The sequence below is a fragment of the Cellulomonas sp. P4_H4 genome (assembly GCF_056400865.1).
The window spans coordinates 168261-283359 of the sequence record NZ_JBFUKL010000002.1 but is presented as its reverse complement, the minus strand read 5'-3'; the positions used below and the strand labels follow the sequence as shown (position 1 = coordinate 283359).

102 protein-coding genes and 1 tRNA gene (2 of these 103 only partly in view) are annotated in these 115099 nt (G+C 72.1%); 28 read left to right on the top strand and 75 right to left on the bottom strand.

The annotated features are described in order from the left end of the window. From nadC to dacB, 17 genes are all read right to left on the bottom strand, one after another. Window positions 1–901: the 5' portion of a carboxylating nicotinate-nucleotide diphosphorylase gene (gene nadC / locus AC1DPN_RS07575; protein ID WP_477084124.1), read on the bottom strand. It extends 2 nt beyond the left edge of the window; the window shows 901 of its 903 coding nt (coding positions 1–901); the start codon lies at window positions 899–901; only part of the stop codon is in view: it crosses the left edge, with 1 base visible at window position 1. A gap of 47 nt (window positions 902–948) precedes the next feature. Beyond that, window positions 949–1398, bottom strand: coding sequence for an N-acetyltransferase family protein (locus tag AC1DPN_RS07570; protein ID WP_477084123.1), 450 nt, complete (start codon window positions 1396–1398; stop codon window positions 949–951). After that, window positions 1395–3122 carry an L-aspartate oxidase gene (locus AC1DPN_RS07565; RefSeq protein WP_477084122.1) on the bottom strand — a complete coding sequence of 576 codons (1728 nt, stop codon included), beginning with the start codon at window positions 3120–3122 and terminating at the stop codon, window positions 1395–1397. Before AC1DPN_RS07565 ends, AC1DPN_RS07570 begins: the two co-directional genes overlap by 4 nt. Next, complete coding sequence (panD, locus tag AC1DPN_RS07560; protein ID WP_477084121.1) at window positions 3119–3574, bottom strand: aspartate 1-decarboxylase; 456 nt, start codon at window positions 3572–3574, stop codon at window positions 3119–3121. Before panD ends, AC1DPN_RS07565 begins: the two co-directional genes overlap by 4 nt. Continuing rightward, window positions 3571–4491 carry a pantoate--beta-alanine ligase gene (panC, locus tag AC1DPN_RS07555; protein ID WP_477084120.1) on the bottom strand — a complete coding sequence of 307 codons (921 nt, stop codon included), beginning with the start codon at window positions 4489–4491 and terminating at the stop codon, window positions 3571–3573. The genes panD and panC overlap by 4 nt, the downstream gene beginning before the upstream one ends. After that, window positions 4488–5489: a Rossmann-like and DUF2520 domain-containing protein gene (locus tag AC1DPN_RS07550; protein WP_477084119.1), complete on the bottom strand. Its 1002-nt coding sequence runs from the start codon at window positions 5487–5489 to the stop codon at window positions 4488–4490. The genes panC and AC1DPN_RS07550 overlap by 4 nt, the downstream gene beginning before the upstream one ends. Next, window positions 5486–7222, bottom strand: a complete 1737-nt coding sequence (locus AC1DPN_RS07545) for a PH domain-containing protein (RefSeq protein WP_477084118.1) — start codon at window positions 7220–7222, stop codon at window positions 5486–5488. Before AC1DPN_RS07545 ends, AC1DPN_RS07550 begins: the two co-directional genes overlap by 4 nt. Continuing rightward, complete coding sequence (locus AC1DPN_RS07540; RefSeq protein ID WP_477084117.1) at window positions 7219–7728, bottom strand: PH domain-containing protein; 510 nt, start codon at window positions 7726–7728, stop codon at window positions 7219–7221. The genes AC1DPN_RS07545 and AC1DPN_RS07540 overlap by 4 nt, the downstream gene beginning before the upstream one ends. A 43-nt stretch (window positions 7729–7771) precedes the next feature. Then, window positions 7772–8260, bottom strand: a complete 489-nt coding sequence (locus tag AC1DPN_RS07535; RefSeq protein WP_477084116.1) for a DUF3180 domain-containing protein — start codon at window positions 8258–8260, stop codon at window positions 7772–7774. Continuing rightward, window positions 8260–9822, bottom strand: coding sequence for a 2-amino-4-hydroxy-6-hydroxymethyldihydropteridine diphosphokinase (folK, locus tag AC1DPN_RS07530; RefSeq protein WP_477084115.1), 1563 nt, complete (start codon window positions 9820–9822; stop codon window positions 8260–8262). The genes AC1DPN_RS07535 and folK overlap by 1 nt, the downstream gene beginning before the upstream one ends. Beyond that, the gene (folP, locus tag AC1DPN_RS07525) at window positions 9819–10739 is read right to left on the bottom strand and encodes a dihydropteroate synthase (protein ID WP_477084585.1); all 921 of its coding nucleotides are present in this window, start codon (window positions 10737–10739) and stop codon (window positions 9819–9821) included. Before folP ends, folK begins: the two co-directional genes overlap by 4 nt. Before the next feature lie 54 nt (window positions 10740–10793). Further along, window positions 10794–11396: a GTP cyclohydrolase I FolE gene (gene folE, locus AC1DPN_RS07520; RefSeq protein WP_477084584.1), complete on the bottom strand. Its 603-nt coding sequence runs from the start codon at window positions 11394–11396 to the stop codon at window positions 10794–10796. A gap of 11 nt (window positions 11397–11407) precedes the next feature. After that, entirely contained in the window at window positions 11408–13438 is a 2031-nt protein-coding gene (ftsH, locus tag AC1DPN_RS07515; RefSeq protein ID WP_477084114.1) for an ATP-dependent zinc metalloprotease FtsH, read from the bottom strand. A 151-nt stretch (window positions 13439–13589) separates the two neighbouring features. Continuing rightward, complete coding sequence (gene hpt / locus AC1DPN_RS07510; protein WP_477084113.1) at window positions 13590–14144, bottom strand: hypoxanthine phosphoribosyltransferase; 555 nt, start codon at window positions 14142–14144, stop codon at window positions 13590–13592. A gap of 74 nt (window positions 14145–14218) precedes the next feature. Next, window positions 14219–15190, bottom strand: coding sequence for a tRNA lysidine(34) synthetase TilS (gene tilS, locus AC1DPN_RS07505; RefSeq protein WP_477084112.1), 972 nt, complete (start codon window positions 15188–15190; stop codon window positions 14219–14221). Beyond that, window positions 15187–16254 (bottom strand): zinc-dependent metalloprotease, encoded by a 1068-nt coding sequence (locus AC1DPN_RS07500; RefSeq protein ID WP_477084111.1) that lies wholly within the window; start codon window positions 16252–16254, stop codon window positions 15187–15189. Before AC1DPN_RS07500 ends, tilS begins: the two co-directional genes overlap by 4 nt. A 75-nt stretch (window positions 16255–16329) precedes the next feature. After that, window positions 16330–17742, bottom strand: coding sequence for a D-alanyl-D-alanine carboxypeptidase/D-alanyl-D-alanine endopeptidase (gene dacB / locus AC1DPN_RS07495; protein ID WP_477084110.1), 1413 nt, complete (start codon window positions 17740–17742; stop codon window positions 16330–16332). Window positions 17743–17896: 154 nt separating this feature from the next. Between dacB and AC1DPN_RS07490 the strand changes: the two genes are divergently transcribed. Beyond that, a complete protein-coding gene (locus AC1DPN_RS07490) occupies window positions 17897–18394 on the top strand; it encodes an inorganic diphosphatase (RefSeq protein ID WP_477084109.1) in 498 nt (165 codons plus the stop codon). 34 nt (window positions 18395–18428) lie between these two features. Here AC1DPN_RS07490 and AC1DPN_RS07485 read toward each other — a convergent pair whose 3' ends face one another. The 15 genes from AC1DPN_RS07485 to AC1DPN_RS07415 all read right to left on the bottom strand — a co-directional run bounded on the left by AC1DPN_RS07485 (window position 18429) and on the right by AC1DPN_RS07415 (window position 40007). After that, window positions 18429–19241 carry a class I SAM-dependent methyltransferase gene (locus tag AC1DPN_RS07485; protein WP_477084108.1) on the bottom strand — a complete coding sequence of 271 codons (813 nt, stop codon included), beginning with the start codon at window positions 19239–19241 and terminating at the stop codon, window positions 18429–18431. Between the two features lie 170 nt (window positions 19242–19411). After that, window positions 19412–20851 (bottom strand): C40 family peptidase, encoded by a 1440-nt coding sequence (locus AC1DPN_RS07480; protein WP_477084107.1) that lies wholly within the window; start codon window positions 20849–20851, stop codon window positions 19412–19414. A gap of 228 nt (window positions 20852–21079) precedes the next feature. After that, a complete protein-coding gene (locus AC1DPN_RS07475; protein ID WP_477084583.1) occupies window positions 21080–21868 on the bottom strand; it encodes a phosphate ABC transporter ATP-binding protein in 789 nt (262 codons plus the stop codon). 188 nt (window positions 21869–22056) lie between these two features. After that, window positions 22057–23577, bottom strand: coding sequence for a hypothetical protein (locus tag AC1DPN_RS07470; protein WP_477084106.1), 1521 nt, complete (start codon window positions 23575–23577; stop codon window positions 22057–22059). An 82-nt stretch (window positions 23578–23659) separates the two neighbouring features. Beyond that, window positions 23660–25075, bottom strand: a complete 1416-nt coding sequence (locus tag AC1DPN_RS07465) for an Ig-like domain repeat protein (protein ID WP_477084105.1) — start codon at window positions 25073–25075, stop codon at window positions 23660–23662. Window positions 25076–25214: 139 nt separating this feature from the next. Then, window positions 25215–26354, bottom strand: coding sequence for a COG1361 family protein (locus AC1DPN_RS07460; protein ID WP_477084104.1), 1140 nt, complete (start codon window positions 26352–26354; stop codon window positions 25215–25217). A gap of 219 nt (window positions 26355–26573) precedes the next feature. Further along, the gene (locus AC1DPN_RS07455) at window positions 26574–28307 is read right to left on the bottom strand and encodes an Ig-like domain repeat protein (RefSeq protein ID WP_477084103.1); all 1734 of its coding nucleotides are present in this window, start codon (window positions 28305–28307) and stop codon (window positions 26574–26576) included. Window positions 28308–28414: 107 nt separating this feature from the next. After that, window positions 28415–29443 carry a substrate-binding domain-containing protein gene (locus AC1DPN_RS07450; RefSeq protein ID WP_477084102.1) on the bottom strand — a complete coding sequence of 343 codons (1029 nt, stop codon included), beginning with the start codon at window positions 29441–29443 and terminating at the stop codon, window positions 28415–28417. 155 nt (window positions 29444–29598) lie between these two features. Beyond that, complete coding sequence (locus AC1DPN_RS07445; RefSeq protein WP_477084101.1) at window positions 29599–30573, bottom strand: sortase; 975 nt, start codon at window positions 30571–30573, stop codon at window positions 29599–29601. Next, window positions 30570–33227 carry a hypothetical protein gene (locus AC1DPN_RS07440; protein ID WP_477084100.1) on the bottom strand — a complete coding sequence of 886 codons (2658 nt, stop codon included), beginning with the start codon at window positions 33225–33227 and terminating at the stop codon, window positions 30570–30572. Before AC1DPN_RS07440 ends, AC1DPN_RS07445 begins: the two co-directional genes overlap by 4 nt. Then, complete coding sequence (locus tag AC1DPN_RS07435; RefSeq protein WP_477084099.1) at window positions 33224–34957, bottom strand: phosphate ABC transporter substrate-binding protein PstS; 1734 nt, start codon at window positions 34955–34957, stop codon at window positions 33224–33226. Before AC1DPN_RS07435 ends, AC1DPN_RS07440 begins: the two co-directional genes overlap by 4 nt. Window positions 34958–34973: 16 nt before the next feature. Further along, window positions 34974–36128: a phosphate ABC transporter permease PstA gene (gene pstA, locus AC1DPN_RS07430; protein WP_477084098.1), complete on the bottom strand. Its 1155-nt coding sequence runs from the start codon at window positions 36126–36128 to the stop codon at window positions 34974–34976. Next, window positions 36128–38860, bottom strand: coding sequence for a phosphate ABC transporter permease subunit PstC (pstC, locus tag AC1DPN_RS07425; RefSeq protein WP_477084097.1), 2733 nt, complete (start codon window positions 38858–38860; stop codon window positions 36128–36130). The genes pstA and pstC overlap by 1 nt, the downstream gene beginning before the upstream one ends. Next, window positions 38857–39630 (bottom strand): lytic transglycosylase domain-containing protein, encoded by a 774-nt coding sequence (locus AC1DPN_RS07420; RefSeq protein ID WP_477084096.1) that lies wholly within the window; start codon window positions 39628–39630, stop codon window positions 38857–38859. Before AC1DPN_RS07420 ends, pstC begins: the two co-directional genes overlap by 4 nt. After that, window positions 39627–40007 (bottom strand): hypothetical protein, encoded by a 381-nt coding sequence (locus AC1DPN_RS07415; protein ID WP_477084095.1) that lies wholly within the window; start codon window positions 40005–40007, stop codon window positions 39627–39629. Before AC1DPN_RS07415 ends, AC1DPN_RS07420 begins: the two co-directional genes overlap by 4 nt. Before the next feature lie 443 nt (window positions 40008–40450). Between AC1DPN_RS07415 and AC1DPN_RS07410 the strand changes: the two genes are divergently transcribed. Genes AC1DPN_RS07410 through AC1DPN_RS07400 form a run of 3 tightly spaced genes read left to right on the top strand, consistent with a single transcriptional unit; the run spans window position 40451 to window position 43819 of the window. Next, window positions 40451–41770, top strand: a complete 1320-nt coding sequence (locus AC1DPN_RS07410) for a bifunctional o-acetylhomoserine/o-acetylserine sulfhydrylase (RefSeq protein ID WP_477084094.1) — start codon at window positions 40451–40453, stop codon at window positions 41768–41770. Between the two features lie 7 nt (window positions 41771–41777). Continuing rightward, the gene (metX, locus tag AC1DPN_RS07405) at window positions 41778–43058 is read left to right on the top strand and encodes a homoserine O-acetyltransferase MetX (RefSeq protein WP_477084093.1); all 1281 of its coding nucleotides are present in this window, start codon (window positions 41778–41780) and stop codon (window positions 43056–43058) included. Between the two features lie 47 nt (window positions 43059–43105). After that, entirely contained in the window at window positions 43106–43819 is a 714-nt protein-coding gene (locus AC1DPN_RS07400; protein WP_477084092.1) for a maleylpyruvate isomerase N-terminal domain-containing protein, read from the top strand. A gap of 9 nt (window positions 43820–43828) precedes the next feature. On the opposite strand, the gene AC1DPN_RS07395 is transcribed toward AC1DPN_RS07400, so the two are convergent. Next, a complete protein-coding gene (locus AC1DPN_RS07395) occupies window positions 43829–44518 on the bottom strand; it encodes a DUF5995 family protein (RefSeq protein ID WP_477084091.1) in 690 nt (229 codons plus the stop codon). Between the two features lie 55 nt (window positions 44519–44573). Between AC1DPN_RS07395 and AC1DPN_RS07390 the strand changes: the two genes are divergently transcribed. Both AC1DPN_RS07390 and AC1DPN_RS07385 read left to right on the top strand, forming a co-directional pair. Beyond that, complete coding sequence (locus AC1DPN_RS07390; protein WP_477084090.1) at window positions 44574–45533, top strand: zinc-binding dehydrogenase; 960 nt, start codon at window positions 44574–44576, stop codon at window positions 45531–45533. Continuing rightward, window positions 45530–46495, top strand: a complete 966-nt coding sequence (locus AC1DPN_RS07385; RefSeq protein WP_477084089.1) for an alpha/beta hydrolase — start codon at window positions 45530–45532, stop codon at window positions 46493–46495. Before AC1DPN_RS07390 ends, AC1DPN_RS07385 begins: the two co-directional genes overlap by 4 nt. Window positions 46496–46498: 3 nt before the next feature. Here AC1DPN_RS07385 and AC1DPN_RS07380 read toward each other — a convergent pair whose 3' ends face one another. The 6 genes from AC1DPN_RS07380 to AC1DPN_RS07355 form a co-directional block, all read right to left on the bottom strand. After that, complete coding sequence (locus tag AC1DPN_RS07380) at window positions 46499–48097, bottom strand: restriction system modified-DNA reader domain-containing protein (RefSeq protein WP_477084088.1); 1599 nt, start codon at window positions 48095–48097, stop codon at window positions 46499–46501. A gap of 228 nt (window positions 48098–48325) precedes the next feature. Next, entirely contained in the window at window positions 48326–48622 is a 297-nt protein-coding gene (locus AC1DPN_RS07375; protein WP_477084087.1) for an MTH1187 family thiamine-binding protein, read from the bottom strand. 163 nt (window positions 48623–48785) lie between these two features. Continuing rightward, entirely contained in the window at window positions 48786–51647 is a 2862-nt protein-coding gene (locus AC1DPN_RS07370) for an FAD-binding and (Fe-S)-binding domain-containing protein (protein ID WP_477084582.1), read from the bottom strand. Window positions 51648–51916: 269 nt separating this feature from the next. Beyond that, window positions 51917–52354: an OsmC family peroxiredoxin gene (locus AC1DPN_RS07365; RefSeq protein ID WP_477084086.1), complete on the bottom strand. Its 438-nt coding sequence runs from the start codon at window positions 52352–52354 to the stop codon at window positions 51917–51919. Window positions 52355–52411: 57 nt separating this feature from the next. Beyond that, window positions 52412–53557: an AAA family ATPase gene (locus AC1DPN_RS07360; RefSeq protein WP_477084085.1), complete on the bottom strand. Its 1146-nt coding sequence runs from the start codon at window positions 53555–53557 to the stop codon at window positions 52412–52414. Window positions 53558–53576: 19 nt separating this feature from the next. Next, window positions 53577–54983: a M15 family metallopeptidase gene (locus AC1DPN_RS07355; protein WP_477084084.1), complete on the bottom strand. Its 1407-nt coding sequence runs from the start codon at window positions 54981–54983 to the stop codon at window positions 53577–53579. A gap of 128 nt (window positions 54984–55111) precedes the next feature. On the opposite strand from AC1DPN_RS07355, the gene AC1DPN_RS07350 reads away from it, so the two are divergent. From AC1DPN_RS07350 to AC1DPN_RS07340, 3 genes are all read left to right on the top strand, one after another. Then, a complete protein-coding gene (locus tag AC1DPN_RS07350; RefSeq protein WP_477084083.1) occupies window positions 55112–55465 on the top strand; it encodes a hypothetical protein in 354 nt (117 codons plus the stop codon). 208 nt (window positions 55466–55673) lie between these two features. Continuing rightward, window positions 55674–56258 (top strand): protein-L-isoaspartate O-methyltransferase family protein, encoded by a 585-nt coding sequence (locus AC1DPN_RS07345; protein WP_477084082.1) that lies wholly within the window; start codon window positions 55674–55676, stop codon window positions 56256–56258. Between the two features lie 119 nt (window positions 56259–56377). Next, window positions 56378–56884: a DUF3806 domain-containing protein gene (locus AC1DPN_RS07340; RefSeq protein ID WP_477084081.1), complete on the top strand. Its 507-nt coding sequence runs from the start codon at window positions 56378–56380 to the stop codon at window positions 56882–56884. A 59-nt stretch (window positions 56885–56943) separates the two neighbouring features. On the opposite strand, the gene AC1DPN_RS07335 is transcribed toward AC1DPN_RS07340, so the two are convergent. After that, window positions 56944–57486, bottom strand: a complete 543-nt coding sequence (locus AC1DPN_RS07335) for a ribonuclease H family protein (RefSeq protein WP_477084080.1) — start codon at window positions 57484–57486, stop codon at window positions 56944–56946. Between the two features lie 121 nt (window positions 57487–57607). On the opposite strand from AC1DPN_RS07335, the gene AC1DPN_RS07330 reads away from it, so the two are divergent. After that, complete coding sequence (locus tag AC1DPN_RS07330) at window positions 57608–58120, top strand: hypothetical protein (RefSeq protein WP_477084079.1); 513 nt, start codon at window positions 57608–57610, stop codon at window positions 58118–58120. Window positions 58121–58127: 7 nt separating this feature from the next. Here the strand turns inward: AC1DPN_RS07330 and AC1DPN_RS07325 are convergent, their stop codons facing one another. The 7 genes from AC1DPN_RS07325 to AC1DPN_RS07295 form a co-directional block, all read right to left on the bottom strand. Then, window positions 58128–58682, bottom strand: coding sequence for a DoxX family protein (locus AC1DPN_RS07325; RefSeq protein WP_477084078.1), 555 nt, complete (start codon window positions 58680–58682; stop codon window positions 58128–58130). 147 nt (window positions 58683–58829) lie between these two features. Further along, window positions 58830–59777 (bottom strand): 5'-3' exonuclease, encoded by a 948-nt coding sequence (locus AC1DPN_RS07320; RefSeq protein ID WP_477084077.1) that lies wholly within the window; start codon window positions 59775–59777, stop codon window positions 58830–58832. A 74-nt stretch (window positions 59778–59851) separates the two neighbouring features. Continuing rightward, window positions 59852–61243, bottom strand: coding sequence for a hypothetical protein (locus AC1DPN_RS07315; RefSeq protein WP_477084076.1), 1392 nt, complete (start codon window positions 61241–61243; stop codon window positions 59852–59854). A 72-nt stretch (window positions 61244–61315) separates the two neighbouring features. Continuing rightward, complete coding sequence (locus AC1DPN_RS07310) at window positions 61316–61837, bottom strand: RNA polymerase sigma factor (protein ID WP_477084075.1); 522 nt, start codon at window positions 61835–61837, stop codon at window positions 61316–61318. A 136-nt stretch (window positions 61838–61973) separates the two neighbouring features. Continuing rightward, complete coding sequence (locus tag AC1DPN_RS07305) at window positions 61974–63470, bottom strand: MinD/ParA family ATP-binding protein (protein ID WP_477084074.1); 1497 nt, start codon at window positions 63468–63470, stop codon at window positions 61974–61976. A gap of 143 nt (window positions 63471–63613) precedes the next feature. Further along, window positions 63614–63994, bottom strand: a complete 381-nt coding sequence (locus AC1DPN_RS07300) for an ATP-binding protein (RefSeq protein ID WP_477084073.1) — start codon at window positions 63992–63994, stop codon at window positions 63614–63616. 138 nt (window positions 63995–64132) lie between these two features. Further along, the gene (locus AC1DPN_RS07295) at window positions 64133–64498 is read right to left on the bottom strand and encodes a VOC family protein (protein ID WP_477084072.1); all 366 of its coding nucleotides are present in this window, start codon (window positions 64496–64498) and stop codon (window positions 64133–64135) included. Between the two features lie 388 nt (window positions 64499–64886). Between AC1DPN_RS07295 and AC1DPN_RS07290 the strand changes: the two genes are divergently transcribed. Genes AC1DPN_RS07290 through AC1DPN_RS07280 form a run of 3 tightly spaced genes read left to right on the top strand, consistent with a single transcriptional unit; the run spans window position 64887 to window position 70327 of the window. Then, window positions 64887–67778: a helix-turn-helix transcriptional regulator gene (locus tag AC1DPN_RS07290; protein WP_477084071.1), complete on the top strand. Its 2892-nt coding sequence runs from the start codon at window positions 64887–64889 to the stop codon at window positions 67776–67778. A 24-nt stretch (window positions 67779–67802) separates the two neighbouring features. Beyond that, window positions 67803–68876, top strand: a complete 1074-nt coding sequence (locus AC1DPN_RS07285; RefSeq protein ID WP_477084070.1) for a DNA polymerase domain-containing protein — start codon at window positions 67803–67805, stop codon at window positions 68874–68876. Then, window positions 68873–70327, top strand: a complete 1455-nt coding sequence (locus tag AC1DPN_RS07280) for a DHA2 family efflux MFS transporter permease subunit (RefSeq protein ID WP_477084069.1) — start codon at window positions 68873–68875, stop codon at window positions 70325–70327. The genes AC1DPN_RS07285 and AC1DPN_RS07280 overlap by 4 nt, the downstream gene beginning before the upstream one ends. 18 nt (window positions 70328–70345) lie before the next feature. On the opposite strand, the gene AC1DPN_RS07275 is transcribed toward AC1DPN_RS07280, so the two are convergent. Together AC1DPN_RS07275 and AC1DPN_RS07270 are read right to left on the bottom strand one after the other, a co-directional pair. After that, window positions 70346–71365, bottom strand: a complete 1020-nt coding sequence (locus AC1DPN_RS07275; protein WP_477084068.1) for a M15 family metallopeptidase — start codon at window positions 71363–71365, stop codon at window positions 70346–70348. 175 nt (window positions 71366–71540) lie between these two features. After that, window positions 71541–72386: an alpha/beta hydrolase gene (locus tag AC1DPN_RS07270; RefSeq protein WP_477084067.1), complete on the bottom strand. Its 846-nt coding sequence runs from the start codon at window positions 72384–72386 to the stop codon at window positions 71541–71543. A gap of 109 nt (window positions 72387–72495) precedes the next feature. Here AC1DPN_RS07270 and AC1DPN_RS07265 point away from each other — a divergent pair, with 109 nt between their 5' ends. The 3 genes from AC1DPN_RS07265 to AC1DPN_RS07255 all read left to right on the top strand — a co-directional run bounded on the left by AC1DPN_RS07265 (window position 72496) and on the right by AC1DPN_RS07255 (window position 74680). Continuing rightward, window positions 72496–73452, top strand: a complete 957-nt coding sequence (locus AC1DPN_RS07265) for a hypothetical protein (protein WP_477084066.1) — start codon at window positions 72496–72498, stop codon at window positions 73450–73452. A gap of 82 nt (window positions 73453–73534) precedes the next feature. Beyond that, window positions 73535–74242 carry a DUF5701 family protein gene (locus tag AC1DPN_RS07260; protein ID WP_477084065.1) on the top strand — a complete coding sequence of 236 codons (708 nt, stop codon included), beginning with the start codon at window positions 73535–73537 and terminating at the stop codon, window positions 74240–74242. 9 nt (window positions 74243–74251) lie between these two features. Next, window positions 74252–74680, top strand: a complete 429-nt coding sequence (locus AC1DPN_RS07255) for a DUF1905 domain-containing protein (protein ID WP_477084064.1) — start codon at window positions 74252–74254, stop codon at window positions 74678–74680. A gap of 3 nt (window positions 74681–74683) precedes the next feature. On the opposite strand, the gene AC1DPN_RS07250 is transcribed toward AC1DPN_RS07255, so the two are convergent. Then, complete coding sequence (locus tag AC1DPN_RS07250) at window positions 74684–74986, bottom strand: hypothetical protein (protein ID WP_477084063.1); 303 nt, start codon at window positions 74984–74986, stop codon at window positions 74684–74686. A gap of 39 nt (window positions 74987–75025) precedes the next feature. Continuing rightward, window positions 75026–76510 carry an outer membrane protein assembly factor BamB family protein gene (locus AC1DPN_RS07245; protein ID WP_477084062.1) on the bottom strand — a complete coding sequence of 495 codons (1485 nt, stop codon included), beginning with the start codon at window positions 76508–76510 and terminating at the stop codon, window positions 75026–75028. Window positions 76511–76709: 199 nt separating this feature from the next. Here AC1DPN_RS07245 and AC1DPN_RS07240 point away from each other — a divergent pair, with 199 nt between their 5' ends. Then, entirely contained in the window at window positions 76710–77888 is a 1179-nt protein-coding gene (locus AC1DPN_RS07240; protein WP_477084061.1) for an RtcB family protein, read from the top strand. A gap of 47 nt (window positions 77889–77935) precedes the next feature. Here AC1DPN_RS07240 and AC1DPN_RS07235 read toward each other — a convergent pair whose 3' ends face one another. Further along, on the bottom strand, window positions 77936–78571 hold the full coding sequence (locus AC1DPN_RS07235) for a TetR/AcrR family transcriptional regulator (RefSeq protein ID WP_477084060.1): 636 nt from the start codon (window positions 78569–78571) through the stop codon (window positions 77936–77938). A gap of 129 nt (window positions 78572–78700) precedes the next feature. Between AC1DPN_RS07235 and AC1DPN_RS07230 the strand changes: the two genes are divergently transcribed. Further along, entirely contained in the window at window positions 78701–80215 is a 1515-nt protein-coding gene (locus tag AC1DPN_RS07230) for an MFS transporter (protein ID WP_477084059.1), read from the top strand. A 95-nt stretch (window positions 80216–80310) separates the two neighbouring features. Beyond that, the gene (locus AC1DPN_RS07225; protein ID WP_477084058.1) at window positions 80311–80871 is read left to right on the top strand and encodes a hypothetical protein; all 561 of its coding nucleotides are present in this window, start codon (window positions 80311–80313) and stop codon (window positions 80869–80871) included. A 27-nt stretch (window positions 80872–80898) separates the two neighbouring features. Here AC1DPN_RS07225 and AC1DPN_RS07220 read toward each other — a convergent pair whose 3' ends face one another. Beyond that, window positions 80899–81537 carry a DUF4203 domain-containing protein gene (locus AC1DPN_RS07220; RefSeq protein WP_477084057.1) on the bottom strand — a complete coding sequence of 213 codons (639 nt, stop codon included), beginning with the start codon at window positions 81535–81537 and terminating at the stop codon, window positions 80899–80901. 349 nt (window positions 81538–81886) lie between these two features. On the opposite strand from AC1DPN_RS07220, the gene AC1DPN_RS07215 reads away from it, so the two are divergent. Then, window positions 81887–82324: a hypothetical protein gene (locus tag AC1DPN_RS07215; RefSeq protein ID WP_477084056.1), complete on the top strand. Its 438-nt coding sequence runs from the start codon at window positions 81887–81889 to the stop codon at window positions 82322–82324. Window positions 82325–82393: 69 nt separating this feature from the next. Here AC1DPN_RS07215 and AC1DPN_RS07210 read toward each other — a convergent pair whose 3' ends face one another. Beyond that, window positions 82394–82615: a hypothetical protein gene (locus AC1DPN_RS07210; RefSeq protein ID WP_477084055.1), complete on the bottom strand. Its 222-nt coding sequence runs from the start codon at window positions 82613–82615 to the stop codon at window positions 82394–82396. Then, window positions 82615–83661 (bottom strand): anthrax toxin lethal factor-related metalloendopeptidase, encoded by a 1047-nt coding sequence (locus tag AC1DPN_RS07205; RefSeq protein WP_477084054.1) that lies wholly within the window; start codon window positions 83659–83661, stop codon window positions 82615–82617. Before AC1DPN_RS07205 ends, AC1DPN_RS07210 begins: the two co-directional genes overlap by 1 nt. Before the next feature lie 191 nt (window positions 83662–83852). Here AC1DPN_RS07205 and AC1DPN_RS07200 point away from each other — a divergent pair, with 191 nt between their 5' ends. Beyond that, on the top strand, window positions 83853–84101 hold the full coding sequence (locus AC1DPN_RS07200) for an SCO4226 family nickel-binding protein (protein WP_477084053.1): 249 nt from the start codon (window positions 83853–83855) through the stop codon (window positions 84099–84101). A 29-nt stretch (window positions 84102–84130) separates the two neighbouring features. On the opposite strand, the gene AC1DPN_RS07195 is transcribed toward AC1DPN_RS07200, so the two are convergent. Continuing rightward, entirely contained in the window at window positions 84131–85147 is a 1017-nt protein-coding gene (locus tag AC1DPN_RS07195; protein ID WP_477084052.1) for a LacI family DNA-binding transcriptional regulator, read from the bottom strand. Between the two features lie 4 nt (window positions 85148–85151). After that, the gene (locus AC1DPN_RS07190) at window positions 85152–86660 is read right to left on the bottom strand and encodes an alpha-N-arabinofuranosidase (RefSeq protein ID WP_477084051.1); all 1509 of its coding nucleotides are present in this window, start codon (window positions 86658–86660) and stop codon (window positions 85152–85154) included. A 208-nt stretch (window positions 86661–86868) separates the two neighbouring features. On the opposite strand from AC1DPN_RS07190, the gene AC1DPN_RS07185 reads away from it, so the two are divergent. The 4 genes from AC1DPN_RS07185 to AC1DPN_RS07170 all read left to right on the top strand — a co-directional run bounded on the left by AC1DPN_RS07185 (window position 86869) and on the right by AC1DPN_RS07170 (window position 91226). Further along, on the top strand, window positions 86869–88134 hold the full coding sequence (locus AC1DPN_RS07185) for a sugar ABC transporter substrate-binding protein (RefSeq protein ID WP_477084050.1): 1266 nt from the start codon (window positions 86869–86871) through the stop codon (window positions 88132–88134). A gap of 151 nt (window positions 88135–88285) precedes the next feature. After that, entirely contained in the window at window positions 88286–89107 is an 822-nt protein-coding gene (locus AC1DPN_RS07180; protein WP_477084049.1) for a carbohydrate ABC transporter permease, read from the top strand. A 2-nt stretch (window positions 89108–89109) separates the two neighbouring features. Continuing rightward, window positions 89110–89931: a carbohydrate ABC transporter permease gene (locus tag AC1DPN_RS07175; RefSeq protein ID WP_477084048.1), complete on the top strand. Its 822-nt coding sequence runs from the start codon at window positions 89110–89112 to the stop codon at window positions 89929–89931. 647 nt (window positions 89932–90578) lie between these two features. Next, window positions 90579–91226, top strand: a complete 648-nt coding sequence (locus AC1DPN_RS07170) for a hypothetical protein (RefSeq protein WP_477084047.1) — start codon at window positions 90579–90581, stop codon at window positions 91224–91226. Window positions 91227–91246: 20 nt separating this feature from the next. Here AC1DPN_RS07170 and AC1DPN_RS07165 read toward each other — a convergent pair whose 3' ends face one another. Then, the gene (locus AC1DPN_RS07165) at window positions 91247–91441 is read right to left on the bottom strand and encodes a hypothetical protein (RefSeq protein ID WP_477084046.1); all 195 of its coding nucleotides are present in this window, start codon (window positions 91439–91441) and stop codon (window positions 91247–91249) included. A gap of 349 nt (window positions 91442–91790) precedes the next feature. Here AC1DPN_RS07165 and AC1DPN_RS07160 point away from each other — a divergent pair, with 349 nt between their 5' ends. Then, window positions 91791–92606: an oxidoreductase gene (locus tag AC1DPN_RS07160; RefSeq protein WP_477084045.1), complete on the top strand. Its 816-nt coding sequence runs from the start codon at window positions 91791–91793 to the stop codon at window positions 92604–92606. Between the two features lie 29 nt (window positions 92607–92635). On the opposite strand, the gene AC1DPN_RS07155 is transcribed toward AC1DPN_RS07160, so the two are convergent. From AC1DPN_RS07155 to AC1DPN_RS07105, 11 genes are all read right to left on the bottom strand, one after another. Beyond that, window positions 92636–93127 carry a glycoside hydrolase family protein gene (locus AC1DPN_RS07155; protein ID WP_477084044.1) on the bottom strand — a complete coding sequence of 164 codons (492 nt, stop codon included), beginning with the start codon at window positions 93125–93127 and terminating at the stop codon, window positions 92636–92638. Window positions 93128–93721: 594 nt separating this feature from the next. After that, window positions 93722–93794: transfer RNA gene (locus tag AC1DPN_RS07150), tRNA-Thr, on the bottom strand. A gap of 75 nt (window positions 93795–93869) precedes the next feature. Then, a complete protein-coding gene (locus tag AC1DPN_RS07145; RefSeq protein ID WP_477084043.1) occupies window positions 93870–94316 on the bottom strand; it encodes a hypothetical protein in 447 nt (148 codons plus the stop codon). A 43-nt stretch (window positions 94317–94359) separates the two neighbouring features. Beyond that, window positions 94360–95937: an alpha/beta hydrolase gene (locus tag AC1DPN_RS07140; protein ID WP_477084042.1), complete on the bottom strand. Its 1578-nt coding sequence runs from the start codon at window positions 95935–95937 to the stop codon at window positions 94360–94362. A gap of 83 nt (window positions 95938–96020) precedes the next feature. Beyond that, on the bottom strand, window positions 96021–97160 hold the full coding sequence (locus tag AC1DPN_RS07135) for a DNA polymerase III subunit delta' (protein ID WP_477084041.1): 1140 nt from the start codon (window positions 97158–97160) through the stop codon (window positions 96021–96023). Then, entirely contained in the window at window positions 97157–97846 is a 690-nt protein-coding gene (tmk, locus tag AC1DPN_RS07130; RefSeq protein ID WP_477084040.1) for a dTMP kinase, read from the bottom strand. Before tmk ends, AC1DPN_RS07135 begins: the two co-directional genes overlap by 4 nt. A gap of 30 nt (window positions 97847–97876) precedes the next feature. After that, entirely contained in the window at window positions 97877–98881 is a 1005-nt protein-coding gene (locus AC1DPN_RS07125) for a Gfo/Idh/MocA family protein (protein WP_477084039.1), read from the bottom strand. A gap of 43 nt (window positions 98882–98924) precedes the next feature. Further along, entirely contained in the window at window positions 98925–101678 is a 2754-nt protein-coding gene (topA, locus tag AC1DPN_RS07120; RefSeq protein WP_477084038.1) for a type I DNA topoisomerase, read from the bottom strand. Window positions 101679–101815: 137 nt separating this feature from the next. Continuing rightward, window positions 101816–102787 (bottom strand): phosphatase PAP2 family protein, encoded by a 972-nt coding sequence (locus tag AC1DPN_RS07115; RefSeq protein WP_477084037.1) that lies wholly within the window; start codon window positions 102785–102787, stop codon window positions 101816–101818. Window positions 102788–102852: 65 nt separating this feature from the next. Further along, the gene (locus AC1DPN_RS07110) at window positions 102853–103254 is read right to left on the bottom strand and encodes a hypothetical protein (RefSeq protein WP_477084036.1); all 402 of its coding nucleotides are present in this window, start codon (window positions 103252–103254) and stop codon (window positions 102853–102855) included. Window positions 103255–103379: 125 nt separating this feature from the next. Then, a complete protein-coding gene (locus tag AC1DPN_RS07105; protein ID WP_477084035.1) occupies window positions 103380–104315 on the bottom strand; it encodes an NAD(P)/FAD-dependent oxidoreductase in 936 nt (311 codons plus the stop codon). A 67-nt stretch (window positions 104316–104382) separates the two neighbouring features. Between AC1DPN_RS07105 and AC1DPN_RS07100 the strand changes: the two genes are divergently transcribed. Then, window positions 104383–104973, top strand: coding sequence for a helix-turn-helix domain-containing protein (locus AC1DPN_RS07100; RefSeq protein ID WP_477084034.1), 591 nt, complete (start codon window positions 104383–104385; stop codon window positions 104971–104973). 524 nt (window positions 104974–105497) lie between these two features. Here AC1DPN_RS07100 and AC1DPN_RS07095 read toward each other — a convergent pair. From AC1DPN_RS07095 to AC1DPN_RS07070, 6 genes are all read right to left on the bottom strand, one after another. Then, complete coding sequence (locus AC1DPN_RS07095) at window positions 105498–106604, bottom strand: ABC transporter ATP-binding protein (protein ID WP_477084033.1); 1107 nt, start codon at window positions 106602–106604, stop codon at window positions 105498–105500. Further along, a complete protein-coding gene (locus AC1DPN_RS07090) occupies window positions 106601–107680 on the bottom strand; it encodes an ABC transporter permease (protein ID WP_477084032.1) in 1080 nt (359 codons plus the stop codon). Before AC1DPN_RS07090 ends, AC1DPN_RS07095 begins: the two co-directional genes overlap by 4 nt. A 1-nt stretch (window position 107681) precedes the next feature. Next, entirely contained in the window at window positions 107682–108662 is a 981-nt protein-coding gene (locus tag AC1DPN_RS07085) for an ABC transporter permease (protein WP_477084031.1), read from the bottom strand. Further along, window positions 108659–109849, bottom strand: coding sequence for an ABC transporter ATP-binding protein (locus AC1DPN_RS07080; RefSeq protein ID WP_477084030.1), 1191 nt, complete (start codon window positions 109847–109849; stop codon window positions 108659–108661). The genes AC1DPN_RS07085 and AC1DPN_RS07080 overlap by 4 nt, the downstream gene beginning before the upstream one ends. Window positions 109850–110010: 161 nt before the next feature. Further along, the gene (locus AC1DPN_RS07075; RefSeq protein WP_477084029.1) at window positions 110011–111690 is read right to left on the bottom strand and encodes an ABC transporter substrate-binding protein; all 1680 of its coding nucleotides are present in this window, start codon (window positions 111688–111690) and stop codon (window positions 110011–110013) included. Window positions 111691–111822: 132 nt separating this feature from the next. Further along, the gene (locus tag AC1DPN_RS07070) at window positions 111823–114369 is read right to left on the bottom strand and encodes a beta-d-glucosidase (protein WP_477084028.1); all 2547 of its coding nucleotides are present in this window, start codon (window positions 114367–114369) and stop codon (window positions 111823–111825) included. 115 nt (window positions 114370–114484) lie between these two features. Between AC1DPN_RS07070 and AC1DPN_RS07065 the strand changes: the two genes are divergently transcribed. Continuing rightward, a protein-coding gene (locus AC1DPN_RS07065) for a TetR/AcrR family transcriptional regulator (RefSeq protein WP_477084027.1) crosses the window boundary here: on the top strand, window positions 114485–115099 show its 5' portion. 48 nt of this gene lie beyond the right edge of the window; 615 of the gene's 663 nt are visible here — the first part of the coding sequence; its start codon is at window positions 114485–114487; its stop codon lies beyond the right edge, outside the window.

Below are 115099 nucleotides of genomic sequence, written 5' to 3'. Positions count from 1 at the left end.
ACCGGCGGGGTTCGGGTCCCCCGGGCTCCAGGTCGAGGGCCAGGTCGAGGATCGGTGACGAGTGCGTGAGCCCACCCACCGACAGGTAGTCGACCCCTGTCTCGGCGACCTCGCGTGCGCGGTCCAGCGTCAGGTTCCCGGTGGCCTCGAGCTCGACGTGCTCCGGCTCGTGCGCCCGGACCGCAGCGACCACCTCGGCGAGGACCGGCGTCGCCATGTTGTCCAGCAGCAGGAACCGCGCTCCCGCGTCGATCGCCTCGATGGCCTGCGCGAGGGTGTCGGCCTCGACCTGGATGAGGACGTCCGGGAACCGCCTGCGGATGGCCTCGATCGCCGCGCTCACCGAACCGGCAGCGACCACGTGGTTGTCCTTGACCATCGCGACGTCGTACAGCCCCATGCGCTTGTTGGTGCCCCCGCCGCAGCGCACCGCGTACTTGTCGAGCGCGCGCAGCCCCGGGGTCGTCTTGCGGGTGTCGAGCACCTGGGCGCCCGTCCCCTCCAGCGCGTCCGCCCACCGGCGCGTGTGCGTCGCGACGCCCGACGCGCGGCTGGCCAGGTTGAGCATCGTGCGCTCGGCGACGAGCAGCACCTGGACCGGGCCCACGAGGACCGCGAGCACGTCGCCGCGCGCCACCCGGGCCCCGTCGGCGACACGCTGCTCGACCGTCGGTACCTCGAGGCCCAGACGGTGCGCGACCTGCTCGACGACAGCCGGCACGAGCACGAGCCCGGCGACGACGCCCGACTCCCGCGCCACGAGGTCGGCCGTCCCGGTCGCCTCCGGCGAGATGGTCGCCTGCGTGGTGACGTCCCGACCGGGTGCGGCTCCCAGGTCCTCGTCGAGGGCCGTCGCGACGGTACGGGCGACCCACTCGGGGTCCAGTGCGGTGAGGCTCACGAGCGACACGCTAACGCGGGCGGTCCCCTGCGGATCGTCCGTGACGCTCACAGCGCGAGCTTGAAGCCCTCGTGGGACTGGTCGTAGCCCAGCGAGAGGTAGAACCGGTGGGCGTCGGTGCGGCGCTTGTCGGAGGTCAGCTGGGCGAGCACGCACCCTCGCGCGCGACCGCGCTCGTGCGCCCAGAGCATCATCTGTCGGCCGATCCCGCCGCCGCGCAGCCGGGCATCCACCCGGACGGCCTCGACCAGAAGACGTGTCGCTCCGTGCCGTGAGATGCCGGGCACGTAGGTCAGCTGCATGGTGCCGACGACCGCGCCGTCCAGCTCCGCGACGATCACCTCGTTGTTCGGGTCCACGTCGATCGCCTCGAACGCGGCCAGGTGAGCGGCATCGAACGAGCCCGTGCGCTCGGCGGAGATGACGTCGTCCGCGATGAGCTCGACGATCCGTGCGAGGTCGTCGACGCCGGCCGGACGCAGGAGCAGGTCCGTCACGTGAGCGGCGTGCGGCGGGTGACCAGCGTGCCCTCGGCGTCCAGGAACGCCTCCAGCCGCAGACGCCAGGCGTCGGACCGGTCCGGGAAGTCGCTGCGGGCGTGCCCGCCCCGGCTCTCCTCGCGCTCCAGCGCCGTGGCTGTCAGCACGGTCGCCACCTGGTGCACGTTCGTCGTCTCCCACTCCGCGACCTGCGGAGCGGCCAGGCGGCGGCCCTCGTCGCTGCGCAGGTGGGCGTCCGTCGGGACAGCGGCGAGAGCGGCACCGGCACGACGCAGGCCGTCGCCCGAGCGCAGGACGCCCGGCCCCTCGGACGCGAGGCGTTGCACCCGCGCCCGTGAGGCCGCTGCGACGAGCGCCTCGGCCCCGGGACGCTCCACCGGCTCGGGCCGCGGCAACGGCTGCGAGGCGATGTGCCGGGCCGCGCGGGTCGCGAAGACCAGGCCTTCGAGGAGCGAGTTGGACGCGAGCCGGTTGGCGCCGTGGACGCCCGTACAAGCGACCTCACCCACGGCGTACAGGCCGGGCACGGTGGTGCGCCCCACGAGGTCGGTCACGACGCCGCCCGAGTGGTAGTGCTGGGCCGGGGCGACCGGGACGAGGTCCGTGGTCAGGTCGATGCCGTGCTCCAGCAGACGGTCGTGGATCGTCGGGAAGCGACGTCGCAGGAACTCCGGGCCGAGGTGCCGCGCGTCCAGCCACACGTGGTCGGAACCCGTCGCGGCCATCCGGCGGACGATCGCGTGCGCGACGATGTCCCGCGGCGCGAGCTCGGCCATCGGGTGCACGTCCGGCATGAACCGCACGCCGTCCGTGTCGAGCAGCAGCGCGCCCTCGCCGCGCACGGCCTCGGAGACGAGCGTGAGCTGACCCTTCACGCCGGCCCCGAGCCACAGCACGGTCGGGTGGAACTGCACGAACTCGACGTCGCCCAGCACCGCGCCCGCCCGCAGCGCGGCGGCGATCCCGTCGCCCGTCGCCTGCACGGGGTTGGTCGACGAGCGGAACACCTGGCCGATGCCGCCGGTCGCGAGCACGACCGCGCTGCCCAGCGCCGCGCCGACGCCGTCGCGCTGACCCTCGCCGATCACGTGCAGCGTGACGCCGCACGCCCGTCCGGGACGTCCGTCCGCGGTGGGCGGACCGGTCAGCACGTCCAGCACGAGGGCGTGCTCGATCACCTCGATGCCCGGGTCGTCGCGCACCGCCTCGATCTGCGCGACGAGCGCCCGGGAGATCTCGGCACCCGTCGCGTCCCCGCCGGCGTGCGCGATGCGGTCGGCGTGGTGGCCGCCCTCGCGCGTCAGCGAGATGGCGCCGTCGGGACCACGGTCGAACACCGCGCCACGTGCGACGAGCTCGCGGACGCGCGCCGGACCCTCGGTGACCAGCACCTCGACGGCGCGCGGGTCGCACAGTCCGGCACCCGCGACGAGCGTGTCCTGCAGGTGCGCCGCCGGCGAGTCCGTGGGGTCGAGCGCCGCGGCGATGCCGCCCTGCGCCCAGACCGTCGAGCCCGACGCGAGGATGTCCTTGGTGACGAGCAGGACCCGCGGCACGCGGGTGCGCAGCTCGAGCGCGGCGGTCAGGCCCGCGATGCCCGAGCCGACCACGACCGCGTCCGCCTGCACGGTCCAGCCGGGAGCGGGCGCGGCGAGGCGCGTGGCCAGCCGGGTCGCGGCCGGTGGGGTCGTCTGGGTCTGCTCTCCGACGAGGGCGGTCACCGGGCGCGCCCGACGAGCTGACGACCCTGCGCCAGGGGCAGCCCGCTGGGTTCGAGGTCCGACCAGTCCGGTACCTGACCGGGGTCGTCACCGAGCGCCGCGACACGGTTCTGCTCGTCGACGAGCACGACGCGCGGCTCGTAGGTACGCGCGTCGTCGTCGGACAGCTGGCCGTAGGCGATGAGGATGACGACGTCTCCCGGGTGGATCAGGTGGGCGGCCGCGCCGTTGACGCAGACCTGGCCGGAGCCCGGCTCGCCTGCGATCGCGTAGGTGGTCAGTCGGGCACCGTTCGTCACGTCGACCACGTCCACCTGCTGTCCCGGCAGCACGTCCGCCGCGGCGAGCAGCTCGGCGTCGACCGTGATCGACCCGACGTAGTGCAGGTCGGCCTGCGTGACGGTCGCGCGGTGGATCTTGCCCGTCATCATCGTGCGCTGCAGGCTCGTCACGAAGGGACCCCCACGGTGACGGTGTCGTTGTCGATCAACCGCGTCGCGCCCACCTGTGCGGCGAGCAGCAGGAGAGCCTCGCCCGCGTAGTCCGCCGGGACGTCCTCGAACGTCTCGGGATCGACCAGCGCGACGTAGTCGGGCTCGACGCCCGCGGCGTGCAGGGTGTCGAGCGCCGTGGACCGGATGGCGTCGGCTCCCCCGGCGCGTGCCGCGAGACCCAGCGCCTGCGAGAGCCCGAGGGCGCGGCGGTGCTCGTCGGCGGAGAGGTACGCGTTGCGGCTGGACAGGGCCAGGCCGTCCTCGTCACGGACCAGGGGCGCGCCGTGCACGACGACCGGGACGTCGAGGTCGCGGACCATGCGCCGGACCGCCGCGAGCTGCTGCGCGTCCTTGCGGCCGAACAGGGCGACGTCGGGACGCGTGAGGTGCAGGAGCTTGAGGACCACGGTGAGCACGCCGTCGAGGTGACCCGGCCGAGAGGTGCCCTCGAGCACGTCGCCGATCGCGCCCGCGCTCACCCGCACGATCGGGTCGCCGTCGGGGTACACGACGTCCGGCCCGGGGGCGAAGACGATGTCGTCGGGACCCAGCAGACCGGGCCCGGACAGCAGCGCGAGGTCACCGTGCAGGTCCCGGGGGTACCGGGACAGGTCCTCGCCGGCGCCGAACTGCAGCGGGTTCACGAAGATCGTCACCACGACCGCGTCCGCCAGCTCACGGGCCTTCGCGACGAGGGACAGGTGGCCCGCGTGCAGCGCGCCCATGGTCATCACGACCGCCCGCCGGTGCGGCTTGGCGGTGTGCGCCGCGCGGCCCTCGGTGCGCGGGACCGCCTGCACGTCCTGCACCGCCAGCGCCGCGGCGAGCTCCTCGCGCGTGTGCACGAGAGTCGGCGTCGTGGTCTGCGTGGTCATTCCGGGTCCTCCTGCGGATCCTGATGCGGGTCTACGTCCCGTAGCAACGTCGGCGAGCCCTCGTTGATGCCGTCCAGCACGTCCTGCGCCGCCGACGCCGAGATCAGGCCCGCAGCGAGCGCCCGCCCGGCCGCCGAACGGGCCAGAGCACGGTACCCCTCGACGACGTCGACCGCTCCCGTGCGGGCGGCGAACGCCGTCAGGGCCTCGCCGTGCTCGCGCACCGTGCCGGCGTCGCCGCGGCGCACGGGACCGGTGAGCGCACTGATCGCGCCCGGCCCGCGCGTGCCCGTGGCCGGGTCCGTGGGCGACTCCGCACGCAGCGCACCGTCGAGCGCGGCATCGAGCAGCGGCGCCAGCATGCGGCCGGGGTCGGTGACGCCCGCGTCGGCCAGCGCCTGCGCCGCCTGCGCGACGAGGACGACGAGATGGTTCGCGCCGTGCGCGAGGGCCGCGTGGTACAGCCCGCGCGCCTCCTCCTCGAGCACCACCGGCTCGCCGCCGATCTCCACGACCAGCGCCTGCCCGATGGGCAGCACCGGGGCCGGCGCCGTGACCGCGAACGAGCAGCCGACGAGCCTCGACAGGTCCAGCGAGGTGCCCGTGAACGTCATCGCGGGGTGCAGGGCCAGCGGGATCGCCCCCGCGGACCGTGCCGGAGCGAGCACACCCACGCCGAAGCGGCCCGACGTGTGGACGACGATCTGCCCGGCCTGCCAGGCACCCACGTCGGCCAGGCCCTTGACCAGGTCGGCGAGCGCGTCGTCGGGGACCGCGAGCAGGACGAGCTCTGCGCGACGGACCACCTCGGGGATGTCGAGCACCGGGACGCCCGGCAGGAGCGTGGCGGCGCGCTCGCGTGAGGCCTCCGAGATCGCCGACACCGCCACCACCGGGTGACCCGCTCCGCGCAGCGCGCTGCCGAGCACGGCGCCGACCCGGCCGGCACCGACGACGCCGACCCCGAGCCTGCCGGGTCGCGTGGCGGGGTTGCTCATGCGTCCGGTCCCTGCGGGCGCGGGTCGACGAGGTGGCCCGGGTCTGCGGCGTCCGCGGGCAGCGGCGCGTCGTCCGGGATCGGGACGCCGACCACGGGCTGCGGCGCGTGGTCGGGGGTCGGGACACCGTCAGGGGGCCGTGGCGCGTGCTCCGGGGTCGGGACGCCGACCGCGCGCATCCACTGCTCGGGGGTCGCGGTCGCGCGGGCCGTGCGGGCACGCGCGGCCTGCTCGTCGAGGAGCTCGGCCGCGACGGCCGCGCCCAGGTGGTCGACACGCGGCGCGACCGGCCCGGGCGTGGAGTGCAGCACGAACGACGCCAGCCCGAGCCTGCGCTGGACGGGCCCCTGCGCGAGCCCGAGCGACTGCGTGCGCTCGTGCGGCACCACGTCGACCTGCCGCCAGAAGCGACCGGTCCGCGTCACCAGCGCCCGGTCGGTCACCCGGAAGCCGTGCCGACGCCAGCCCACCGGGTCCACCCAGCGTGCGCTGCGCGGCGCACCCGTGAACCCCGCGTCGTCACCGGAGCCGTCGAGGGCCGCGTCCATCAGTGCCACCGGGTCGTCGACGCCGAGGTCGGGCAGGACGAGCCAGAGAGCGGTCATCGCCTCGTCGCGCGTGGCTACCGGGTGCAGCACCGTGTCGCGCTGCTGCTCGCTGCCCTGGCCGTAGCCCGCGACGTTGATCTCGACGCGCCACCAGTCCTTGCCGCGCCACAGCGGCCCCTGCGTCAGCCGGATCGCCTGCACACGGCCCGGCGGCACGGTCTGCGCACGGTTCTCCGTGAGGCCGTGCCGCAGGCGGATGCCGTCTGGCGAGATCGCCGCCCGGAAGTTGGCGCCCTGGTTGACGCGGTTCCAGACGAACGCAGCACCACCGAAGACGGCCGGGAGCAGGAAGATCACCGTGCCGATGTCCCCGGACATGATGCCCGCCGTGACGATGCCCGCCCCCACGAGCAGGAGCATCGGGACGGCGCCGGAACGCAATGTCGCGACGATCAGCCGGGGCATCGGCAGGTCGTACACGCCACGCTCCGGGGCGGCGACGAACGGCACCGAGCCCACCGTCGTCGAAGAAGAAGAAGGGACAGCCGCCCCGTCGGACGGCGCGCCCGCGCCGGGCTCGACGTGCGGCCCGTCCGGCACGGCGGCGTGCGGCGCACCCACCGGCCGGGTCAGCCCCGCGGCGAGCGCGAGCAGCTCCGCCCGCAGGACCTCGGCATCGGCCTCCCGCAGGAACGCCAGGGACACCCCGGAGCCGTCGCCCCCGGCCACCTCGATCTTGAGCTCGGACAGACCGACGAGCCGGGCGAGCAGGGGCTGCACGACGTCGACGGCCTGCAGGCGGTCGAGCCGCGCCTGCCGTTGCTGACGGAACAGCAGGCCGGTGCGCAGGTGGACGGCCTCGTCGGTCACCGCGAACCGGGTGACGCGCCAGGCGAGCGCGGAGTAGGCGAAACCGATGAGGGCGATCAGGACGATCGAGCCCAGCACCACGAGCCACGTCTTGCCGTGCCGCAGGTCGACGGCCTCGCGCAGGTTCTCCGACTGGATCACCACGATGCCGACGACGACCGCGAGGATGCGCCAGCCCTTGAGCGCGGGCGTGACCGGGTGCATCCGGCGCCAGCCCTCGATCGCGTCCGGACCGCCGTCGGGCTCGTGCTCGACGACCACCGGAGCGACCGGCGCCGCCGGGGCCTCCGGGGTGCTGGGGACCTGCTCGGTCACAGTCCCGCCAGCCTGGCCTCGCCGCGCGAGGCCATCCGGTCACGCAGTCGCGCGGCCTCGTGCGGTGGCAGGCCGTTGATCGCGGCGCCGGTCGCGGGCGCGGCCGTGTGCAGCTGGACCGTCGCGATGCCGAACTTGCGCGCCAACGGTCCCGCGTTGACGTCGACGTACTGCATGCGCCCGTACGGCACCACGACCATGGAGCGGAACATGATCCCGCTGCGCACGAGCAGGTCGTCGGCGCGCTCCGCGTACGCCATCGCCCCGACCTGTCGCGGTACCAACCAGCCGATCCACAGGCACAGCAGGGCGACCGCCGCCGGGAACGACCAGACCCACGCCTCTCCCGCGGCGATCGCGCCCGCCACGGCGACGAGGAGCAGGGGAACCAGGACGATCGCCGCCACGGTGAGCCGTGCGCCGATCAGCCGGCGGGAGACCGGCGTCCACGTGACGTCGGTCGGGTCGAAGGGCTCCCGGGTGGTCGGGGGCGCGTCGGAGGTCATGCGCTCATCCTGTCACCGTGCGCAGGGCTCGTTAGCGGGGCCGTCACGGAGTGGTCGGGTCCGGTGCCGCACGCTCGCGGGACGCGGCGTCCGCCTCCGGCGGCGGGATCCGGCAGAACCGCTCGACGACCAGGCCGACGACCGCGAGCACGGCACCGCCGATCATCGCGACCGCCGCAGACAGGGTCCGTCCGCCGTTGCCCGGCTCGTCCGTCCCGGTGAGCAGCGCCAGCACGTGCCCGCCGTACCAGCCCGCGAGCAGCGCGCCCGTGTAGCAGGACGCCTTGGCGAGCACGACCGTGCGGGCCGCGCGCAGCGCCTCGAGGTTGGGCCGCTTGCCGTGCAGGTACTGGCGCACCTGCCACCCGAGCACGAAGACGACGGCCGCGATGCCGAGCTCGACGATGACGACGAGCCACGGCACGTTCGGTGGCAGCGCACCGCGGGATGCCATGGTGCGAAGGACGATCCAGGTGCCGACCGCGACGCCCGCGGCCACGAGCAGCAACGTCTGCCAGCGCGTGCTGTGCATCACGTCTGTGGTGCCTCCCAGCGATCGGTCGCACGCTCGTCGGAGCCGTCGTCGTCCGTCGAGCCGTCCGCACCCGGTGCGGCAGGCGCGGGCGACGACAGCCAGTCGAGCGCGAGCCAGCGGATCCCCTCACGGTCGGGAGCGGTGGCCGCCAGCGCGGCGACCGGACCGCCGCCGAGCCCGGGGAGCACCGCCTCGGGGTCCACCTGCGCCCAGGGCTCCAGGACGAACGCGCGCTCGTGCGCCCGCGGGTGCGGCAGCTCGAGATCGTCGGTGACCGCCAGCACCGAGCCGTACACGATGATGTCGATGTCGAGCGTGCGCGGTCCCCAGCGTTCCTCGCGCACGCGTCCGTTCTCGTTCTCGATGCGCTGTGTCACGCGCAGGAGCTCGCGGGGCGACAGCATGGTGCGCGCCAGCACGATCGCGTTGAGGTAGTCGGGCTGCTGGTCCGGTCCACCGACGGCCGTCGTCCGCGCCAGCGGCGACACCTGGACGACCTCGAGGCCGGTCGTGTGCGACAGCACGTCGACCGCGGCACGCAGCGTCTCCTTCGCCGCGCCGAGGTTGGCGCCGAGCGCCAGCACGACGTCGACGACGGCGGGCGGCGTGACGTCCAACGAGTCGAGCACGATCTCTCCGACGACCGCGTCGGAGCTGGTCTCGACCAGCCCGGTCCCGGCGGTCGGTGTGGCCGGAGCAGCCCCCGCCGCAGCGACGCCGGCCGTGCTGGCCGTCACGGCGACCGGCTCGGACGGTCCGTCGGGTCCGTCGCTCGACAGCTCACCGGGCGCCGGCGGGACCGTCGAGGGCGGGCCCTGCACGATCTCCGACCAGGGGATCGTCGGCGGCACGGCCGGGGGTGCCGCGACGGTCGCCGCCACGACCGCGGGCGGGACGACGACCGGAGGGACCGTGGGCGGGGCGACGACGCGCGGCGGGATGACCGGCGGCTGGACGACGGGTGGTGCGACGACGACCGGCGGGACGTCGGCAGGCGGGGGCGCGGACGCCGCGGCGACACCTGCGACGAGCGGCGCACCGGGCGCCGGGGTCACGGGGAACGACGCCGTCGAGGTCGGCGTGGAGCGGACGGGCGCGGGCAGCTCGGACCCGCTGCGCGGCAGGTACGGCTCGGCCGCGGGCAGCTTGGAGCGGTCCCGGTGGATGCGCACGACGACGTCGCCGAACGGCACCTCGATCGGCGCCTGCGGCTTGTGCACGCTCACGTCGACCGCCTGCACGATCGCGTGGGCCAGCACCGTCGCGGCGATGCGCTCGGCGACGGTCTCGATGAGGTCCACGGGGTCCCCGGAGAGCACCGCCGAGACCTGCTGCGCGAGCTCGCCGTAGTGCAGGGTGTGCGCGAGGTCGTCCCGCGCGGCGGCCCGTCGGGTGTCCAGGTGCACGATGACGTCCGCGATGAACGTCTGGCCCTCGCGACGCTCGAAGTCGAAGACGCCGTGGTAGCCGACCGCGGTGATGCCCGTGAGCCGGATCTGGTCCAGCTGGCGGCCCGCGCCGTCCAGCACGCCACCCTCCCACTGCTCGGCGGTGGTCATCGCGTGCTCCCTCCAGCTCGTGCGTCCTCGTCGACAGCCAGCTCGTCCTCGTCGATCCCGTCCACCCCTGCCGCAGGCACGGCGCCGACGGCCCCGGCCCGCCACGCGGCGGCCACCCGCACGGCATCGGCCGAGCCTGCCACCTCGTGCACGCGTACGCACCAAGCCCCCGCTGCTGCGGCCAGCGCGGACACCGCCGCCGTGGCGCCGTCGCGCGCGAGAGGGGGCGCCGGCTCACCGTCCGGCCGCGCGAGGAGGTGGCCCAGGAAGCGCTTGCGGCTCGCACCCACCAGCACCGGGAACCCGTCGGCGACCAGCTCCGGCAGACGGGCCAGGAGCGGCCAGTTGCTCGCTCCCGCCTTGGCGAACCCGAGGCCTGGGTCGAGCACGATCTGGTCGTCGCGCACCCCCGCGGCACGCAGCCCGGCCACGCGGGCGGCCAGCTCGCGTCGGACGTCGGCGACGACGTCGTCGTAGTCGTCGAGGTCGTCCATGACGTCCGCGTGCCCGCGCCAGTGCATCGCGACGTACGCCGCGCCCGTGTCGGCGACCACGCCGTACATGTCGTCGTCCGCGAGGCCGCCCGAGACGTCGTTGACCAGACGGGCACCGCGCGCGACGGCTTCGCGTGCGACCACGGCGCGGGTCGTGTCGACGCTCACCACCGCTCCGTGCGCTACGAGCCCGTCGATCACCGGCAGCACGCGGTCGAGCTCGTCCTGGACGGGGACGCGGCGAGCTCCGGGACGGGTGGACTCACCGCCGACGTCGAGCAGGTCCGCGCCCTGCGCGAGCAGCTCCAGCCCGTGCGCGACGGCGGCCGAGGGCGTGAACCAGCGGCCCCCGTCGGAGAAGGAGTCCGGCGTGACGTTGACGACGCCCATCACCAGCGTCCGGCCGGCGTCGGGAAGACCCATCACGCTGCCGAGCCTAGGCGTGTCGCTCATGGCGCGGTGCCGACGTCGACGAGGTCAGCGGCCGAGGACGAGGCTCATGGCCTCGGCCCGCGTCGCGACGTCACGCATCTGGCCGCGGACCGCGGACGTCACGGTGCGCGAGCCCGGCTTGCGCACGCCGCGCATCGACATGCACAGGTGCTCGCACTCGACGACGACGAGCACGCCGCGCGGCTCGAGCTCGGCGACCAGGGCATCGGCGATCTGCGAGGTCAGGCGTTCCTGCACCTGGGGGCGTCGCGCGAACACGTCGACCAGACGCGCGAGCTTGCTCAGACCGGTGATGCGGCCGTCGGCACCTGGGATGTAGCCCACGTGCGCGACGCCGTGGAACGGCACCAGGTGGTGCTCACAGGTCGAGTACACCTCGATGTCCTTGACCAGGACCATCTCGTCGTGGCCGAGGTCGAAGGTCGTCGTCAGGACGTCTGCCGGCTCCTGGAAGAGGCCCGCGAAGATCTCCTTGTACGAGCGGGCCACGCGGGCCGGCGTCTCGCGCAGGCCTTCGCGGTCCGGGTCCTCACCGACAGCGAGGAGCAGCTCACGGATGGCCGCCTCGACACGGTCCTGGTCGTACTCCCCGACGGCAGTGCCCTTGTGCGACGTCGCGGGTCCGATGGCGCTCACCCTCAGCTCGCGTCCGGCGTCTGCCCCGGGGGCAGCTGCACGACGTGCTCGCCCGGGAACCCGAACGCCTCGGCGGCCTCGTCCTCGGGGATGATCGGCTTGCCGTTGCGCGCGGCCAGCTCGGCGGGCGTCATGACGGGCGGACGGTCGGAGACCGCGCGCTGGTCGCTCGACAGCCAGACCTGACGCGGCGGGCGCTTGGTGATCGGCTCGAAGATCGTGGCGAGCTGCTCCTGGTTGAGCGTCTCCTTGTCGAGCAGCTCGAGCACCAGGGCGTCCAGCACGTCGCGGTACTCGACCAGGATCTCCCACGCCTCGTCGTGCGCCCGCTCGATCAGCGCACGCACCTCGAGGTCGATCGACGCGGCGACGTCCTCCGAGTAGTCCCGCCCGTGGCCCATGTCGCGGCCCATGAAGACCTCGCCGGAGGCCTGGCCGAGCTGGATCGCGCCGAGCCGGGCGCTCATGCCGAACTGCGTGACCATCTTGCGGGCCGTGGACGACGCCTTCTCGATGTCGTTGCTGGCGCCCGTCGTCGGGTCGTGGAAGACGAGCTCCTCGGCGACGCGACCGCCCATCGCGTAGGACAGCGTGTCCAGCAGCTCGTTGCGGGTGGTCGAGTACTTGTCCTCGGTCGGCATGACCATCGTGTACCCGAGGGCGCGACCACGCGGCAGGATCGTCACCTTGGTGACGGGGTCCGTGTACCGCAGGGCCGCCGCCACCAGGGCGTGACCGCCCTCGTGGTACGCGGTGATCTTGATCTCCTTGGGGTTCATCACCCGGGTGCGCTTCTGCGGGCCCGCGATCACGCGGTCGATGGCCTCGTCGAGCATGAAGTCGTCGATGATCTGCTTGCCCGTGCGGGCGGTGAGCAGCGCGGCCTCGTTCAGGACGTTGGCCAGGTCGGCACCGGTGAAGCCGGGCGTGCGGCGCGCGACGACGTTGAGGTCGACGTGGGGCGCCATCGGCTTGCCCTGCGAGTGCACCTGCAGGATCCGCTCGCGGCCCTTGAGGTCGGGCGGGTCCACGGCGACCTGACGGTCGAACCGGCCCGGACGCAGGAGTGCGGGGTCGAGGATGTCGGGGCGGTTGGTCGCCGCGATGAGGATGACGTTCGCGTTGGCGTCGAAGCCGTCCATCTCGACGAGCATCTGGTTGAGCGTCTGCTCGCGCTCGTCGTGACCGCCGCCCATGCCCGCACCACGGTGCCGACCGACCGCGTCGATCTCGTCGATGAAGATGATCGCCGGGGCGTTCTCCTTGGCCTGGTTGAACAGGTCACGCACACGGCTCGCGCCGACGCCGACGAACATCTCGACGAAGTCCGAGCCGGAGATCGCGTAGAACGGCACACCCGCCTCGCCGGCCACGGCGCGCGCGAGCAGGGTCTTGCCGGTCCCGGGCGGCCCATACAGGAGCACGCCCTTGGGGATCTTGGCGCCGACCGCCTGGAACTTCGCGGGCTCGGCGAGGAACTCCTTGATCTCCTGCAGCTCCTCGACCGCCTCGTCGACACCGGCGACGTCGGAGAACGTGACCTGCGGGGACTCCTTGCTCACCAGCTTCGCCCGTGACTTGCCGAAGCTCATGACGCGCGAGCCGCCGCCCTGCATCTGCGAGCTCAGGAAGAAGAACAGCCCGATGATGATGATCAGCGGGATGAGGAACGTCAGGACGCTGATCCACCACGGGCTCTGCGGCACCTCGGACGTGTAGCCGTCCTTCGGGTCGGCCTGCGCGATCGCGTCCACCACGGACTCGCCCTGGGGGACGACGTAGTTGAACTGGACGAGCTTGCCGTAGTTCTTGTCGTCCTTGGTGAAGTCCTCGGCCAGCGTCAGGTTGACCCGCTGGACGCCCTCGGTGATCTTCGCCTGCTCGACCTTGCCGTCGGCGATGAGGGCCATGCCGTCGGACGTGTCGATGCTGCTGACCTTGGGCTGGTTGATGGAGCTGAAGCCGAACACCGCGAGGACGACCGCAAGGGAGATCCACAGAATGAGGCTACGAGAAAGACGCTTGACGTTCATGGGCGATCGGGGCTGAGCCCCTCATCCTCCGCTCGCGGGTCTGGTTGCTCGAAGTTACCCGATGATCCCCGGCATGCCCGCAGGTGTTCACCGAGGGCGCACACGAGACGCCGACGGGGCCGGACCGGTCGAAGCCGTGTCGCCCCGCTGCTCAGGCCCCGTAGACCCGCGGCGCGAGCGTGCCGACGAAGGGCAGGTTGCGGTACCGCTCGGCATAGTCGAGGCCGTAGCCGACGACGAACTCGTTCGGGATGTTGAAGCCCACGTAGCGCACGTCGACGTCGACCTTGGACGCCTCGGGCTTGCGCAGCATGGTCGCGACCTCGACCGACGCCGGTCCCCGCGAGCGCAGGTTGGACAGCAGCCAGGACAGGGTCAGGCCCGAGTCGATGATGTCCTCGACGATCAGGACGTGCCGGCCCGTCAGGTCCGCGTCGAGGTCCTTGAGGATGCGGACCACACCCGAGGACTTGGTGCCCGACCCGTACGAGGAGACCGCCATCCAGTCCATCTGGACCGGGGAGTGCAGACGCCGCGCGAGGTCCGCCATGACCATCACGGCGCCCTTCAGGACGCCCACGAGGAGCAGGTCCTTGCCGGCGTAGTCGGCGTCGACCTGTGCCGCGATCTCGTCGAGCCGACCGTGCAGCTGCTCCTCGGTGAGGAGCACCCGCTCGAGGTCGTCGCCCATGTCCGCCGGGTCCACCGAAGTCGCTCCTCGTCGTCGCACTGGCTGTCTCGAGCTGTGTGTCGAACGTGCTCGTCCTGCCGGCCTGCTGGCTACTGGTGGGGTTCCACCGCGCCGAGGGCAAGCCTGCCATACGCCCGGCGTGCGGCGACGCCGCCCGGGAGCGAGACCGGGCCCTGCCCGTGCCAGTCGACGACCAGCGCGTCGACGGCCAGGACGTGGGCTCGGCTCAGGGCGCCCGCCGGGCAGCCCGCCTTGATCAGCGCCGTGCGGAGGGCCCGTCGACGGATCGCGTCCGGCGCCTGCTCCAGGACGTCGATCTCCAGCCCGGCGGCATAGTCCAGGAGCTCGTCCGCGAGCGCCTCCAGCACGTCGGCGTCCTCGCGCAGCTGGTCGGCCGTCCGCGCGAGGGCCTCGGCGACGCCCGGGCCGAGGACGCGTTCGAGGGTCGGGAGCACGTCGGAGCGGACCACGGCGCGCAGCGGCGCGGCGGCGTGGGCGCCGTCGTTCGTCGGGTCGTGCCAGGGAGCCAGTCCCAGGGCCGCGCACGCGTCGAGCGTGTCCGACCGGCGCAGCCCGAGCAGCGGTCGGCGGAAGCGTCCACGGACCGCAGGCATGCCCGCGAGCGCCCGGGCACCCGAGCCGCGGGCGAGGCCGAGCAGGACCGTCTCGGCCTGGTCGTCGAGCGTGTGGCCCAGCAGGATCGCGGTCGCGTCCTGCGCGTCGAGCGCCGCGTACCGCGCGGAACGGGCGGCCGCCTCGGGTCCGCCGTGTCCGTCCACCGCCACGCGGACCACCCGGACCGGGTCGAGCCCGAGGTCCCGGCACGCGCGGGCGGCCTCGTGGGCGACCTGCGAGGAGCCCTCCTGGAGCCCGTGGTCGACGACGACCGCCCCCACCTGCCACCCGCGCTTGCGCCCGACGAACGCGGCGCCCGCCGCGAGCGCTAGCGAATCGGGACCGCCGGAGCACGCGACCAGGACGGTCTCCCCCGGTCCGACGTCGTCGAGGCACCTGGCGACCGCCGAACGCACCGCTGCGACCGCGGGCGCCGGACCGCTCATCCGTGGACCCGGCGCACCCATGCCCGCGGGTCCGCGATCTCCTGCGGCAGCGGCAGGTTCTCGGGGCTCGCGAGGACCGCGTTGAACCCGTCGGTGCCGACCGAGCGGCGCACCGCCCGGACGAACTTCGCGCCGTCCCGGTACTGGGCGAGCTTGGCGTCCAGGCCGAGCACGCGACGCAGCACCTGGTCGAGCCCCCTGCTCTTGCCTGCCTGGTCGCGTCGCGCCTCGAATGCCTTGCGGATGGCCTTGACCGTCGGGACGACGGACGGACCGACCTCGTCCATCGTCACGTCCGCGTGGCCCTCGAGCACGGACATGACAGCGCCGACCTCCTCGAACACGGTCCGCTGCTGCGGCGTGAGCGCGTCGAGGATGCCCCCACCCTCGCCGTCTCCGGTGATGGCGCGCGAGACCGAGCTCAGCAGGTCTGCCCGCCCGCCCTCGTCGCTCAGGTCCGACAGGAGCTGCGCGGCCCGCGTGCGCAGGTGGTCCGCGAGCCACGGCGCCGCAGCGAACTGCATCGCGTGGGTCTGCTCGTGCAGTGCGACCCAGAGCCGGAAGTCTGACGCGTCGACCTTGAGCTTGCGCTCGTGGTGCAGCACGTTGGGCGCGACGAGCAGCAGGCGGCCCGTGTGGCCGTCCTGCGGGGTGAACGGGTCGAACTGGCCGAGCACCTTGCTGGACAGCAGCGCCAGCACGCCCCCGACCTGCAGAGCGCCTACGGCCCGCGTGCCCTGGCTCGCGTTCAGCTCGACGCCGTCGGTCATCACCGCGAACATCTCGGCGTTGGCCCGCGACCAGTGCGGCCGGTCGACGACGAGCACCCGGGAGACCACCGACGGGTCCGCGCCGTCGGCGGCGGTCAGGCGCGTGATGCGGGCGACGTGCGCCGCCGCCCGGCCCGCCGCGTCGCGCAGCTCGTCGACGAGGCCCTCCAGCTGCCCGCGCTCGGCCTTCGGACCCGGCTTCGCGAGCCGGCCGGCGATCGCCGCGGCGCGCTGCCAGTCGACCAGGCCGCGGCGCGGGTCGGTGCGCAGGTCGACGTCCTCGGAGAGCTCCACGCGTTCACGGTAACCGTCGCCGTCTCGCCCGCATCGACCGTTCTGCCGTCGGCGCAACGGGCGGTCGCGCTCGGGTCAGCGGCAGCCGCAGGCGGCGAGCTTCGAGACGAAGCCGTCGATCGCCGCGCGCGGACCCCACTGCCCGCCGTCGGGCGTGGCGTCGGCGAGGACCGCGAAGACCAGCTGGCGCGACTCCACGTCGAGGACCGTGCCCGACAGCGACGTGACGTGCGGGAGGCTGCCGGTCTTGGCCCGGACCATCCCGCGTGCGTCCGACTGCGTGTACCGGTCCGCGAGCGTTCCGGTCAGGCCGCCGATCGGCATGCCCGTCGCGACGTCACGCAGCTCGGGGTTCTCCGGGTCGGTCGACAGACGCACCAGGCCGGTCAGCAGGCTCGGCGCCAGCACCGACCCGGCGCCCAGCCCGGACGCGTCGACCAGGTGCGCGCCGGACGTGTCGACGCCCGCGACGTCGACCGCGTGCAGCACCGCCTTGGCACCCCCGTCGAAGCTCGCCGGCAGGCCCTGGTCGATCGCGACGAGCCGGGACACGACCTCGGTGATCGTGTTGTCCGACGTGTCGAGGAAGTGGTGGACGATCTTGTCCAGCGTCGCCGACTCCACCCTGGCGATCTCGCGGCCCGGGTCGGGCGCGTCCGTCCGGAACGGCGACCCGGTGACGGTGATGCCGTTCTCCGCGAGCCGGGTCACGAACGTCTTGGCGGCGGCGATCGACGGGTCCGAGTAGCGCGGCGGGTACTCGCCGGGCTTGATCTTGGCGGTGTCCACGGCGAGCGCGGTGACAGGTGCGACGTATCCCGCGGCGACATCGGGCGGGTCCCACGCCGGGCTGAGCCGCGGCCCCGTGAACAGGAAGTCGTCGACACCGAGCTCGACGGTCGTGGTGCCCTCGAGCTTCAGCGCCTTCGCGGTCTGCGCGGCGAGCTCGGCCAAACCGGCGTGCCCCTCCGTCGCGGCCGGGTCGCCGGCGTCCGCGGCGAGCATCATGTCGCCGCCGCCGACGAGCACGATGCGACTGCCCTCGCCCTTGACGACCGTCGTCGGCAGCGTCATGTCCGGGTCGAGCGTGCTGAGGCTGGCGATCGCCGTGACGAGCTTGGCCGTCGAGGCGGGCGTCTGGCCGGCGTCGGGAAGGTGGCTGGCCAACGTCTCCCCGGTGAGCTGGTCCTGCACCAGGACGCCGACGCTCGGACCCAGGCGGGGATCGGCGACGAGGCCGTCGACGAGCGCCTGCAGCTGCGTGCTGCCCGGCATCGGGACCTGGGCGTCGAGCTCGGTCAGCGCAGGCGCGAGCGCGACCGGCTCGACCGCGCCCGGGGCCGTCGGGAACGGGTTCGGCGGTGCGGGTTCCTCGGTGAGCGTGACCAGCCCGGGGACCAGGTCGTACGCGTCGGCTGTGCCGTACGCGCCCGCGGCGAGCACGACGACGAGGATGCTGCTGCCCAGCACCCGTCCCGCTGTGGTCATCGTCACCCTGCCCCGCTCGTTACCAGCCGTTCGGTGCGTCAGACTACTGTCCGAGACGAAGGCGCCCCTGACACCCGGCGCGCCGCACGACGAGTGTCGCTGCGACCGCCGGTACCGGAACCCCGGGCGCGGACGCGGGGCGAAGGAGAGTGCTGTGGAGTTCGACGTCACGATCGAGATTCCGAAGGGTCAGCGGAACAAGTACGAGGTGGACCACGCGACGGGGCGTATCCGGCTCGACAGGATGCTGTTCACCTCGACGCGTTACCCCGACGACTACGGATTCATCGAGGGCACCCTCGGTGAGGACGGCGACCCGTTGGACGCCCTGGTGCTGCTCGAGGAGCCCACGTTCCCGGGCTGCCTGATCCGCTGCCGCGCGCTGGGCATGTTCCGCATGCGGGACGAGGCGGGCGGCGACGACAAGGTCCTGTGCGTCCCCACGGGTGACCAGCGCGCCGCCTGGCGCCAGGACATCGACGACGTGTCGGACTTCCACCGGCTCGAGATCCAGCACTTCTTCGAGGTGTACAAGGACCTGGAGCCCGGCAAGTCCGTCGAGGGCGCGCACTGGGTCGGCAAGGCCGAGGCCGAGGCCGAGATCGAGCTCAGCCGCCAGCGCGCGATCGACACGAACTACTACAGCCACTGACACTTCCGCAGCGTCCGCACTCGTGCCGCTTCCGTCAGCCGGTGGGGCGGGCTGCGACGGTGATCAGGTGCGGGCTCACGCCGAGCAGGCTGGGTTCCGTCTCGATCGTCCGGGCCGCGTCGAGCACGATCTCGCGACGCTCGTCGTCGTCGAACGCCGAAGCCAACGGCTTGATCCAGTGCGCCATGCCCTCGACGCCGACGGTCTCCCGCACGACGAGCCCGACCTCGGTCGCCTCCGCAGGGAGCTCGTCGGGTCGGTGGAAGTAGGCGGTCGTGAACCAGCGCGGGTCGCCGGTCGGGTTCTCGTGCACCCCGGTCGTCAGGTCTTGCGCGACGATCGCGCGGAACGCGGGGTCGAACAGGTAGGACTGCGCAAGCCCGTCGAACAGGGACGCGAACCGGCTGATCGCCATCGCGACGACGACCCCGCCGGGAGCGACCACGCGCAGCGCCTCCCGCCACGCAGCCAGCCGGTGCGCGCGGTCGGTCAGGTGGTAGAGCGGGCCCAGCAGGAGGACGGCGTCGACCGACGCGTCGGGCATCGGAAGTGTCCGGGCGTCGCCGACCGACGCCGTGAATCGCGCGTGCCGGCCCAGCCTTGCCTCGGCACGCACGACGTGTCCCGGAAGCAGGTCGACGAGGTGCACGGTGTGCCCGTCGTCGAGGAGCCACTCGGCGTGCACGCCCGTCGCGCCACCCACGTCGAGAACGCGCGCCGTGGGTGGCAGGTGGCGGCGGACGATCTCCTGCACCCGAGCCAGCTCCAGGCGTCCGAGGCCCCTGCGCAGGCGCTGGTCCTCGTCGACGTCGGTCTCGTAGTGGCCGTGGATGGGTGGCTCGTCCATCGCGGCAACCTACGGCGGCCGACCCGCGTCAGGCGACGAGATTTCCGACGACAGCCAGCAGGAAGACCGCCGGAGCGAGCGCCGCGAGGGCGACGGTGCTGCGGCCTGGTCCGTCAGGGGTGGACGGTACCGACGAGTGCGGCCCCCGCCTTGGAGTGCGGAGAGTGGGGCTACGGGCGCCCGGCGTAAGGCATCGTGCTGCCCCAGCGCATCTTGGTCAGGCGCAGGGGCACGCCGGGCCGGGCGGCCTCCATGATCTGGCCGTTGCCCGCCCAGATGGCCACGTGGTAGATCGCGTCCGGGTTGCTGGGGTTGGTCGTCCAGAAGACGAGGTCGCCGGGGCGCATGCTGTCGTAGCTGACCTTCAGGACCTGCTTGTACTGGTCGCGCGACGTCCGGTTCAGGTAGACCCCGACCGACTGGTAGGCGCGCATCGTGAGGCCCGAGCAGTCGAAGGAGCCGGGGCCGGTGGCGGCCCAGACGTAGGGCAGGCCGATCTTCGTCTGCGCCCAGGCCAGCGCTCCGGCCGCGCTCCCGGCAGAGCTCCGTGACGTCCCGGTTCCGAGCCCGTACTTCGCGGGCGGAGGAGCCGTGACCGGAGGGGTGACAGGCGGCGTCGTGACCGGGGGCGTCGTCACGGGCGGGGTCGTGACCGGCGGGGTCGTCACGGGCGGAGTCGTGACCGGCGGGGTCGTCACGGGCGGAGTCGTGACCGGCGGCGTCGTGGCGGGAGGCGTCGTCGCCGGCGGGGTGGTCGCCGGAGGAGTCGTGGCAGGCGGGCGCGTGGCCGCGGGCGGCGGCCTGAGCGCGGCTGCCTGGGCGGCGGCGTCCTCGCGCTCGCGACGCTGCTGGTCGAGGAAGTCCTGACGGGCCCGCTCGACCTCGGTGCTGGTCTGGCGCGCGGCGGCGAGCTGGCCGATCAACGTCTCGCGCTCGGCCGCGGCGGCCGCCTGGGCCTGCTCCGCGTCCTTCTGGGCCCGCTCGGCGGCAGCCAGGGCGTCCGCGGCGGCGGTCTTCGCCGCTGCAGCCTTGTCGGCGGCCGTGGTGGCCCGCTTGGCGAGCATGCCCGAGATGAGCTGGGCGGCCCGGTACCTCTGGACGACCTCGTCGGTCTTGCCGCTGATGCGCTCGAGCGAGGCGCTGCGGTCGGCGACGTCCTGGAACCCGTCCGCGGACAGCACGGCCTGCAGCAGATCTGTGGAGCCACCGGACCGCGCGGCCTCGCGGGCGATCGCGACGAGCTGCTGACGCGCGGTCTCGGCGGCGACGTCGGCATCGGCCGACGCCTTCGCAGCGTCGCGGGAGGCCTTCTGAGCGGCGTCGGCGTCGACGAGAGCCTGGGTGTAGGCCTCACCGCGCTGCTGGACCACGAGGTCGGCGGCATCGGTCTCCGCGCTCAGCTGCGCGAGGCGCACCTCCATGTCGGCGACCGAGCGGGACGCCGCGGCGACGGCACCGTGGGCGTCCTGCACGTCCTGGGCGGACGGCGGAGTCGGGTCGGTCGGGGCCGCGGTGACGTCGGAGGCCGCACCGACGAGGAGCGTGCCGACGAGCGCAGCGGTCACGAGCACCGACGGCAGTCGGCGCTGGTGTGCGGCGCGCGGGCTCACGTTCCTCCAGAAGTGCGGCCGCTAGGCGGCCAGGTTGATCGTCAACGGTGGCGACAACCCCGGTCGCCCTTGGGGACGCTACCGGCGGAAACCTCAGAAGTGAACACCTGTCACACCAGTCACACGAGTAACACGCGTGTGCTTTGGGAGGAACCGGACAGGATCTGGACCAGATCACCCGAATGCCTCTGTATCGGCATGCGGGGACACGAGCACGAGCCGACGGCGTCAGCCGAACCGACCGTTGACGTATGCCTCGGTCCGCTCGTCCTGGGGCGACTCGAACAGGGCCCGGGTGTCGCCGTGCTCGACGATCACGCCGGGCGTCCCCTGGGAGGCGAGGAAGAACGCGCACTTCTGTGAGACGCGTGCGGCCTGCTGCATGTTGTGCGTGACGATGACGATCGTCACTTCCCGCTGCAGCGACATCATCGTCTCCTCGATGACTCGAGTGGACGTCGGATCGAGCGCAGAGCACGGCTCGTCCATGAGCAGGACCCGCGGCTGCACGGCGAGTGAGCGAGCGATGCACAGGCGCTGCTGCTGGCCGCCCGAGAGCCCGCCACCCGGAGCGGTGAGCCGGTTGCGCACCTCCGACCAGAGCCCCGCCTTGGTCAGGCTGCTCTCGACGAGGTAGTCCTTCTCGCTGCGCGACGCCTTCACGCCGGTCAGCTTCAGACCGGCGACGACGTTGTCGTAGATGGACATCGCAGGGAACGGGTTGGGCTTCTGGAAGACCATGCCGATCTGCCGACGAGCATCGATGAGGCGGCGCTGCGGGTCGTAGATGTCCTGGCCGTCGAGAAGGACCCTTCCCGCCATCGCCGCGCTCGGCACCAGCTCGTGCATCCGGTTGAGGATCCGCAGGAACGTCGACTTGCCGCAGCCGGACGGCCCGATGAGTGCGGTGACCGCACCGGCGGGCATCGTCAGGGACACCGAGTCGAGAACGAGGTGGTCGCCGAACCAGGCGGAGATCTCGTGCCCCCGGAGGTCGGCGAGCCCGCGGGGCGCGATGGCCTCGGGCAGGTCTGGGGCCTTGCGTGACCCGCGGCGACGGGGCTCGCTCGTCCGAGGTGCTGCGGCGACCGGCGCGGGTGCCGCCCACTCGCTCTGGTCGACCGGTGCGAGGACGACCGTCTGGGTGGCCTGGTGAGTCGACTCGGACGCCTGCTCGAGGTCCGGCGTCTCGCTTGTCGGCCGCATCACGCGACGCCCCCGACAGCAGCAGCGGCCGTACGGGTACGCACCGAGCGCGATCGCAGCGAGAGCCCACCGGCGACTGCGGCACCGATCCCGGCCGCGATGACGAGCGCCCACTGCACCGGGGTCCAGCCGCGGGGCTTGCGCCACACCGTGTCTGGAGCAGAGGCCTGAGCGGCGGGCTCGGCCGTCGGTGCACCGGCGTTCTGGCCGCCCGTCGCAGGCTGCTCGTCAGGGTCGGCGGCGCCGGCCGAGTCGGACGGCCCAGCCGCTCCGCCGCCGTGGTAAGCGCCGCCGGACGAACCGCCCTGCGACCCGGCCGACCCCGCACCTGCGGGAGACTTCGGCACCTGCAACGTCACGGATCCCCCGCTGCTGTCGTCGGAGTGCAGGCCTGTCCCGAACCCGAACGCTGGTGCGGCAAGGACCACGGCGACGAGGAGCACGACAGCCCGGGTCGCTGTCTGGGGCGGTGTGCCGACGGGCGCGCCCTGGCGACCCGACTCAGAAACCATCTCGGCCCAGAGGCGTTCCCCCTCCTGCCTGCGCTTCCGGCGACGCCACACGACGAGCACGACGGCGCCGGCGGCGAGCAGCAGCACCAGCAGCCCTGTCCACGGCACGGCCGGGAAGTACCCGTGCGCAGTGCTGCTGGTCAGCGGCACCTCGGTCTGCGGGCCGGGCGCGGCCACCATCTCGACGTCGACCGTCGCCTTCATCAGCACGAGCGGCGCAATGCCTGGGACCTCGGTCTCGACGACAAACGACTGCCCCGGCAGCACCTCGGCCGTGTTGCTCGGCGTCACCTCGGTCCGCGCGGTGCCCAGCGGTCCGGTCACACGCACACGCGGTGTGCCGACGATCTTGACGTTCCCCGTGTTGACGAGGTCGTACTTCACCGTGGCCGTGCTCGCGCCGAACGGCACGAGGCTGCCCGACGACGACGCCGAGACGTTGCGTACCTCGAGCGCCGGCGTGAGCTCGCCGGAGACCCGGACGGACAGCCGAACGGCGACCCGCGAGTCGATGACCACTCCGTCGTTCCCGGCGGCGACGGTCGCGAGCGACACGACGATCCCCCCGGAATGGTCGCCCGGGCTCGCGTCGGCCGGTGCCACCACGTCGAAGCCGACGACCGCGGTGCCGAGGGCGGGCACGGTGACCGTCGGGGCGGCCATCGTCACCCAGGTCCCCACGTCGGTGGACGGGGTCGCCGCGGTCAGCACGTCGTACCCGCCGTCCGCGGTGTTGAAGGCGTCCGCCGCGTAGACCTTGAACGTCTGCTCCGCTGTAGAGGCGTTCGCCACGAGCACCTGGTCGTGCACGGTCGCGCCAGGGTCGAGCTGAAGGTCGAGGCGGGTCCTGGTGTCCGCGCCACCGTCCGCCGTGGTCGGCGTCACCGACCAGGCGGCCGTGCCGTCCTCGGCCGAGGCCGTCCCAGCGAGGGGCCCGAACACGAGCGCGACGAGCGCGACGAGCAGCGGGACCACGGCACGCGTGCCAGGTCGGGTGGCCAGGAACATGTACTACTCCTCAGAGCGCGGGTGGTTCGGACGGCAGCAGGTGGTGGGACGCGAACCCTCGCGCCCCACCACCTGCCGGTGTTCAGTTGCTGACGAGCGTCACGGTGATCGTCGAGGTGTAGGAGCCCTCGGCGGTCGCGGCAGGGATCGCCAGGTTGAGCGCTGCCGCCAGGGACGTCGCCCCACGACCGTTCGCCGTGGTCTGCGCGAGCGTCTTGCTCGCCCCGAGACCCGTGCTTGCCGCGTCGTCGAGCGCCGAGGTCACCGAGGACCCCGCCTGGACCGACAGCGGACCTGCCGCGTCCTTGGTGATGCTCGGAGCACCCGGCGTCCAGCCGAGGTACTTGGCGTTCAGCGTGCCGTTCGCGCCCGTGAAGTCGGAGGCCTGGACGTTGACCTTCCAGCCGGCGAGCAGACCGTCACGCCGGGTGTCGGTCACCGTGATGCCTGCGAGCTGCGCCGTGGCGGTGATGCGGGTGTTGCCCTGGTCGCGCTGACCCGACAGGGCGACGGGCGCCGTCGGGACTGCGAACGTGAGCGCGCCGTCCACGACCGGGCCGGCCGGCACCGTCAGGGTGACCGTGATCTGACCGTCCGGGCCGACGACGACCGTGTAGGTCTTCGAGCCGGACGACGGTCCGAAGGCCGCGGGATCGGTGGGCACGAACGACGCGGTGTAGGTGTGGTCGCCGGCGGTGGGCGCGTTGACGGTGAACGTGGCCGCTCCCCCGCTCACCGAGCTGCTGCCGAGCGACGTCGCGCCCTCGGTGAAGTTGACCTGGCCGGCCGCCGCCGGAGTGACGTTGGCGGTGAGGACGAGGTTGGCGCCGACGGCTGCCGCGGTGAGGTCGGTCGTGGTCGCGGTCACTGTCGAGCCACCACCGTCCCAGCCGCCGGGTCGCGACGGGAGTGCGGCCTTCGGGATCGAGTAGGTCATCGCCGTCGTGGGCGTCGCCGCCGTGACGTGCACGGTCAGCGGCGTGGTGAAGCTGCCGAGCGGAGCTCCGGTCGAGTTCTGGCAGACGACGATGTACGGCAGGGTGGCCGTTCCGCCCTGAGCCGACGCGTACGCCCGGATCTGCGGCTTGTTCATCCGGTCGGCCAGGTCGATCGCGTTCGAGTGGTAGAAGCGACCCGACGCGTCCACGTCGGCGGACGGGGCTGCCACGGCCACGGCGTCCCAGTCGATCGCCGGACCAGGTCCCGGGATGTGCACGTACGGCTGGATCTGGATCGTGCCGGCCGGGCAGTTGGCCGACAGGGCCAGCGTGCCCCACGGACGGGCGATCGCATCCGGCTGCAGGGAGCCATCGACCTGGTTCGCCGCGCTCAGCGTCGGGTCGAGCAGGCCGGTCGACGGCGCATCGAACCACAGGATGTCGCCGGGGAGGGTCGGGCCGAAGTCGGCGGCGGACGCCGACGTCGCCATCGCGACACCGCCGACCCCGGCGAGCAGTGCGCCGACGACGCCTGCCGCCAGCACCTTCGTGAGCTTCATCGAGGATCCTTCGTCTCAGGGCCGGCGCGGTCGCGCACGGTCTCGGGCCGAGCGTGCTCGGCGGAGGTGAACGGGCGACCCCCTGAAGGCGACCGAGGGACGACCGGCGCTCAGCGCGCCAACGCGGATCGAGCTGTCGTCAGCGCACCGAGGCTGGATCGAGAGCGGGCGCGGCCGGGGCCACCTGCGACGTGCCGCCACGCTGCGCACGGCGCGAACCGGGAGTCGGTGGGACTGTGCGGCGCCGACGCCGACGACTGCGCACGACCCTCCAGGTCATCAGGAGGACGAGCAGGAGGATGAGCGCGACGAGCAGCCAGGGCCAGGCCCAGGTCGACGTGCTTGCGCTGACGGAGCCGATGCCGGGATCGGTGCCGCCCGGCGAGGCCTCCGCGACCGCCGTGACCGTCGTCGTCAGCCGCACGAGGGGCCAGACCTCGGGAACCGTGACGGACTGCTCGACCTTGCCGCCAGGCAGGAGCTCGTCGACACGCGTGCCGTCCGCGCCGCGCAGGAGCAGGCCGAACGGGCCGGCGACCCGGACCGTCGGTGACACCTTCATCCGCACGTTGCCCGTGTTCTCCAGCGTGTACGCGACGTTCACGGCTCCGGCCGACACGAGCCCGCCGGACTCGAACGTGGCACCAAGGTCCCTGATGACGAGCCCAGGCGCCAGTTCCCCGTCGACCGTGATGTACAGGCGTGCGGCGACGCGCTGCTCGAGGTCGAGAGCAGGGCTGCCGGCGCCGGCCTCGCCCTTGGCGGTCAGCGCTGCGACGACCGCCGCGACGTGGTCTCCCGGCTCGGCGTTGTTCGGGACCGTCACGGTGAACGGGACGATCACGAAGCCGAGGCCCGTCTCTGCCGTCTGCGGCGGTGCCTGCACGTGGCTGACGTCCGAGCTCACCCAGGAGCCTGCGCTCGTCGGCGCGACCGCCCGGGCGGGAACCTCGAGCCCACCCTCGGCGCCGGGCGTCACGTCGCTCGCGTAGACGTCGAGCTCGAGCGCGTGGTCCGCCTGGTTGAGCACGGCGATGTGGTCGCTGATCACGGAACCCGGAGCGACCGTGTACGCGAGGTAGGGCCGCTGGTCCGGCTTCTCGGGGCCGGCGGGTGCGACGCCGAACGTCACGAGCTCGTTCGAGCTCGTCGTCGACCCGTCGGGCGCCCCCGGCGTCGGTGCCGGCTCGTCGGCCGCCGTCGCGGGCAGCGCGAGCGTGGTCAGCAGCACGGCCACGGCGAACACGCCGGACAGCAGCCGGTGGGCGGAGTGCAGCATCAGTGGGATTCCCGAGTGTTGACGGCGGGGCGGCCAGGAAGCGGCACGCCCTCGGGAACACTCGCGCATCGGCTCGTGCGCCGACAACGCACCACGGGCGAACGCGCGGTGAACCGCAGACCGCCGCAGGACGCACGAAAGGGCGGGGTGCCTGGGCACCCCGCCCTCCCCCGTCCCGACCTCTGCGAAGCCGAGGTCGGACGGTGCCTGATCAGGTGATCAGATGGCGGTGAACGTCACCGTCGCCGAGTACGTACCCTGCTGCACCGACGAGGGGACCTCGTCGATACCGAACGTCCCGTCGAGCATGACCGAGCCACTCTTCGGGCCGCCGAGGCCGCCCGTGTACGTGGCGAAGGTCTTCGCCACGCCGAGGCCGTCCGTCGGAAGGACGGTCGGGAGGCTGGGCGCCGGGTTCTGCGTGGGCACCACGTCGGCGGCCTGGAGGGCGTTGCCGACGACCTGGTGCGCGGCGACGTTCCACAGACCGGCGTACTGGCCACCGAACGAGGTGGCACCGTTGGTGAACGGACCGGAGACGACCTTGGCGGTGAAGCCCGTCGTCGCGGCACGCGTGTCGGTGATGACGATGTTCTCGAACGGCGCGGAGGCCGAGAACGTCGAGTCCGTGGTGTCCAGCGCGGCCGGGCCGAGGTGGAGCGTGGTCGCCGGGATCAGCGGGGTGGTGCCCGTGGCCGGGATCTCGGGGTGGTACGGCGTGGTGATGGTGATCGCACCGATCGGGATCACGACGTCGACCGACTGCGGGTCAACTGCACCCTGGAGCTCGTAGGTCGCCGTCACCGTGTTGGACGTCGAGTTGTTGTACGGCGCGATGCCGACGAACTGGGCGGTCAGCGACGCTGCACCGGCGCCGAGCGAGTTCGTGGAGAAGGTCCCGACGACACCGTTGACGCAGGGCACGGAGCCCAGGAACGCCGCACCGTTGTAGAAGGACACGACGCCGTTCGGCAGGCCGACCGCGGAGGTGACCGTCGTGGTGAGGGCCACCGACTGGTAGGCGGCACCCGAGGTGGGCGAGGCCGAGAGCGTCGTCGTAGTGGGACGCGCGGCCACGGGCGTGACCTCGACGTTCACCGGAGCCGACGTGGAGCCGTCGTAGCTGCCGTTGCCGGCGTACACGGCGGTGATCGCGTTGGTCGCACCGACCGGGATGGCCGACGTCGACAGGGTGGCGATGCCGCCCGCACCGGTGGACGCGGTGCCGAGCGAGGTGGCGCCGGCGAAGAACTCGACCGAGCCGGACGCCGCGGCGGGCGAGACGGTCGCGGTCAGGGCGACGGGGGAACCGGACTCGACCGTGGAGGGCAGGGCCGAGACCGTCGTGGTGCTGGCGATCTTGGGCAGTGCCGCCATCGGGATGGAGTAGGTCATCGCCGTCGTGGGCGTCGCCGCCGTGACGGTGACCGTCAGCGGCGTGGTGAAGCTGCCGAGCGGAGCGCCCGTCGAGTTCTGGCAGACGACGATGTACGGCAGGGTGGCGGTGCCGCCCTGAGCCGTGGCGTACGCCCGGATCTGCGGCTTGTTCATGCGGTCGGCCAGATCGAGCGTGCTCGAGTGGTAGAAGCGACCCGACGCGTCCACTGCGCTGGAGGGGGCGGCCATGGCCACGGCGTCCCAGTCGATCGACGGGCCGGGCGCGGGGATGTGCACGTACGGCTGGATCTGGACCGTCCCGGCCGGGCAGTTGGCCGAGAGGGCCAGCGTCGCCCAGGGGCGGGCGGTCGCGTCCGGCTGCAAGGAGCCGTTGACCTGGGCCCCGGCCAGAGCCGGGTCACCCAGACCGGTCGACCCGGCGCTGAACCAGTAGATGCTGCCCGGGAGGGTCGGGCCGAAGTCGGCGGCAGAGGCCGAGGTGGCCATGGCGACGGCGCCGGCACCACCGATCAGGGCAGCGGCGAGCGCGCCGGCCACTATCTTCTTCATACGCATGGCAAAGGTGTCCTTTCGGGACAGGGAAGAGCTGGAGTGGTTGTTCCTCTGGATTGCCGTGCTCGTGCTGCCGGCGCGCGTCGTGGTGCGCCGGCAGCACACCTCCATCAGGAGAGCGTGAAGTTCGTCACCGCGGCGGTGCCGGCGACGCCGCACATGCCACCGTCGATCTCCGGTGCCAGCTGCTGGAAGCCGGCCTTGGCGATGAGCGCCTTGCCGCCGCCGGAGCAGATGAACCCGTCCGGGCCGAAGATGTTCGCGAACCAGGCGGTGCCCAGGTCGGCGTTCCGGACCACGTTGTAGAGCGCACGCTGGAAGCTGTAGGAACCGGCACCGGTGACGAGTGCGACCGAGGGCTCCGACGCCGCACGGCCGGTGGAGAAGGGCGCGACCGCGTTGGGGTTGCTGGCGATCGGGCTGGCGTCGTGCTCCTGAACGGTGACGACGCTCGGGGCCAGGACGACGGGGACGCCACCGTTGAGGCTCGTGAGCTGGCCGTAGAAGGTGGTGTACGTGCCCGAGTTCGACTGCGGGATCTGCGGCACGATCACGCCGCTCTTGCCCTGCGCGATGCCGGCCGGGAGCTGGTTCCAGTTGGTGTAGACGCCCTTGTAGATGTTGACCATGTCCGCGCCGGTGATGATGGTCGGAGCGTTGGTGCCCGCCGCGCTCACGGCCAGCTTGATCCCGTCCACCGCGAAAGCGACCTGACGAAGGTTGCCCGCGATCTCGGCCGCGTTCAGCGTGCTCGACGCCCGCGCGAAGTTGACGTTGACGTTGTTGGTGCCCGCGTACAGCAGGTTCTTGCCGGCTCCGGACCCGTTCGGGCGGTTGATCGGGGCGGTGCCCGTCTTCACCGTGATCTGGGTGACGACACCCGCGGCCACGCCGTCGAGCTGGGCGTCGTAGGAGACGAGGCGTGAGTTGGACGCCGCGTTGAAACCGGGCCGGGGCGAGGCACCGACGAGTGCACCATCGGCCAGGAAGTTCATCGCGTACTGCGTCGTGTCGGACCCGACACCGACGATGTCGCGCCCCTGGGCGCTCGGGTCAGCGGAGGCGGAGGTAGCCGAGGCCACACCCAGTGCTCCGACAAGAACGGTGGCCACCAGGGCCGAGATCGTCGAACGCTTCACTGGAGAAGCACCCTTCGTGAGATCGACTGTTCGAGCCGGCGACGCCGGCCCGTGGACAAACCTCCAGACACCGGGCGAACGTGCTGTGCCGCGTCTGTGAACGCAGGACTGCCGGCTCATCACCGAGGGACGACGCCGGCCCCCACGAGCGCGGGTCACAGGAGGTTCGGCAGCAGGCGGGAGCCGACGTCCGCCACGACCCACGCCGCCGCGAACACCACCGGGAGGGCCAGCACCCAGACGGCGCGGCCGGGCAGCCTGCGCGCGAGGAACGCGGTCGCCAGGACGACGAGCAGCAACAGCTGGAGGGCGAGCACCACGTTGGGCCAGACCGAGGGGTCCGTCTGCATCGCCTTCTCGGACTCCGGCACGCCGCCGACCCGTCCGGGTGGGGCCACTGCCGCGTCACCGACGAGGGTCGCGTCGACATAGGCGACCCGCACGGGCAGGAACGTCCCCGCCGAACCACCCGGGCCTTCGCCCGTGACGAGGGTCAGGCGGGAGCCGCCGGAGGCGGGCGGGGCCGGGAACGGGTCGCCGGCGTGGCGGACCCCGTCGACCCGGTACGTGAACTCGCCCTGACCGATGGTCACGATGATGCCGTCACCCTTCTTCAGGGTGGGCACGGCCTTGAACGGACCTCCGTACGCACCAGCCCGCCCGTAGACGAGCGACACGCCCTGCTGGCCGGGCAGCGGGGTGTCGCGACGGTGGCCCGGGCCAGCCATCAGGTCCTGTGACGCCGTGCCTTCCACGACCACCTGGCGCAGGCCGAGGGTCGGGATCTCGAGCAGCGCCACAGGGGCGCCCGGGTCGATGACGCCACCGAGGGGGGCCGTCTGCGCCGCGAGCTGCTCGCGCAGCTGCGAACCGAGCTCGCGCTGGGCACGCGCCTCCTGCAGAGGGGTCAGAACAGCGAGGTACGCGAACACCCCGACGACTATCGCGAGCGCCGTCACCAGCGCCACCTGGACGGCTCGCGCACCGTCCGTGAACGGCGGGCGCGCGCCGCGCGGCTCCCGCGGTCGCACACCCTTGGGCGGCTTCCAGCCCGGGGGCGGCCCTGGCTGTCCCGGACGGACGAGCTCCTCGCTGGGAGGCGCGTACGGGTTGTCCAAGGTCGCGGTCACAGTCCGGGCCTCCGGGCGCCGAGGCCGAAGGCGAACGGGATCGCGAGCGCACCGAACAGGCCGATCCCAGCGGCGACCGGGACCGCGAGGCGCGCCGCCGACACCGGGGTCGTCGGTGTCACACCCGTCGCAGTCGCCGTTCCGTCCGTCGGCGTGCTCGGGGCGGGGTCCCCGTCGACGGTGACCGTGTCGACGCCGCCTGTGTCACCCGTGCCTCCTGGCACGCTGCCGAGAGCGGCCGCGCCACCTCCCGAGGCCGTCGGCGGACCCGTGTTGCTGGTCGGGGTCGTCGGTGGGCTCGACGTGGGGGCGGTCAGGCCCTGCTGCTTGGCGATGATGAGCGCCGCGGCCTGCGCCGACGAGAACAGGTTCGCGGTCGCTCCCGAGGCCGTGATGGGCAGAAACCCCGCGGGCAGCTGCCCGTTCCCGGCTCCCGAGACCTGGCCCTCGGTGGTGGCCGTGGTGACGAACTGCGCGACGTGACCCGCATCGGCGCTCGTCAGCCCGGTCGTGGGAACCGCCGCCTGGATGATCATCGTGCCCGGGTACGCGTCGTCCGGGAGCGTCGCCGCGTCGAGCGTGAAGGCGCGGGCCGGTCCGGCGTTGGTCGCCGTGGCGACGGCGGCGGCCATGCTCGCGTTGCTGGGCGCGACGAACGTCGCGGCCGTGCCGGTGCCGGTCGTCCGCAGCGCCGCAACGTGCAGGCCGTATCGCTGGGCGTCGCCCAGCGAGACCAGCCCGAGCATGAAGCGCGTTCCGTAGCCCTGGCGGTCGCCGCGGCCGATCTTGTACCCCGTAGCCGCGGTCCCCTCGCACCTGGTCTGCACGTTGGGCCACGCGTCGATCATCGCGGTGGCGACCTTGCGCAGGGTGTTCACCGGCGCAGCCACGAGGGAGAGGTACGGCGTCTTGATGTTCTCCTTCCAGCAGGTCTCCTCCTTCGACAGATACCACTCGTCGAGCAGCGGCCACTCGTCGAGCGGCAGCTGGACCCCGTGCGTGGTCCCGTCGGCATCGACGGCTGACCGGAAGTCGGGGTTGACCACCATGCCCCACGGGTCGGGGGTCCCTCGCAGGAACGACATCGCCTCGGCGTCCGCTGCGATGTAGGAGGTCAGCGCCCGGATGGTGTCCGCACTGTCCGACAACGACAGCAACGTGGCGCGGGCCTCGGAGTCGATCTCGCCGATCCCGGGGTTGAGCTCCATGAACTCCGGGTCGTGGTTGATGCCGATGGGGTTGTTCGCCAAACCCGGATGCTGCTTGCCGCCGACGCTCGCCGGGTACGACTGACTGAGCAGCTTGGCCAGGAGCCGTGGGGTCAGGTCGAGCTCCATCCGCTCTCCGCGGTTGTCCGGCTCGTCGACGACGAAGGAGATTCCGAAACCCGTCACGGCGACCGGCGCGTAGGCGAGCTCCCTCCGGGCGGCGGCCGCCGGGTAGGAGACGAACGAGCCCACGGCGCCGCCGGAGTCCACGAGCCGCGCCGCCGACGACTCCGACATCGCGTTGCCCCGGAACTTGAAGCGGTCCTGGCGCAGGCAGTACGCGGGCGCCCACTGCAACGTCGCCTGGGCGATCAGCTCGGACCCGTAGAAGTCCACCGGCGGCCGCGAGTCGAGCACATCGCACGCGTCTGCCGTCAGGCCGAAGGTCAGCGGCACGGAGAACCTGCCCCGCCAGTTCGACTCCGACCACCACAAGGTGGGCCGCACGGCCTGGTTGGCGAACCCTGGGGAGTACTGCGAGCCCGGCTCGGACTTGCCCGATGCTCGGCATCCTGGGACCGCGCCTGTGGTGCAGCTGATCCCCATGATCGGGATGACCACGAGGGAGCACGGCACGGTCGCCGAACAGCCCAGCGACTCGATCTCCTGGGCCGATCGCACCTCGAACTGCCAGCTGCCCGTGCCGTCCGGAGCCGTGCTCGCGGCCACGTCAGCAGCGGGCAGAGCACCCTGCTCGAACCCGCCTGCCTCGGCCGGCATCGTGTCCACGGAGCACCCAGGGTAGGACTTCCCCAACACGTCGACGAACGACACCAGGTGGTCGAAGGTCCCCAGGACGCCGGCAGCGCACTGAGACGGCCAGTCGGGGAGGAACTGCTGGGCAGCGCGGTCCGACTCGGCCGCGTACCGGTCGCCCACCCACGGGTGGACGCCGCCGGAGATGGCCGTGGAGCTCGCGCGCTGGACAGAGCTCGATGTCCAGCAGGTGTGCGGGTTCAGCTGCTGGGCGGCCGGCAGCGTCGGGTCGTCCAGGCCGCGGCACTGCAGGATCACCACGGGGTACTCCTGGTCGATCGCATCCTGCCCGTACGGGCTGTAGGTCCTGTTGCCGGTCGGGTGCGCACCCGACCAGTGCACGCCGATCCGCTGACGTCCGCGCAGGTTCGTCGTGTGATCGACGGTGACCGTGACGGTGCGCCGGTCGACCACGCTCTCGGTCCCGTCAGCCTCGAGGTGCGCGCGGGTCAGTGTCTGAGTCCGGGCGTAGTCCGCCTTGACGACGGGATCCGCGTCAGCGGCCCGGGCCTCCGTGCCAGTCAGCCCGGCGAGCACGACCGCGAGGGCCAGCGACGGGACGGCAGCCAGCGCGACTGCCCGGACGAGGACGGCCCGGCTGAGCGTGGCGCGACGTCGACCGCCGTTCATGCTGCACCCCCGTCGGGCCAGGTCGGCTGGTTCAGTGCGCTGGTGGTGGTCGGTCGTGTCCGGCTGCGTCGCCACAGGACGATCAGGAGTGCGGGCAGCAGCACCAGCGCCAGCAGCTCGATCGCCGCGAGCACGCCGAACAGGAGGCTGCCGCCGACGGGCCGAGGTGCCAGGACGGTCGACACCGACGCGCTCGCCGCGCCGCCCGTGCCGTCGGCCGACGAGACCGGCAGGCCGGTGTCGGGATCCACGGCGCCCGCCGAGCCGATAGCGGCACCATCGCCTCCGGCGGCGGCGTCTCCTCCGCCCGCTGCTGTGCCACCGGTGCCGCCGCCCGTGGCGCCACCACCGGTCGAACCGCCCCCTGCGCCGGAGGGCGCACCGCCTTCGGCGGCACCGCCGGGGGTCTGGGACTGGCCCGCGCCGAGGCAGGGTCCGGCGCCCGACTTGTCACAGGCCGCCGGCTGCGGAGCGAGCTCGGCCAGCTTGTTGCGATTCAGGTCACCCGGAACGAAGGTCGGGTTGTTGCACTTCGTCGCGTCGCGACCGGCGACATCGACGTTGGGGTCGACACCGAGCTTGCTCACCTGCTCGAACCCGGCCTGGACCAGGTTGAGCGGTAGCGGCGAGTAGCCGTACGCGCCGGCCTTTCCTTGCCCTTCGCACAGCGAGTAGAAGAGGAAGTCGACCAGAGTCTGGCGCTTGTTCGTCGTCATCCGGGCGTCGGTGGCTCCCGTGGGGATGAGCATGTAGGAGTACGACGAGAGCGGGTAGGCCCGCGGGTCGGCGTTCGTGTAGACCTCGTCGAGGATCTGGGTCAGGTAGTTCTGGGACGTCGCGACGGTGTTGATCTTCGCCTTGGTGAGCGCGACGGCGACGTTGTACTGGGTGGGCTCGACGTAGTAGCCGCCGGCGTTCAGCACCTTGACCACCGGGTATCCCTTGTTCACCGGGTACGAGTACTCGACGTAGCCGATGGTCCCGTTGCCCGACGGCGCGGCGATCGTGTTCATCACCTGGTCGGAGCTGGACGCACCGATCGCCGACTTGAGCTTGTCGGACGGGCGCGGGTAGTAGGACGTGAGTCCGCCCTTGGGGAAGACCGTCCGCCACAGGCCCGGGTACTGCTTGTCCAGCCAGGTCGTGAACTGCGCGGTGGTGCCCGAGCCGTCCGAGCGGACCACGGGGATGATCGCGACGTCCGGGAACGTCCGGCCGTTGTTGTCGGCGGAGATCGCCGGGTCGTTCCAGCGCGTGATGGCGCCCGTGAAGACCTTCGCGATCGTCTCGCCCGACAGCCGGATGTCCCGTACGAGCTTGCCGCCGGCCTCGAGGTGGTAGGTGAACGACGTCCCTCCCGCGACGATCGGCAGGTACGCGAACGCTCGCCCTCCCGACGTGTCCGGGTTCCCCGCCTCGTCGGTCCCCTGGTACGGGATCTCCGAGATGGCGAAGTCGGTCGAGACCTGCGAGAAGTCCTTGCGCCCCTTGGACGAGCCACCACCGGTGTAGACGATCTGCATGCCGTTGGCCGACACGTCCGCGATCCACTGGTCGACGATCACCTGGCTCCAGGTGGACCCGGTGCCCTCGATCTGGCCGTAGCCCGCCGACGCGGGTGACGCGGCGAGCAGGCCGAGGACCACGACGAGCAGGGCTGCGAAGGCGGCGGACGACGAGCGCCGCCATCGACGGGCGAGCGGGCGGGACTTGCCGGGGCGGTGCGGCATCGGGGCTCCGAGCGGATCAGCGCCCGCGCCGCTGGCGCGCGAGCAGACGGGTGACGACGAACAGGATGAGGACGAGGATCAGCAGGATCGAGGCGCCGGCGAAGCCGCGCTGCACGTAGAGCTCCTCGCCCGTGCGCACCGTGCTGAAGACGAACAGGGGCAGGGAGTTCATCACCCCGTCGAACGGGTTGAACACGAAGAAGCTCGCGGCGCCCGACGTGAGCAGCACCGGCGAGGTCTCGCCGACCGCGCGAGAGACGCCGAGGATCAGTGCGGTCGCCAGGCCGGGTCGGGCGGTAGGTAGGACGACGTGCCACACCGTGCGCCACCGGGAGGCGCCGAGCGCGAGGCTCGCCTCGCGGAGCCCGGAGGAGACGACCCGCAGGACGACGTCGGCCGCCCGCGCGATGATGGGCAGCATCATCACGGAGAGAGCCAGCGCTGCCGCGAACCCCGAGCGGGGGAAGCCGAGCAGCAGGATGAGCACGGTGTAGATGAACAGGCCGGCGATGATCGAGGGGAGGGCGGTCATCGCCTCGACGACCGTCCGGACGACCCGTGCGAACCGTCCCCCGACCTCGACCATGTACACGGCCGTGCCCAGTGCGAGCGGCACCGTGATCACCACGGCGATGGAGATCTCGATGATCGAGCCCACGATCGCGTGCGCGACGCCGCCCTTGCTGAGCGGGTCGCGGGGGCCGACGCCGGCCATGTCGTCGAACCACATGTTGGGGTGGATGAGGGCGGGGAATCCGCGCACGAACGTGAACACGACGGTGCTCACGAGGGCGATCCCGACCACGATCGTGCCGCCCGTGATGACGGCCGTGGCCAGGCGGTCGCCCACCGCAGGACCGGGCGTGAGGATGTGCGTCACCGTGGTCACGATGACGAGGTAGCAGATGAACGAGGTCAGGACGAAGGCCAGGGGCGTGCCCCACGGCAGCAGCCGGTAGCAGGTGAGCCACGCCAGGGCGAGCGCCGAGACGATGCACGCCACGGAGGCCAGCCGGTCGGCCGGCGTGGTCCCGGACATGCGGCGGCGGACCGTACGCTGCGACCCCGGCTCGTACGCACGCTGCGGTACGACGAACGTGCGTACCTCCCGCATGGACACCTGCTGGGTCGGCGCCTCGGTGGCGTCAGTGAGCTCGAGGTCGGTCGCCATCAGATGTCCGTCCCGGCTCCCGAGCGTGACCGTGACACCACGACCGCCGCGAGCGTGTTGATGACCAAGGTCAGGCAGAAGAGCACGAAGCCCGCGGTGAGCAGGGCCGACAGCTGGGCGGTCGACGCCTCACCGAACCTGCCGGCGATCAGCGCCGAGACCGTGTTGGTGCCGATCTCCAGTGGTCGGAACTTCAGGTCGAACGCCGGCGAGACGATGATCAGCACCGCGATGGTCTCGCCCAGCGCCCGGCCCAGGCCGAGCATCGTCCCGCCGATGATCCCGCCCCGCCCGAAGGGCAGGACGACCGAGCGGATCACGCCCCACCGCGTCGAGCCGAGTGCGAGCGCACCCTCGCGCTCCCCGAGCGGCGCTGAGGAGAACACCTCGCGCATGACCGACGACGCCATCGGCAGGACCATCATCGCGACGGCGAGCCCGGCGATGAACGCCGACGCCGTGTACCTCGTCTGCTCCCACTGGGCGGCGTCCGGGTCGGCGTCCACGGCGAAGATGGGGATCCAGCCGAAGTTGGCGTGCAGGAACCGGGCGATCGCGCTCGCGTGGGGCTGCAGGAGGAAGAACCCCCAGAGCCCGTAGATGATGCTCGGCACCGCGGCCATGAGGTCGACCATCGAGACGAGGGTCGAGCGCACCTTGGGCGGCGCGAACTCGCTGATGTACAGGGCGGTGGCCAGCGAGAGCGGGAACGCCACGCTCATGGCGACGAGCGCGACCGTGACGGTCCCGACGAGCACGGCTGCGATGCCGACGGTGTCCGTCTCGGGGGCCCACTGGGTCTCGGTGAAGAAGCTGAACCCATAGTGACGCAGCGTCGGGATCGACTGGCTGGCCAGGAAGACCCCGATGCCACCGGTGATGACGAGCACCGTCGCCGCGACCGCCCGCGTGCCCTTCACGAAGACGGAGTCCGAGCCCGTCGCCTTCGTCGAGAGCGGCCGGGGTCGCGCAGGCTCAGCCTGGGGCGTGACCTCGCGCACCTCCGTGCTCACCTGGTCGTTCTCCTCTCGCGCGGCGGCCGGATGTACCGGATCGGCGGTCGCCGGTCGCGACGCGACGCCAGTAGAGCCCCCGTCGGCGACGTAGGGACTGACGACGGGTGAACGCGGGACGGCACGCCGACGATCACGGCGCCGGCTCGATGGAAGGCGTCGGCGTCGGCGTCGCGGACGGACCGTCCGTGGGTGTCGCGCTCGGCGTCGGGGTCGGAGCGACGTGAGCCACCAGGACGAGCCTCGTCGGGTACCGACCGGCACCCGGGAGCCGGAGGGCGGGACGGCGCGCAGGACCGAGCCCGCGAGGGCTTCCTCGTCGACGTCCGTGAGCACCGTGGCGTCCCGGACGAGTCCCGCGGCGACGAGCGCCCCGTCGACCGCCTCGGGCGCCTGACCCAGGACGACGGGCACGACGGTGAACCCGGAGGCGACGATCACGTGCACCGTCGCACCCGGCGGCACCGCGTGTCCCACCGTCGGCTCGACGGCCAGCACGGTTCCCCGGGCTGCGGGCGAGTCCTGCTCCCCCGCGACGTCGAGCAGAAGACCCAGGCCCGCGAGCGCCTCCTGCGCCGCTCCGACGTCGAGGCCAGCCACGTCCGGCAGCGTCACGTGGTCGTCGGGCTCCTGCTTCGACGGGGGCGGCGACGCCTCGGTCGGCGTCGGCGCGGGGGTCGGTGCCGTCGTCGTCGGGGTCACGACGACGGGACCTCCCTGCGCCTCGTCGGCCGAGGGCCGGAGCAGCGCGAGGCCGCCGACGACCGCGCTCCCGAGCAGCACCGCGACCACGACCGGGATCATCCTGCGTCTGGGCGCGACGGCTGCCCGAGGCGGGGCCGCGGGCGGGACGACGGGGAGCCGTCTGGTGGTCGACGGCGCCGGTGCGGTGACCGCTGCCGGTGCAGCCGTCCGTGGGCGCAGCACCGACAGCGCCCTTCCGACTGCGGCGCACATCGCCTCGGCGGAGCCGAAGCGCGCCGCAGGGTCCTTGGCGAGCGCTCGGGCGACGATCCGATCGACGGCGGCCGGGACGGCTGGCGCCCGGTCGGACGGGCGGGGCGCGATCTCGGAGACCTGCGCCCGCAGGACGTCGGCCGGGTCGGACCGTTCGAAGGGCGGATGCCCGGTGAGCAGCAGGTACAGGAGCGCACCGACCGAGTAGACGTCCGAGCGCTCGTCGGCGGCCGTGGCCGTGGCGATCTCGGGGGCCGCGTACTCGGGGCTGACGGTCACCGAGCCGTCGCCCGGAGTGGGCACGCGGCTGCCGTCGAGGTCGAGGACGAGGACCGTCGACGGCTGCGGCTCCCCGTCCACGGTCCCGACCATGATGTTCGAGGGCGACAGGTCGAGGTGCAGCACGCCGTGCCGGTGCGCGTGGGCGAGCGCGTCGAGCACGGCACCCACGACCGTGAGCGCGTCGAAGGTGCTCACGGGGCCGGACCGGAGCATCGCGTCGAGCGTCAACCCCTCGACCAGCTCGAGCACCACGTACCTGCGACCGTCGTAGGTCCCTGCATCGAGGATCGCGACGATGTTCGGGTGTCGCAGGCGCGCGGCGGCCCGCAGGGCCGGATCCGTGCCGGCTGCGCCCCCGTCGCGCGCCATCTTGACCGCAACCGGCCGGTCGAGGACCACGTCGAGCGCCTCGTGCACGTCAGCCGAGCCGCCGCGGCCGAGCAGCGGCCCGAGCCTGTAGCGACCTCCGACGAGGGTCACGACCGTGCGGCGTAGCTGTTCGCCGTCGCCAGGACCGACGCCACGTACGCGTCGTCGTGGTTGTAGGAGCGGACCGCGGCCCACCACCCGTCGCCCGTGGTCAGGTCGGCGCCTGACGCACAGAGGTACCGTCCGGCGGCGAGGGCGGCGTCGTCGAGGTCGTGGGGGTCGAGCAGACCGTCGCCGTCCCCGTCGGACTCCCAGCGTCGCCAGGTCGAGGGCAGGAACTGCATGGGTCCGACGGCGTGCGCCCAGACCGGGTCCTGCGTCCACGCTGTGTCGTCGGGCCTCGCGGGGATCGCCGCGGTCCCGTCGTCTCCGTCGAGCGCCGGACCCAGGACCGCCACGCTGGGGTGGCCGTCGCCCAGGAGGACGGCCCCGCCGTGCGTGCCGTGGCCCGACTCGATCGCCCCGATCCCCGCCAGCGTCGGCCAGCCGAGCCGGCAGCCAGGTCGGTCGCGCTCGAGCGTCAGGGTCGCCGCCCCGTAAGCCCCGACCGCGACCGGGCTGACGCCTGTCGACGCGGACACCTGCGCGACCCAGTCGGTCGACGCGCGCAGCGGGGCCGGCCCGCGGTCGGCGACCGGTTCCGCCGGACCGATGGGCGCGGGCTCAGCCACGACGGGGACCGGCGGGCTCGTCGCCACGACGCCACCCTCGGCCACCGTCCACCTGGTCGGTCCAGGTCCGCTCTGGGTGGCCGCGATGGCCGTCAGGACCACGAGGTTGGCGGCGACCACCGTGCCGACGAGCACCCCCGCACGCCTCACGTCGCGGTGCGCCGCGCGCTCACGGCCGGGGCGGCGTTGCGTCGGAACGTCGCAACGCCCGGGTCGAGCGGTGAGACGGGTGCGAGCTGGACGAACGTGCGGCACGCGTGGGCGCAGCGCACACGCCGGTCCTGGTCGCCGATGCCCTGCACCACAGGCACGTCGGCCTCCGTGAGCACCCAGTGCCAGCGGTAGGCGTCCGTGAGGCGGAGGACGGGGACGAGTGATCCGACGAGCGCACGGATGACCTCGACGGAGTCTCGTGCGGCGTCCGCGTTCGGCAGGGCCAGCGTGCTGCGTGCGATGCCCCGACCGTTGGGACTGACGAGGCGCCACCAGACGGCGTCGTCGTCGGAGAACCTGTAGAGCTGGAACACGGGCGCCACCGTCCGCATCCCGTCCTTTCATGGGGGCGCCCTCGTGCGTGGCGCATTCGATGCAGTTGACCCCATCCCCCGCATCTGTGAGCGGCCTGTGCGGAACCGCAGGACGAACAGCCGGGGTCGCCCGGTCGACGATCCGACGACGGCTCCACCTACGGGTGAAGGCGTCTCAATCGATGAGACCGCAGTTCCATAGCGCGGACGAGGCGACCTACAGTCGCTCCATGACCTGCCGAATGTGTCGCTGACCAGCGCACGCTCGGCTGTGCCCGCGGGCAGGAAGTCGCCGGATCATCGTCTGATCCGCCGGACCTGAACCCCCGCCCGAGCCATGGCTCGGGCCGTGCGCCCCAACTCCCCACCCTTCGCGGGACGGATGTCGGCTGCCCGAGGCCTCCTGCGGATCACCATTCCCACACGACCAGGAGCACAGAGCAATGAGCAACGAGAGCTGGAACTTCGAGACCCGCCAGATCCACGCCGGCCAGACGGCCGACCCGGCCACCGGCGCCCGGGCCCTGCCGATCTACCAGACGACGTCCTTCGTCTTCCCCGACGCCAAGGTCGCCGCCGCCCGCTTCGCCCTGCAGGACCTCGGCCCCATCTACACGCGCATCGGCAACCCGACCCAGGAGGTCGTCGAGAACCGCATCGCGTCCCTGGAGGGTGGCGTCGGCGCGCTCCTCGTGTCGTCCGGCCAGGCCGCCGAGACGTTCGCGATCCTGAACATCGCCGAGGCCGGCGACCACATCGTCGCGAGCCCGTCGCTGTACGGCGGCACGTACAACCTCCTGCACTACACGCTGCCGAAGCTCGGCATCGAGACGACGTTCGTCACCGACCCGCACGACGCGCAGGCGTGGAAGGACGCGATCCGCCCGAACACCAAGCTGTTCTTCGCGGAGACCATCCCGAACCCGAAGTCCGACATCCTCGACATCGAGCTCGTCGCCGGCGTCGCGCACGAGTACGGCGTCCCGCTGGTCGTCGACAACACCGTGGCCACGCCGTACCTCATCAACCCGCTCAAGTGGGGCGCCGACGTCGTCGTGCACTCCGCCACCAAGTACCTGGGCGGGCACGGCTCGGCGATCGGCGGCGTGATCGTCGACGGCGGCTCGTTCGACTACGCGCAGTACCCGGAGCGGTTCCCCAACTACAACACCCCCGACCCGTCCTACAACGGCCTCGTGTTCGGCCGGGACCTGGGCGTCGGCGGGCTGTTCGGGATCAACCTGTCCTTCATCCTCAAGGCGCGCGTGCAGCTGCTGCGCGACCTCGGCTCGGCGATCTCGCCGTTCAACGCGTTCCTCATCGCGCAGGGCATCGAGACCCTGTCGCTGCGCGTCGAGCGCCACGTCGAGAACGCCGAGAAGGTCGCCGCCTGGCTCGAGGCCCGCGAGGACGTCGGCACGGTGCACTACGCCGGCCTGGAGTCGAGCCCGTGGCACGCCGCGCAGCTCAAGTACTCCCCCCGCGGCGCGGGCGCGGTCCTCGCGTTCGAGATCGACGGCGGGACCGAGGCGGGTCAGGCGTTCGTGTCGGCTCTGGAGCTGCACTCGAACGTCGCCAACATCGGCGACGTGCGCTCGCTGGTCATCCACCCCGCCTCGACGACGCACAGCCAGCTGACGCCGGAGGAGCAGCTGTTGTCCGGCGTCACACCCGGACTGGTCCGCCTGGCTGTGGGGATCGAGCACATCGATGACATCCTTGCTGACCTGGACGCGGGCTTCCGCGCCGCCAAGGGAGCCTGATCACCGCATGAGCAGCAGCACGCCGCCGACGCCGCCCGAGTCCTCCGTCGAGGGCACGGGCGGCCCGGCGGCGCGCCCGCGCTTCGAGTCGAGCGTCACCTTCCCGACGAAGCGGCCCCGCCCCGCGACGCTCGCGTCGCGCGCCTCGGGGCCCGACCGCTCGGCCGTGCCCGCGAGCGCCGCATGGCGCGACGGGGACCCGGTGGGTCGTCGGCAGTTCGCGGACCTCGGACCGTTCGCGCTGGAGTCGGGCGGCCGCCTCCCCGCGGTCCGGCTCGCGTACGAGACGTGGGGCACGCTCGACGAGGACGGCAGCAACGCGGTCCTGGTCCTGCACGCGCTGACCGGCGACTCGCACGTGACCGGCCCTGCCGGTGACGGGCACCCGACGGCCGGCTGGTGGCAGTCGATGATCGGTCCCGGCGCACCGATCGACACCGACCGCTGGTTCGTCGTCGCCCCCAACGTGCTGGGCGGCTGCCAGGGCTCCACCGGCCCGGCGTCGGTCGCACCCGACGGCCGCCCGTGGGGCGGCAGGTTCCCGCTGCTCACGGTGCGCGACCAGGTCGCCGCCGAGATCCGTCTCGCGGACCTGCTCGGCATCGACTCGTGGGCGCTGGTCATCGGTGCGTCCCTCGGAGGCCTGCGCGTCCTGGAGTGGGCCGCGAGCGCGCCCGAGCGCGTGGACGCTATCGCCGCGATCGCGACCGCCGCCCAGACGTCGGGCGACCAGATCGCCGGCTTCCACACGCAGATCGCTGCCGTGCGCGCCGACCCCCACTACCGCGACGGCGACTACTACGACGCCCCCGACGGCGAGGGGCCGCACGTCGGCCTCGGCCTGGCCCGGCAGATCGCGCACCAGACCTACCGAAGCGCCATCGAGCTGGACCAGCGGTTCGGCCGCATCCCGCAGGGCGCCGAGGACCCGTTGGACGGCGGCCGGTTCGCCGTCCAGTCCTACCTCGACCACCACGGCGACAAGCTGTCCCGACGCTTCGACGCCAACACCTACGTGATCCTGACGCGCACGATGATCACGCACGACCTCGGTCGCGACCGCGGCGGCGTCCGCGAGGCGCTCGCGTCGGTCACGGCCCGTGCGCTGGTCATCGCCGTCGACTCGGACCGGCTCTTCCCGCCCGCGCAGTCCGAGCGCATCGCTGCCGAGATCCCCGGGGCGGTCCTGCGCACCGTGCACTCCGACTACGGCCACGACGGGTTCCTCATCGAGGAGCAGCTCGTCGGATCGCTCGTCCACGAGTTCCTGGAGTCGGCTCGCCGCTGAGACCCGTCGCGGTCGACGCGCGACCAGCGGTCCGGTTGGATGGCGGCATGTCCGCATCCTCCGGCGAGCTCGCCGACGCCACGGCCGCCCTGCACGACCAGTGGGAACGCCTGCGCCGCTGGGTGGGCGAGGTCGTGGACGACCAGGTCGCCGGCGAGCCGTCGGTGCTCGACGGCTGGACCGTCGCCGAGCTGGTCGCGCACCTCGGCCGGGCGATGGAGGCCCTGGCGGTCTGCGTCCCGCTGCCCGACGGCACGGTCCCGCTGACCCTGGGCGAGTACGTCGGGACCTACGCGGAGCGAGCGGCCGGGATCGCACAGGTCACGCGCGAGCTCGCGGTCGAGATCGCCGACGACCCGCTCGCCGGCGTCGACCAGCGGGCGAAGGCGGCGTTCGACCGGCTTGACGAGCTGGGCCCCGAGGACCGGGTGGTCCGGGCCCGCCGCGGACCGGTGATGCTCAGCACGATGACGGTGTCGCGGGTCCTCGAGCTCGTCGTGCACGCCGACGACCTGGCGCAGTCCGTGCCTCGCGGGGTGGACCCGGTCGAGCCGGCCGCGCTGCAGCTCGTCGCCGACGCCCTGCTGCGCATCGTCGTCGCACGCGGCGGCTGGGACCTCGAGGTCTCCGACGCCCGTACCTGGGTCCGTCTGGCCGCGGGCCGCCTGCCCTACGACGTCGACGAGCTCGCCGTCGCGCTGCACGCCCGGTACACCAGCGACGCGGTGCCGGACCTCGGCCGGATGCTGCCACTGCTCTGACCGGCGCCTCTACAGCTCGACGACGACCAGCAGCTGGCGGCTCACCAGGCCGACCGAGCGCGCCAGGGTCTCGCGGGCGGCGCGCTCCAGGAAGCCGATGTCCTGCAGGTGCCAGAGCGTCAGGGCGGACACCCACGCGGCGTCGCGCGCCTTGTCGATCGAGAAGTTGCTGACCATGTCGGCGATCGGCGAGGCCGCGGCACCGTGCCTGACGACCGCCTCGTCGAGGAACGCCCGCCGGATCGGACGCACGACCTCCGCGAGCACCGCGTTGACCTTCTCGAAGTCGGCGCGGATCGAGCCGTCGTCGGGCTCGACGCCGCGCGCGGTGCACGTCGCGACCACGGCGAGCGCGAGGTCGTGGTTGATGTGGGCGTTCATCCCGGCGAGCGCGAACTGGATGGGCAGGATGCCCGGCACGGCCCGCCGCTCGACCAGCGGAGCCCACGCACGCGACACCTTGCGGTGCGCGGCGAGGTCCTCCGGGACGTCGAGGAACAGGTCCGCGAAGCGCACGTCCAGCTCCTCGGTGAACGCGGGGTCCTGGAAGGTGCCGTCCACGACGCGCTGCCCGACGCGCTCGGTGACGCGCCGGTAGACGTCGAGGAACACCCCGAGCCCGTCCTTGTGCGGCATCCCTGCGCGCACCTGGTCCATCCGGGCGACGACGCGCCCGATCGTCAACGATCCCGAGGTCACTGGCCAAGGATCACAGGTGCGGCGCCGTGGGGGAACCTCCGGCTACGTTGGGCCGGTGATTGCTGCCTACGCCGCCGGCTTCGACTCGTCCGACCCACTGAACGGCCTGGTCGTGGGCGACCGTCCCGCTCCCGAGCCGCGACCGGGCTGGAGCGTCGTCGACGTGCGCGCGGCGGCGCTGAACCACCACGACCTCTGGTCGCTGCGCGGCGTGGGCCTGCGCGCCGAGCAGCTGCCGATGATCCTGGGCACGGATGCGGCCGGGGTCACCGCCGACGGCCGTGAGGTCGTCGTGCACGGCGTGGTCGGCAGCCTCGCGGGCGGGCCCGACGACGAGCCCCGCAGCCTGCTGTCCGAGAAGTACGACGGCACGCTGGCGGAGCAGGTCGCGGTGCCGAGCGCCAACCTCGTCGACAAGCCCTCGCAGCTGTCGTTCGCGGAGGCCGCGTGCCTGCCGACGGCCTGGCTGACCGCCTACCGGATGCTCTTCGTGACGGGCCGCGCGACGCCCGGGCAGCGCGTGCTGGTCCAGGGGTCGGGCGGCGGGCTCGCCACGGCGGCGATCCTGCTCGGCAGGGCGGCCGGCCTCGAGGTGACCGTGACGGGTCGCGACGAGGAGCGCCGCTCCCGGGCCCTGGCCCTCGGCGCGGCCGCCGCGGTGGAGCCGGGGGCGCGCGTACCGCGGGTCGACGTCGTCCTGGAGAGCGTCGGCAGGGCGACGTGGTCGCACTCGGTGCGGTCGGTGAAGCCGGGCGGGACGATCGTGGTCGCGGGCGCGACGAGCGGGGACGCCGCACCCGCCGAGCTGACCCGGATCTTCTTCCAGGAGATCACCGTCGCCGGCACGACCATGGGGTCGCGCACCGACCTGGAGCACCTGCTGGCGTTCCTGGCCCAGACCGGCGTGCGGCCGCTCGTGGACTCCACGTTCGCGCTGGCGGACGCGCGTGCTGCCCTGGGTCGTCTCTGGGAAGGCCAGCAGATCGGCAAGGTCGTGCTGGAGGTCGACGGGTGAGCGAGTGGGTTCCGGACGTCCTCGGACCCGACTACCAGGCGCTGACGCTCGAGCTGCAGCCTGACGACGAGGGCCCCGTGGTGGCGACGCTGGTGAGATACGCGCCGCCCACCCCCGAACCCCAACGGCCGTCGCGCGCGATCCTCTACGTCCACGGCTGGTCGGACTACTTCTTCCAGACGGGGATCGCGGAGTACTGGCACGCCCGCGGGGTGGCGTTCTACGCGGTGGACCTGCGCAAGTACGGCCGCAGCCTGCGCCCGAACCAGACTCCCGGCTACGTGGCCGACCTCGACACGTACGACGAGGAGCTCGAGGCCTCTCTCGACGTCATCCGCACGGACCTCGGGGCCTACGGCCGGCTCATGGTCATGGGGCACTCGACGGGCGGCCTGATCGCCGCGCTGTGGGCGCAGCGGCACCCGGACGAGCTCAGCGGCCTCGTCCTCAACAGCCCGTGGCTCGAGCTCCAGGGGTCGTCGGTCCTACGGCACCTGTCCGGTCCCGCCGTCGCCCGCCTGGCCCGGTTCCAGCCCAAGGCGCCGTTGCCGAACATCGACCCGGGCTACTACGCGCGCACGCTCGACGTGGCCACCGGCGGCGAGTGGACCTACAACACGACGTGGCGGCCGACGCCCTCGTTCCCGGTGCGCGCCGGCTGGTTGCGCGCGATCACGATCGGCCATGCGCGGGTCGCGCGCGGGCTCTCGATCGAGTCGCCCATCGTCATGCTCTGCTCGAACCGCACGATCATCAGCCCGCGCTGGAGCGAGGACATGCGCGGCGCCGACGTGGTTCTCGACGTCGAGCTGCTCGCGCGCCGAGCCGTGCAGCTGGGCTCGAACGTGACCGTGATCCGGGTCCGCGACGGCCTGCACGACCTGTCGCTCTCGCCGCTGCCCGTGCGCTCGCGGTTCTACGCCGAGATCGACCGCTGGGTGTCGGCGTACGGGTGGGGCTGACGGTCAGGGGCGGATGACGCCCGTGGCCTCGGCCAGCGTCGGACCACCCTCGCCCAGACGCCACGCGCGCCAGCCGTCGACCGGGTTCTCCGACGCGACCGCGACCGACGCGGCGGTGTCCGGGTCGGCGTAGACCTCGCCCGTCGGCAGCTCGATCAGACCGTCCGAGCGCAGCGTCGCGACGATCCGCTGCCCGCGCCGTTCGCGCACCCACACCAACGTCGTGACGGCTCGGCGGCTCTTGGCCAAGGTCGCGAGCTCGGGCACTGCGAGTGGCAACCCACTACCGACGGTCCGCTCGGGACCGCCGTAGTGCTCGACCGGCAGCGGGGTCGCCGGGCGCGTGACCGGGCGGGCCGGGCGCAGCGGCTGCGCGGACTGCGTCGGGTTCGCGGCACGGGCCAGCTCGGCCCAGACCGTCTCGACCTCGCGCGTCGACGCCGACGCCTCGGTCGACGGCTGCGTCGGCCGCGGGGTGTCCACGATGAACTCCGGCACGTAGGGCTGGTTGCTCGAGACCGCCGCGTGCGAGTGGCTCCGGGCAGGAACGGACGGAGGCGGGCCTGCGACGTCGTTCGACGCTTCCGCGGGCGGCGTCACGACGTCGAGCGGTGCGACGTCGAGCGGTGCGACGTCGAGCGGTACGACCTGGTCCGACGGCGTCTGGTCGCGCGACGGCGGCGTCTGGTCCTGGGCCGCACGCAGGCCGACGACCGGGGTCAGCGTCGTGGGGGCCTCGAGCGTGGACGTGCTCGTGCTGTCGGTCGACGGGCCGTTCGTGGACGCGGCGGGCGCGGGCGCCTCGTCGACGACACGCTCGATGAGGACCGTCTCGTCTTGCGGGACGGACCGACGCACGATCGGTGTGGGCTCGGTGATCCCGGTGGGCGGCGCAGGCGGAGGCGTCACGGCACGCAGGTCGCCCGACGACGGCTTGCGCGGCTGCTCGAACCCCGTCGGGCCGCCGGGCACGAAGCCCTCGCTGGCCCGCACCAGCCGCAGCGCGGTGGGCTCGACCGACCGGCGGGCGCCCTCGTGCGTGGCCAGCGGCGACACGTCGAGCAGGCGGCGCTCGTCCTCGCCGCGCACGACGCCGACCTGCAGGATGTCCACGTGCCGGCCCGGTCCGCGCAGGAAGCCGAGCGTGTCGCTCGCCTCGGCGGCGACCTCCGAGCAGAGAAGGATCAGGCGGACGCCCTCGCGGCGCGTCGACTGGACCCCGAAGGCCGCCTGCTCGCGGAACGCGGCGAAGTCGATCGCGAAGCGGCTGGGGTCCGGGTGGTAGGCACGCGCGAGGTCGGTCGTCGTCATCCGCGACGCGCTGCCGGCGTGCCGCAGTGCCGAGACGATCGCGTCGTCGTCGAGGACCTGGCCCACGTCGATCACGACCGACCGACCGGTGGCGTCCAGCGCCAGCAGCGCCGGCAGGTCCGCGTGGTCGGGCGCAGCGGTCCGCGAGCGCACCGCGAACAGGGGTTCTCCGGCGATCGCGGCAAGGTGGTGGGTCAGGAGAGCGGCGGCCTCCTGCGCGAACGATCCGGCCAGGGGCTGCATCGGCTGGACAAGGCGCGGTCGGCCCTCGTCGAGCTCGAAGATCGGCATCAGTACGGCCTTTCCTGGGCACGCCGCGGCCCGCGGCACGATCGTCTTCGCCGCCCGCGGAGCCCGTCGGTTCACGCGTGCGAGCACACTGTCCCACAGCGAGATGTGCTCGTCAGCCGCTCTGGCGGACGCGTCGCGGAGAGATCGCCGGGATCACCCGGATGCGACGAATTCCTCAACCCGATCGTGGCGAGAAGCACACCCCGAAGCGTGTGGCCAAGGCTCGACTCAGTCCTCGGCGAGCGCGGCCTCGACCCGCGCGACCTTGCCCGTGAGCTCACCGGTGTGGCCCGGGCGGATGTCCGCCTTGAGCACGAGGCTGACCCGGTGGCCGTGCCGGCCGACCGCCTCGGTGGCCCGCTTGACCACGTCCATCACCTCGTCCCACTCCCCCTCGAGCGTGGTGAACATGGCGTCGGTCTGGTTCGGCAGGCCCGACTCACGGACGATGCGGACGGCATCGGCGACGGCGGCGGTCACGGACTCGCCCGCACCGAGCGGGGCGACGGAGAAGGCAACGAGCATGCGTCCACCCTGGTCGGCCGAGCCGCCGGTGTCCATTCCGTCGGCCGCCGTCCGCTCCGGGACCGACAGTGAGTCGACCTGCCGACTGTTAGCCCCGCTAACGCCCGGCCACCGTTAGCCGGCTAACGCCTAGCCACCGTTAGCCAGCTCAACCGTGACCGAGTCAGGCCGTGGGTTCGCGGGTGCTCAGGTGCGCCGCGAGCAGCTCGGCCAGGTGGACGCCCTCGACGCCGGCGAGCTGTTCGCCCTGCGTGCGGCAGGAGAACCCGTCGGCGAGGTAGACGTCGCCGGGTGCGGCGTCGCGCAGAGCCGGCAGGAGCGAGTTCTCGGCGACCGCGACGGACACGTCGTAGTGGCCCTTCTCCATGCCGAAGTTCCCCGCGAGGCCGCAGCACCCGGCCAGGGCGGAGAACTGTGCGCCCGCGTCCGTGAGCAGCTGGCGATCGGGGTTCCACGTCATCACCGAGTGGTGGTGGCAGTGCGGCTGGACGACGGCGGTGACGTCGGACAGGTCGGGCACCTGCCAGCGGTCACCCGGCCCGATGGGCGCAGGCGCGGTGAGCAGCTCGGCGAGCGTTCGGGTCTCGCGCGCGACCGCGACGGCGCGCGGGTCGTCGGGGAACAGGTCGCGCAGGTCCGAGCGCAGCACCGCGGTGCAGGACGGCTCCAGGCCGACGATCGGGATGCCGTTGACCGCGAACGGTCCGAGGACACCGAGCAGGTGGCTGAGCTGCCGGCGTGCACCGTCGAGCTGACCCGTGCTGATCCAGGTCAGGCCGCAGCAGGCGTCGTCCTCGGGAACGAGCACCTCGTACCCGGCGTCGCGCAGCACCGCGACTGCTGCGTGCGCGACGGTCGGCGAGAGGGTGTCGGAGAACGAGTCCGTCCAGAGCAGCACCTTGGTCTTGCGCCCCTCACCGCTGTCGACGTCGTTCGCGCCCCTCGCGGGGGTGACCGTCACCTCGTCGCGGCCCTCCCCCTTGGCCCAGGTCCGGAACGGCTGGCGGGCGAACGTGACCATCTGCCGACGCGTGTCCATGCCGCCACCCGCGAGGACGGCCTTGGCGACCGGGCGGATGCCGAGCACGGTGTTTGTTAGCGCGGCCAGGCCGGGCACGCCGGTGATCAGGCGCGCCCACCGGGGTAGCCAACCGAGCGCGTAGTGCGACACCGGACGCAGCTTCCCGCGATATGTACGGTGGAGCACCTCGGACTTGTACTGAGCCATGTCGACGCCTGCGGGACAGTCCGACGAGCACGCCTTGCAGCTCAGGCACAGGTCGAGCGACTCGTGCACCTCGGGCGACGACCAGCCCCCGGAGACGAGCGTGCCGTTCGCCATCTCCTGCAGCACGCGGGCCCGTCCACGGGTCGAGTCCTTCTCGTCCTTCGTCGCCAGGTAGGACGGACACATGAAGCCGCCGGCCGCAGTGCTGTCCGCACGGCACTTGCCGACGCCGACGCAGCGGTGCAGGGCCGTCGTCAGGTCGCCCGCGTCGTGCGCGAACGAGAACCCGTGCCCGTCGGCCAGCAGAGGGCGGGCCCAGGGGCGGCGCAGGTCGGCATCCAGAGGTCGCGGCCTCACGAGGACGCCGGGGTTGAGCAGGTCGCGCGGGTCGAACAGGTCCTTGAACGCGCCGAACAGGTCGATCGTCTTGGGCGAGTACATGACCGACAGCAGCTCGGACCGAGCCCGCCCGTCGCCGTGCTCGCCCGACAGCGACCCGCCGTGCAAGGCCACCAGCGCCGCGGCATCCTCCATGAAGGCGCGCAGCGGGTTGCCCGACCGTCCGAGCGGGATGTCGAGGCGCAGGTGCACGCAGCCGTCACCGAAGTGCCCGTACGCCAGGCCGTCCACGCGGTGCGACGCCATGAGTGTCTCGAGCTCGCGCAGGTACGCGCCGAGGCGCTCGGGTGGCACCGCCGAGTCCTCGAAGCCCGGCCAGGCCTGCTCGCCCGACGGCGTCCGACCGCCCAGGCCGGCGCCGTCTTCGCGGATCCGCCACATGCGGGCGGCGTCGGGACCGGGCGGGAAGAGGCCGACCGCGGTGGTGCCCGCGTCGGCCGCGAGCGCGTGCGCCCGCGCGAGCGCCTCGTCCAGGTCGGAGCCACCGACCTCGACCATCAGCCACCCGCCGCCCGGCGGCAGCGTGGGGACCGCGGCGGCGCCGCGGACGCGCCGGACCACGTCCACCAGGCGCGAGTCCATGCCCTCGATCGCGAGCGGGGAGTGCGCGAGCAGCGCGGGGACGGCGTCGGCGGCCGCGGGCATGTCGGGGTAGCCGAGCACGACGAGCACGGGAGCGGCGGCGATCGGGACCAGCCGGACGGTCGCGCCGAGCAGCGTGCCGACCGTCCCTTCGGTGCCCACGAGCGCCTTGGCCAGGTCCGTGCCCTTCTCGGGCAGCAGGTGCTCGAGCGAGTACCCCGAGACCTGTCGGCCGAAGCGGCCGAGCTCGGTCCGGATGACCTGGAGGTGGGCGCGGACGAGCTCGTCGAGACCCGGGACCACGTCGAGCGCCCCCGGGCCGGAGCGGGCCTCGAAGCGCCGGCCGGTGCCGTCGACCATGTCGAGCGCGAGGACGTTGTCCGCCGTGCGGCCGTACGCGACCGCGCGCGGGCCGCACGCGTTGTTGCCGATCATCCCGCCGAGGGTCGCGCGGGCCTGCGTGCTCGGGTCCGGCCCGAACCGCAGGCCGTGCGGCGCGGCGGCCTTCTGGAGGTTCGCCATCACGACGCCGGGCTCGATCCGGGCGGTCTGCGCGGACGGGTCGATGTCGAGGATCCGGTTCACGTGCCGCGAGAAGTCGAGCACGATGCCGGTCCCGACCGCGTTGCCCGCCACCGACGTGCCGCCGCCGCGCGCGGTCAGGGGGACGCCGAGAGTCCGCGAGACCTCGAGGGCCGCCTCGACGTCGTCGGTGTCCTGCGGGAACGCGACGACCTGCGGGACGACGCGGTAGTTGGACGCGTCGGTCGAGTACTCCGCGCGTCGGCGCGTGGAGTCGTCGACGACGCCACGCATCACGGAACGCAGCTCCGCGACGACCTGCGCGCTGTCGACGGTCACGGTCTCGGTCACGGCCACCACCCGCGCAGTCTCGCACCGCACCCGGCCACCCGGCACAGGTATCCACGCGACGTGACCAACCTGACGCCGACGCACGGCCACCGAGGTGCACGCCCGAGCGTTCCGGGCCTGTCCCGTGCAGCCGTCGCGGGCTGGGTGCTGCAACGTCCGCGCTCGTGAGGGCCATGGGCAAGCACGAGCGCGGACGTCGCGGGACGGGTGGGTCAGTCGAGGGCGGCGTCCAGGGTGATCTCCGTGCCCGTGAGGGCCTTGCTGACCGGGCAGCCCTTCTTGGCGGCCTGGGCGGCGGCCTGGAAGCCATCGGCGTCCATCCCCTCGACCTCGGCGCGGACGGTCAGGTGGATCGCGCTGATGCGCAGGCCACCGGCCGGGTCGGGGGTCAGCGTGACGTCGGCGGTCACCTGGTGCGCGATGGGGGTCCCGCCGCCGTTCGCGATCTCGCCGGCCAGCGCCATGGAGTAGCAGGAGGAGTGGGCTGCGGCGATGAGCTCCTCGGGGCTCGTCGTCCCCTCAGCCGAGTCGGCGGTACGACGAGGGAACGACACGTCGAACGTGCCGATCCCCGAGCTGGTCAGCTCCACCTGCCCGCTTCCCCCGGGCAGGGTGCCGTTCCATGCGGTGCGAGCTGTGCGGGTTGCCATGGGTTCTCCTTCGATCGGACGGTCTGGCAGACCTCACACGCTAGGTTGCCGCGGCGGTCAGCGCGCGCGGTCGAGGTGGGCCGAGACGATCTGCGCAGGCGCACCGGCCTCGCGCAGGGCGACAGCGGCGCGCGCGTGCAGCGCACGCCGGTCGTCGGCGGCCAACCCGTTGTACAGGGCCGCCCGGACGAGGTCGTGCCCGAACACCAGCCGGTCGCCGCGCGCCCGGACGACGCCCGCCGCCAGACCGTGCCGCAGGGTCCGCCAGCAGTCCGCGACGGGCTCCTGCGCGAGCAGGGCGAGATCCGTCATCACGAACGACGTGCCCAGCACGGACGCCTGCCCGAGCAGGAGCAGCACGTCGTTGCCGAGGTACTCGAGCCGCCGGCGCACCACCTCGTCCAGGGGAACGAGCCAGTCCGAGCCCGCCGCGTCGTGGGTGCCGTCGACCGTGACGAGCACGCCGGACGAGCGCGCGGTCCGCACGACGTCCGCGACGAACCGCGGGTTGCCGCCCGTCGTCGCGAGCGTGCCGCGCAGGGACGGCCCGATGGGACCCCCGACAAGGTGCTCCGCGAGCTCGACCGTCGCCCTGCCGCTCAGCGGCCGCAGCTCCAGGTGCCGGGCCCCGGCGCGCGTCCAGGCGGCCACGACGGCGGCCAGCCCGGGCCGGAACGGTACGGGCCGCATGGTGAGGATGACGAGGGCCTGGTGCAGCGACCCCTCGTGCGCGAGCTGGAGCAGGACGTCGAGCGACGCGGCGTCGGACTCGTGCACGTCCTCGAGGACCAGGGCCCACGGACGGGACGTGCCACGCCTGCGCAGCAGGTCGGCGAACATCTCGGCCGCGCGTGCGACGTCGCCGTCGGGCATGGCCGGCGCCGCGTACAGCCCGTCCAGGAGAGCCGCTAGCTCGGTCTCGAGCGGGGTCCGCGACGAGGTCTGCAGCAGGGCGTCGGACAGGAGCGCGAACGGCCACGAGCGCATGTCGGACGCCCTGGCCGTGCTCAGCTGGACGTCGAGCAGCCGGGCGGACCCACGCAGCGCCTCGACGAGGCTGGACTTGCCGACGCCCGCCTCGCCCTCGAGCAGGACGGTCACGCCCTGGCCGCCGGCCACGGTCGACAACAGCTCGTCGAGGTCGTCGAGCTCGGCCGCCCGCCCCACCAGGGGCCAGGTCCGTCCGTGCCCGGATGAGGTCATGACCCGATGCTATGACCGGTCAGCCGTGGTACTCCCAGTGCCACGCCTCGGGCAGGTTGCCGCTGGGCTCGGCCCAGTCCGGGTGGACCCACTGCCAGGAGCCCGCGTGCTCGTCCATCCACTCGTGCTGCGCGGAGCCGAACGTCTGGATGCCACCGCCGAAGTCGATGGCCACGCCGAACCCGTGGTTGGAGGTGCCGGGCTTCGCGCAGAGGCTGCCCTTGGTGCGGACGCACGAGACCTGGCCCGCGTAGGAGCGGTAGGAGTCCGTGATGGCCATGTCGACGCCGAAGTGCGCCTTGTACTCGACGTTCATCGCCTCGAGCTGCTCGGCGGCGTCGCAACGCATGCGGGCTTGTGCGTCGAAGCTGACGCCGCACAGGGCGGAGTCGGGGATCTCGCCGTTGGCGAAGCCCTGCAGGGACTGCTTCCACGCGGCGCGCTGTGCGGCGGCGGCCTCGGCGGCAGCCTGCGCGGCAGCGGCGGCCGCAGCTGCCTGTGCCTGAGCGGCAGACGCGGCCTCGGCGGCGGCCTGCGCGGCAGCGGCGGCCGCGACGCGGTTGGCCTCCGCGCTCTCGCGCACGGTGGCGGCCAGCTCGGCGACGGCGGCGACGGCGTCGCGGAGCTCCGTGGTGGCCTCGTCCTCCATGCCCGTGGTCGGCGGGAGGGCGGGGATGACCGACGGCGTCGGGCTCGGCGCCGGTGCGGCGTCGGCGGCGGGAGAGGCCGTGGGCGTTGCGGCAGCGTCGATGGGCTGGGCGGCCGGCGTCGGGTTGCCTACGGTGCCGTCGGCAGCCACGGCGGTCACGGCCGGGGCGTCGTACGACTCGGTGGCCGGCACAGCGGCGGGCTCTGCGGCCGGATCCATGGACGGGTCCGCGGCAGCGTCGGCGGCCGGGTCTGCGGCAGCGTCGGCAGACGGGTCTGCGGCAGCGTCGGCGGCCGGGTCCGCGGCGGCGTCGGCAGCCGCGTCGGTGGCGGGGGTCGAGTCCGCGGCGAGCCCGTCGGCGGCGTCGGCTGCGGAGTCCGGGTCGACAGCCTCGATGAGGTCGTTGAGCTTCACCGTCGCTGCCTCGAGCGCGGCGAGCTGCACCGCGTCGACGGAGGCCTCGCTGCCCTCGACCTGGACGGCGTGGGCGACCTCTACGGCGCTGGTGGCGACATCGAGAGCATCGTCACGGGCCTCGGCGACCTGGGCGGCCGTACGGGCGGTGTGCGAGATGCCGAGGGCGAAGCCGTCGCCCCCACGGGCGCTGGCGGTCGCCGCCACGGTGGCGCACAGGCTCATCGCGAGGACCGCGACGACACCACCGCGAGCGAGCCGGACGGAGCGCGGGGCGACTGGACCCAGCGCGCCCGGTTCCGGGCGCTGGGCAGCGTGCCGGCCACCCGCTGGCCGACCTCGTCGAGGAAACTTGTTACTCATGCGTGACACGTTAAGTCTTTCGGACGAACGTCCAGGACACCTTTAGCCGCTACGAGGGGGAGATCCCGTGTGGATCTCGTTACGGTGTCGTTACACAATTCATAGGTTCGGGCGGCTAGGCTGCCGCCGTGCTCCCCGACCAGTCGCCGCAAAGCCCGTCCGAGACCCCCGTTCGGGGCCTCGACGACCTCTACGACATCGCCCGGTTGGCCGACCGTCTCGGCGTCGAGCACGCCACCATCCGCGTCTGGCTCTCCCGCAAGGTCCCGTGGCTCCCGCAGCCCGACGGACGCCTCAACGGCGGGGCGGTGTGGCGCGCGACGACCCTCGAGGGCATCGAGACCCGGCGCGAGCGCGGCCGCCCGGGCCGCAAGCCGAAGTTCGTGCCCGCACCTGCCGCGGCCGAGATCCCGCGCACCGGGATCCCCGCCGCTGTGCCGCTCACTGCGGCACCCGTCGCCAGCGAGCAGCGCGCCGGCTAGCACGCAGCCGGACCCGGCACTCGGACGCGCGAGCGGCCGTGCCCCGGCGCAGCGCGTCGGGGCACCGAGACGGTCGACGCCGGTGCCCATATGGATGCAGTCGGCAGGATCCCGGAGCTCCTGAACCTGCGGCGGGAATACCACCCCTATGGCGGACCCGCTCGAAGGCGCGCCGACCTCCTCTCGCGGACCCTCGTAGGCTCGAGGGATGCGCGAGGGGGCGGACCCGCAGCGCGCCGCCGACGTGGCCGACGCGATGCACCAGCTCGCGCGCACCGGGTTCCTCCCCGAGGAGCAGCGGGCGCACGCGTCGGAGGACCGACCGCTCCCGCTCTGGCACGGCCAGACGAGCTCCCAGCCGAGCACGGTCGCGGCGATGCTGCGCCTGCTCGAGGTTCCGGTGGGTGCGCACGTGCTCGACGTCGGAGCGGGCTCCGGCTGGACGACGGCGCTCCTGGCGCGGCTCGTCGGCCCTGACGGCCGCGTGCTCGGTCTCGAGCTGGACCCGCAGCTCGCGGACTGGGGGGCTGCCAACGTCGCCGCCCATCACCTGCCGTGGGCCTCGGTCGAGCGCGCGGTCGATGGTGTCCTGGGGCGTCGGGTCGTCGGTGGCTGGCGACGGATCCTGGTCTCCGCCGCCGCACGGTCACTTCCGGCCGAGCTCGTCGCACAGCTCGCCGACGACGCGCGGATGGTGATCCCGGTGCGGTCGACGATGCAGCTGGTGGAGCGGAGGGACGGGCGCACGATCGTGAGCCCGCACGGCTCGTACATGTTCGTGCCGCTGCGGTGAACACGCTGGGCACCTGCTCCGCTCTCGGCAGCAGCCGGGCACCACCGGCGGGCCCGTAGTGCGGCACCCGCTCGGGTGACAGTCCTCAATCCTTAGCCGTCACAGACCGATGCGTGGCCATGGGACTGTTTCGTCGCGCGGCGAGACCCGAGGACGGGCTCGAGGTACCGCACCCGCACACACCGTCGGACGAGAGCCGTGACGTGCTCGTCGAGCAGCTGAACGCCGCCGAGCTCGTCTGGGCCGCTCAGCACCGCGAGCTCGTCGCCGGCCTGTGCGCCGGTTCGGCCGACGCCCAGACCGTGAGCGACCTGTTCGACCGCGTCCAGGCGACCTGGCTGCAGTCGCAGGACCGGGCCGAGTCGGCTCCCCTGGTGAACGCCTTCGGCGTCGCGCTCGGAGACCTCGTGGCCGAACGCGTCCCCGGGCTCGCCTGGGCCACGGCGCACGGCGACGGAGAGCCCGAGCTGGTGCTCAACCACCCGGAGCACGACCTGGTGATCTTCCCGATCGCAGCGGTCCGCAAGAACTGGGGTCACGCCCCCGCAGGCTGGCTCGCGGCCTACGTGCACGAGGCGGTCGGCGGCGCGCTGGCGATCCTGGCCGGGAACCGCTCACGCCACTGAGCCTGCCCGGCGGTCAGAACGCGGTCAGAACGCGGTAAGGACGCGGTCAGGACGCGCGGTCAGAACAGCAGATCGGGCTCCGCGTAGGAGGTTCCGGCGGCCGCCGCGACCGGCTCCAGGGAACGAACCACGACCGGCACGCCCGCGAACGACGGCGGCGCGGGATCCACTCCGTCGCGGATCGCACGGGCGGCGATGCCGGCGAGCTCGTCGGCACGCTCGTTGAACTCGTCGCCACGGTGTCCGCGCACCCAGACGAAGGTCACCCCACCCGGGCGCGAGGTGATGGCCGCGTCGATGGCCCGGATGAGCTCCAGGTTCTGCACCGGCCCGCCGGACGCGGTCCGCCACCCCTTGCGTCGCCACCCGTGGATCCACTCCGACGAGCACTTGATCGCGTACTGCGAGTCGGCCTGGATGGTCAGGGGCTCGTCGCCCGGGTGGGCGCGGACGGCCTCGAGGACCGCCATGAGCTCGGCGATCTGGTTGGTGCCGGACTCGTGCCCGCCGCTGTCGTGCGTGCCGTCGTGGTTGGCCCAGGCCCACCCGATGGCCCCGCCGGGGTTGCGCAGGCAGGAGCCGTCCGTGCTGACCGTGATCACCGGACCATCTTGCCGTCTCGCGGCACCCACCAGACGGACCGCATCGCCCGAACGAGGGACGACCCGGCCATACCGTGCACGTGCCGCTCAGGTTCCGTGCCCGGCGGACCGATGGTGACGTATGACCACGTACGACGACGCCGACCTGTTCAGCGAGGCGTTCACCGGGTTCCACGAGGTGACCGAGTCTCGCCGCCGCTCGCGGACGCTCAGCGTGCTCGCGCTCGCCACTGCGGCCGCGCTGGTCGTGGGTGCGCTGTTCTGGCTCCGGCTGTCCCAGGAAGCCCCCGTCGACGTGGCTGCCGACCCCTCGGTCCTGGTCCCTGCGCTGACCCAGACGCAGCGGTCGGCCGACGTCATCGCGAACAGCGACCGGGCGGACCTGCTGATCTACCCGGAGACGACCCGCCTCCTGCTGCTCCAGGACGACGCGGCCTACTACGTGGCGACGGCGCCCGGCGACCAGCTCTGCCTCGTCGCCGTCCCGAGCGGCGACCTGGCGCGGACCGCGTGCGAGTCCACGGTCAGCGCCCCCGTCGCGCTCAGGCTCGACGACGTCCTGCTGGTCCCGACGGGCGTGGCCGCACCGGCCACGGCGCACGAGGCCGCGCCGAACGTCTTCGTCGAGGACTGACGGGTCGTCACGGACGGCGCAGCCGCGCACCCAGTGCCGACGCACCGATCACGGCGGCAGCGCACGCGAGGACGACGTCCTTGAGCACGTACTGAGCCGTCAGGGTGGGCCCACCGGCCGGGAAGAGCTCGTCGAAGAAGAGCACCAGCGGCGACATGATGCCGACGAGGGCGCCCGCGAGGACCACCAGTCCGGCCCGCAGGAACCAGCCCGTCACGAGCGTGAGACCGATGAACGTCTCCATGATGGCGGTGAGGAGCAGGGCCGCCGTCGGGGCGACGAGCCCGAAGGTCAGCTCACCGATCGTGCGCTCGGCCAGCTCGGCCGCCGGGCTCACGCCCGGGAAGAACTTCAGGACGCCGAACCCGAGGAACACGAGCCCGAGGCTGATGCGCAGCGCGGTGATCGAGTGGCGGGTGAGCACCTGGGCGAGCCCGTCGAGGAGGCGGGCAACGACGTTGTCGCCGGTGGCGGAGGCAGAAGCGGGCTCAGGGACGAAGGTGTTGTCCGGGACGTTCGCCGGGGTCGTGGACTTCGCGGCGGGGGTGAGGACAGCAGACATGGACGTGCCTTTCCGGTCGGGACCCCTGGTTCGGGGTCGAGTCGCCGGGTTCCCGGCGTCGATGCGTGCACCCTTTGTGGTGCACACGTCACGACAGGAGGACGTGCAGCCGTGCCTGATACGTCCGGTACGGGGTAGTTTGCGCCGTCAGCCGGCGAGGGCGTCCACGACGCGCTTGACGCTCGACGACAGGCCCCACCGCTCCGCGAGCGCGACGAGCGCCTCCGGGTCGGCGACGACCTTCGGCAATCGGTCGTCGAACGCCGGGACCGGCGCGTCCGGGGCGACACGCACCACGTTCGGCGCCACGGCCAGGTAGTCCGCCGACTCCGTGAGCCGACGACGCTGCGTGGCGGTCAGCCCGGCGTCACCCGCGTCGCGCGCGGCGAGGATCCCGACGAGCGACCCGTACCGGTGCACGAGCGCCGCCGCGGTCTTCTCGCCGATGCCCGGCACCCCCGGCAGCCCGTCGCTCGGGTCGCCGCGCAGCACCGCCATGTCCGCGTACCCGGCGCCGGTGGCCACGTCGTACTTCGCGCTCAGGCGCGCCTGGTCGATCGTCTCGAGGTCTCGGATCCCGCGCGCCGTGTAGAGCACGCGCACCGGTACCTCGTCGTCGACCAGCTGGAACAGGTCACGGTCACCGGTGATGACCTCGACGATCGCGCGGTCCTGGGCCACGACCTCGCGCGCCACAAGGGTCCCGATGACGTCGTCGGCCTCGTACCCCGGGACGCCCACGCGTGCGATGCCGAGCGCTGCGAGCACCTCGACGATGATCGGGACCTGCGGTGAGAGCGTGTCCGGGACCTCCTCGAGGCCTGTGGTCCCCGGGATCTCGACCGCGACGCGGTGCGCCTTGTACGACGGGATCGCGTCGACCCGGAACGCCGGCCGCCAGTCGTCGTCCCAGCACATGACCAGGCGCGTGGGCCGTAGGTCGGTGACCAGCCGCGCGATCATGTCCAGCAGCCCGCGCACGGCGTTGACGGGGGTGCCGTCCGGCGCGGTCATGGACTCGGGGACACCGAAGTAGGCGCGGAAGTACAACGAGGCACTGTCCAGCAGCAGCAGCTTCTCGGGGCGCTCAGGCATGGCGTCAGTCTGGCAGGCCGAAGAGCGGCCGGCCCGCGTCCCCTCCGAACGCGGGCCGGCCGAGCCAGGTGGCGTCAGGCGTCGAAGTCGAGGTCGTCGTCGGCGACGGCGATGACCGTCCAGACGGCGCCGTCGGAGTCCGACAGCTCGTAGGTCGGGACGAGGACGGCCGCACCGGTCGGCAGCGTCGTCTGAGCGAGGCCGAGGCGGGCGGACACGATCGTCACGTGCTCCACGGGCCAGGCGAGCGGGCTGCCCGCGTCGGGAGTGGCCGGAACGGTCGGCTCGTCGCTGGGCTCGGGTGCGATCTCGACCGACGAACGGGCGGCGTCCTCAGCCTCGGCGGCCAACGGCATGACGCCGCCGTACGACGGGCCGAACCGCGGGTCGGTGAGGCGCGCGACGGCGTCGGTCGGGCTGACCACGTCGTAGTCCCCGAGCGCGACGGTCGGCGCGAGCGACCCGTAGAGCGACTGGACACCCGTCGCGACGATCGAGAAGCTCCAGGCCACGCCCGTGCGCTGCCCGTCGACCACCTGGTAGGCCGAGACGGTCGTGTACTGCGGGCTGCTCGGGTCGGTGATCACCTCGAACTCGAAGCCGGCGGGGTCGACGCCGAGCGCCGACATGAGGTCCTTGGCCTGGCCGGTCGCCGCGTCCCCGGTCGGGGCGGGGTCGGTGCTGGTCTGGCACTCGGGCGAGACGGCGGGCTCGGAGGCGCCCGTGGACCCGTCGGTCCCGCCCCCGTCCGCGGGGGGCTCGGCGGGCTCGACCGACATCTTCTCGCAGCTCCACGGGTCCCGCGTCGGGTCGTAGTACGAGACGCTCGTCATGCCGTCCGAGGAGATCGACACGGTCGCCCCGGAGCCGTCGTTGGGGCCGACGACCCACGAGCCGTACTCCTGGCGCGGCTCCCCGGCGACGCCGAGCGCGGCCGCCACACGCGCGATGGTCTCCTGCGTGTACACGGACTCGGCGTCGAACCCGTACGCCGGCGCGCTGCCCCCCTCGGTGGAGAGCCCCTCAGAGCTGAAGACCGTCCGGCCGAACCCCCAGCCGGCGAGCTTGGAGTCGGCGCCCGAGGCGAGGTCCGAGGACGACCCCGGTGCCATGGCCACGTCGTCACCGGCCGAGGACTCGCGCGAGCCGTCGGCCAGCGTCATCGCCGGCGCTGCCGTCGGCGGCGTCTCGGCGTTGGCACCGCCGAGCGCGTAGCTCCCCCCGCCGATCACCGCGATCCCCGCGACGACGGCCGCGGCCTGCAACCACATGGGCGTGCGCCGGGCGCGGCGGGCCGAGAGCTCGTCGACCAGGATCGTCTCCTCGGCCACGGGCACCCCGGTCGCCGCCGTCACCGACGCGTACACGGCGGTGAGGTCAGGGTTCGTGCCCCGTGCGGGGTCGGCGGCCCGCAGCCGCTGGAACGCGGCGTCGTCGTCGTTCGGGTGGAGCTGGTCGTCGTTCATGGCGGTGCCCTCCTGGAGTGCGGGTGGTCCTCTACCCCCCTTGTGTCGTCGGGGCGGGCCACCTTGCAGCCGTCAGGCCTCGGCGTCGGCCCAGGCGTCGCGCAGCCGGGCGCGCGCGCGGCTCAGCGCGGCATCGGCGCCACCGCGGGACACCCCCAGGACGGCGGCCAGAGAGTCACCGACCAGGCCCTCCCACGCGTTCAGGAGCAGGATCTGCCGGTCCCGGGCCGTGAGGGCGGCCAGCGCCGTCCGCACCTGCTCGTCCTGGACGAGGCGTACGGCGGGGTCGTCGTGGTCGATCTCGTCCGGGAGCTCGCCGACCGGCACGGGCCGGAACTTGCGGCGGTGGTTCGCGACGACGAACCCGGCCGTCCGGTACAGCCACGGGAGCTCGGCACCGTCGGGGATGTCGTCGCGTCGGCGCCACGCCGTGGTGAGCACGTCGGCCGCGAGGTCGTCCGCCTCGTCGCGCGACGTCCGTCGGACCAGGAACCGGTGCACCGCCGTCGTGTGCTCGCGCACGAGCGCCTCGAACCAGGCAGCGTCACGGGGACCGACGGGCGCGTCCACGGCACTCGCCGACTGCGAGGCCACAGCGGGATCTGTGCTCGCGTTCTCGGACGTGGACGTGCTGTGCGGTGGCACGGTGCTCCCAGGGTCGACGATGGCCTACATCTCCCCTCTGTCGCGGGCCGACCCGATCTTGCACGGTCGGCCGCACGAGAAAAGATCAGAGCCCGTCGGCGACCACCGCGGTCACTCGCAACCAGGCGTCCCGAGTCGAGCGGTCCAGCGCTTCGTAGTCGATCGGTCCGCCCGCCACGAGCGCCTTGTCGTGCGGTACGTCGATGACGGCCCTGGTCAGCGCACCGAAGTGGGAGCGCAGGCGCTTCTGCAGGTCCTTGTCGACCTTGGGCTCCGGCGCCGAGAGCACGGTCACCGCGCGCCGGACGGCTTCCTCGTGGCCCGTCGAGCGCAGCGCGTCCAGCGCCCACGCGGCCGACTGGGCGGTGTCCTCACGGATCGTCGAGACGACGACGATCTGGTCGGCGGCGTCGATCGCGGCCTGCCAGTTGGACGCGCGCATGTTGTTGCCCGTGTCGATCACGAGGACCCGGTAGAACCGGGAGAGCACCTGGTGCAGGTCGGAGAACGACTTGGCGTCGACGGACGACGCCGAGGCCGAGTTCTCGTCCGACGCCAGCACGTCGAACTGCTCGGTCGGCTGCGTCCGGACGAACCCGTCGAGGTCGCCGATCCGCACGGTCCCCTGCTCCGAGAGCCTGGGCAGCGCCTCCAGCAGGTCGACCGCGGTGCGCGTGTGGTCGGCGTGCGACGAGCGCCACCCGAGAGTCCCTCGGGTCTCGTTGTTGTCCCACGCGAGCGTGTAGCCACCGCGCTGCAGACCGAACGTCGCGGCCAGGAGCATCGTGGCGGTCGTCTTGTGCGCGCCGCCCTTGGGGTTGATGACGACGATCGTCTTGGGTCCGTCGAGCGTGCGGCGCACCGTCGCGGACGCGGCCCGACGACGACGCTCGACCTTGCCGGGGCCGGGCTTGATCGCCCCGAACGTCACGCGCCCCAGTCCGTACCGCCAGCCGTGCTCGGCGGGTCCACCCGTCTCCACGGGGTGCCGCGCTGCGAGCAGGTCGTCGAGCGTGGGGAGCGAGCCGGCCACGGGCTCGGCGGCGACGGGCGGCGCGGTCGGCGGTGCAGCGGCGACCGGAGGGTCCGGCAGCTTGGCGGCCGGGCCACGAGGGGTGGTCGGCGGCGGCGGCGTCGCGGGCGCGGCCGCCGAGGCCGGCGGGATCCCGGCGACTGCCGCGACCGAGTCGTTCTCGCTCGGTGCCGACGACGACGTGGCCGGCGTGGCCTCCTGCGTGTCCGTGGCTGCGGGTTCCGGAGTCGTCGTCAGGGGTTCGTCCCCCGTCTCCGCGCGCGGCGCCTGCGGTATCGAAGGCGCCTCGTCGACCACACCGTCGGGGTGGATCATCAGCGACCAGAGCCCTTCGGGATCACGCACCTGCACCGGCACGGGCTGCCCGACGGACACCGCGAGCTCCGCGATGCGCGACGTGATCGCGGCTCCGGCCTCGGCGAGGTTCGCCTTGCTGACCCGCTCGACGACGCCGTCGATCGAGATCTCGCCCGTGCCGTCCTCGCGAACCTCTGCGCTGATCTCGGGCAACCGGGTCGCCGTCGAACCCTTCTGACCCTCGTCGCTCATGTGTGTCGCTGCCCCTCGTCGGCCGGTGATCCGCCACCGAAACTACGCCGGACGGGCGTTGCGTGCACCGTCGAACCGCAGGCCAGGGCGCGTCCGTTTCGTCGGAAGCTCGTCGGGACAGCCGATTTCGGTGTGCCCGAGCCTCAGTCGTCGTCCCGGACCTCGAACCAGACCGTCTTGCCGCCGGGTCGGTTCTGGGTCCCCCAAGCCGTCGCGAGCGCCTCGACGAGGGCCAGTCCGCGACCGCTCGGAGCCGTCGGCTCGGGGTGGCCGACCGTCGGGACACCACCGCCCATGTCACTCACCATGACGCGGACCACCGGGCCGTCGATCCGGACCCGCACCGTCACCGGGTCGCCCGGCGGACCGTGCACGACCGCGTTCGAGACGAGCTCGCCGGTGAGCAGCTCGACGACCTGGTTCGACGCACCGCCGATGCCGGCGTCGGCGATCGCCCGCATGACCCAGTGCCGCGCCGCCCGCGTGGCGGACCGCTCCGACTCGATGACGAGCTGAGCGTCCACCACGTGCGCGTCACGCCGCCGAGCGCTCTCTGCACTCCGGAGGTCCCGTACGTCGCCCACCACAACAGGGTGCCCGAGTCACGTCTCTCCCGCCCGGCGGTGCCGCCTGCGCGTCGGGGTGAAGCGAGGCGACGGCGGTCAGCGCCGGTGGCTCACCAGCCCCACGAGGTTGCCGTCGGGATCGCGCACGAACGCCTGCCACTCGTTGGTCCCCGCCGGCCCCAACGTCGCGTCGTCGTGCCGGAAGATCACGTGCGGCTCGGCCTCGACGGGGACCCCGGCGTCGCGCAGACGTCCGACGGTCGCCTCGATGTCGTCGACGCGCAGGTACAGCAGCGACGACGGGGCGTTCACGTCGAGCAGGAGGCGCGTGCCGTCGAGGTCGAAGAAGAGGAGACCCGGCGGGTCGAAGCGGGCCGTCGGCGCGGTGCCGAGCAGGTCCGTGTAGAACGCTGCGGCCCGGTCGAGGTCGGTCGCGCGCTGGGCAACCTGGACGAGTTCCATACCTGATCGTGCTCCTCCTGAGGTACCTCAGACCACCTCAGAGGCACCTCAGACCGTGGCCGCTCGGCACGTGGTGCCCAGGACCCGTCGATCGACCGATCCGGGACCCCACGCCTCACCACGAGAGTCATTGATGTCATCGAAACGCGTCGGACGACCGTCCGGCGGTCATGAGGAGGAACACCATGGCTGAATTCTGGGGAACCGCCCTCGACGGCGAGCTCGCCTACCGCCACGATCGCATGTCGGAGGCGCTGCGGCGCCCCGTCCAGGGCGACCGCGTCGTCCGTCCCGACGGGAGCCTGCGCCCCGTGAAGCCTGCGCACCCGCTATTCACTGCCACGCGTGGGTGGGTGCTGCGAGGATCAGGAGCATGGCACGTGGCTCGATGAGCACCCCGTTCGTCGCACGCGCGCCGCAGGTCGACCAGCTCACGCTGGCCCTGCGGCGCGCTGATGCCGGCGAGCCCACCGCGGTCCTCATCGCGGCGGACGCCGGCATCGGCAAGACCCGGCTCCTGCGGCACTTCGCGGAGCTGGCGCAGGCATCGGGCGCCCGCGTCGTCGTCGCGCACTGCGTGGACCTGGGCGAGATCGGGCTGCCCTACCTGCCCTTCGCAGAGGCGCTCGCGCAGCTGCGCGCGCTGGAGCCGGACGCGGTCGACGACGTCGTCTCCGGCCGCCCCGCGCTGTCCCGGCTGCTGCCTGGTCCGGCGGGCGTCGTCGGGGCGCTCGACGACCAGGCGAGCCGGCTGCAGCTGTTCGACGGTCTCGTCGAGGCCCTCGGCGTCGTCGGCGTCCCCGAGCACCCGCTGCTGCTCGTCCTGGAGGACCTGCACTGGGCCGACGCGTCCAGCCGCGACGTGCTGAGGTTCCTCGTCTCCCGGCTGCGCGACCAGCACCTCATGGTGGTCGCGAGCTATCGGACCGACGACCTGCACCGGCGACACCCCTGGCGCCCGGTCGCCGCCGAGCTGGCCCGGCACCCGCGCGTCGAGCGTCTGGACCTCGCGCCCTTCACCGACGACGAGCTCCGCGAGTTCACGACGGCGCTCGCCGGCGCGCCGCTGGAGGAGCGCACCCTGCGTCGCGTGATCGACCGCTCGGAGGGCAACGCCTACTTCGCCGAGGAGCTGCTCGAGGCGGGAGCGGACGAGGAGGAGCTGCCCTGGTCCCTCGCGGACGTCCTGCGCTCCCGGCTCGAACAGCTCGACCCGTCGGTGCAGCGTCTGGCACGCGTCGCGTCCGCGGCCGGCCGACGGGTGTCCGAGCCGCTGCTGCGCGCGGTCGTGACCGACGACCCGCTGCTGGCTGCGCCCGGCGCGTTCGACACGGCTCTGCGCGAGGCGGTCGCCCACCACATCCTGGGCGGGGAGGACGGGCGGATCGCGTTCCGGCACGCGCTGCTCGCCGAGGCCGTCTACACCGACCTGCTGCCCGGTGAGCAGTCGGCCCTGCACCGCGCCTACCTCAAGGTGCTCCGCGACGACCCGACGCTCGGGCCGTCCTCACAGCTCGCGTCGCACGCGCTGCGCGCCCCCGACCTGCCGACCGCGCTGCTCGCCTCGCAGGAGGCGGCCCGGCAGGCCCGCGAGGTGCTCGCGCCCTCCGAGGAGCTGCGGCACCTCGAGGTCGTCCTCCGGCTGTGGGGCGCCGTCCCCGAGGTCACCGGGTCGCTCGACGAGGACCACCCCGACGTCCTGGCCGCCGCCGCGGCGGCAGCAAGCCGGGCGGGCCAGACCGACCGCGCGGTGCAGCTGACACGCGCCGCGGTCGAGGAGACGGCACCCGACGTCGAGCGGCAGGCGATGTTGCGCACCGTGCTGGCGCGCTACCTGCTCGCGACCGACGACATCGCCGACGCGATGAGTGAGGCGTCCCGCGCGCTCGAGGCCCTGCCCACGGGCGACACCTCGGCCCGCGCGTGGGCGCTCGCGTCGTACGCGCGCGCGGCGCTGAACGCCGACCTCGACGAGCAGGCCGAGGCCAGCGCACAGGACGCGGTGGTCGTCGCCCGGGCGGCGGGCGCGGCCGACGCCGAGTCGGACGCGCTGACCACGCTCGCCGTGCTCGTCGTGGACGACGCCGACCGGGCCGCCGAGCTGCTCGACACGGCCCTGACCCGCGCCCGGGAGGCGTGCGACTACGTCACCGAGCTCCGCACGATGTTCAACCTGACGTCGAACCGCTACTACGCGGGCGACCTGCCCGGCGCCGCCCAGCTCGCCCGGGACGGCGTCGAGCGTGCGGCGTCGCTCGGCATGACGTGGAGCGCCTACGGGCTCGAGCTGCACATGTTCGTCAACCTGGTCCGCTACGTCACCGGAGACCTGAGCCCGGCCGGGCTGGGCGGGGTGCCCGACGAGCTGGCGGACATCCTGAAGTCGCAGGCTCTATATGCCGCAGTCGCGCGGGGGGACGCCGACGCCGCCGACCGGGGGCTCGCGCTCGAGTCCGTCTGGCACCGCGACGGGTTCATCGCCCTCGTCGCGGGCGGGTGCACGGTCGACGCGCTCACCTGGCGGGGCGACCTGGAGGGAGCCGTCGCGCTGGCGGGCCGGCTGCTCGAGTACCTCTGGCGCACGTGGTCCGACTACTTCCTGGGTGGCATCTGGCTGGTCGCGCTCGCGCTCGCCGCGCTCGCCGACCAGGCACAGCAGGACCGGCTGCTCGGCAAGGACATCTCGGAGCTCCTGACCCGGGGCGACCACCTGCTGCAGCGCGCGGTCGTGACGGCCGTGCGGGGCAGGCCCCGTGGCGGGCACATGGGTCCCGAGGGCCGCGCGTGGCTGGCGCGGGCGCACGCGGAGCACTCGCGGCTCGTCGGCACCAACGACCCCGAGCTGTGGCGCGAGACGATCGAGGAGTTCGACTACGGCTACCGCTACGAGCTCGCGAGAAGCCGGTTCCGGCTGGCGGAGGCGCTCCTCGAGGGCGGCGACCGCGAGGGCGCGCTCGAGACGGCTCGCACCGCACTGAGCGAGGCGGACGCGATGGGCGCCGTCCCGCTCGCGACGGCGGTGCGCGGGCTGGCCCGGCGCGGCCGGCTCGACCTGCCGGGCGTGCGGTCGAGCGGTGCCGACGTCCTGACGGCACGCGAGGCCGAGGTGCTCGCGCTCGTCGCGCAGGGACTGTCCAACCGGCAGATCGGCGAGAAGCTCTACATCTCCGGCAAGACCGTGTCGGTGCACATCTCGAACCTGCTGGCCAAGCTCGGGGTGTCCGGGCGGGCCGAGGCCGTGTCGGTCGCGCACCAGCGGGGGCTGATCGGTGCGGGCTGAGCGGGTGCACCCTAGGTTGGGCGCATGACGCCGTCGAAGGTCCCCGCGGTCGAGCTCGAGGTGAACGGCCGGACCGTCCGAGTGAGCAGCCCCGACAAGATCTACTTCCCCGAGCTCGGGCTGACCAAGCTCGACGTCGTGCAGTACTTCATCTCTGTCGGGGACGGCATCCTGGGCGCCCTGCTCGACCGGCCGACCACGCTGGAGCGCTGGCCCAAGGGCGTGTTCGAGGGCGCCAAGCTGGCCACCCGCATGGACTCGACGGGCGACGCGTTCTACCAGAAGCGCGTCCCGCAGGGGGCGCCGGAGTACGTGAAGACGGCCCGCATCGCGTTCCCCAGCGGCCGCACCGCGGACGAGGTCGCGCCCAGCGAGCTGGCCGTCGTCGCGTGGGCCGCGAACCTCGGCACGCTGACGTTCCACCCGTGGCCGGTGCTCGGCGACGACGTCGAGTCTCCCGACCAGATCCGCATCGACCTGGACCCGCAGCCCGGCACCGACTTCACCGACGTCGCACGCGTCGCCCCCCGCGTGCGCGAGCTGCTGGCGGAGCACGGCATGGAGGGCACGCCCAAGACGTCGGGCGGCCGGGGCATCCACATCTTCGTGCCCATCGAGCCACGCTGGTCGTTCGTCGAGGCCCGGCGCGCGACCATCGCGTTCGGCCGTGAGCTCGAGAGCCGGATGCCGTCCGAGGTCACCATGAAGTGGTGGAAGGAGGAGCGCGGGCAGAAGATCTTCGTCGACTACAACCAGATGGCCCGCGACCGCACCATCGCCTCGGCCTACTCGATCCGCACCAACCCGCGGGCGACGGTCTCCGCTCCGCTGCGGTGGGACGAGGTCGCGGACGTGGCTCCCGACGACTTCACGGTCCGCACGATGCCGGCGCGCTTCGCCGAGGTGGGCGACCTGTTCGCCCCGCTGGTCGCCCGGGCGACCCCGCGGTACTCGATCGAGTCGCTGCTGGAGCTCGCGGAGCGCCAGGAGGTCGACGAGGGTCAGGGCGACATGCCGTACCCGCCGGAGTACCCGAAGATGCCGGGCGAGCCGAAGCGAGTTCAACCGAGCAAAGACCGTGACAGACCGCGGCCGTGAGCAGCCCTGCTGAGCCTGCCCCCGGCGGCGCCATCGTCTACGCGTCCGCGCGCGGCCGATGGGTCCTGTTCGCGACCGTCCTCGGGTCGGCGATCGCGTTCATCGACGCCACGGTCGTCACGATCGCTCTGCCCAACATCGCCGACGACCTGGGCGCCACCACGGCCGACCTGCAGTGGACCGTCAACGCCTACGCCCTGACCCTCGCGGCGTTCCTGCTGCTCGGCGGGTCACTGGGAGACCGGTTCGGCCGCAAGCGCATCTTCCTGTTCGGCGTCGTCTGGTTCGCGATCGCGTCGCTCGCCTGCGCGGTCGCACCCACGGTGGGGCTGCTCATCGCGGCCCGGGCCGTGCAGGGCGTCGGTGGCGCGCTGCTGACGCCCGGCTCGTTGGCCATCCTGCAGTCGACGTTCGCCGGTTCCGACCGCGGGCGCGCGATCGGGGCGTGGTCGGGTCTGGGCGGCGTCGCGGGCGCGATCGCGCCGTTCCTGGGCGGCTGGATCGTCCAGGTCACCTCGTGGCGCTGGGTGTTCGGCATCAACCTCCCGCTCGCCGCCGCCGTGGTGCTGGTGACCATGCGGCACGTCCCGGAGAGCGTCGACGAGGACGCGGCGAAGTCGCTCGACGTCGCCGGCACGGTGCTCGGGGCGCTCGGTCTGGCCGGCGTCACCTACGGGTTCACGGCGTGGACGGCGGCAGGCAGCGTCGACGGCACCGTGGCCGTCACCCTGGGGCTCGGGGTGCTGGCGCTCGTCGCGTTCGTGCTCGTCGAGCGGCGTGCGATCGCTCCGATCCTGCCGCCCGCCCTGTTCCGCTGGCGGCCGTTCTCGGGCACGAACGCCGCGACCCTGCTGATCTACGCCGCCATCTCTGGGATCTTCTTCTTCCTCGTCGTGACCCTGCAGGTCGTTGCCGGCTACTCCCCGCTCGCGTCCGGCCTGGCGCCCCTGCCGATCACCCTGCTCATGCTCCTGCTCTCGCCGCGGGCGGGCGCGCTCAGCACGATCATCGGCCCCAAGATCCCCATGACGGTCGGGCCCCTGATCTGCGCCGCCGGGGTGGTGCTCCTGCTCGGTGTCGGACCGGAGACGCCCTATCTCACGCACGTGCTGCCGGGCATCGTCGTGTTCGGGCTGGGCCTGTCCGCGACGGTCGCGCCCCTGACCACCACAGCGCTCGCGGCGGCTCCCGACCACCTGGCCGGTGCGGCGAGCGGCGTCAACAACGCGGTCGCACGCGTGGCCGGCCTGCTCGCGATCGCTGTGCTGCCCCTGGCCGCGGGCGTCGGCTCCTCGCTGACGGACGCCGCGACCCTCGAACCGGCCTACCGCGTCGCGATGCTCATCTGCGCAGGGCTCCTGGCGGGCGGCGCGCTGATCTCGGCCCTGACCGTGCCGCGCACGGCGGACGCGGTCCGGCCGCCCAGCAAGGCGGCACCGGCCGGCAGCTGATCTTGCTGCCCGCGAGGCTCAGCCGGTGAACTCGTAGTGCCAGTACTCCGGGTTCGAGCCGTTGCGCTGCGCCCAGCCCGGCGACGTCCATCCGTAGGACGGTCCGTTGCTGACCAGCCAGCTGCGCTGCGGGGTGTCCCAGCCGTACTCGCACGGCAGCTCCGGCACGTCGAGCGCGTTGCCGGTGCCGTGCCGCGAGGTTCCGGGCTGCGCGGCGATGCTGCCGAGCGCGGCCCGCATGGCCACCTGGGTGTCGTAGTCGCGGTACGTGAGGTCGAGGTCGAGGTCGTGCCCGAACTCCGCACGGAACGCCTGGTTGAGCCGCTCGAGGGCCGCCGTCGCATCGTTGCGCAGGTAGTAGGGCGTGCCGCGCGAGTCCGTGGCCCAGGACACCGCGGTCAGAGCGCTGGGCGGCAGCTTGCCGTTGGAGCCGTCGCCGCCGGCCGTCGGCGCGGAGGTGTAGAACGGCGGCCCGGAGTAGGTGGTGCCGCACGAGGGCGCGTTGCCCGACGACGCCGGCTTCGGCGTCTTCGCCTTCGCCGCGGCTGCCGCTGCGGCGGCGGCCGCCCGGGCCTGCGTCCACGCGTCGTGCGCTGCGACGACGGCGGCGTTCCCGGCTGCGAGCTGGGCGGTGATCACACGCAGCCCCGAGGGGCTGTAGCCGGTCGGGACCGTCGAGGCGGCGGCTGGCTCGGTCGACGACGATGCGGGGACGGCAGCCAGCGCGGCGTCGGCGGACGCGACCTCCCCGGCGAGCGCCTGCCGGACGGCATCGTCGCCCACCTGTCCCTCGGTCGCGGCGAGCGCGGCGCGGGCCTGGTCGGCGGCCGCCTCCAGCTGCGCGCGAGCGCCCGCGAGGATCGACTCCGCCTGCGCGACGTCGAGCGCCGCGTCGTGCCCGACCGCACCGTCGACGTCCGCGGCCTGGGCGGCGACGACCGCCGCGGCCCGGTCGGCCGCGAGCTCCTGCTGCGCCGCGACGTCGGCCCGGTGCGAGGCCCAGGCCCAGGCGCCTCCGGCCGCACCGAAGACCAGCACGACGGTGACGGCAGCGACGACGATGCGCGATGGTCGGCGGATGACGGTGCTCCGAGGACGGTGGGTCAGGGACGTTGGTCGGGGACGGCGCGCTCCCCACGTCAGGTCAGGCTAACCGCCTGGCTCGGGGGCACCACACCGGAGCACGACCCGGGTCGCCCGGACGCGGTTCCCGTCAGCTCACGAATCGCTGCACGAAGGCGAGCGCGGTCTGCGCGACGGTCTCCCAGCCGTGGTCGATGACCAGCGAGTGCCCGACGCCGGCGATCTCGACGAACTCGGTGACGCCGTCGTTGCGCTTCTGCCGCTTGTACGACGCGTGCGCGATCGCGTGGGGGACGGTGTGGTCGAGCTCGCCCGAGACGATCAGGACGGGTCCCCGCTCGGGGTTCTTGGTCTTGACCTTGGCCTGGCTCCACGGGTTGACGTTCGCCGCGGCAGCCTGGAACAGCGGCTCGCCCGATCCGGGGACGGCGTAGGTGTCGTAGAGCTCCTTGGCCTCGACCTCGTCGACCGCGTTGGCGAACGCGTACCGGAACTGCTCGTAGGTCAGGGGGACGGCACGCTGGTAGTTGGCCGGCTTGGACAGCACGGGCGACGCCGACTTGAGTGCCGAGATCGGCAGCGGCAGGACACCCTGGAACGGCGCCGGGTCGACCGCGACCGTCGCGGCCGACAGCCCCCTCCCGGCGATGATCTGCGCGAGCAGGCCACCGAAGGAGTGCCCCACCACTGCCGGCTTGATCGTCAGGGCCGTGACCGCCTCGGTGACGTGGTCGGCGATGTCGCTGATGCCCTTCTTGGCGAAGGTCGACGGGTTGGCGTTCGCCTCCGCGACGGTCTCGGGGTCGTCGGGCCAGCCCGGGGCGATCGTCGCGTACCCGGCCGCCTCGAAGTAGGTGCGCCAGCGGTCCCAGCTGCTGGGCAGCAACCACAGGCCGTGGACGAAGACGACGGGCGTGAGCCCGCTCGCGTTCGCCTTGTCGATGTCTGTCCGCTCGAGGTCCGTGAGGGGGCTCATGGAGCACATCGTGTCGTTTCGGACAGCGGTTCCGCCAGAGGTGTGACGCAACGGGTGGAATCGCGACCACGGCCTCAAGACGCAGGTCACGCCGGTCGATCCCGCCCTCATGACAGATGCGCGTTCGACGCTGCCCACCTCCGCGTCGCGCGCAGTCGACATCGCCCCCGGCATCCGCCCCCTGACGGCGACCGAGGCAGCCCACCTGGACCGCGCCCGGGCGCACCTGCGCTCCGCCGGGATCGACGTCGCCGATCCCGCCGCGGTCGGTGCCCTCCTGCACAGCTCCCGCTCGGTGTGGGCCGAGGGGCCGTCGTCGGCACCGCCCTCGTCGATGATCCTGGCGCTCGGGGTCGGCGTCGGCGACCTGCTGATCGCTCGCACGCCCGGCGCCCGGTGGGCGCTGCACCTCGGGTCCAGCGACCCGACGCCGACCGTCGTCTCAGCGTCCGGCCTCGACGCGGCACTCCCCCTCACGGACGTCCGCACGCGTTGGGTGACCGGCTGCACGCCGGGGTGGGTCGCCGAGTACGTCGCGAGCGCGGCCGCGCACCTGGTGGCCGCACCTGCAGAACCCGCGCCCGCCCCGGCCGGCACGGTCCCGAGCCCCCGCGAGGCTGCGGACGACCGGCCCCGCACGCCCGCCGAGCTGCCCTACCCGCCCACACCCGCCGTTCAAGACATCGCTCTCGGCGCGCTCGAGCACGCGCTCGGGACGATCCTCGCGGCCACCCCCGACCCGCGCCCGTTCGTCCTCGTCGACGGTGCCGGCGGACCTGAGATCCGCACCTTCGACGGCGCCGCCGACGACGCGCAACGAATCGCGCGCGCCTGGGCCCGCGGCTCCGGGGCAACCCGGGCGGCAGTCGCCTGGTTCGGCTCGCTGCTGACACAGGACGCGGGCGTCGCGCCGGTCGTCCTCGTCGAGGCCTCCGACCCGCACCAGCCGAGCCTCATCGTCGCCCACCGCTACGCCCCGGCCACGCCCTCCGGCGACGGCCGCGCCCGCCCCGCACGGCCCATCGGGGACCCGATCATCCTCGGTCAGGGCGACGCCCTGCTCTGACCTCTCGCGCGCGGCGGGGGGGAACACCCGGCGGTGGCCGTCCGTTGAACCTTCTCCGAGCCACCGAGCCGAGAAGGAGCCCATGGGCGTCCCCGTCACCACCGTCGACCCGTCCCTGCCGACCGTCATCGCACCGGCGTCGCCCGCTGCGGCGTCGCATGCTCCCGAGGCGTCGTTCGTCGACGAGCTCGAGCGCCAGACCACCGCGTACGTCGAGCTGGGCATCCCGTCGCTGCTCGGCGTGGACGAGCCGACGTTCCGGACCACGCTCGCACCGCTCGCCGACGCACCTCCCGGCGAGACCTCCACGTCGGTCGTCGTTGGCGACGCCGTGCCGTTCGTGCTCGTCGTGCCGGGCCTGGACGTCAACGACCTGGCCCCGGCGATGCGGCGCGGCTCGAAGGTCGGGGTCAGTGTGATCGACCGCGACGAGGCACCCACGTACCGGACGATCGAGGGTGTCGAGGTGCCGACGACGCCGTACCTGCTCTGGGGCATCGACACCGGCTCGGAGTTCTGCAACATCACGCCCGAGACCGCGCTCGCGACGATCACCGGCCGCGGCCGCACACCGTTGACCATCGACGAGGGCGTCGCCCTCACCATCGTGCGCCCCGACATGCTGCGGCCGAACAAGTGCTTCTCGCTCGCGGGCTCGCGCACCGGTACGAACCAACGCGTCCCGGCGGTCTGGATCAGCGAGCGTCGCGCGAAGCTCGGCTGGTGCTGGGACCGCAACCCGCACACGTGGCTCGGTGCGGCCTCGGCAGCAGGCCGAATCGGCCTCTAGTCTCGGCCCATGCGCTTCCGGACGGTTCTCGAGCTCAGCGGCAAGACGGCGACCGGCATGCCGGTGCCTGCGGAGGTGGTCGAGGCCATGGGCCGCGGCGCCCGCTTCCCCGCCGTCGTGACGATCAACGGGTACTCCTACCGCAGCACGGTCACGCCGTACGGCGGCAAGACGCTCATCCCGGTGAGCGCCGAGAACCGCGCGGGCGCGGGGATCGCGGCGGGCGAGGAGGTCGACGTCGACATCGAGTACGACGACGCCCCGCGCACGATCGCGGTTCCCGACGACCTCGCGGCGGCGCTCTCGGACGCCGGCAAGGCTGCACTCGAGGCCCTCTCGTTCAGCCGCAAGCGCGCGATCATCGAGCCGATCGAGGCGGCCAAGACGCCCGAGACGCGATCGCGCAGGATCGCGAAGGCAGCCGAAGAGCTCGGCTGACCCTCAGGTCGTCTGCGCCCGAACGGGGTACCAGCGCGACCCGAACCGGCGCGTCACCGAGCGCCCGCTGATGTCCGCGAGCTCGTCCAGGCGTGCCAGCACGGCCCAGCCGACGCGTCGCGCATACTGGTCGTCGACGGCCTCGAACCGGACCGTCACACGCGCCTGACCTCGCACGACGCTCACGTCGAACGCCTCGACGGTGGTGAACGACTCGGCCACCTCGACCGCCGCGGGGAGCACGTCAGGGGCGTCGACACCGGGTTGCAGGAGCCCCACGTTGGCGGTCACGCGGTAGGACGGCACGGGTGAACGGTACGCAACGCAGGCGGCCAGGCGGCCCGCTCAACCCAGGACGACGACGTCGCCCGTCGCGTCCTCGTTCGCGACCATCCAGCCGTGCGCCTGCGACAGGCCGGACACGCCCGGGGGGTAGCGCACACGAAAGTCCTCGCGCCCGCTCACCGGGTCGAACGCCACCAGGACCGGCAGCGACGACGAGGCCGACTCGAACGGCACCAGGAGGTGGCGCCCGTCGGTCATCGCCTGCCGAGGAGCCAGGTCTGTGGCCGGCGCCTTCCACAGCTGCTTGCCGGTGACGCCGTCGAACGCGAACACGCCCAGCGAGCTGGTCAGGTAGACACGCCCCCGCATCACCACCGCGCTGGACGGCTGAAGGACGTTCACCGACCACAGCTCGTGGTCCGTGCCGGCCCGCCAGCCGTGCGTCATCGAGTCCCCCGACAGGAGCAGACCTGGGACGCTCCCGTCGTCGACGACCACATGAACCGGGGACCCCTGGACCGTGGTGTCGCCCGCAGGGTCCCCGTCGGGAGCGATGAACGTCGTACGCGTTCCACCCGTCCCGGTCGGCTCCTGCATCGACAGCACCGACCCGGGCTGGTCGTACCAGTTCCACAGGGCGCCAGCCTCACCCGTGGGCAGCTCGCGCACGACCGAACCGTCGTGCGGTTGCAGGAGCACCACGCCGGACGTGGGTGTCACCAGTGCGAGCACGTCACCGGCAGGGAAGACGCTGACGCTCGCGTCGTCGGTCCCGCCCGGCGACCCTTCGGTGTGCGTCCACCGGATCACCCCGGTCAGCACGTCGCACCCGATCACGGTGCTGCCCGCCTCGGACCCGGTCCCGATGACGACCAGGTCGTCCGGCATCACCGCCAGCGAGACGCCGCGCTCGACCGGCCAGCGGGCCAGGACCGCACCATCGGCCGCGCCCATCACGACGACCTCGCGCTTCGTGGTCGTCAACGTCCACGAGTCCGCGTCGCCGTCAGCGAGCACCACACCCCCGTCCGACACGAGGCACACGACGCGCGCCGCCGGGTGGAGCGCGTCACCGTCGAGCTGACAGCTGGACTCGCTGAGCATGTCCGTCGGGCTCAGACCCGCGAGAGCCGCTGTCGGAGCAGACACCTGGGTCGTCCACCCGTAGCCGTTCTCGGTGATGCGTGTGTACGTCTGCGACCCGTCTCCGCCGATCGCCAGGGACCCTCCAGCCGTTCCGAACACCGCCGCGGAGTCGCTCGGCGGCAGGTGGAGCTGGATCGTCAGAGATGGCCCGACCGGTGGAAGTACCCCGGGCACCTTCGCGAACGCCTCCGCAGCGGCGCGCTCCCGTGACACCAGCACCACCTGCGTCATGCCGGCCACGGCGACCACGACCGCGACGACACCAGCGGTCCACAGCAGAGCTCGCCGCCGGTGCGGGCGCTCGTGCGGCGCGGCCCCGCCCGTGTCGCCGCCCTCGAGGGGGCCGACATCCTGCTCGTCGACGAGCTCGACCTTGCCCATGCCCCCGCGGCGCCCCATGCAGGGACTGTATTGGCGCGCACCCGCAGATCATCGAGTGTTCCCGCGCGCCCCCCGATCGACGGCACCACCGGCCGGGTCGCGGTACGACACCGCGCCGTGGGCTGCACGTCTGCGGGTAACCCGGTCGAGTGGCACAGGGCGCACGGCGCGCAATCAAGGCGACGAGGCCGACGACCGCGTGCCAGGCTCCCGCCCCATGACACGCGAGCACATCACCTCGCGACTGATCAGCTGGGCATCGATCCTCGAGGAGAACACCCGGGCTCAGGCAGTCGCCACGTCCACCATGCCGTTCATCTACCCGCACCTGGCTCTCATGCCCGACGCCCACCTGGGTCTCGGCGCGACGGTCGGCAGCGTCATCCCGACGCTGGGCGCGATCATCCCCGCCGCCGTCGGCGTGGACATCGGCTGCGGGATGATCGCCGTCCGCACGCAGTGGACGGCGGAGCAGGTGCGTTCGCGAGGCTCGCTGTCGAAGCTGCGCGTGGCGATCGAGAGGGCGGTCCCGCTGTCGGCGGGTGGCGTGAACCAGCGCCTCACGTCGACGGCCGCGACGCGCGTCGAGGTGCTCGAGGCCAAGGCGGCCGACGCCGGCTTCGACCCGACCGCCGACGCGTCGAGGTGGCGTCTGCAGCTGGGTTCGCTCGGTTCCGGGAACCACTTCATCGAGGTCACGGTCGACGAGACCGGCACGGTCTGGCTGTTCCTCCACTCGGGGAGCCGCGGGGTCGGCAACCGGATCGCGCAGCGGCACATCAAGGTCGCGGCGGAGCTGTGCCGCCGGTGGTGGATCACGCTGCCGGACAAGGACCTCGCCTACCTGGTCGAGGACACCGACGAGTTCTGGGCGTACATCCGCGAGCTGCGGTGGGCCCAGGACTACGCCCTGCTGAACCGCGAGGAGATGATGGACCGGGTCGTCGACGCGATCGCCGAGCACATGGGTGAGGACGTCGTGGAGGCCGAGCAGGTCAACTGCCACCACAACTTCACGGAGCAGGAGACGCACTTCAACAAGCGCGTCTGGGTGTCCCGCAAGGGCGCGATCAAGGCCGGTGTCGGTGACGCCGGGCTGATCCCGGGCTCGATGGGCACCGCGTCCTACGTCGTGACCGGCAAGGGCGACCCGCTATCGCTGAGCTCCTCGCCGCACGGCGCCGGCCGGAACTTCTCGCGGTCCGCCGCGCGGCGCCAGTTCACGCACGACCAGCTCCGCGAGGCGATGGTCGGCATCGAGTACCGCGACACGGACGCGTTCCTCGACGAGATCCCGGCGGCGTACAAGGACATCGACCAGGTCATGGCCGACGCCGCCGACCTCGTCGAGGTGCGTCACGTGCTCCGTCAGATCGTCAACGTGAAGGGCGACTGACGGGCGACGACCCGCTCTCCGACGAGGAGTGCGGGGCCGTCGTCGTGCTACTTCTCGCAGCTCGTACCGTGGTGGTCGCCAACGGGGGCCAAAAGTGCGGTCAGCAGGTCGTGCACCGGTCCGGACAGCTGCGCCTCGCCCGCCGAGGCGAGCGGCTCCACCGCGGCCCACGACCGCATGATCGAGATCCCGAACCCGGCGGCGACCACGAGCTGCGCGCCGAGGAGAGCCCGCTCGTAGCCGGGGTCGTCGGGTCGGCTTCCGGCGAGCGCCGCGAGGTGCTCGGCGAAGGACCGCAGCGTCCTCGTGCGGATCTGCTCGGCACGTTCGTCGCCGGAGGTGCGCATGAGCAGCAGCAGCTGGTTGGGGCGGTCCACCGACTCCGCACCGGCAAGCTGCTGGACGATCCGCCCCGTGAGCTGCTCGAGCGTCACCTCCTGCGCGAGCGAGCGCTCGAGCTCGTTCGCCGCGCCCGTGAGGCACGCCTCGAACAGGCCTTCCTTCGAGCTGAAGTACCGGCTGATCAGGGCGACGTTGACCCCGGCGTCGTCGGCGATGCTCCGGACCGTCGTGGCGGCGTAGCCGTCGGTCGAGAACCGTCGCCGCGCCGCCGTGAGCAGCAGCAGGCGCGTGCTGTCGGCATCGCGCCGCCTGGGCACGGCCTGGGCCTCGTCGACACTCATCGCTCTCCTTCTGGTGGTGCGACAACCTAACCCGCCCGACGGTGTGATGTAAACACACGTTGACTTGGTGGGTTGCCCTGGGGTACCAATAGGTCAACACCCGTTTACATCGAGACCTCCAGGGACGTCATGACCCACTCCATCACCGCCGCAGGCTCCGTCGTGGCCCCGACCGCGGGCCACCCGACCCCCACCAGGTTCCTGGTCCTCTACCTGTCGCTGGGCGGGCTCGCCTTCGCGGTGCTCCAGTCGCTCGTCGCGCCCGCGCTGCCCGTGCTGGCGACCGACCTGGGCGTCTCGACGGCCGACGCGAGCTGGATCCTCACGGCCTACCTCCTGGCGGCCTCGGTGCTCACGCCGATCCTCGGTCGGCTCGGCGACATGGTCGGCAAGCGTCGCGTCCTCATCGGCGTCCTTGCCACGCTCGCCGTCGGCACGCTGCTCGCCGCCGTGGCCCCGAACCTGAGCGTGCTGATCATCGCGCGCGTCCTGCAGGGCTCGGCCGGCGCGATCCTGCCGCTGTCTATCGGCCTCGTCCGCGACGAGCTACCGCGCGAGAAGGTCAGCGTCACGGTCGGCCTCCTGTCGGCGATCTTCGGGGTCGGCGCGGGCGTCGGCATCGTCGCCGCCGGACCCATCGTCGAGAACCTCTCCTGGCACTGGCTCTTCTGGCTGCCGCTGGTCCTCGTCGTCATCGCCCTGCTCGGCGCGATCTTCGGCATGAAGGAGTCGCCTGTCCGTACGCCCGGCCGCCTCGACGTGGTCGGTGCGGGCATCCTCACCGTGGGCCTCGTGTCGCTGCTCCTCGCGATCAGCAAGGGCCAGAGCTGGGGCTGGTTCGAGGGCAAGACGCTCGCCGTCTTCGGGCTCGGCGTCGTCGCACTGGTTGCGTTCGTGCTCGTCGAGCTGCGCGTCAGCCAGCCGCTCATCGACATCCGGCTCATGAAGAACCGCGGCGTGTGGGCCACCGACCTCGTCGCCCTGACGCTCGGCTTCGCGATGTTCGGCACGTTCCTGCTCATCCCGACTCTGCTCGAGCTGCCGCTGGCCAGCGGCGTCGGCTTCGGCAAGTCCGTGTCTCAGGCCGGCCTGTTCCTGCTGCCGACCGTGCTCATGATGATCGTGTTCGGACCGCTCTCGGGTCTCCTCGACCGCAAGTTCGGTCCCAAGGTCCCCCTGGCCCTCGGCACCGCCCTGGTCGTCGCCGGGTTCGCATTCCCGGCGCTCATGCACGACCAGGTCTGGCACGTCGTCGCGTCCGGTCTGCTCACCGGCGCCGGCATCGGCCTGGCGTTCGCGGCCATGTCCAACGCGATCATCGAGGCCGTCCCGGCCGCGCAGACCGGTGAGGCCAGCAGCGTCAACGCGATCTCACGGACCATCGGCAGCAGCATCGGCACCGCCGTCGTCGCCGCCGTGATCACGTCGCACAGCACGCCCGAGGGCATGCCGACCGACCAGGCGTTCACGTACGGCTTCTGGGTCTGCGCGGGCGTCGCCGTCCTCGCGTTCCTCGCGTCGCTCGCCCTGCCCGCCGCGCGCCGTCGCCGTCAGGAGGCGCTCGCCCACGGCGTGACCGACCTCCCGGAGGAGCCTGTCGAGCTCCACCTGCCGCACCGTCACGACGAGCAGCCGGCTCGCTGACACCGTTGCGGCGCCCCCCAGCCGGGAGGCGCCGCACCTGTCTCCGCACCGACGACCGTGTCGCGCGCACCGCGGTGAGAAGGCACGATGCGCGGATGAGGACGACCAGCACGGGACGGGTGCGCTGGCTGCGCTACGGCGCGCTGGTCGCGTTCGGGGTCGGGTTCGGGTACGTCGAGGCAGCTGTGGTCCACTACCTGCGAGTGGCGCTGGGCTCGCAGCTCGACTACGACGCGCCCGTGCGCCGCGTGTACCTCGACCTCGGGGTGATCCGGTTCGTCGACCCCGTGCACACGATGCTCATCGACCCGGACCTGGCGCGCGCGGAGACCGCACGAGAGGCCGCGACCCTCCTCATGCTCGCCGCGGTCGCGGTGCTGGCAGGGCGTGCGTTCTGGCACGGGGTGGCCGCGTTCTTCGTCGCGTTCACCGTGTGGGACCTCGCCTACTACCTGTTCCTGCGAGTGCTGACGGGGTGGCCCGCGAGCCTCGCGGACACCGACGTGTTCTTCCTCATCCCGGTGCCGTGGCTGGGTCCCGTGGCCACAGCCGTCGTCGCGTCAGCGGTCGTGCTCGCCATCTCGTCGTGGTGGTACCTGCGGCCCGCTGCGTGGACGCGCCGATCCGCGCCGACAGCACCGATCCTCGCCTCGTGAGCCGGCGGTCGACGACGACGAGCCAGGTCAGCGGGTCTGGGCGTACCAGGCCTCGTTGATGGTGCTGCGCATCACGACCTGCTGCCGCATCTGGACCACGATGCCGACCAGCGCCAGCACCAGCGCGAGCAGGTACCAACCCCAGCCTGCGTCGACCGCGCTGCTGAAGCTGCCCTGCGTGAAGTCGGCGGAGTTCAGGGTGCCGACCAGCAGCATCAAGCCGCCGACCACGCTGATGGCGCCGGCGATGGAGCTGGCCACGGCCAGCACCACCATCGGCATGTTTCCCACGACGGCCACGAGCCCGAGGAGCGCACCGATGGCCACGCCGACCAGGACGGCGACCCAGCTCCAGTCGATCCCCAGGGCGACGACCAGGCCGCTACCGATCGCGAAGCCGAACGCCGCCATCGCGAGGACCACGGCCACCGCATAGAAGAAGTAGGCGAGCACGGCGAAGATCAGGGCGAAGACCAGCCCCGAGACCCAGCCGAGCACGGTCCCGAGCACGTGCTCGTCCGCGAGCTGGGCGAAGATCCCTGCCCCGAACGCGAAGCCGACGAAGAAGCCCCAGATCGGGAGGACGAGCCGCAGCACGAACTGCCCCGCGAAGAGCATGGCGCCGCCGGCGAGGATCGCGAGGATGCCCAACAAGATATCTGCCATGGCCCGAATGTAGGGCTCGTCTCCGCCGATCCGCGCGAAGACACCGGTGAACCGCCGCCACCAGCACCTGTGATCGCCCCGACGTGTCGAGCTGGGCCCGCGTGGCAGCCGGTGTTCCCGACGTCGCTCGCGTCGCGATCCGCCGAGCAGGTGAACTCGGACCCCGGGGACGGAGTTCACCCGTGGCACCCTCGACGCATCGAGGTACCGTCGGAATTGTCCGATATGTGGACGTCATAGAGCGACCGATCGTGAGCGCGGCCCACGGGCAACGTAGCCCGGTGCGACCTGCCCACCTGCAGAAACACCCCGCCACATTCGTCACGTCATCCCTACGAAGGAGCAATCCGTGAGGAAGCTCATTGCAGTCCTGAGCGCAGCCGTCCTGGCCATCCTGGGAATCGGCATCGTCTCGTCCGCATCCGCCAGCCCCGCATACGCCAACACCGTCACCTACTCAGGCCAGGGCCTGACGTCCGCAGGCACCCTCCAGGACAACCGCTGCGCCGACGGGGTCGAGCCTTACCTGCTCTTCGTCCTGACAGCGAACAAGGCCTCCGCCGCAGACATCACGCTGCCGTCCGGGACGTACGCGATGGTGCAGTCGGGCAACGGCGCCTTCAAGTACATGGCTCCCTACCAGGACCCGACCGCTCTGATCGGCGTGGCCGTCGCCAGCTACGACGGCGTCAAGACGAACGCCCAGTTCGTGATCAGCCACGGCTGCGCGGGTGAGTCGACGCCGACGCCGTCGCCGTCGCCGTCCTCGTCGAACCCGCAGTCCTGACGCGCTCGCACATAGCCGAAGGCCCCGTCCCAGCATCGTCGCTGGGGCGGGGCCTTCGTCTGCAGGCGCCTAGTCGTCCGGCCATGGAGCAACGGGCTTGCTCTGGCCCGGCGCCAGACCCCCGACGTGCACCAGAACAGACTCGTAGTCGGCGTCGCCGGGCGCATACGTGAAGTACCCCTCACCGGTCGCGCCGTCCTCGGTCTCGGCGCGCAGCCGGAGCACGAGGGTCCGGTCCGCCTGCATCGTCGCGACGCCGATGCTCGGCCGGCGCGGCTCTCCCGTACTCATCAGGGACCTGCAGCGACGAACGGGTTGCTCGCCCAGTAGGCGTGAAGCCGCGGATAGGCGGTCGCGTCGTTGGCGTCGTGGCTGTAGAAGCGCGCGAAGCTCTCCGCGTAGGTCTCCCGCACACCGGCGGGGTTGGCGTCTCCCTCGTAGCTGTCGAGGCGCGCCTTGTCGGCGTCTCGGGCCGCGATGAAGCGCGGGTCGGTCACGCCACCGGTCGTCACGGCGTCGCCGATAGCGTGCCCGACCTCGTGCAGCACGAGGTTCGCGGCACCGTGCCCGTCGCCCGTCGGCGGGACGCGTCCGCCGCGGGTGGCGATGATCACGCGGTTGCGGGCAGGGTCGTTCAGGCCCGGCACGGTGTCCCACGTCTTTCCCGGGGACCAGCTCCGTGGTCGCACGCCGCGCAGGTCGGTGCGGATCTCGGTGACCGAGTTGCGGCAGACGACGACCTTGGTGCCCTTCTTGCTGAGCGCTTCGAGCGCCGGCAGGGGGATCTTGATCATCTCGGTGACGACCGCCTGACGGTCGGCCTCGTCGGCGGTCCCTCCGACCTCGGCGATCGACTCGGCCACCCGCCGGAGAGCCTGCGCGGGACTCACGGTCGGCTGGATGACCAGTCCTCCGACGATCCCGCCGATCAGCCCGCCGGCCAGCAGACCGACGCCCGCGCCCACGGGACCACCGACGTAGGCGCCGATGAGGGCGCCGGCCCCCGCACCGATGAGCGCGCCGACGGCCGCGCCTCCCCAGTCCCAGCGCTGGATCGCCGGCAGCTGGTCCTGGGTCAGCAGCTCGCGCGCCCTCTCCGACGACGCGGAGTCGCTCAGCGTCGCGGCCGCGCGGCCAGGCTCGCGGACTCTCGTCGGGCCCTCGAGCATCCGCTGGACGGCGCGATTGCCGACGAGGCCCTGAAGCCGCAGTACCTGACCGGCAGTGAGGGGCGCCCGGGACGGGACCTCACCGCGGACGGGGGCATGCGGGTGCACGACCTTGGGCACCATCTCGTCCGAGGCGTTCTGTCCTGAACGTTCATGCGACAGCCGCACAGATCCACGCTAACGGCGGGCTCGGCTCGACGGCAACGCTCTCGGCGAGGTGGGAAGGTCCCGGCTGCGCTCGACTCCTCCGGCGGTGGGTGATGATCACGACCCCTCCTATCCACCGTTCGCGGCTCGGAGTAGAACTAGGACGAACCGGTGCAAATGGTGCATCGGTCGTCCGCCAGGAGGCTGGAGCCATGCCCAAGTTCATGGATGTTCACCACGGAATGGTCGGGATCACACCCGAGGCCCTCAAGGCCGCTCACCAAGCGGACCTCGACATCCAGGGCGAAGAGGGCGTCGACTTCCAGAGTGCGTGGGGAGACCCCGAGTCGGGGATGGTCTGGTGCGTCTCGGAGGCTCCCGACGCCGACGCGGTCCTCCGCATCCACGAGCGGACCGGGCACCCGGCCGTCGAGATCTACCCGGTCCCGGTCGAGGCGTAGCGCCGTCACGCCACGGCGTGCCGATCCGTTCAGGCGGACCGACGCACGACCAGGGAGCACGTCGCGAAGATCTCGGTCGGCACGTCGACGCGTCCCTCGACGCGGGCCGCGAGCAGGTCGACCGCGTGCTTGGCGATCTGGTTCGTGCCGGGTTCGACGGTCGTCAGCGGCGGGACGGAGAACTCCGCCATCGGCACGTTGTCGAAGCCGATGATCGCGACATCGTCGGGGGCAGTCAGCCCCCGTGCCGCGATCGCGTGCAGCGCGCCGAAGGCCATCGTGTCGTTGAAGCAGAACACTGCGTCCGGCGGCTCGGCCAGGCCGAGCAGCCGCTCCATGCCGATGGCGCCGTCGCGCAGGTGCCAGTCCTCCGCGACCACCACGTACTCGTCGGGCACCTGGCGCCCGTGGCTGGCCAGCTCGGCGCGAAACCCGTCCAGGCGGAGCGAGGCTGCGCTGGTGGTGGCGACGCGGGGGTTGGAGCCGATGGCCGCGATGCGCTGGTAGCCCCGGTCGACGAGGTAGCGGGTCGCCAGCCTGGCCGCCTCGACGTTCGCCATCGCGACGTGGTCGACGGGTGCGTTGAAGATGCGGTCGCCGAGGATGACCAGCCGGTCGTTGCCGGTGAGGTGGCGTTCGTCGCCTGGGCCGAGGGCGTGCGGCTGGAAGATGAGCCCGTCGGAGTGCTGGCGGCTCGCCCCGCTGAGGATCGCCAGCTCGCTCTCGCGCCGGGCGCCGGTCTGCTGGATCACGACCGACCAGTCGTGCCGCTCGGCCTCGATCATGATGCGGCCCGCGAGGTCGGTGAAGTAGTCGATGCCCAGCTCGGGGATGGCCAGGGTGATCGAGCCGGTCCGTCCGGTGCGCAGGCTGCGCGCCGAGGTGTTGAGCCGGTAGCCCAGCTCGTCGACGGCCCGCAGCACCCGCTCACGCGTCTCTGCGCGCACGGACGGGTGACCCGAGAGCACGTTCGAGACCGTACGGCCCGTCACACCCGCGCGGGCCCCGACGTCCGCCATCGTGACGGTGTCGCTCCTGTGAGCCATGCGGTCACCTGCCCTCTGCCGCGCACGCGATGCGGACGGTGGCCCACGATACGGGCGGCAGACGGAGGCTGAGCGAGCCGTCTCGCACGTCCGTCGCGAGCGGTTGCGGGCAGACCGCGTCCGGGGCGTCGAGGGTGTTGGACGCGTAGGGGTCCGGCGCCCACAGCAGCTCGGCGCCCTCGACGCAGGTCGCGCGCAGGTCCGACAGGTCGAGCACGACGTCGCCGGCCGTGTCGGGAGAGAGGTTGGCGAGGTGGACGAGGGCCTCGTCGCCGGCGGGGCTGGTGGTGACGACGCACGTCACGAGCTCGCCGGACCCGGTAGTGGCGTACACCGTGTGCCCGGCGCTGCGTGCGACGGCCGCAAACGGGTGGAAGGTCGTCTGGCGCCACGCCGGTCGTCCAGGCTCGGCGCGGATGGGACCGATGACGTTGACCAGCTGGGCCATCGCCGCGATCGAGACGACGTCGCAGTGCCCGAGGATGCTCTGCAGCAAGGACCCGACGACGACGGCGTCGGCGAGCGTGTAGGTCTCCTCGAGCTGTCGCGGAGCCTCCTCGAACGGCCGGTCCTTGTCGAGCGCGTCATAGGCGGCGTAGTTCCAGACGTTCCACTCGTCGAGGCTGATCCGGACGTCGCGCTCGCTACGGGTCGCGGCTCGGACGTGGGCGATCGTCGCCGCGACGTCGTCGAGGAAGCGGTCGAGCACGTCCGACGAGCGCAGGAACGTGGCCAGGTCGCCCTGGTCGTAGAAGTAGATGTGGCACGAGAGGTAGTCCACGACGTCGATCGTCCGGGTCAGCACGTCGCGCTCCCACGTCCCGAACGTGCTCATCTGCGGGTTCGAGCTGCCGACGACGACCAGCTCGAGCGTCGGGTCGAACATCCGCATCGCCGCGGCGGTCATCGCGGCCCGCTCGGCGTAGTCGTGCACGGACCGGTGGCCCAGCTGCCACGGCCCGTCGGCCTCGTTCCCGAGGCACCACAGGCGGACGTCGTGCGGCTCGGGTGCACCGTTGCGGCGGCGCTCGTCGGACAGCGTCGTGCCGCCCGGATGGTTGGCGTACTCGAGGAGCTGCATCGCCGAGCGGGTGTCGCCCAGGCCCAGGTTGAGCGCGAGCATCGGCTCGACGCCGGCCTGCCGGCACCAGGCGACGAACTCGTCGGTGCCGAAGGAGTTGGACTCGATCGACCGCCACGCCAGGTCCAGCCTCCGCGGACGGTCCTGTCGTGGGCCTATCCCGTCGCGCCAGTCGTACCCGGAGACGAAGTTGCCCCCGGGGTAGCGCACGACGCTGACCCCGAGCTCGCGGACCAGCTCGAGCACGTCGGCGCGGAACCCCTCGGGGGTCGCGGTCAGGTCGTCCGGGGCGAACACGCCTCCGTAGACGCCACGGCCGAGGTGCTCGACGAACGACCCGAACAGTCGGGGGTCGGCCGTCCCGACGCGGTGGCCGAGGCTGAGCACCACGGGAACGGTCGGTGCGTCCCGGTCCGCGGGAGGTGTGGTCACGGGTAGCTCTCTCTCTGTCGTAATTCATCGATGAAATTAGGTCCCTGGCTACTCGCTGTCAACCGCCGAACGATTTTGGGGTCGATGCTTGACGAAAACGGTTTCTGCCGCCATTCTCGCTCCAGGACGAGTAGTTCATCGATGAAATGATGCGCACCAGCGTCCAGCACGGACACGGTCAACGGAGACAACGAGAGGCGGCTTGCTCATGAGGAACCACAGTCGATCCCGCGCGGTCCTCGCGCTCGTGGGGATCGGGCTCGCCCTGACGGCGTGCTCGTCGGGGGGAAGCGCGGATCCTGGGGCGTCGGACGGCGCGAGCAGCGCCGAGGACGTGACGCTGACGGTCTGGCACTACTACAACACCGACGGCCAGGTAGCCGGCCTGCAGAAGCTCGCCGACGCGTTCGAGGCGGACCACCCCGGCGTGACGGTCGAGTTCGAGTACGTGCCGGTCGAGCAGATGACGACCAAGGCGGTCACGGCCGCCGGCGCGAAGAAGGGCCCCGACGTGCTCGTCTTCGGCGCGTCGGGCACCTACTCGCTCGCCCAGGCCGGCGCGATCGAGCCGATGCAGAGCTGGTGGGACGAGTTCGCCGACAAGGACCAGTTCCCCGACGGCGTGATGCAGACGGTGGACGACGAGCTCTACGGGGTGCAGGGCTACGTGAACCTGCTCGGCCTCTGGTACAACCAGGATCTGCTGGACCAGCTCGGTGCCGAGGTGCCCACGACGATCTCCGAGATGGAGGACACCATGGCCAAGGCCGTGGCGGCGGGCAAGCAGGGCATCACGCTGACCGGCAAGCCCGGGCTGGAGAGCCAGTGGCAGGGATTCCCCTGGTTCACGTCCGCCGGCTTCTCCTACGGCGACCCCGAGGCGGCGCCCATGGCGCAGACGTACTCGATGCTGCAGGACTGGACCGCCAAGGGCTACCTGTCCAAGGAGGCCGCCACGTGGGACCAGGCGGTCCCGTTCCAGCAGTTCGCGGCGGGCAGCTCGGTCTTCGCGGCGAACGGCAACTGGCAGATCGGGGCGGCGGCCGAGGCCTCGTTCGACTACGGCGTCGCGCCGTTGCCCATCACGTCCGAGGGCGGGGTGCTGCTCGGCGGGGAGGTGCAGAACGTCGGCGCGTTCTCGGAGCACAAGGAGCTGGCGCAGGAGTTCCTCGAGGACTCGTTCTTCTCGGTCGACGGAGAGCTCACGCTGCTCGACTCGTTCGGGTCGATCCCGGCACGGGCCGACGCGGCCTCGTCGTCGAGGATCAGCGACGACCCGCTGCTGAGCACGTTCGTCGACATCGTGCAGAAGCAGGGTCGGCCGTCGCCGAGCCCGCAGGTGCCGTCGAAGAACGTCAATGCCGTCGAGACGTTGGTCGGGGACTACTGGAGCAAGGCCGTCGCTGGTCAGGGTGCTCCTGACGCGCTGGCCGACGAGCTCATGGACCAGCTCGTCCCGCTGCTGAAGGACTGACGGCTCGATGCAGATGCGCGCTCTCTCGAAGGAACCCTCCTCTCCTCGGGGGTTCGCGCACGGGCCCTCCTCGTCGGGACACGCCATCCCGACGAGGAGGGCGACCCGCCGGCGTGACAGTCGGCTGGCCTTCGCGCTTCCCGCAGCAGCCTTGCTGCTCGCGCTCGCGATCTGGCCCCTCGTGCAGCTCGGCGTCATGAGCCTGCACGACGTCACGGCCGCGACGCTGAACAACGACTGGGCCTTCGTCGGCCTCGACAACTTCCGCGCGGTGCTGGACGAGCCCGAGCTCGCGAGCGTCGTCGTGAACACCCTCGCGTTCGTCCTCGTGGTCACAGGCATCGGGATGCTCGGCGGGTACGTCGTCGCCGTGTCGATGTCCTCCTCGACCCGTGGCGGCTCGTTCCTGCTCGGGATGATGGTGTTCGTCTGGGCGTTGCCGCCCGTGGTCAACGGCTCGATCTGGAAGTTCCTGCTCGCGGACAAGGGCCTTCTGAACGGCGCATTCCAGGCGCTGGGCGGCTCGACGAGCATCGGCTTCCTGTACGACCGGCACCTTGCCCTCTGGTCGGTCGCCCTGGTGAACGCGTGGGCCGTCGTGCCGTTCAACGCGCTGATCCTGCGGGCCTCGCTGCTGAGCGTGGACCCGCAGGTGCTCGAGGCCGCGCAGATCGACGGCGCCGGTCCGTGGCAGCGCATCAGGTACGTGCTGACGCCCTCCGTGCGTCCGGCCGCGACCGTCCTGACGGTCCTGACGGTCGTCTACGCGTTCCGCAGCTTCGACTTCATCTACGTCATGACGGCCGGTGGGCCTGGGACGTCGTCGACGACGCTGCCCTACCTCGCCTACGTCCACGCGTTCGTCGAGCTCGACTACGGACGCGGCGCCGCCACAGCCCTGATGGCCCTGGTCGTCGTGCTCGCGCTCGCGCTCGTCTACGCCCGCGACGTGCGTCGCACCGAGGAGGGCTGACCATGACCCGGCATCGTCGCGAACCGGTCGCCTTCACCATCCGGACCCTGCTGTACCTGGTCTACGGGCTGCCGCTCCTGTGGATCGTGCTCACCTCGCTCAAGAGCCAGGGCGACGTGCTCACGTCGCAGGCCACCGTCGTGTTCCGCCCGACGCTCGACGCCTACCGGGCGGCCGTCGCGGACCCCGCGCTGGTCGACTCGCTGCGCCAGTCGGTGGTCGTCGCGGTCGGCACGACGCTCGTCTGCCTGGCGTTCGCGATCCCGGCCGCCTACGCGCTGGCGCGCGTGCGTGCTCGGCTGGTCATCCCCGCGCTCGCGGTGCTCGTCGTCCTGCAGATGGTGCCGCAGACGGCCAACCTCATCCCGTTGTTCTGGCTGCTGTCGAGCTGGGGCCTGATCGACACGACGCGCGGCCTGGTGCTCGCGGACGCGGCTCTGTTCCTGCCGTGGGCGATCCTTCTGCTGCGCCCGTTCTTCGGTGCGATCCCCGTCTCGATCGAGGAGGCGGCGCGCATCGACGGCGCGGCCGCCGTCCGCGCGTTCCGATCAGTCGCCCTGCCGCTCGCGCGCAACGGCGTGCTGACGGTCGCGTCGATCGTGTTCCTCGTCTCGTGGGGCGAGTTCCTGTACGGCATCACCTTCATGCTCTCGCCGGACAAGTACCCGCTGAGCGCTCTCATCGCCGTCCAGTCAGGCGCGTACGGCGTCGACTGGCCCGCGATGATGGCGTTCGCCGTCGTGTCGGCCGTCCCGGTGTTCCTCGTCTACGTCGCGAGCTTCAGACTCCTGCGCACCGGCTTGACGATGGGGGCGGTGAAGTGACGGAACGACGCGAGCGGACCGTTACGCCCGAGGCAGCGCCGCTCCCGTAGGTCCTGACGATGGATGCTGCGGCCGGACCGCGAGTACGCTTCCGATCGAGATGTCCGGTTCGACCCCAGCTGTCCCGACTTGCGCCGTCACCTGGTGAGGGCTCCGGCCGGTCGGCGTGCCTGATCGTCGGCGCGCGGGATCGCTGCAGTGAGGCAGGGACGCTCGGAGGCTGACCGATGGTCAGGTGGTCCAGGACGAGGCCCAGGTGCGCGGGCGCTCATTGCGCCGGTTCCGCGCTAGCACCCAGCTCGAAGAGCCGGCGGCCGTGAGCAGCGCTGCTCGAGGCCTGACCGCCTCCGACGTCGGGGGCTGGAGGCGCCGCCTCCCGACGTGGGTGCTGCGTGCCAGCACCACCACAGTGCTGTTCGCCGCGGCCCTCGGGCTCCTGTCCAGTCAGGGTGACGACACGCACCTGCCGCCCGGCGTCCCGCCCACCGCCCTGTCGAACGTGGTGTTCGCGACCGTGCAGGGTGTGGCCGTCGGCGCGCTGCTCGCATCAGTGTTCGCTCCACGCCCTGGCGCTGTGGACGGGTGCCGTGGCGTGCGCGCTGCTTGCAGTCGAGCCGCTCGACCCGAGGCAGTCGGCGACGTGATGGATGTCGTGTACGACCCCAGCTCCGGGTTCCCGCACCGAGATCGTCCGGACGCAGGACGATCATGCGGATGCTCTCGAGGCCGGGCCGGGGTTCTGGTCGGGCGCTGAGTCACTGATCCGCACGGCGATGCGCCGCACCGGGCGGATCGGTCCGTGGCTCGCGGTGCCCGTCATCGGGTTCGCCGCCTACCAGTCCGTGTCCGTGGACGCCGGGGACGACCCGGTCGGGACCGTGCTCCTGGCGCTGGGTATCGGCATCTTCGGGTACTTCTGGGCCGACGCCGGAGCGCCACGGATGCGCATCGGCAGCACGGCGTTGTTCGTGCGCGGCATCATCGTCTCAGAACGCATCCCGCTGCCCATGGTGCACGGGGTTGCCGCGAACGAGGGTGCGTTGATCTTCCGGACCCGGCCGGCGGGCGCCGACGCCGAACAGGACGCGGGACATGCGTACTCGATGGTGTACGGGCTGGAGTTCGCTCCGCTGACTGCGGGCAACCCTTCCCCGGCCGAGGTCGTCGACCTGATCGGACAGGCGCAGGCGTCCGCGCCTGATGGTGGGGCTGTGGGGCACCGGCTGGCCTGGCCGGCGCTCATCGCCATCTTGTGGGACGCCGCCGCGGTCGCCGGTCTGTGGCTCGCTCGCTGAAGGCTGGACGAGCCACCGTGTCACTCCGGCAGCAGCACCCGGACCTGGTCCCGGACGTCCTGCACGACGTCCTCGACCGGGCTGGTGGCGTTGATCGTCGCGACCATGCTGAGGAACATGATGGCGGAGACGATGTGCGCTCGCGCAGCGGCGTCCCTCGCGGTGATGCGGCCGTCCCGCTGGAGCACGGCGGCGATCGCCTCCTCTGTCTGCACGGTCAGCTCGAGGGCGTCACGGTGGTGGGGTTCGGCAGGGTCGCCGAAGACGATCTCCCGCAGGTAGGTCCGCCCGTTGGCGGACGATCGCCATCACGGCGTCGAGTGCCGCGCGCGGAGCCGGGCTCGCGTGGCGATACTTCCGAGCGACTTCACAATTGAGTGACCTCAGAGTTCCTTTCGGGGGGTCCGAGCGGAACGCGGCGCACCATGCCGATCGAGCGGCGCCGCACGAAGCCCTGGAATAGAACGTGACCGACCTCAGTTCTGAGTACAGTCATAGTCCAGGGAAGATCAGTTGGCTTTCCACCCCATGCCGATACGGCATCGAGAACCTCAGGAGCCCGCAATGACAGCAGCCCGGCAGGTCGCGCTCGTCACAGGCGCGTCCTCAGGTATCGGAAAGGCGTCGGCGATCGCACTCGCCACCGCGGGCTTCGAGGTGATCGGAACCAGCCGCGACACCGCGCGACTCACCGCACCCGCCGGGGTGACCTACCTCGACCTCGACGTGACCGACGACGAATCGGTCGCCTCGGTGGTCCAGCAGGTGATCGACCAGTTCGGGCGCATCGACGTCCTGGTCAACAACGCCGGCGTCGGCACCACCGGCGCCGCCGAGGAGTTCTCGATCGCCGAGACGCAGGGCGTCTTCGACATCAACGTCTACGGCGTCATGCGGATGACCAAGGCGGTCCTGCCGCACATGCGTGCTCAACGGCGCGGGCGCATCATCAACGTCTCTTCCCTCAGTGGGTTCGTCGCGAGCCCGTTCATGGCCCTCTACGTCGCGACCAAGCACGCGGTCGAGGGCTACTCCGGGTCGCTGGACCACGAGGTCCGCGACTACGGCGTCCGGGTCCTGCTGGTCGAGCCCGGCCCGATCAACACCCCGTTCGGGGCACACAGCGTGCAGGCCGACACGCCACTGCCGCTCTACGAGGCGGGGCGGCGCAACTACGAAGCGGTTCTGGCGAAGAACACGAGCAGCGGCGACGCCCCTGCCGTCGTGGCCAAGGTGATCGTCGCGGCGGCCACCGATCGGAACCCGAGACTGCGGCGCACGGCCGGCTCGACGGCCGCGAGCGTCAACGCCCTGCACCGCGTCCTTCCAGCTCGGGTCTTCGACCGCATCATCCGCCGATTCAACCGGATGCCGAGCTGACGGCGCAGGGCGTTGAGGCTCGCTCTGCCCTAGACCGCTGACGCCTGGCGAGCCGGGGTGAGCTCGCAGGTCAGTGCGTCGCCGATCCACGTCACGGGGATCGGATCGCAGAGCCCGCCCACGAAGTCTCCCGACTCGTCGCGGTTGACGAAGGCGAGCAGGTTCCACGCGCCGGACCGGTCCTGGACAAGACGACCTGCGTACAGCGAGCTGTCCGTCAGGCGTGTGGCACGGCTGATGTCGAACGGGCCGGCGAGGTCGTCGACAGGCAGGCTCCAGATGCCACCGTCCGGGTCGGTCTCCCGCCGCTCGTCGGCGAGCTCTCCGTCGAGGCAGCTGAACAGCAGCACGCCACGTCCCTCGACCTGGACCACCTGCAGGACCTCGAGCTGTCCGAACCCGTTCCCCGGATCGCTCAACGGCGGCCCCACCTGCCATGTCAGCAGGTCGCTCGAGGTGGCGTGACCGACGACGCCGCGCTCGCGCAGCTCGCCGTGGCGCGCTCGTGCAGTGACGAGCATGTGCCAGCCGGCGCCGTGCGAGTCGGGGAAGACCCAGGGGTCTCTCCAGGTCTCGTTGTCCCACGCCGAGTCGCCGAACAGCTCGTAGTGGGCGCCGTCGGCCCCGGTTGCTGACGGAGAGACCGTCCCTGGTGGTCTGCCGAGTCGACCGCAGCCTGAGCGGATCGCGCTGCCGTCACGGCTTGGGCCTATTCGGCTGTCGCTGTGTCGACGGCAGCGGAGACAGCCGCTACTCGAGCCCGGAGTTCGCTGACCTTGTCGACCAGGCGACCCATCGCGCACGACCACGTAGTCACAGGATCGATGGCAAACGGTTGAAAGGCCTGTGACTGGCGTGGTTTTGTGGGCTAGGTTCGTACATGACGGGTCCAACGCATGGGCTGCTGCAGGTCCGTCCTCTGGGGCGCGTCGAAGCCGGAAGCCACTCGACGCGCCCCAGTGGTGTCGTCGAACGAGCGACCTGTGGGTTCGGGCGGCGAGAGAAAACGCGATCGGGACACAGCTACAGACATGGCGGCACTCGGCCAGATTCTCGATCTCATGACGAAGGCCCCGTTCCTGCTGGTGTGCAGGTGACGGGGCCTTTCTTGTCTGAGCCGCCTAAGAGAATCGAACTCTTGACCTTCTCATTACGAGTGAGACGCTCTGCCGACTGAGCTAAGGCGGCGTCGACGCGGTCCGCAGGACCACGGCGAGCGCGCTCACTGTACCCGCAGGACCCCGGCCGCTCCAAAGCGAGCCGTCATCGTCGCCGTCCGGGCAGGACTGCGACGGCTGCCGCACCGATCGCGACGGCGTCCTCCAGCAACGCGGCCTGCCAGTCGGGCATCCGGCCGACCGCCCACCGGCGCCACGCCGCCCCGACGTAGGCGCCGCTGAGCCCGGCGACCGCGCCGGCGATCGCGGGCGCGAAGGGTCGCGCTCCATACCGGCCGGCCAGGAGTGAGGCGCCGATCGCGCCCGCCCCGGCGCGCACGGCGCCTCCCCCGTGATCGAGCCGGCTCGGGGCTGACGGGAGCTTGTCGCCCACCAGCTCGCCGACGATGGCGGAGACGGCGCCGACGCGGACGAGAGCGGGTCTGCGGCTCGTCGCCGTGACGGCACCGGGTCCGAGGGACGAGCGCGCGCCCGCGGCCCAGCCGAGCAGGACGGAGCGTGCGACGAGTCCGCGACGGGGGTTGGCTGCCATCGGGCCACCGTCACCCGAGCGTGCCCGGACGGCAACTCGACAGTCAGCAGCGCGTCCCGGCGGCCGGGGCGTCGCCGCCCAGCAGGTAGGTGTCGACGGCGTCGGCGATGCAGTCGTTGGACGAGCCGTAGGCCGTGTGGCCCTCGCCCTCGTAGGTCAGCAGCACGGCGGAGTCGAGCAGGTCCGCGAGCTGCTCGGCCCACTGGTACGGCGTGGCCGGGTCATTCGTGGTCCCGACGACGACGATCGGCGGCGCCCCGGCGGCGGTGTAGTCGGGCAGCTCGGCGGCGGCGGGGACCGGCCACTTCGCGCAGATGGTGTCGCCGTACCCGAAGAACGAGCCGACCGTCGGCGCGACCTCCTCGATCTGCGCCGCCTCGTCGCGCATGACGTCGAAGTCCGGCTCGGGGTCGCGAGGGGTGTCCACGCAGTTGATCGCGTTGAAGGCGACGGTCCCGTTGGTCGAGTAGGTGCCGTCGGCCTCGCGGTCGGAGTAGATGTCTGCGAGCTGGAGCAGGACCGAGCCGTCGCCCTTGCGGATCGCGGCGTCGAGCCCCTGCGTCAGGTAGGTCCACGACTGCTGCGAGTAGAGCGGCAGCGCGATCCCGTAGAAGGCGAGCGAGCTGGTCAGCTCGCGGTCGGTGTTGGTCGGCAGCGGGTTCACGCGTGCCCGGTCCAGCAGACGACGGACCTGGTGCAGCCCGTCCTCGACGGAGCCGGTCAGCGGGCAGTCGCTGCCGGCCTGGCAGTCCGCGACGTAGGCGCGCAGAGCGCCCTCGAAGCCGGCGGCCTGGCCCTTCGACGCATCGAACGAGGACAACGTCGGGGGCAGCGCGCCGTCGAGGACCATGCGCCCGACCGTCGTCGGGAAGAGTGCCGCGTACGTGGCGCCCAGCTCGGTGCCGTACGAGAAGCCGAGGTAGTGGAGCTCGTCGTCACCGAGGGCCGAGCGCAGGATGTCGAGGTCGCGGGCCGCGCTGACGGTGTCGACGTGCCCGAGCACGGGGCCGGTGTTCTCGAGGCACGCCTGACCGAGGTCGCCGTAGACGTCGATGACGTGCTGGATGCCCGCGTCCGTCGAGTAGTCCGGGTCGAACGCGAGGAGCTCGTCCAGCTGGGCGTCGTCGACGCACGTCACCGGGGTCGAGCGCTGCACGCCGCGGGGGTCGAACGAGACGAGGTCGTACTTCTTCTGCACGTCCTCGCTGACCATGCCCTTGGCCTGGTCGAGGAAGTCGATGCCCGACGCCCCGGGACCGCCCGGGTTCAGCAGGAGCGAGCCCAGCGTGTCGTCGCCGGAAGCCTTCGAGCGGGCCAGGGCGATGTCGATCGAGTCACCGGAGGGGTCCGCATAGTCGAGCGGGACCTGCGCGGTGGCGCACTCGCCGGCGTCGCACGACGACCACTCGAGCTGCTGGTCGTAGTAGGTGGCCAGCGGACCGGTCGACGTCGTCGAGTCCGCGCGGGGGGTCTCGACGGTCGCCTGGTTCTTCGGTGCGGCGCAGCCCACGAGGACGAGTGCGAGCCCGACCAGCGAGGCGACGAGGGCGACCGGGCGGCGTCGCCGACGGTCGCTCGCGTCGCGTCCGGGCGCGGCGGGGTGATCGGTCGACGGCAGCATGCCCACACGGTAGCCGCCGAGACTGGCAGGTCCGTGGGAGTCTCGGGGAGATTGCTGGGAGTTCTCTGAGCCGACGCCGCGGTTCATCCTTGCGGCCGCAGCGCGACCGCCATCGCCTCGACCGCGAGGAGCGGCGCGACGTTGCCCGCGAGCCGCGTGCGCGCCTGCCCGACGGCGTCCATCCGGCGCAGCGTCTGCTCCGCCGTGCTCGACTCCGAGAGCGCGCGTACAGCGGGCTCGTGCTCGACGTTCACCAGCTCGACGTCGGAGCCGAGCTGGACCACGAGCACGTCGCGGTAGAGCGAGAGGAGGTCGACCATCGCGCGGTCGAGCACGTCGCGCTGCGCCCGGGTCGCGCGGCGCTTCTGGTCCTCCTCGAGCTGCTTGACCTGGGTGCGCAGCGACGGCGGGAGCGTCGCAGCACCCTCGGCTCCCATCGACCGCAGGAGCTCGGCACGCTCGCTCGCGTCGCGCTCCTCGGTCGCGGCCTTCGCGTCGGCCTGGGCCGTCTCGACGAGCTCACCGGCTGCCAGCACCGCGTCGCCCACGCCACGGATCTTCGCGGCGATGCCGAGCACCGCGGACCTGCGGGTACGGGCCTGCGGGTCGCGTGCGAGCCGTCTCGCGATGCCGACGTGGCTCTGGGCGGCGCGGGCGGCGACCTGGGCGACGTCGGGGTCGATGCCGTCACGAGACACCAGCAACGAGGCGACCGCGTCGACCGGCGGGACGCGCAGCGCCACGCTGCGGCAGCGCGACCGGATGGTCACCAGGACGTCCTCCTGGCTCGGCGCGCACAGCAGCCAGACGGTGCGACCTGCGGGTTCCTCGATGGCCTTGAGGAGCGCGTTGCCGCTCGTGTCGTTCAGGCGGTCCGCGTCCTCGATGATGATCACGCGGTGACGCCCCTGTGCCGGGCTGCGCTGCGCGAGCTCGACCAGCGGGCGAGCGGTCTCGGCCCGGATGAAGACGCCCTCGGTCGCGACGACCGTCACGTCCGGGTGCAGACCGCGCAGGGTCGTCGTGCAGTCGTGGCAGACGCCGCAGCCGCCGGTCTCGCACTGCAGCGCGGCCGCGAACGCGCGAGCAGCGTTCGACCGCCCCGACCCGGGCGGGCCGGTGATCAGCCACGCGTGCGTCATCGCCGACGGGTCCGAGATCGCGGTGCGCAGCACCTCGACCGCGGGCTCCTGCCCGACGACGTCGTCCCAGACGCTGGTCACGCGGCGTCCGTGCCCGTGCCGGCACCCACGAGCGCAGACACCCGCTCGCGGACCGCCTGCGCCAGCTCGTCCATCGGCCGGGTCGCGTCGAGCACGAGCCAGCGGCCGGGCTCGACCTCCGCGCGCCCGAGGAACGCCGCCCGGGTCCTGCGGTGGAACTCGTCACCGGCCCGCTCGAGGCGGTCCGGCTCCCCCGTCAGCCGCGCGCGACCGGCGACCGGGTCGAGGTCGAGCAGGACAGTCAGAGCGGGCAGCAGACCGTCGACGGCCCACAGGGAGAGACGCTCGACCTCGTCGGCCCCCAGGTCCCGTCCGCTGCCCTGGTAGGCGACCGACGAGTCGAGGTACCGGTCGGTGACGACGACGGCCCCGCGCGCGAGGGCGGGCCGGACCACGGTCGCCACGTGGTGCGCGCGGTCGGTCGCGTAGAGCAGGGCCTCGGTGCGGGCGTCGACGTGGTCGCCGTGCAGCACGGCGTTGCGCAGCTCGACGCCGAGCTCGGTGCCACCGGGCTCGCGCGTCAGGACGACCTCACGGCCGAGCCCGCGCAGCCAGTCGCCGAGCAGGCGAGCCTGCGTCGACTTCCCGGCGCCGTCACCACCCTCGAACGACACGAACAACCCGTGCGGGCTGGCGGACGACGAGGGCTCGGTCACGTGCGCCAGGGTAGCCGCCACCGCGGACATCGACGTGCGCCCGGAACCGTGACGCGTCGCTCACTCGCCCGGGTAGACGACCCCGACCTGCGCGCGGATGGAGTCCATCGTCCGCATGACCTCGAGCGTGTTCTGCCAGGTCATGCGGGGGCTCTCGACGTCGCCGGCCGCGACGCGTCGGGCCACCTCGGCGGCCTCGAACTGCAGGCCCTTCTGGCCGGGCTTGTCGAAGGTCCAGACGCGACCGTCGAGGCGCTGCACGCGGAACGACGTCGTGCCGTAGAAGTCGCCGGCGACGCTGATGCGGCCCTCGGTGCCGGAGATCTCGGCGGTCGTCGGGGACTTCGCCCAGAGCGTCGTCATGAGCGTCGCCTGCGTCCGTGCGCCGTAGGTCATCGCGATCGAGATCTGACCGTCGACGCCGGTCTCCGTCAGCTGGCCGACGGCCTGGATCGCGTCCGGGACGCCCAGGAAGTCGTGCGCGAACGACACCGGGTAGACGCCGAGGTCGAGCAGGGCGCCGCCCGCGAGGTTCGGGTCGAACAGGCGGCTCTTCGGGTCGAACGTGAAGTACTGGCCGTGGTCGGCGGAGATGTTGACGATGTCGCCGATCTCGCCGGCGTCGACCACCTGGTGGAGCGCGTCGACGTGCGGCAGGAACCGCGTCCACATCGCCTCCATGACGAACACGCCCGCCTCGCGGGCGGCCGCGAAGATCTGCTCGGCCTCGGCGGCGTTGCGCGTGAACGCCTTCTCGACCAGGACGTGCTTGCCGGCCGAGATCGCCAGCAGCGCGTGCTCGAGGTGCTCCGAGTGCGGGGTCGCGACGTAGACCGCGTCGACCCGGTCGTCGTCGACGAGCCCCCGGTACCCGACGTGCACCGTCGGGATGCCGTGCGCGGTCGCGAAACGGGAGGCGCGGTCGTGGTTCCGCGAGCCCACGGCGACGAGCTGGGCGCGGGTGTGGGCGTTCACCGCAGAGGCGAACACGGCGGCGATGCCGCCGGCGCCGAGGATGCCCCAGCGGATCGGCGGAGCGGTACGGGGGTCCTCGGTGCGTGCCATGGCGCAAACCTAACGCGTCGGTCGACCCCGGACGACGGCGGGGCTACTTCTTGGTCGCGGCCTTCTTCGCCGGAGCCTTCGCCCGTGTGGTCGTCGCCTTGCGGGCGGGGGCCTTCTTCTTGGCGGGCGCCGACGCACGCTTCTCGACGAGCAGCTCGATGGCCTGCTCGCGCGTGATCGACTCGGGCGTCAGGTCGCGCGGCAGGGTCCGGTTGGTGACCCCGTCGGTGACGTAGGCGCCGAACCGGCCCTCCTTGACCACGATCGGCTTCTCGGACGTCGGGTCGTCGCCGAGCTCGCGCAGCGGCGGGGCCGAGGTCGCGCCGCGGCCGCGCTTCGGCTGCGCGTAGATGGCGAGCGCCTCGTCGAGCGTCGTCGTGAAGAGCGCCTCCTCGGAGGCGAGCGTCCGCGAGTCCGTGCCCTTCTTCAGGTACGGGCCGTAGCGGCCGTTCTGTGCGGTGATCTCGGTCCCTGTCTCCGGGTCCGTGCCCACCAGGCGCGGCAGCGAGAGCAGCATCAGGGCGTCGTCCAGCGTCACGGACTGCAGCGACATCGACTTGAACAGCGACCCCGTGCGCGGCTTCGGCGCGGCCGCCAGAGCGCGCTTCTGCGCGGCCTGCGACAGGGACGTGTCGATCTCCGGGTCGGGCAGGACCTCGGTGACGTACGGGCCGTAACGGCCGTTGCGCGCCACGATCTGCGTGCCGGCGACGGGATCTGTGCCGAGCACCTGGTCGCCCTCGGGCTGCGTCTCCAGGAGCTCGCGCGCCTTCTCGACCGTCAGCTCGTCGGGCGCAAGCTCCTCGGGCACCGACGCGCGACGCGGGTTGCCGTCCTCACCGGGCTCGGCGGCGGCGTCCTCGAGATAGGGCCCGTAGCGGCCGACGCGGAGCACGATGCCCTCGCCGATCGGGATCGAGTTGACCTCACGGGCGTCGATCTCACCCAGGTTCGCGACGAGGTCGCGCAGACCCTCGCCCTCCTCGTTGCCCGAGCCGTCGCCGAAGTAGAACCGCGACAGCCATGCCACCCGGTCCTTGTCCCCCGCCGCGATCGCGTCGAGGTCCAGCTCCATCTCGGCCGTGAAGTCGTAGTCGACCAGCCAGTCGAAGTTCTCCTCGAGCAGCCGGGTCACCGCGAACGCGAGCCACGACGGCACGAGGGCCTGTCCGCGGCCGGTCACGTAGCCGCGGTCCTGGATCACGGAGATGGTCGCGGCATACGTCGACGGACGGCCGATGCCGCGCTCCTCGAGGGCCTTGACGAGCGAGGCCTCGGTGTAGCGCGGGGGCGGCGAGGTGCGGTGACCGTCGGCGGTCAGCTCGGAGGCCGACAGCGGGTCGCCCTCGGCCATCTTGGGCAGCCGGGCGTCGCCCTTCTCGGCGTCCGCGGTCGACGAGTCGGTGTCGTACCGGGAGACGTCGCGACCCTCCTCGTACGCCGCCAGGAAGCCGCGGAACGTGATGACCGTCCCCGAGGCGGAGAACAGGACCTCGGTGCCGTCGGAGGCCCTGGCGCCGAGGCGGACGGACGCGGTCTGCCCGCGGGCGTCGGCCATCTGCGAGGCGACCGTGCGCTTCCAGATCAGCTCGTACAGGCGGAACTGGTCGCCCGAGAGCTCTTTGGCCACCTGGGCCGGCGTGCGGAAGTGGTCACCGGCGGGCCTGATGGCCTCGTGGGCCTCCTGCGCGCCCTTGGCCTTGCTCGTGTACACGCGGGGCGCGTCGGGGATGAACTCGGGGCCGTACAGCTCCGACGCCTGGCGACGAGCGGCGTCGATCGCCTGCGTGCTGAGCGACGAGGAGTCCGTACGCATATAGGTGATGTAGCCGTTCTCGTACAGGCCCTGCGCGGTGCGCATCGTCTGCCGGGAGGCCATCCGCAGCTTGCGCGAGGCCTCCTGCTGCAGCGTCGACGTCGTGAACGGCGCGGCGGGCTTGCGCGTGTACGGCTTGGTCTCCAGCGAGGCCACGGAGAACTCGGAGGACGCGAGGTTGGCGACGAGGGCCGTCGCGACCGCCTCGTCGACGTGCACGACGTCGGACGACTTCAGGGTGCCGTTGTCGGCGAAGTCACGACCCGAGGCGACTCGTCGGCCGTTGACCGACGACAGTCGCGCGGGGAAGGACGGCTCGGCCTCGTCGGCCGCTGTGCCTCCTACGGCGAATGTCCCCGTGATGTCCCAGTAGTCGGCGGCGACGAACGCCATCCGCTCACGCTCGCGCTCGACCACGAGCCTCGTCGCGACGGACTGCACGCGTCCGGCCGACAGTCCCTGGCGGACCTTGCGCCACAGCACCGGGCTGACCTCGTAGCCGTACAGCCGGTCGAGGATGCGGCGGGTCTCCTGGGCGTCGACGAGCCGGTCGTCGAGCTCGCGCGTGTTGGCCAGCGCCCGCTGGATCGCCTCGGGGGTGATCTCGTGGAACACCATGCGCTTGACCGGGACCTTGGGCTTGAGCTCCTGCAGCAGGTGCCAGGCGATGGCCTCGCCCTCGCGGTCCTCATCGGTAGCCAGGAAGAGCTCGTCCGAGTCCTTCAGCAGCTTCTTGAGCTCGCTGACCTTCTTCTTCTTGTCGGCGTCCACCACGTAGTACGGAGCGAAGCCGTTGTCGACGTCGACGGCGAACTTCCCGAACGGACCCTTCTTCATGTCCGCGGGCAGCTCCGAGGGCTGCGGGAGGTCCCGGATGTGCCCGACGCTCGCCTCGACGTCGTACCCGTCGCCCAGGTACCCCGCGATCGTGCGCGCCTTGGCAGGCGACTCCACGATGACGAGCTTGCGCCCTGCAGACATACGTCCGGCCTTCCTCAGACTGCGCGGGGTCGGCCGACACCGCGCTGGTGCACCGCTGCGGACTCTACGTCGTTCCGTCAAGCCGCTGGGAATCGGGTCGGCGGGTGGAAACCGCTACCTGCCGGTAACTGCGCAGATCAGCCGGACGTTCCGGAACCGGCAGGACGAGCGGCCGCCGCCTGCCTCAGGACCAGCATGATCGCGAACGCCAGGCACGACGCCATCAGGGCCCCGGCGGCCCCTCCGAGGTACGCCGTGACCTGCTCCGCACGCGCGGAGAGGTCGTCGACGTTGTTCCACGTGTGCGACAGCGCGACCGCCGCGCAACCTGCCGCGGCCACACCCGTGATGACGAGGATCGAGACCACCAACCGCATCGTCGCGGGCGTCGGGTCCCGGTCAGCCCCTGTGCTCGCTGGTACCCGCAGCGCACCGGTCGTCGTCGGGACGCGCGCCGGCGTGAGCGCGACCAGGGCGCAGGCGATCGCGGTCCACGCGAGCACCACGAGCACCGCCGCGACGACGTCCGAGGGCCGGTGCCACTGACCGATGAGGGTCGAGATGCCCGTCGCCGTCGTGTAGCCGGCACCGAGCACGGCCGCCCACGGACGCGCCCGCGGGGGCACGACGAGCAGGAGGGCGGCCGACACCGACGCGGCCGCGGTCGTGTGGCCGCTCGGCAGCGTGTTGCCGTAGCTGGCCTCGACGCCGAGGTCGGGACGGACGAACACCTCGTACTTCAGCAGCCGGGTGGTGAGGTTGGCACCGATCATCAGTACGGCCACCTGCACCGCGAGCGACCAGCGGCGACGCACGGCGGCGATGAGCATGGCGGCGATCAGGACGAGCGCGATGAACCCGACCGAGACGACGTCGAGAACCCGTTCGGCCACCCGCCACAGCTGCGTCTGCCCGTACCGCGCACCCTGGAACGCCGCGTTCTCGACCTCTTGCCCGGCCAGGGTGTCGACGAACACCCGCCACAGCAGCCAGACGCCCACGAACGACGCCAGGGCGACCAGCAGCGCGAGCACCACGACGCCGGTCCGACGGTCGCCGACGCCCGGGGCCGGGCGCGCCGATGCGCGCAGGACAGGGGCGTCGCTCACCGGACAACGGTAGGTCACCCCGGCCGGGCGGTCGGCCCCCGTGGTCGGGCTGACGGGCGGTGCGGTCAGCGCGGGACGCCCGCAGGGGCCGGCTCGGCCGGCCCGACCACGACCGCGTGCGTGCACGTGCCCAGCTGCGCCCGGACCTCGTCGTCGGCGTTGATGCAGAGCAGGCAACCGCCGTGCCGCTCGAGCTCGACCGCGGCCTCGTCGATCGCGTCGGCGGCGTGGTGGCTGCGCAGCGTCACCGCCGCGAGGTCGAGCACGACCATCGACGCCGACCCAGACAGCGCGTCGAGGAGCGCGCGCAGGCGGCCCACGTCCCCGCGCCCGAACGACCCGGCCGGGCGCACGCTGGCCGTGAGCCACGGCTGCGGCAGCTCGGTCGCGTCGTCGTGCCGTCCCAGCGACGGGCGCTGACGCGGTGCGAGGTCCAGGTCGAGCTCTGCTGCGGTCATGGTGCTCATCGCGTGCCTCCCGGCTGCGTGGTCGAGCGGGTGGTGGTCCACGGGCTCGGGAACCACAACACCGGCCTGGGCTGTGGGGAACCTGGACGTGGGCGGCTCTTGACCTGTGAGTGGCACGTGACGGGTCACGTCGTCCCCGCGACCGCCCGGCGCACGTCCTCGTCGACGAGGTCGGCGTTGATCATCGCCCCGGCCCGCGTGCCCGCCGCCATCGATGCGCCCACCTGGGCGAACAGGTCGGTGACGTTGCCCGCGACCCAGACTCCCGGCACGTTCGTCGTGCCCATCTCCCCTGCCGCCGCGTACGTCCCGGCCGCACCGTCGAGCACCTCGACGTCCAGCCCGAGCCCCTCGAGGCCGACCGTCCGCGCCGTGAACCTCGGGGCGACGACGAGCGCGTCACGCGGCGTCACCGTCGCCCCGACCCGGATCCCGACGAGCCGGTCGCCGTCGGCGACCACCTCGTCGACGGTCCCCTCCACGACACGGACTCCTCGCGCGTGCAGCGTCGCAGACTGCGCGTCGTCGAAGGGGTCGGCGGTGTGCCGGAAGACGACGACGTCGTCGGACAGCTGCCGGAAGAGCATCGCCTGGTGCAGTGCGCGGGCCGACGTCGCCAGGATGCCGATCGCCTGGTCGCGCACCTCCCAGCCGTGGCAGTACGGGCAGTGCAGGACGTCGCGGCCCCAGCGCGCGTGCAGCCCGGGGACGTCGGGCAGCTCGTCGACCAGGCCCGTCGCGATCAGCAACCGGCGAGCGCGCACCACGCGCCCGTCGTCCGTGGTCACGACGAACCCGTCCTCGTCGCGACGTGCGTCCACGACCCGCTCCGAGACGACCGCACCGCCGTACGCCGCCAGCTCCTCGCGGCCGCGGGCCAGCAGCTCCGCCGGGGGCACGCCCTCCTGACCGAGCAGCCCGTGCACGCCGGCGGCAGGCGCGTTGCGCGGCTCGCCCGCGTCGACCACCAGCACCGACCGTCGGGACCGGGCCAGCATCACCGCCCCGCTCAGGCCGGCAGCGCCGCCGCCGATCACCACCACGTCCTGTTGTTCGCTCATGCCCCCACCGTGGGCGCCGTGGTGCCGGTGCAGCAACCCCCGTTGCCGAAGTGGCAAACTGGCAGCCATGGCACAAGGAGCGTCGGACGACGTCGAGCTCGTGATGCGTGCAGTCGGCCCGCGGCTGCGCCTGGTCCGTCAGCAGCGCGGCCTGACCCTGGCCCAGGCGTCAGCGACGACCGGGATCTCGGTCAGCACGCTGTCGCGCCTGGAGTCCGGTACCCGACGGCCTCAGCTCGAGCTCCTCGTGCCGCTCGCGGCGCTCTACCGGGTCCCGCTCGACGAGCTCGTCGGCGCTCCGGCCACCGGCGACCCGCGGGTCCACCCGAGGCCCGTGACGCGGCACGGCCGCACCGTCATCCCCCTGTCCCGGAGCACCGGTGAGATCCAGGTGTTCAAGCTCGTCATCCCGCCCACGCCGCACGTCCCCGACCCCGAGCTCGGGACGCACCAGGGCTACGAGTGGCTGTACGTGATCGAGGGCCGCCTGCGCCTCGTGCTCGGCGAGCACGACCTCGAGCTGCCGCCTGGCGAGGCCGCCGAGTTCGACACCCGCGTCCCCCACTGGTTCGCCAACGAGGGCACCCAGCCGGCGGAGGTGCTGAGCATCTTCGGGCGGCAAGGCGCACGCATGCACGTCCGGGCGCGGCCCTCCTAACCCTCGCCAGGCCGGGCCGCCACAAGCACAGCAAGGATGCACGTCCGAGCGCGGCCCTCCTAACCGTCGCCAGACCGGGCCGCCACAAGCACAGCACGCATGCACGTCCGGGCGCGGCCCTCCTAACCCTCGCCAGGCCGGGCCGCCACAAGCACAGCAAGGATGCACGTCCGGGCGCGGCCCTCCTGACAGCTCGGAGTGTCCTCGAGAACGCAGTTGTGCACGCCAGACGACGTTCTGGCGTGCACAGCTGCGTTCTCGACCCCGTCGCCGGATAGGAACGGGTGGCCGACGAGGGGCTCGGTGGCGCAGCGAACCAGAGGAGCCGCACGGCGGACCGCGCGGCTCCTCTGCTTCCTAGCGCCGACCCCGGGGTCGCGGCCCGGGGTCGGGGACCGGAGGGGCGCAGGCTGACCAGCCCGCCCTCGGTGGCGACACGATCGCCGACGAGCGACGACCGAGGCGGATGCCACCGAGGACGGACCGGGGATCTGCGAACCCCTGGACAGGACGTGACGAACCGATCAGCGGACGGACAGCTCCACGGGCACCGGCACGGGCGCGAACCCGGCCGCAGCGACCGCAGCGGGGTCGTGCCGCAGGCAGGCCACCTGACGGCGTGGGTCGTCACCGGGCACGGCGGGGACCACGAGCTCCGGCGCGACCGTCGCGCACGCGTCGAACGCGTGGGCGCACCGGTCGCGGAACGGGCAGCCCGTCGGCCGGTGGGCAAGGTCGGGCGGCGACCCAGGGATGCCACCCAGCTCACGACGCGGCCCGCGCAGCGGCGGGAACGAGTGCAGCAGGGCGTCGGAGTACGGGTGCCGCGGACGCCGGTAGACGTCCTGCGCGGCGGCCTCCTCGACGATCTCCCCCGCGTACATGATCGCGATGCGGTCCGCGATCTCGATGAGCAGCGAGACGTCGTGCGTGATGAAGATGACCGAGAACCCCAGACGGTCGCGCAGCTCGGCGATCTGCTCCACGATCTGGCGCTGCATGACGACGTCGAGCGCGGTCGTCGGCTCGTCCATGATCAGCACCTGCGGGTCGAGCGCGAGCGCCATGGCGATCATGACGCGCTGGCGCATGCCGCCCGAGAGCTGGTGCGGATACGAGCGCAGCCGGTCGGGCGAGATGCCGACCATGTCCAGCAGGTCGGCCGCGCGCTCGAGCGACTCCTTCTTCTTCATCGTCGGCAGGTGCGCCAGGAGCGCGTCGGAGATCTGCCGGCCCACGCGGTGCACCGGGTTGAGCGAGTTCATCGCGCCCTGGAACACGATCGCCATGTCCTGCCACCGCGACGCACGCAGGTCCTGGTCGCTCATGGCCAGCACGTCGACCTGGTCGCCCGAACGGTCGGTGAAGATGACCTCGCCGCCCGTGATCATGCCCGGCGGCGGCAGCAGGCGCGTGGCCGCGTAGGCGAGCGTCGACTTGCCGCAGCCGGACTCGCCGGCCAGGCCGAGCACCTCGCCGCGGTTGAGCGTCAGCGAGACGTCGCGCAGCACGTGCGTCGGGTTGTCGTCGAAGCCGTAGTCGACCGACAGGTTCTTGATCTCGAGGACGGGCTCGGCGACGCGGCCGACCTCGCCCGGGGTCCAGACGGACCGTGTGGGAACGGCGCTCATGACCGGTCCTCCTTCGCGTGGTGACCGTTCGAGGGGGCGATGCCGGTCACGGCGATCTCCTCGGACTTCGTGAGCGTCGTCGAGGGTCGGGACGCACCGGGCGCCTCGTACACGACGGGCGTGAACCCGATGCGGGGACGGATGCCACGCTTGCGCAGGGTCTTGGCGTTCATGCCGACGCTGCGCAGCCGCGGGTTGACGAACTCGTCGATCCCGAAGTTGATGAGAGTCAGCGCCATGCCCACGAGCGCGATGCACAGACCGGCGGGCACGAACCACCACCAGGCGCCACGCGAGAGCGCCTGGTTGTTCTGCGCGCCGTACAGGATGGTTCCCCAGTTCCAGTCGTTCGGGTCACCGATCCCGATGAACGCCAGCGTGGTCTGCGTGAGGACTGCGAACACGACGGTCGCGACGAAGCCCGAGGCGATGATGGCCGTCAGGTTCGGCAGGATCTCCGCGGTGATGATGCGCCACGTGCTCTCACCGCTGGCCTTCGAGGCCTCGACGAAGTCGCGTCGTCGCAACGACAGGGTCTGGGCACGCAGCACGCGCGCACCCCACGCCCAGCCGGTCACCGCGATCACCGCGGCGACCGTGACGCCACCCGCCGACGGCAGCTGGCCGGCGATGATGATGATGAGCGGGAGCTGCGGGATGACCAGGAAGATGTTGGCGAGCATCGACAGGCCCTCGTCGCCGATACCTCCGATGTAGCCGGACGTCACACCGACGAGGACGCCGATCGCCGTGGCACCGACGCCGGCGATGATGCCGACGATCATGACGCTGCGGGTGCCGACGATGATCTGCGACAGGATGTCCTGACCCAGCTGGTTGGTGCCCAGCCAGTGCGCGGAGGACGGGGCCTGCAGCAGGTCCGCGCTCAGCGCACCGGGCTCGTACGGAGCGATCCACGGGCCGATGACGGCCAGGACCGCGAAGAACGCGATGATCACGAACCCGGTGAGCGACTTCGAGTTCCGCAGGAAGACGAACCGCTTCTTGCCGGCCGTCGTGGTGTCCGCGGTGGCGACGTCGGGCGTCTCCTCCAGCATCGTCAGGTCGATAGCCATGTCAGCCCTCCTGCCGGGTCCGCGGATCGAGCGCGGCGTAGACGAAGTCGGCAACGATGTTGGCGACGAGGACGGCGAGGGTGATCACGAGGAAGCAGCCCTGCATGAGCGGGTAGTCGTGCGTCGTCACCGCGGTGAACAGGACGTAGCCGATGCCCTGGTAGGAGAAGACCATCTCCATGATCAGGGTGCCGCCGACCACGAACCCGAGCGACAGGGCGAAGCTGGACACCTGCGGCAGGATCGCGTTGCGGGAGGCGTAGCCGCCCATGACCTTGCGCTCCTTGAGGCCCTTGGCCTGCGCGACGGTCACGTAGTCCTCGGAGGACACCGTGACCATCATGTTGCGCATGCCGAGGATCCACCCGGACACCGACGCGACGACGATCGTCATCGCGGGCAGGAAGCCGTAGTAGATGACGGACCCGATGAACGCGAACGACCAGTTCGGCACCATCGCGCGGTCGTAGCTGCCGCTGGAGGGGAACCAGCCGAGCCGGACCGAGAACACCGAGATGGCGATCAGGGCGAGCCAGAAGTACGGCACGGCCGAGAAGAAGGCCGAGATCGGCAGGGCCGAGTCGGCCCAGGTGCCGCGGCGCCAGCCGATGGACCGGCCCACGAGCGTGCCCAGGGTGAACGCGATGATCGTCGCGACCCCGACGAGGCCGACCGTCCAGGGCAGTGCCTGCATGACGATCTCGGCGACGGGCTGCGGGAAGAACGTGAACGAGCGGCCGAGGTCGCCGTGCAGGATCAGCTTCCAGTAGTCGAGGTACTGCTGCCAGAGCGACGCGCTCTCGTCGAGACCCAGCAGGGTCCGCAGCGCGGCCTCGGCGTGCGAGTCGATCCGGCCCTGCAGACGACCCATGAGGGCCGTGACGGGGTCGCCCGGCATCATGCGCGGGATGAAGAAGTTCAACGTCACGGCCGCCCAGGCGGTGACGATGTAGAAGATGATCCGGCGGACCATGAATCTCATCGCGGGTCCTCCTGACCAGGGGTTGCAGCGCCCGGCGACGTCGGTCCGCCGGCGGCCGCGAGGTCGGCCTCGGCGCGCACAACGACGTCGACGTCGATCGACGGGCGGGCGCCGTACGCGTCGAGCACCGAACCGAGCTGCGGACGGTCGGGACGGTCCGAGTAGCCCCAGCAGGCGGCTTTGCGACCGACGCCCACGTCCATCAGCGGCGGGAGCTCGGTGCGGCAGACGTCGGTGGCGAACGGGCAGCGCGGGTTGAAGCGGCAGCCGTCGGGCGGCGTCACGAGGCTCGGCGCCTCGCCGCGAGCGCCGCGGGCACGGGCGTCGAGGTCGTCGGGGTCGGGGGCCGACCGGACGAGCAGCTGCGTGTACGGGTGCTTGGGGTCCTGCGTGACGGACTCGCTGTCACCGCTCTCCACGACACGGCCGGCGTACATCACCATCGTGCGGTCGGCGAAGTAGCGGGCCGACGCGATGTCGTGCGTGATGTAGAGGATCGCGATCTGCAGGCGGTCGCGCAGGTCGCGCAGCAGGTTGAGGATGCCGAGGCGGATCGACACGTCGAGCATCGAGATCGGCTCGTCGGCGAGCAGGACCTGCGGGTTGGCGGCCAGGGCGCGGGCGATCGCGACACGCTGGCGCTGCCCACCCGACAGCTCGTGGGGGAACTTGTCGATGTACCGCGACGCGGGCCGCAGGTTCACGCGCTCGAGGAGCTCACCGAGCGCCTTCTCCAGCTCGTCGCCGCGCAGGCGGCCGCGGTGGATCTTGAGCGAGCGCGTCAGCGTGTAGCGGACGGTGTGCACGGGGTTCAGCGACGCGAACGGGTCCTGGAAGATCATCTGGACCTTGGACACGTACCGCTGGAAGCCGGCGTGGCCCTTCGTCTTGGCATCCTCGCCGTTCAGCAGGATCTGGCCGTCGGTCAGGTGCATCAGCTGCGCGAGCAGCCGGGCGATCGTCGACTTGCCGGAACCCGACTCGCCCACGAGGGCGACGACGCGGCCGCGGTACAGCTCGAGGTCGACACCGTCGACCGCGTGCACGACCTTCTTGGAGCGGAACCCGCGGACGGGGAAGTACTTCTGGATCCCGACGGCCTGGAGGACCGGGGTCTCGCCGGCCGGAGCGGCCTGCGCGGCGCCGTCGCCGTGCGCGTGGGTCGGGTCTTGCGTGGGGGCAGTCATCAGCTCACCTGGGGGAAAGCGCCGAGAAGCGCGGGGCCGGGGGCGGCGGGCGGTGACCGCGGGTGCCGTGGGAGGAGTCCCACCGCACCCGCGGTCGGTCTGTCGTCAGGCCATCATCGTGCCGATCGGAGGATCGGCACCCTGACGACAACCCGGATTCGTCAGCTCGCGGGCTTGAGCTTCATGACGATCTCGGCGGCACCCGGACGGGTCGGCTGCGGCCCGGCGTAGGAGTCCTCCTCCGACGGCCAGCCGACATAGTTCTTCGTCGAGTACTGCGCGGTCTGCGGACGCGACCAGATCGCGATGCCGGGGACCTCTTCGACGAAGATCTGCTGGATGGTGTTGAGGGCGGCCGTACGGTCGGCCTCGTCGGAGCTGCTGGCGTACGTCTCGAACGCAGCCGTCGCCTCTTCGTTCTGGTAGCGACCGAAGTTCCAGTTCGCCTTCTCACCGAGCGGCACGTACTGGGCGCCGTCCATGATGTCCGAGTACATGTCGTACGGCGTGGCGCCACCGTCGGTCCAGTGCAGAGCAGCCTGGAAGTTGCCGAGCGGGACGTCCTCGAACCAGTTGTCGGCCGGGGGCTTCTCCGCCGTCGCGGTGGCACCGAGCGACTGGGCAGCCGCCACGATGAGGTCCTGGGCCGTGTTGTAGTCGTTCCAACCGGTCGGGTCCGTGATGGCGAAGGAGACAGGCTCACCGTCGGGGTCGACGAGCTTGTCGCCGACACCGGTGTAGCCGGCGTCCTCGAGGATCGCCTTGGCGTCGTCGACCGAGGACGCGAAGTCCTGGTCGGCGTAGTCCGGGTTCAGGAACGGCTCACCGGCCGGCAGCGGCAGGCCCGTGACGTTCGTGAGCACCGGGTTGACGCCCGACGTCGCGATCTTCGTGATGTTCTCGCGGTCGAGCACCGTGTTCATCGCCTGGCGGAACGCCTTGTTGCTGAACGGCTTGGTCTCGTTGTTGAGGAACATCGTGTCGATGCCCAGGCCCGCGGCCGCCCACTGGTGGTAGTTGGTCGGGTCCTTGGCGATGTAGACGTTCTCGTAGTCCGCGATGAACGTCCAGCCCCACTGAGCCTCACCCGTGGTGAGCGCGGTCGTGAGCGCGGTGTTGTCCGTGTAGGACGAGTAGCGCAGCTGGTGGACCTGCGACTTGCCACCCCAGTAGTTCGGGTTCGGGTCGAGGGTCGCGGCCTGCGGCGTCCAGGTCGTCAGCGTGAACGGGCCGGTGCCGACGGGGTTGTCGTTCGTGTCCGTCGTCGGGTCCGCGATGTCCTTCCAGATGTGCTCCGGAACCATCATCAGGCTGTAGAGCTTCGTCTGGTTGACGAACTGGCCGGTCGTGAAGCCGACCTTGACCGTGCCGTCGTCCTGCACCGCGACGTCGCCGTACGGCAGGGCCGCAGCGTTGATCGCGTCGTTGTTCTTGCGCAGGTTGATCGAGAACTCGACGTCCTTGGCGGTGAAGTCCTCACCGTCGGACCACTTCACGCCCGAGCGGGGGGTGATCGTGGCCTCGGTGTAGTCGTCGTTCCAGGTGACCGACTCGGCGAGCCAGGGCTCGGGGTCGTCGGCCGGCTTGGCCTCGTTCACCATCATGAGGGGCTCGTAGATGACGAACGCGTAGCCGAGCGACATGGCCGACGAGTTCGTGGCGAACGGGTTCTGGTTGTTCGTCTGAACACCGTTCGGCATACCGATGGTCAGGACGGCGTCGGACGAGCCGCCACCGGTCGAGCTGGGGTCGTCGCTGCTGCTGCCCGAGGAGCAGGCGGTGGCGAGCATGGCCACCGTGGCCATACCGGCCATCATCGTTGCGAGCTTGCGCGTTCTCACGGAGTGCCTCCTTGCACTGCTGGGGACTTACGGGGGTCGTTCGCTGGATCGACTGACAGGGGAGCTGTGCGGACGACTGCGGATCGTCCGTTACTTCGGAACTGCACGTGCTGGTCTGGCTGGCTGACGGAACTACAGGAGCGGGTCTGGCCCGGTCTTCGGGGAACCCGGGAGGTCCACCTCGACCGCGAGACGTAGGTCGCCTGACGAACGGCCCACGCGGATCTGGTAGGTCCCGGAGGGCGTCACCCAACCGGGCAGTGCCGTGTCCCAGGTGCGGAACGCGCGCGCGTCCACCCGTACCTGGACCCGTTCGTGCGCGCCGGGCTCGGCGTGCACGACAGCGAACCCGCCGAGCCAGCGCACCGGACGCTCGCCCGAGGGCGAGTCCTCCGGGGGCTCGACGTACACCTGGACGACCTCGCGACCGGCACGGGTCCCCGTGTTCCTGACGACGACGTCCAGCACGACACCGCCGTCGTCGTCGCCGTCGGTCGTCAGGGACTCGTACTCCCACGTGGTCCAGCCCAACCCGTGCCCGAACGGGGCGGCGGGCGTGCGGCCGAGCGCGAGCCAGTTGCGGTACCCGACGTGCACCCCCTCGTAGTAGTCGACGACGCCGTCGACGGGGATCGCGTCCGGGACCGGGACGTCCGACTCGTGCGCGGGGAGCGTCCACGGCAGGCGCCCGGCCGGCTCGGTCACTCCGGTCAGCACGTCGGCCAGGGCCTCGGGCCACTCCTGGCCACCGAGCCACGCCCACACGACGCAGGGCACCTCGTCGAGCCACGGCAGCAGCACCGGCGCGCCCGCGTTGACGACGACGATCGTCCTCGGGTTCGCCGCGAGCGCCGCCTTGACCAGCTGGTCCTGCGTGCCCGGAAGCCCGAGGCTCGTGCGGTCGTACCCCTCGGACTCGATCTCCTCGTTGGTCCCGACGACGACGATCGCGAGATCGGCGGCGGCAGCGGCCTCGACGGCGACCGCGAGCAGCTCGTCCGGCGAGGTGCCGGGGGTGCGGTGCACCAGCTCGGCACGCACGAAGCTCGCGTACCCGACAGGGTGGACGGCCTGGACCAGCGCGTCGACCTCGACGGTCGTCGGCTCGGTCACGTCGATCACGAGCGTGGCCGGCGGCGGCTGGTTGACGCTCGAGTCGAGGATGACCTCTGCACCGACGACCGTGTCGCTGGTCGAGAGCACCTGGCCGCCGACCGTGATCACGTGCTTGCCGACCGTGCCGACACCGACCTCGTGGCGGCCGGGCTCGTCGAGCCGGACCGTCGTGCGGATGCGGAGCGCGGCCGCGGGGCCGGGGACCTCGCGCAGCCAGCCGTTCCACTCGGTGACGTCGGCCGTGGCGAGCACGGCACCGTCCGCGTCGAGCAGCTCGCCCTGGGCGCCGACGTGGCCCTCGGGGGTGGTGCAGCGACCGGCAAGATCCAGCGCAGGGGGAAGCAGGCGGGAGACCGCGCCGGCGTGCAGATCGACCTCGACCTCGCCGAAGGCGAGGTGCAGCGCGTCCTGAGGGGTGGACGAGCGGTCGGGGCGCACGTAGCCGGAGCCGCCCCCTTGCTGGAAGGGGTGCACCGCGTTCGGGCCCAGGAGCGCGATGCGGGTGACGTCCTCAGGAGCGACGGGCAGCGCGTGCTCCTCGTCGCGGAGCACGACCATCGAACGGGAGACCAGGCGGCGCAGGACCTCGCGGGCGTCCACGTCACCCACCTGGTCGCGCAGCGCGCCGGACGGCTCGAGGCTGTCGAGCGCTCCCACGCGCTGCGCCATGCGCAGGAGCCGCAGGACCTTGTCGTCCAGGAGCGACTCGCTGACGTCGCCGGAGCGCACCGCGTCGAGCAGGCCGTCGCCCCAGGGGCCGTCCGGTCCGGGCATCTGCAGGTCGAGGCCGCCCTCGGCGGCACCGATGACGGACTTGGTGGCCACCCAGTCGCTGACGACGACGCCGTCGAAGCCCCACTCGTCCTTGAGGACGCCGGTGAGCAGCGGGCGGTGCTCGAGCACGGGAGCCGCGGTGGTGCCGTCGTCGACGCCCGAGTAGGCGCCCATGACGGACCAGGCCTGCGCCTCGAGGACCAGCGCCTCGAACGGGGCCAGGTACACCTCGCGCAGCGTGCGCTCGTCGACGCGGGCCAGGTAGCTGGTGCGCTCGGTCTCGGAGTCGTTGGCGACGAAGTGCTTGATGCACATGCCGACGCCACGGTCCTGCGCCGACTTCACGACGTGCACGGCGATCGCACCGGTGAGCAGCGGGTCCTCGGAGTAGCACTCGAAGTGGCGGCCGCCGACGGGGGTGCGCTGCAGGTTGACCTGCGGGGCGAGCACCACGTCGACGCCGTGCCGGCGGGCTTCGGCCGCGAACACGGCACCGACCTCGTCGGCCAGGTCCACGTCCCAGGTCGCGGCGAGCGCGCTCGGCGCGGGGAACGACGCCGACGTCTCGTCGGCGCTGTCGGAGATGCCGCGCACCCCGGCGGGGCCGTCCGAGACGTGCATCGCACGAAGGCCGATGCGCGGCACGGCGGTGGTGGACCACAGACCCGCACCGACGACGAGGCGGACCTTCTCCTCGAGCGAGAGTCGCGTGAGCAGAGCGCTCAGCGCGGCATCTCCGGTGGTGGGCCGTTCAGCCGTGGGCGGCTGGGTGGCCGTGTCGAGTGACACAGGTGCGAATCTCCGATCCGACATCGTCGTCTAGGTGGAGCTGTCTACTGCCGAGCATCAAAGCACAACTTACTGACTTGTCAGTAAGTGGAAAGATCACAGTATGGTTTCGGTCATGGACGACGCCGTTCCCCCGAAGGCCCCCGCCAAGGCGGTCGCGCGCAAGCCGCGACAGCCCCGCCAGGCGACTGCCGAGCGCAGGGCCGAGATCCTGCGGGCGGCTGCCAACACCTTCGGCTCCAAGGGCTACATGAGCGGCTCGCTCACCGAGGTCGCCGAGCAGGTCGGGATCACCCACGCGGGCGTCCTGCACCACTTCGGCTCCAAGGAGCAGCTGCTGGTCGAGGTGCTCGAGTACCGCGACAAGGAGGACGTCCGCGACCTCGAGGGGCAGCACATCCCCGGCGGGCTCGAGCTGTTCCACCACCTGCTGAGAACCGCCAAGGCGAACGTCGAGCGCCGCGGGATCGTGCAGGGCTACACCGTCCTGACCGGCGAGTCCGTGACCGAGAACCACCCGGCGCGCACCTGGGTGACCGAGCGGTTCACCGTCCTGCGCGGCGAGATCCGCGCGGCCCTGCTGGCCGTCGCGGGCGACGACGTGTCCGACGAGCTCGCCGACTGCGCCGCCAGCTCGATCATCGGTGTCATGGACGGTCTCCAGGTCCAGTGGCTCCTCGACGAGGAGGTCGACCTCCCGGTCGCCACCAAGTTTGCGATCGAGGCGATC

Coding starts and splice junctions, on each gene's coding strand:
- AC1DPN_RS07360 (WP_477084085.1), bottom strand. CDS start 53,557: ATGACCTCATCCGGGCACGGACGGACCTGGCCCCTGGTGGGGCGGGCG.
- AC1DPN_RS07145 (WP_477084043.1), bottom strand. CDS start 94,316: ATGGCAGCCAACCCCCGTCGCGGACTCGTCGCACGCTCCGTCCTGCTC.
- AC1DPN_RS07435 (WP_477084099.1), bottom strand. CDS start 34,957: ATGCCGCACCGCCCCGGCAAGTCCCGCCCGCTCGCCCGTCGATGGCGG.
- AC1DPN_RS07315 (WP_477084076.1), bottom strand. CDS start 61,243: ATGAACGACGACCAGCTCCACCCGAACGACGACGACGCCGCGTTCCAG.
- AC1DPN_RS07185 (WP_477084050.1), top strand. CDS start 86,869: ATGAGGAACCACAGTCGATCCCGCGCGGTCCTCGCGCTCGTGGGGATC.
- pstA (WP_477084098.1), bottom strand. CDS start 36,128: ATGGCGACCGACCTCGAGCTCACTGACGCCACCGAGGCGCCGACCCAG.
- AC1DPN_RS07240 (WP_477084061.1), top strand. CDS start 76,710: ATGACACGCGAGCACATCACCTCGCGACTGATCAGCTGGGCATCGATC.
- AC1DPN_RS07155 (WP_477084044.1), bottom strand. CDS start 93,127: ATGCTCGTCACTGCACGAGCGCGCCACGGCGAGCTGCGCGAGCGCGGC.
- AC1DPN_RS07140 (WP_477084042.1), bottom strand. CDS start 95,937: ATGCTGCCGTCGACCGATCACCCCGCCGCGCCCGGACGCGACGCGAGC.
- AC1DPN_RS07235 (WP_477084060.1), bottom strand. CDS start 78,571: ATGAGTGTCGACGAGGCCCAGGCCGTGCCCAGGCGGCGCGATGCCGAC.
- panC (WP_477084120.1), bottom strand. CDS start 4,491: ATGACCACGCAGACCACGACGCCGACTCTCGTGCACACGCGCGAGGAG.
- topA (WP_477084038.1), bottom strand. CDS start 101,678: ATGTCTGCAGGGCGCAAGCTCGTCATCGTGGAGTCGCCTGCCAAGGCG.
- AC1DPN_RS07550 (WP_477084119.1), bottom strand. CDS start 5,489: ATGAGCAACCCCGCCACGCGACCCGGCAGGCTCGGGGTCGGCGTCGTC.
- AC1DPN_RS07485 (WP_477084108.1), bottom strand. CDS start 19,241: ATGGACGAGCCACCCATCCACGGCCACTACGAGACCGACGTCGACGAG.
- AC1DPN_RS07105 (WP_477084035.1), bottom strand. CDS start 104,315: ATGAGCGAACAACAGGACGTGGTGGTGATCGGCGGCGGCGCTGCCGGC.
- tmk (WP_477084040.1), bottom strand. CDS start 97,846: ATGTCCGCGGTGGCGGCTACCCTGGCGCACGTGACCGAGCCCTCGTCG.
- AC1DPN_RS07320 (WP_477084077.1), bottom strand. CDS start 59,777: ATGCCTGAGCGCCCCGAGAAGCTGCTGCTGCTGGACAGTGCCTCGTTG.
- AC1DPN_RS07410 (WP_477084094.1), top strand. CDS start 40,451: ATGAGCAACGAGAGCTGGAACTTCGAGACCCGCCAGATCCACGCCGGC.
- AC1DPN_RS07370 (WP_477084582.1), bottom strand. CDS start 51,647: ATGCGTGGCGTCGTCGACGACTCCACGCGCCGACGCGCGGAGTACTCG.
- AC1DPN_RS07210 (WP_477084055.1), bottom strand. CDS start 82,615: ATGAGTACGGGAGAGCCGCGCCGGCCGAGCATCGGCGTCGCGACGATG.
- AC1DPN_RS07380 (WP_477084088.1), bottom strand. CDS start 48,097: ATGCCGATCTTCGAGCTCGACGAGGGCCGACCGCGCCTTGTCCAGCCG.
- AC1DPN_RS07175 (WP_477084048.1), top strand. CDS start 89,110: ATGACCCGGCATCGTCGCGAACCGGTCGCCTTCACCATCCGGACCCTG.
- AC1DPN_RS07125 (WP_477084039.1), bottom strand. CDS start 98,881: ATGGCACGCACCGAGGACCCCCGTACCGCTCCGCCGATCCGCTGGGGC.
- AC1DPN_RS07285 (WP_477084070.1), top strand. CDS start 67,803: ATGACGCCGTCGAAGGTCCCCGCGGTCGAGCTCGAGGTGAACGGCCGG.
- AC1DPN_RS07220 (WP_477084057.1), bottom strand. CDS start 81,537: ATGGCAGATATCTTGTTGGGCATCCTCGCGATCCTCGCCGGCGGCGCC.
- AC1DPN_RS07440 (WP_477084100.1), bottom strand. CDS start 33,227: ATGAACGGCGGTCGACGTCGCGCCACGCTCAGCCGGGCCGTCCTCGTC.
- AC1DPN_RS07470 (WP_477084106.1), bottom strand. CDS start 23,577: ATGTTCCTGGCCACCCGACCTGGCACGCGTGCCGTGGTCCCGCTGCTC.
- AC1DPN_RS07535 (WP_477084116.1), bottom strand. CDS start 8,260: ATGCACAGCACGCGCTGGCAGACGTTGCTGCTCGTGGCCGCGGGCGTC.
- AC1DPN_RS07325 (WP_477084078.1), bottom strand. CDS start 58,682: ATGTCTGCTGTCCTCACCCCCGCCGCGAAGTCCACGACCCCGGCGAAC.
- AC1DPN_RS07375 (WP_477084087.1), bottom strand. CDS start 48,622: ATGCTCGTTGCCTTCTCCGTCGCCCCGCTCGGTGCGGGCGAGTCCGTG.
- AC1DPN_RS07340 (WP_477084081.1), top strand. CDS start 56,378: ATGGGACTGTTTCGTCGCGCGGCGAGACCCGAGGACGGGCTCGAGGTA.
- AC1DPN_RS07330 (WP_477084079.1), top strand. CDS start 57,608: ATGACCACGTACGACGACGCCGACCTGTTCAGCGAGGCGTTCACCGGG.
- dacB (WP_477084110.1), bottom strand. CDS start 17,742: ATGACCACAGCGGGACGGGTGCTGGGCAGCAGCATCCTCGTCGTCGTG.
- AC1DPN_RS07365 (WP_477084086.1), bottom strand. CDS start 52,354: ATGGCAACCCGCACAGCTCGCACCGCATGGAACGGCACCCTGCCCGGG.
- AC1DPN_RS07255 (WP_477084064.1), top strand. CDS start 74,252: ATGCGCTTCCGGACGGTTCTCGAGCTCAGCGGCAAGACGGCGACCGGC.
- AC1DPN_RS07200 (WP_477084053.1), top strand. CDS start 83,853: ATGCCCAAGTTCATGGATGTTCACCACGGAATGGTCGGGATCACACCC.
- AC1DPN_RS07295 (WP_477084072.1), bottom strand. CDS start 64,498: ATGGAACTCGTCCAGGTTGCCCAGCGCGCGACCGACCTCGACCGGGCC.
- AC1DPN_RS07345 (WP_477084082.1), top strand. CDS start 55,674: ATGCGCGAGGGGGCGGACCCGCAGCGCGCCGCCGACGTGGCCGACGCG.
- AC1DPN_RS07110 (WP_477084036.1), bottom strand. CDS start 103,254: ATGAGCACCATGACCGCAGCAGAGCTCGACCTGGACCTCGCACCGCGT.
- AC1DPN_RS07290 (WP_477084071.1), top strand. CDS start 64,887: ATGAGCACCCCGTTCGTCGCACGCGCGCCGCAGGTCGACCAGCTCACG.
- AC1DPN_RS07090 (WP_477084032.1), bottom strand. CDS start 107,680: ATGGCTATCGACCTGACGATGCTGGAGGAGACGCCCGACGTCGCCACC.
- AC1DPN_RS07225 (WP_477084058.1), top strand. CDS start 80,311: ATGAGGACGACCAGCACGGGACGGGTGCGCTGGCTGCGCTACGGCGCG.
- AC1DPN_RS07100 (WP_477084034.1), top strand. CDS start 104,383: ATGGCACAAGGAGCGTCGGACGACGTCGAGCTCGTGATGCGTGCAGTC.
- AC1DPN_RS07095 (WP_477084033.1), bottom strand. CDS start 106,604: ATGAGCGCCGTTCCCACACGGTCCGTCTGGACCCCGGGCGAGGTCGGC.
- AC1DPN_RS07170 (WP_477084047.1), top strand. CDS start 90,579: ATGTCGTGTACGACCCCAGCTCCGGGTTCCCGCACCGAGATCGTCCGG.
- AC1DPN_RS07400 (WP_477084092.1), top strand. CDS start 43,106: ATGTCCGCATCCTCCGGCGAGCTCGCCGACGCCACGGCCGCCCTGCAC.
- AC1DPN_RS07355 (WP_477084084.1), bottom strand. CDS start 54,983: ATGAGTAACAAGTTTCCTCGACGAGGTCGGCCAGCGGGTGGCCGGCAC.
- AC1DPN_RS07195 (WP_477084052.1), bottom strand. CDS start 85,147: ATGGCTCACAGGAGCGACACCGTCACGATGGCGGACGTCGGGGCCCGC.
- AC1DPN_RS07270 (WP_477084067.1), bottom strand. CDS start 72,386: ATGAGCCCCCTCACGGACCTCGAGCGGACAGACATCGACAAGGCGAAC.
- tilS (WP_477084112.1), bottom strand. CDS start 15,190: ATGAGCGGTCCGGCGCCCGCGGTCGCAGCGGTGCGTTCGGCGGTCGCC.
- AC1DPN_RS07540 (WP_477084117.1), bottom strand. CDS start 7,728: ATGACCTCCGACGCGCCCCCGACCACCCGGGAGCCCTTCGACCCGACC.
- folK (WP_477084115.1), bottom strand. CDS start 9,822: ATGACCACCGCCGAGCAGTGGGAGGGTGGCGTGCTGGACGGCGCGGGC.
- AC1DPN_RS07230 (WP_477084059.1), top strand. CDS start 78,701: ATGACCCACTCCATCACCGCCGCAGGCTCCGTCGTGGCCCCGACCGCG.
- AC1DPN_RS07085 (WP_477084031.1), bottom strand. CDS start 108,662: ATGAGATTCATGGTCCGCCGGATCATCTTCTACATCGTCACCGCCTGG.
- AC1DPN_RS07465 (WP_477084105.1), bottom strand. CDS start 25,075: ATGAAGCTCACGAAGGTGCTGGCGGCAGGCGTCGTCGGCGCACTGCTC.
- AC1DPN_RS07160 (WP_477084045.1), top strand. CDS start 91,791: ATGACAGCAGCCCGGCAGGTCGCGCTCGTCACAGGCGCGTCCTCAGGT.
- AC1DPN_RS07245 (WP_477084062.1), bottom strand. CDS start 76,510: ATGGGGCGCCGCGGGGGCATGGGCAAGGTCGAGCTCGTCGACGAGCAG.
- folP (WP_477084585.1), bottom strand. CDS start 10,739: ATGGGTCTTCCCGACGCCGGCCGGACGCTGGTGATGGGCGTCGTCAAC.
- AC1DPN_RS07260 (WP_477084065.1), top strand. CDS start 73,535: ATGGGCGTCCCCGTCACCACCGTCGACCCGTCCCTGCCGACCGTCATC.
- AC1DPN_RS07265 (WP_477084066.1), top strand. CDS start 72,496: ATGACAGATGCGCGTTCGACGCTGCCCACCTCCGCGTCGCGCGCAGTC.
- metX (WP_477084093.1), top strand. CDS start 41,778: ATGAGCAGCAGCACGCCGCCGACGCCGCCCGAGTCCTCCGTCGAGGGC.
- ftsH (WP_477084114.1), bottom strand. CDS start 13,438: ATGAACGTCAAGCGTCTTTCTCGTAGCCTCATTCTGTGGATCTCCCTT.
- AC1DPN_RS07460 (WP_477084104.1), bottom strand. CDS start 26,354: ATGCTGCACTCCGCCCACCGGCTGCTGTCCGGCGTGTTCGCCGTGGCC.
- AC1DPN_RS07455 (WP_477084103.1), bottom strand. CDS start 28,307: ATGCGTATGAAGAAGATAGTGGCCGGCGCGCTCGCCGCTGCCCTGATC.
- AC1DPN_RS07305 (WP_477084074.1), bottom strand. CDS start 63,470: ATGAGCGACGAGGGTCAGAAGGGTTCGACGGCGACCCGGTTGCCCGAG.
- AC1DPN_RS07080 (WP_477084030.1), bottom strand. CDS start 109,849: ATGACTGCCCCCACGCAAGACCCGACCCACGCGCACGGCGACGGCGCC.